Raw genomic sequence first — 114608 nt, 5'->3', positions numbered from 1 at the left:
ACCAACGCCAGTTGCTACGCACGCCTGAGTAATGACTATTGGCCAAATTCTCCCCACTACATATCTCACAGGGCCTACACGCTCTTCAACCACTATCCAGCAATTTCCTCATAAAAGAATGGAGCTTCATCGCCGTCAATAAACCATGCCTTATAGCGGCTCGGCTCCTGGAATATTATTGCCTCATATTCCGTGACAATCTCGCCATCCAAGCGAAGAATTGCTGTCCCATGCCACGGCGAAACGACAGTATCTGCACTGCGCATTATCGGAGAATACTGGTCAGGTTTAGGATGAACAGTACCACGAATAGCATGAGGAAATGCACGTTGAACCAGCTCTAAACGCCGCATGACGGTCAAAAGGACAGTATACTCATATGCCGCGTGCTCCGCGCGGGCCAAAGTACATTGCTCTGCGCGATCAAAGAACTCTTTGAGGTCCACCTGCCGATAAGACCCACTCTTATACATTTCAATTAACGCGACGGTGATCGGGGTTGTCTCAACCCCCTGCCTAAGTGCCGCAATGAGCTCCTTTCTCGCAGGAAGATCCGCATCGTTCCACTGCCTGGTTACATACTCACGAACCTCGCCTTCTATTGAATCAACGTCCGTGCGGCGCGCTTCATAAAGATCCCACATATCAACAGTCCTAAGGAACCCGGCAGCACCAAGCTTCTCAATTTGCTTATCTAGATTCCTCTGATAAGGAACCGCCTCGTCATGTGAATACCCATAAAACGGCCGGTAGATTTTACCATCCAGAATTAATGTGAATTTGATGCCCGGCACGTAAACAGACTGGACTGCACGTGAAATATCCCATAGACGCAATAGTGCATAGACTTCTCCCAAATCAGGAGATACCCGTCGATGCGCGGCCGGATTGTGCGGCCTTCCAGCAAATGAGGGAATTACCACCTCAATCGCAACACCTTGCTCCACGGCTATTTCAATCTTGCGGCGGTTAGTAAATCCATCGTGAAGTAAATTGCCCTTTGGCCCCTTCAGAAATTCCTCGTGCTCCAGTATAAGAATAATATCTTCCACTATTCCGCTCCCCAGGGCCCCGCGCAAATCTTCAAGGACCGCCGCATGGTTCGAGTACTGATCTACGAATTTCTTAAAGTCAAACTCTGGCAGCGTCTCCGACGCAATAGGCTCCCAGCTTTCCATAGCCTCAAGACACTTTTCCGGAACAGTCATCCAGTTTGTAGGAGTGTATGAGATATGGAAAAACTCCTCAGACAGTTTCACGTTCAAGTAATTTGACCTATCCATGAACCGAACCTCACCTTCCAAGTTTTTGCTCGTCAAGGAAAACCTATCAGGCACAACTAATTGATGCTAGTGCGACAGAGCGTGACACTGCCCACTTCTTAGCACTCCATGCTTCTCTCTAGAACTGAGTAAGGTCGATTTAGTCAGACTTTGAGCTTTGCGATGAGCTCGCTGATATCGGCGGGTAGTGGGGCGTGGGCATAGACGGTCAGGCCGCCAACGTTGAGGGTGAATGAGCGGTAATTCTTCAGTGTTCGCACCAGGCACTTTAGCGATACTCCGGCTGACGCCTACAGCCAGCTAACACCTACACCAACAAACTCATAGTCACCGTGGGCTGAGGCGATATGCTTCATCGCCTTTTTACCTGCTCGTTCCCCTAACACCATCTACACAGCAGTAGCACCTGAGGCGGTGGTAACGGTACGAATATACGGGCTCACAAAAACCACATTACAACCAACCCCGTCCCCTACCCCCTTAGTGCGGAAAACCCGGCCTCTCAGGACCAAAACTGCAGGCCTAGGCGTCAAGGGTTAAGTTAATCACACCCTGAGGGGCCAAGTCAGGCGCCCAACCCCAGCTCGCTGACCTGCTGCTGGCGCAAGCCATGGGCATCCGCTTGCAAGACCTCGAGCCCCTGGACCTGCCGGCAGTCGACCGCCTGCGCGCTGAGCGCCTGGGCACCTAGGCACGTAGGCGCCCGGCTCGCAGGCGCGTAGGCGTGTAAACGCCTCGCCACCTAGTCTCCAGCGTTCCTAGTTTCCGCTTCCAGTTCGCGCTTGTCCTGATATACACCGACCAAGTTAATCAATATCGAAGTAACCAAGAGTCCTCCTGAAATTGATAGGTACTCGAGCGCTCGGTGGGTATGCTAGTAGACAAAATTAGACCCGCTCATAGTCTCCGCGTCGACTGCAAATTGATCTAGGTTGTATATGCCATTCCAACCTGCGATCAAAAATATGATCGACCCAATGGAGAAAAGCGCTGCTAGGAAATGTGGTGACATTGCTCTGCCTTTGCTCCTCGACTTTCGGATAGGGTTACGCACATTATCCCTTTGCAGGCCGCGGCATTCCTAATCCCGACCCAGGACAACACCTACCCCAGCAGACACCTGCAGCCAGCTAACCCCTACACCAGCTACCGCCTAGACCAACTGCCGCCCGGACAAGGCGCGCGAGAGCGTGAGCTCGTCCACGAACTCCAAGTCGCCGCCCAGCGGCATGCCGGAGGCCAGGCGGGTGATGGTCAGGTCCGGAAAGTCACGCAGCAGCCGCACCAGATAGGCGGCGGTGGCTTCGCCTTCGGTGTTGGGGTCGGTGGCGAGGATGACCTCAGAGATTTCGGGGGTGGCATCGTACAGCGGTTCCTGCTCCGTGGAGTCCGCCAGCTCCCGGTCCGGCAGAACCCCGGCTATGCGTTGCAGCAGCTGGGAGATGTTCAAGTCCTTCGGCCCAACATTGGCCAGCGGGTCCAGCGCGCCGCCCAGCACGTGATAGCGCCCGCTGTATTCCCCGGTTCGCTCTATAACCTGAATGTCTTTGGGCTCTTCCACCACACAGATTGTGGTGGCGTCGCGCTGCGAATTAATGCAGATCCGGCAGACATCTTCGCGGGAGATGTTGCAGCAGATCCGGCAAAAGCTCACCCCATCGCGCACGGCCCCCAGCGCTTCTTGCAAGCGAGTGATGTCCTCCGGGTCCGTGCGCAGCAGGTGGAAAGAGATGCGTTGCGCGGATTTGGGCCCTATGCCGGGCAGGCGAGAGAACTCATCAATGAGGTCTTGCAATGGGCCTTCAAACACGCATTAGCTCCTTCACACACTCAGCACCACAGCGACGCCACGTCAACGGCACATCAACGCCGAAATAAAACAATAGAAAAGACCGTGGACAACCACGGTCTGCGATTCTAGGCCACGGCCCGCGCGCTACTGCTGTGCGCCACGGAAAACGTCGCTAAACGAAGGGCCGTCATAGTCCTGCTGGGACTGGCCCATGCCCTGGGACAGCGGACCAATCTTGTCCTGCGCCAGCTGGGCGGCAGCTGCGTGGGCTTCCTTGTAGGCACCGATGATCAGGTCGCGCAGCGTGTCCACGTCATTGGGGTCAACAACAGAGGGGTCAATCTCCAGCTCTTCCAGCTCTGCGCCGCCGGTCATGGTGACCTTGACCAGGCCATTTCCGGCGGTGCCGGTGACCTTGGTGTTGAGGATTTCTTCCTGCGCGCGGGCCAGTTCTGCCTGCACGCGGGAAGCCTGCGCGATCAGCTCGTTCATGTCGAGGGCCTGCTGCTGCGGATCCGGGGTAGTCATATTCAATAACCTTTCATTATTTTGGCTCGGTGTCCCAGTGTAGCGTTTTACACCAGTCGCGCGCCGAGCTCCTGCTTGAGCAAGTCCACAGCCATTTCGGTGGCGGTGCGGTGGTCCCGTTCGCCGACTATTTGGGCCTCGGCTGCCATCATGCGTTCTTCTTCGTCCCGCGCGCTGGCATCGACTACAGAGTCTGCCGATGCCCCCTCCCGCACCCTTTCCTTCTCCTCCGCCGCGGCCTGTGCTCGGGCCAGGCGTTCCCGTGCACTGTACTGCTGCGCTGGTTGTGAATCCGGATCCGGTGCCGACTGCCTCTGCGTTGGCCCCGCAGCCTGTGCCGACTGCGCCTGCTCCGGCCGGGCGGTCGGTTCGGACTGGGACTGTTCCTTCAGTGGGGCCGCTGATTGCGGGTCGGGCTGCGGGGCGGGTGTTTGCGCGACAGCCGATTGCGGTGCCGGCTGCTGCGACCACGAGTCCGCAGGCGCGGGCGCTGGCTCCGCTGCGGCGTAGACGTCCTCCGGCGGGGCGCTGTCTTCTTCCGGGGCAGGCTCTGGCGGCAACGGCACGCCGTTGCTAAAAGACGGCGTGTGGCGCTGCCACTCCTCCTCGGCCTCTGCGCTGACCTGGGCTGCACGCGCGATGCGCTCGCGCCACCCTCCCTGCTCGCCCTCAGACTGCGACCGGTGCGCTGGCTCAGAGGCTAGCGCAGCCGCTGACGCAGGCACAGGCTGTGGTTCTGGCTGCGGCTGTTTCATAGGCTCTGGCTGAGCCTCGACCGCGGACTCTGCGGGCGCGTCATTGTCAGGCGCTGGCGAGGCCGTCTCCGTGCCGATAGCCCGCGGTGCTCCCCATCCGTTGTTCTGCGGCTGGGGCTCTTGCACTGGGGAACCCTGCGACTGCTGATTCTGCTCCTGCGGATTCTGCGCAGGAGTGTCCTGTGGCTGGGCGATCTGCTGCTGGTTAGGACTCTCAGGCTCCTTGTCGGCGGCAGCCGGGGCGGACTCACGAGCTGGCGAGTTCGGGTTCCACGCCTGCGGCGGTGGCGCCAAAGGTGGCAGGCCCGCGGCCTCGGGCGTGGAGCCGATAATGCACTCCACCTTCAACCCTGGACGCACCCGCTGCTCCAGAACTGCCACAATGTCGCGGTTATTCGACTCAGCATTAATACGCTGCGCCAACGCCCCTGTGGTGTGCCCCAGCACAACGGTGCCTTCGCGAATGCCGAGGACGCGGGCCTCAGTAAGCATGATCTCAGCGACCTTGTTGCGCTGGCCAACCTCGGAGCGCAGCTGCGCCCACTGCGAACGGATGGTCTCCAGGACCTCGCCGTCCGCCGGCTTGCCCTGCGGTTCCGGATCCGGCTGGGGCTCAGGCTCCGCCTGCTGCTGGGGTTGCGGCTGGCGCTGGGGCTCGGACTCCGCCGCTGGCTCCACCGGTGGCGCGGGTTTTTCCTGCTGCTGGGGTTGCTGCTGCGGTTGTTGCTGCGGCGCCTGCTGCGTTTGAGTTTGCGGCGGTGGGGTCTGGGACGGTGCGGGACTGGGGGCATCGGCAGACTTAGCCTGGGTGCGCGCCCGGCGGGCTGCCAGCAACTCCGCGCCGGAGCTGACCACAGACGAGCCAGAAGACTGGGCTGCGGCAGCCGCGGCGGACTGGGCGGGGGACGGCGCACCGGAGGCGGGCGCCGGGGTGGAAGCGGGCGCGGCCAACAGGCGGGCGGCCAGAATCTCCAACAGCAAACGCGGCGACGTAGCGCCACGCAGGTTGGCCATCTCCTCATTAACGGTAGCGGCCACGTGCGCAAGCTGCGCGGGCTGGAAACTGGCGGCCTCGGCCTGGAGGTGCTCCACGCGATCGGCAGGGGTGACCACCAGCCCGGCCTCGACAGCGTCCGGGACAGCCTGCAACACCAACAGATCCCGCAAGCGCCCCAGCAAATCAATGGCGAAGCGACGCGGCTCGTGGCCAGCCTCCATTACGGTATCAATGAGCTGGAAGAGCGCGGCCTTGTCATTATTAGCCAGGGCCGCAATGGCACCGTCGATCACGGTAATATCCGTAACGCCCAGCAGCTGCCGCGTCATCTCATAAGACAAGCCCTCCGGGCCAGTACCGGAGAGCAACTGATCCAGGATGGACAGCGTATCGCGCGGGGAACCGCCACCGGCCTGGATGATCATGGGATACGCCAGGTCCTCCACATGCATATTCTCCGCGGCCACGGTGCGCTCCAGCAGGCCCTTCATCGCAGACGGGGTCAGCAGCCGGAAAGGATAATTGTGAGTACGCGAACGAATGGTGGGCAACATCTTCTCCGGCTCCGTGGTGGCGAAGATGAAGATCAGGTGCGCCGGGGGCTCCTCCACCACCTTCAGCAGGGCATTGAAACCCTGCGGAGTGATCATGTGGGCCTCATCAATAATAAAGATACGGTAGCGCGAATCCGCCGGGGCGTAATACGCGCGATCCCGCAACTCACGCATATCCTCCACACCGTTGTGGGAAGCAGCGTCTAGCTCCGTCACATCCAGATTGCCCGGTCCACCCGGGGCCAACGACACACACGAGTCGCACTCCCCGCACGGGCGCGACGTAGGCCCCTGCGCGCAATTAAGCGAGCGCGCCATAATGCGCGCGGAAGACGTCTTACCGCAACCGCGTGGACCCGAAAACAAGTAAGCATGGTTAATACGCCCTGCATCAAGGGCAGCCGACAAAGGGGCCGTGACCTGTTCTTGGCCAACGACCTCGGCGAAACTTGCTGGACGGTACTTCCGGTATAGAGCCACGGTTTCTCAGTCTACAGTCAAGCGAGACCAGTCGAGCAGATCTATATCATTCTCTGCAACCGCCTCCTGCAGCGCAGCCACGCCTTCTTCTACCGCGTAGGCATACTCCGAATCACTCAGCACCACCAGCTGAACCACCAGCGTCCAACGGTCCGGCTCCTTGACTTGCGGGGCCTGCCCACCCCACAGATACGGCGCAATTAATACCCCATGGCGGCCCGGGCCCAGCATGGGCAGTAGGGTGCCTGGCTGGGCGGGAATCACGCGGGCATCGGCAAGCAATTCTGCGGCCTCAATGACCACCTGGGCAATCTCTGCCTGCCCAGCGCGCGCCACAGCCACAATCTCGCAGCGTACGTCCTTATCCCGGCCATCCTCCGGGTCATGAGCCTGCAAACCAGTGTCTACCTCCGCAAAACGGGTGGTAGCCACCAAGTTCTCCCCCTTGCCCACATCCGCCAACGCCAGACGGTGGCCGTCTACGTCCTTGAACTCCAGCGGTGCTGGGACCACAGAGTCCAGCCAATAGGCGGTCTCTTCACCGTTCATGGGTTCCTTCCCCGGGGTAGGCGCTAGGCGGGCTTGGGCGCAGGTCAGCCTTGGGCGCAGGGCGGCCTTGGGCGCAAGGCGGCCCCGCGCCAAGCGGACTTAGGCGCTGAGCTTCTCCAACGCAGCCAACAGCACGCAGGTGGCCACGCCATCCATGGCGGTCTCCACTTCAGACAGCGGCGGCAGCGAAGGAGCCAGGCGCAAGTTGCGATCATTCGGATCCTGGCCCAGCGGGAAGGCAGAACCGGCCTTGGTCAGCACAATTCCGGCGTCCTTGGCCAGCTCCCACACGCGCGAGGCGGTACCGTCGACCACGTCGAGGGAGACAAAGTAGCCGCCCTCCGGCTTGGTCCAGTGGGCAACCTCGTACTCGCCCAGACGTTCTTCGAGAATGCGCAGCACAGCGTCAAACTTGGGCGCCAGCAATGCGGCATGGCGGCGCATCACAGAGCGCACACCCTCCGCAGAGCCGAAGAACTGGTGGTGAGCCAGCTGGTTGATCTTGTTCGGGCCAATCCCGCGGATGCCCGCGATGTCCAAGTACCAATCCAGGTTGGCCTTAGAGGAAGCGAAGAACGCCACGCCACCGCCGGCGAAGGTGATCTTGGAGGTAGACGACATCACCCAGAAGCGGTTGGGGTTACCGGCTTCTTCGGCGTAGTCGATGATGGGCAGGATCTCCGGGAAGTCCTCGGTCAGTGTGTGCACGCCGTAGGCGTTGTCCCACACCACGCGGAAGTCGGGGGCGGCGGCCTCCAGGCTAGCCAGCTCACGTGCCTTAGCGTCGCTGATGGTGTAGCCGGTGGGGTTAGAGAACATGGGCACTACCCACATGCCCTTGACCTGCGGGTCCTGCAGCAGCTCCTTCACCGCGCCCAGGTCCGGGCCGTCCTCGAGCATGGGGATGGTGATCATCTCAATGCCGAAGCGCTCCGTGATAGCAAAGTGACGGTCATAACCCGGAACTGGGCAAATCCACTTCACGGTCTCTTCCTGGCCCCAGGGACGCTGCGAGTCATTGGTACCAAAGGTGTAGGCGAAAGAAATGAGGTCAAACATGATGTTCAGGGAAGAAGCATCCCCTGCCACCAGCTGGTCGGCGCTAATCCCCTGCAGTTTGCCCCACAGTTCACGCAGCTCCCGGATGCCCTCTAGGTTGCCATAGTTGCGCAGATCGTTACCTGCAGCATCGGTGTAGCTGCTCTCCCCCGGCAGCGTGAGCAGATCATTAGCCAAGTCGGACTGCGCCTTGGATGGCTTGCCGCGGGTGAGGTCTAGCTTGAGCCCCTTGGCCTGCAGTTCCTCGTAGTCTTTGCGAGTGCGTTCCATCAGCTGTTGCAGCTGCGCGGAGTCCAACGAAAGCAGCGACATGCGCTCCTCCTCGAGTTCAGTGTGAGTAAGTGTTTTGCCAGCGGTGACTAGCGTTCGCCTAATACTAACAATGAACCCACGTTTTGGAAGCCCCCTCCCCCGAAAGTGTAAAGGGATTCCGCGCACCCGTCAGAGCCTGCTGACCCTTGCTGCATTCCTGCCCTGGGGGAGTTCACAGGATGTACGCCACGCGAAATCCTTCCCATATCCTAGCGCGCCACCCCCTTGCGCGCCAATCCTATGCCGCCGCCCCTCCGCAAATCCCTGAGCTACCTGCAGATTTTGCCCCACATTGCCCACCCTGCTAATGTTTCTCAGCGGAGGATTCGACTAGCGGCCTATGTCACACGCCTGGAACGCGTGCGGGAGTCACATCCCTCAGGGGTTCAAATCCCCTATCCTCCGCCAGTAGATTTCCCTGGACCTTCGGGTCCGGGGAAATTTTTTATCTGCCCCTGAACAGGCCCCCTAATGGGCCGCCTAATATGGTGCATTTTCTGCGCGGAAGGGCATCAATTTTGCGCCTGCAAAATCGTGGGCCTTACGCGCAGAAAACGGGTCACCGCGCACCGCGCCATCGAGCCGCCGCGCGAGCAGCGCGAGCAGCGCAACAGGGCCCACCAGCAGCTACATCAGCTTGGTGGACTCCAGCGCGGAGTTGAGCTTGGTGGTGTAGGCTTCCAAAGGTTTGCGCAGGACGGTGCCCAGGAGCAGGGTGGGAATCACGAAGGCCAAGAGTGCTAGCAGGGAGAGCCAGAAGTCGCCGTGATACGTACCGGCGATGGCGGCGCGGAAAGCCCGGATGGCGTAAGTGGCGGGCAGCCAGGGGCTGATGTTTTGGAACCACTCGGGCAGCAGGTGCAGCGGGTAAGCACCGCTAGAGCTAGAAATCTGAATCACCAGCAATAGAACCGCCAGGGCTTTGCCGGCGTTGGCCAGCGCGGCGACCAGCGCATATATCAGGAACATGAACACCGCAGACGCCACCCAGGAGGCCACAACCAGCAGCACGGGATGCGCGGGTTCAATCTGGACAAAGAACAGTAGACCCAGACTGACCAGGGTGGACTGCGCGGCACCCAGGAGGGCGAAAATACCAAAGCGGCCAAAGTAGGCGGCGATGGGACGCGGGGAGCCCACGGGGGCATCGGTACGCAAGAAGACCGAGCACAGCAGCGCCCCCACCCACAGTGCCAGGGTGGTGTACAGCGGGGCCATACCCGCGCCGAAGCTCGTCACGGGGTAGACAGCCTGGCGCTCCACGCCGACGGGGGCGGCCAGGGCGCTGGCCAGGGCATCGGGGTCGGCGCCGGCGAGCTTGGCTAGCCCGGACAAGTCACCAGTGTCGCGGGCAGAGATAATCTCGCGGCGCAGCTCCCCTAGGGTCTGCGCGTGCTCATCCAGGGTTTGGGCCAGGTTGGCGGTGGTCGCCTGCGTGCGTCGCAGCCCGTCGGTGTTTAGCTCCGTGGGCGTGTCTAGCCCGGACAGCGTCCCGCGCAGCCCACTCAGGGAGTCCTGCAGCTCCTGCACCGTTGCACGCAGCTCCGATTGCCGCAGACCAGCAATAGAGTCCCGCGCCTTGTCCAGGCTGTCGAGCTCTTGCTTGCCGATACCCCCTTCCGGCACCGCCGCCCGCAAGCGCGCCTGCACCGCGTCCTGCGCCGCAATCACTTGGTCCAGTTGGCCGGTGATGATGGCTGCCTGGGCGGGATTGATAGGACTGAGGGCGGCATTAACAGAATCTCGCATGCCGCGGAAGCCCGCGGTGGTTGACTCAACCTGATCCGCGAGAAGATTGAGGGCACCGGCCTGGGTCTGGCGGGTGGAGTCGGCAGTGCGTTGCAGCGCTGCCACCCGCTCACGCACGGTGCCATAGCTTTCAACGGTGCGTGCCAGGGCGGCATCAAGAGCCTCAGTGGGCACGTCCACACCGCCACTGGCCGGGGGAATCTCCGGGGTGGGGCGGTTGAGGATGTTTTGCGCACTATCCAATAGCGGGACGGTGGAGGCCACCAGATCAGACAGGGCCCGCGCGGTCCGGGCGCTGCTGCGCATCTGCTCCTGAGCAGATGCCGCGCGCTGCTCCACGCGGTCCAGGGCGGCCTGGGTGTCGCCGGAATCCACAAAGCTATTGAGGTTAGCCACCACGCCCAGGGTCACCTCGCCCAGGGTCTCGGTGAAGGACTCTGCAATCTGGGAGGACACGCCTTCTGCACCCGCGCCGGTGATCTTCGGCGATAGTGCGTTCTTTTTCTCATTAGTGTAGAGCGCAATATCCGTCGAATGGGAGCCGTGGGTATAAAACGTCAGCATGTCCGTGCTGAAGGACTCCGGCAAGATGATCGCCGCGTAATAGGCGCCGGAGCGCGCCCCGTCCAGGGCATCCTCCGAATTAGTGACCACCCAGTCCAGTTGCTCGTTGGCGCGCAGCTGGGACAGGACTTGTTCGCCAACATTTATCGGCAGCGGAAGGATATCACTGTCGTAGCCAGTGTCCTCGCTGGCCACCGCCACCTTGAGCTGGCTGGTGTTATCAAATGGATCCCACGTGGCCAGCACGTTAAACCACGTAAACAGCAAAGGGATAACCACCAAGCCGAAGAGCACCACCGACGCCATCACGCTGTTGCGGGCGTGGCGCAAGTCTGTGCGGAATACCTCTAGGGCGTGCTTCATGCTTCGGCTCCTTCCTTGTCGCTGCTGCCACCGTCGGCTGCGCTAACCCCGTTCCCGTCGGCTGCGCTGGGACCGTCGGCTGCGATAGCCCCGTCGCCGTCGGCTGCGCTGGGACCGTCGACTGCACTGGGACCGTCGGCTGTGGTGCCGGCATCAATGTGCACGCCTTGGCCGCGGGCCGCCACGGAATGCTGCAAGAAGTCCTGATCCCGGTGGACCAGCTCCGTGGACTGGGCCACGGACTGCCGGATGTACTCCAGCAGCAAGGTCACGGCAATGAGCAGCATGCACCACAGGGTCCAAATTCCCAGCAGCAGCGGCTTTTGGCTGGGCACCGCCCAGGCCACGACGCCCAGAACCACCATGCCGGCCACACCCAGCCAGGCGGCGCAGCGGATCCACCGCCGGTAGTTGTGGGTGCGGCGTTCCAAGTCGGCGGCCAGGGCCTCGGGGCCTTGCAGGGCGCGCAGGACATCGGCAATGCGGTAGCCGTCGCCCACAATCTGCACGCGTTCGGCGTTAATAAATTCAGTGCGCGCCAGGTCGCGATTAAACAACAGGTTGAAGTGCGCCAGCCCCCGGCGCCCCAGCAGGCCGATGATGAAGGCCAGCACAAACATCAGCCCCAGTACCCCCAGGTATTGCAGATAGTGCAGGCCGTAGAACCCGCCAATGGTCTCCCGCAGCGCATCAATGCCATAGGAGAACGGCAGCAGCGGGTAGAGCGCGCGGAAGAAGTCGGGCATCATCTCAATTGGATAGAGCCCGGAGGCGCCGGGAATCTGCAGAATAATAAGCACGATGGCCAGGCCGCGGCCCAGGTGTCCCAGCGCCGAAGTCAGCGCATATATGATGCTCAAATACGCCAGCCCGATCAGAACGCCGGTGAGCACGAACATGGGGGCGTTGACGGTGTGCACGCCAATGACCAGGTCACCGACGGTAACCACCACCGCCTGGGCCACCACCAACAGCGCCAGCAGGAGGAAACGCCCCAGGTAGGCCTGGCCCACGCTGATGCGCTCAAAGCCCTCCCGGTCCACTTCCACCTTGAAAATCACGATCAGCATGAACGCGCCAATCCACAGCGACAAGTTAGTAAACAGCGCAGCCATGGCGGAGCCATAGGACCCCACAGGGTAGACGGCCTCACTGGTGACCTCCACCGGGTCCGCAAAAAAGTGCCCGATTTCCTGGGAGTTTAGCCCGGTGATGGTGCTCAGCGCGTCCGGCCGGGTGGCTGCAGCCAACGTCACCAGGTCTCGGCGGGTGGCATCGACACTGGTGCGCAGACTGTCCAGGTTTTCCCCGAAGCTGGCCAGGGCACCGTCTGCAGCCTCCATTTGCTTGCCGATGCCCCGCAGCAGCTCCCTGCCGTCTTCTACCTGGCCTTTGCGGGTATCGAGGGTGGCAGCGAAAGCCCCGGCCCGGGCGCTCAGCGACGCCATGGTGCGGTTGAGCTGCGGCACGGCCGTCCCCACGGTGTCCTGGAGGCTCTGGCCCAGGGCCTGGGTTTCTTGCCCGGCGGCGGCCACGGCATCGGCAGCGGCGTTAAGCTCGCGGGCGGCTTGCTGGGTATCGGCAGCCAGGGCATCAATCTGGCTGACCAGGGCGCGGCTGCGTCCAGTAGCGGCCTCAATGCCAGCCAGGGAATCCCGCAGCGGGGCGGCCACCGCGGGGCTTAGCGCTGCGGAGTCCAGCAGGCCGCGCAGTTGCCGCAGGGTATCCTCGCCGGCGCTGACTGCGGCGTTCGCGTTGCCGTGCAGGCGCTCCACCTGCCCACCGGCTGCCCCCAAGGCGGCGCTCAGCTCGGCCGCAGTGGCGCGGGCCTGGGCCGTTCCTTGCGCCACCGCTGCGGTGCTATCCACTATCGCGCTTGATGATGCCGCACTATAGTCCCCCACCATCCCCTGCGCCTGGCTGGTTAGTTCTTGGACTTGCACTAACACGGCGCGGGCGTCTTCGACTGCCGCGGCAGCAGCTTCCAGTCCGGCGTCGGCGCTCTGTAGCGAATCCCGCGAGCCAGCCAAGGTAGCCCGGGCGGCTGCCACGCGCTCTTCGGCCTCCCCCAAGGATTCGACAGTACTGGCCAGGGAGCGTTCACTACGCTCACGGGCGCTAGACAGGCGGGCATCAATGTCCTTGCCCTCAACACGCACAGCGGTAGTCGCGGCCTTGGCTACCTGCTCTTTAAAGGAGGCATCAATCTGCTCAGTGAGTTTGTTGGCCCCGGTATCGGTAATCTTGGGCCCAATGGCACTGATCTTTTCATTCACTCGGTAGATCAGCTGGGGCTGGTGGAAGGTCCCGTCTAGCATGCCCACCAGGTCCGCGCTGAAATCCGCGGGGATGGTAATACTGGCGTAGATGTCCCCGCGTTCGAGCGCGCGCTGCGCCTCCCGCGCGTCTAAAAACTGCCACCCGAGCTGGTCATTGTCTTTTAGCTCTCGCACCACTTGCGCCCCGACATTGACCGGACCCGTAACATTCGTCCGGGCGCCGGTGTCCTCATTGACCACAGCGACAGCAATGTTTGCGGTGGCGCCATAGGGATCCCAGAACGCCTTGATATTGACCCAGGAATACAGTGCGGGTGTAATCAGGACGCCAATGATGATGATCCAGGCCTTAGCAGTTCGGCCGAGGCGCGCAATATCTCGTGTAAATATTTTCCAACTGGTGCGCACTGGAGCAACTATACTCCGCAGTTTAAGCCGCTACTAATTCATCAAATGAAGTATCTCGGCTCGAGTCACATCCCGTCATAGTCCGCTCACAGCCCGCCAAACACCACCGGCTCCCGCGGAATTGCTCCCCACGTCTCCACCAACTCCTGTGCCTCACGCGCCTGCGAGCCCAGGCTCGCCGCCAAGTAGGCAAAAACCTCGGCAACCGAGTGCGTTTGGCGCAGCTGCCGCAACGTCACCGCCCCATCCCGCTTAGACAACCGCACCCCCGCAGCGTTGAGCACCAGCGGAACGTGCACATACTCCGGCACCGGGTAGCCCAGCACACTAGCCAAAAAGGCCTGCCGGGGAGCCGAAGACAATAAGTCATCCCCCCGCACTACCTGGTCCACGCCCTGGAAGGCATCATCAACCACCACCGCCAAGTTATACGCCCAATCCGGGCCCGCCTCCGGCAACTGGGCCACATTGCCGCCACGACGCAAAATAAAGTCATCCACCTCCCCGGTATACTCCCCGGCCAGGCGATCCCGCACGCTAAACTCCCGCGCCTGCGCACGCAAACGGATCGCTGGCACCCTACCCGCCTGGGCAAGCTCAGCGCGCTTGGCCTCCCGCGCGGCAGCAGAAAGCTCCCGGCACGTCCCCGGGTACTGCCCCGGGATGGCATGCGGCGCCCGCGCCGCCTCCTGAATATCCCTGCGGGAGCAATAGCACTCATAGTGCGGCAGGCGCCCCAAAGCCTGGGCGTAAGCCTCATGGCGCTGGGACTGGTAGAGCACCTCGTCCCATTCCAAGCCCAACGCCGCCAAATCCTCCAACTGCCGCTCCGCCGACTCCGCCGAAGATCGCTGCGTGTCTATATCCTCCACCCGCAACACAAAGCGGCGGCCCGAACTGCGCGCACACGCCCAAGCCACCAGCGCCGTGCGCAAATTACCCACGTGCAAGTCCCCGCTGGGGCTGGGGGCATAGCGTCCGGCAGGGGCGGTATCGGCAAGCGCGGCATCAGCAGAGTTGGCGGGGGCAGGCTGGGAAGCAGACATAGCCCCACAGTCTAGCCGCACGCCACAGCCCCCGGCCTAGGCGCGAAACCCGGGGCGGGGGCTGAAAGGCTAGTTGCTACTTGGTGGCATTAGCAGCGGAGTCAGCAACGGAGGAAGCGGAGGAACCCACCGAGTTAGCGGTGGAGGAGCCTGCGCCGCCGAATGCGCCGATGATCTCCGGGAGGGTCTTGAAAATGCCGGTGATAGCGTCAATGATCAGAGTAATCATGATGGATCTCCTTCTAAGGTTGCAGTAACACGAACTACCCGTATTGGGGACTTGCTCTAACTGGCCGTCCTGAGCAAGTGATACATAGCCTATGCTGCGGAAATGGCGTTGAAAAGCTCGCCCAAAGGTGCACACCCACCCACCCGCGCGATGGCTACTAAAGTAGCCCCGGGCGCGCTGTCGTGTGCAGCGCGCATAGCCATTGGGCACCACGGCAGAGCTGCACCGGCGGCTACTTTCGTGCACACCCGCTGCCTCCATGCGCACCCGCTGCCGGAAGAAGCTAACCGCCGTGGAAAGATGAGCTGCCATGGAACAACAATCGGCAACCGCAACCACCCCAACCGGTGGCGAGAGCATCCGATTCATCCCGGTACAGTCCACCCTGTACCCGTGGCTGGTCACGGTGTTCGTCGTCACCTTCCTAATTTCGAACATCACCGCAACCAAAGGCGTCGCCCTAGGCCCGCTCATCACCGATGGCGCCTTCTTCCTCTTCCCCCTGGCCTACGTTGTGGGCGACGTACTCTCTGAGTGCTACGGTTTCACCTCCACCCGCCGGGCCATCTACATCGGCTTTGCCATGGCCATCCTGGCGGCCGTGTGCTTCTATATCGCGATTTGGCTGCCCGCCGCGGACTTCTATGAAGGCCAGGAGGCCTTTGCCGCCACCCTTGGGCTGCTGCCGCAGATTCTCCTCGCGTCCTTGGCCGGTTATTTGGTGGGGCAGCTGCTCAACGCGTGGACGCTCACGCGCATGAAAGCGCGCTCTGGTGAGCAAGGCCTGGTAGGGCGCCTGGTGGCATCCACCGTGGTGGGCGAATTTGGCGATACCCTCATCTTCTGCGCCATCGCCGCTCCCGTCATCGGCATTGACAGCTTTGGCGGCTTCTTGAACTACGTCACCGTGGGGTTTGTGTGGAAAACCCTGATTGAGATTGTGCTGCTGCCCCTGACCACCCGCGTTATCGCCTGGGTCAAGCGCCGCGAGGACTACGCTGCGCAGCCCTAGCCTGCCGATGCCCCTCCCGCGTGCGCCACAGTCCGTCCGTGCTCTCCGCGCAACGCAATCCGCGCCCCTCCCCGCGTGCGCGCCGCAGTCCGCCCGTGCGGCACAGACCGCCCGTGTTCCACGCAACCCATTTTGCGGACCCGCCCCGCGTGTGCGCCGCTGTCTTATTGCCGGGCCGAGCTGAGCCAGCGCCCCGTTTGCCCGTGCGGGGCTAGATTATGTCACGATTGTGGAATTCTTCCTGTGGAATTCTTCGACAATTGTCTAATAGAGTGCACATTTTCGGAGAGTTATCCACAGATTTCGGGTTTTCCCAAAATTCCCCTTGCGCAGGGTTGCGCAATCGCCTTAGCGTCACAACCATGAACGAGATCAACATCGCCGCCCTGCTAGGCAGCGTCATCGACGCACTGCCACAGCTAGAGCATGCCACCACCACAGACCTGGAGGGCTTAGGCGTTGCACCAGATACCGCAGAGTTCCTGGTGCGCCTCCACCGGCTGTACTGCGGGCCCGGTCAGCCTAGCCGCAGGCAAAGGAGCGCTATCAAAGGCGCCCGCCGCCACGGACACGGGCTAATAGCCATGCAAGAAATAGAACGCGAAGTCACCAAAACCAAAACCACCCAACAATGGAGAATGCGCCAACACCTGTGTGCTACACCCGCAGGCCAGTTCACCACTGTGGCGCGTAAACTACGCCGGGAATGGAACCCAAAGGATGACACCCCGGTAGAAAAAGTCTCTATACGCCGCTACGCCAACGGCACAGCCACCATGTCGATTACCGCACGCGATGTGGACCTTACCGATGTCTACGATGCCATCGACCAATCCGCCCCAGCAGAAAGCTTCTTTAACCTAGTACGCGGTGAAGGTGGTGCCGGGCGATTGAACTACATCCCCATGATTACCCTGCAGCTGGATACCTTCGCCAAGCTGCTCGCCGTCTCCGACTGCAACCACACCAGTGCCACCGGCACCGGTGCAGACCTCACGGGCAACACCCACACCAGTGCCACCACAGCCAACCCTGCCGGGGCAAACTTCGCCGATTCGGACATTGTTGTTCGGGCGAATAATGGGGCGCGGATGACTGGGAAAGAACTAGCTGAGCGCATTTTGCTCAAGCACGGGTTCGTCGCAATCCTAAGCCGGGTGCACGGTCCGGTGGATGTCTACCGTATGGAGCGCTTTGCTACCGACAAGCAGCGCCTCCTCCTTGCCGCGGAGAGCCCTGAATGTGCATGGTTGGACTGTCACGTGCCGTTTGATAAATGCCAGATCCACCACATCACGTCGTGGGCTGATGGTGGGGAAACCAACATCAAGAACCTCACGGTGTTATGCCCGCACCATAATGGTGCCAATGAAGACCACCCGCCAGGAGGAGTGCCCGTCCGGCGGGGCCGGATGACAAGGCTTGGTGGGCAGGTGGCTTGGCAGTCACCCGGTGGTGGTGTCCCGGTGCCGACTAGCCCCACCAACTAACCCGCGCGCCCGCAGCGCAGCGCAACGAGTAGCGCGGGCAGGCAGCGCGGCAAGCAGCGCAGCATCCCAGCCCCTCGGCAGTCGAAAACAGGCCGCCGGAGGGGCTAGACGTGCGGGCTCAGCGCAATAGTCGGCGTAGCGCTCCAAGCTAGCGGCGCAACCCAACGCAACTCAGCGCAACACCCCAGCCCCACGGCAGCCAACAACAGGCAGCCGGAGGGGCTAGACGTGCGGGCGGAGTTGGTGACTACGCGGGCGGCCCGGGTGTCTGAGGCGGAGGGCGAGCGGGGTTAGGGCTTGGCGGCGTAGTAGCGGCCCAGGAACTCGTCGCGGTAGGACTCGTAGTAGCCGCCGTCGATGGAGGCGCGGATGTTGTCGACGAGGCGAATCATAAACTCCAGATTGTGCATGGTGCACAAGGTGCCCGCCAGGAACTCCTTGGCTTTGAGCAAGTGGTGCAAATACGCGCGCGAATAGTTCGTGCTCACATAGCCGCCGAACTCCTCATCCACGCCGCTAAAGTCACGCTTAAAGCGAGCATTAGTCAGGTTCATCCGGCCATCCAGCGTGTACACCCCACCGCGGCGAGCCAAGCGAGTCGGCGCAACACAGTCAAAAGTATCCGCCCCGGCCTCGACAGCAGTAAAAATATCGTCCGGCTCGGAAATGCCCAGCAGATGACGGGGTTTGTCCTCCGGCAATTCATCGCACACCCAACCAACGATGGTGCCCAAGTTTTCCTTCTCCAAGGCCCCACCAATGCCAAACCCGCCAAAGCCGCGCTTGCCGGCGGCCTGGGCGGCATCGGAAAGCTCAAGCAAACCACGCGTAGCCTGGCGGCGCAGATCCTCATACTGGGCGCCCTGCACCACACCCCACAGTGACTGGCGGGGTTTATCCGCCCGCGATAGCGTCAAGCGGTGATGCTCCTCCAAGCAACGGCGCGCCCAGCGGTGCGTACGTGCCACGGACTCCTCCTGGTACTGCCGAGTATCCACCAGCGTGGTCAGCTCATCAAAGGCAAAGAGAATGTCCGCGCCCAGACCGTGCTGAATTTGCATAGAGACCTCTGGGGTGAAGCGGTGCTTGGAGCCATCGATAACGGACTTGAAGTCCACGCCGTCCTCATCGACCTGGGCCAAACGCTCCTTCTTCGCGGCGCGAATGTCCTGCTCCGTGAGGTTAGCAACATCCATGGCCAGTACCTTTTTAAAGCCCACGCCCAGGGACATCACCTGGAATCCGCCGGAGTCGGTGTAGGTGGGCCCGTGCCAGTTCTCGAAGGCGGCCACGCCTCCGGCGGCATCGACAACATCGTGGCCGGGCTGCAGGTACAGGTGGTAGGCATTAGACAAAATGGCCTGCGCCCCAGTGGAGCGAATCTGCTCCGGTGTGAGCGTCTTGACCGTCGCCTTCGTGGCCACCGGGATGAATGCGGGGGTGGCAATATCGCCGTGCGGAGTGTGGATGACTCCGGTGCGGCCATGCTTGCCGGGGCCGGGTTGGCCCAGGCGCGTGGTCACCTCAAAACTCAAATCTTGGTTCAGAGCGGGCGGGGTGTGTGCGGCAGTGTGCATGCGCTACACCTTACCGGCTGGCTCCGGGTGCCGCGCCTCCCATTCTTCCTCCAGGGCAGTTCCCTCAATGTCTAGAGTGGGCAGCAGGCGGTCCAGCCAGCGCGGCATCCACCAGGTGGCGCGGCCCATGAGGAACATGGTGGCCGGGACCAGCGACATGCGGATGAAGAAGGCGTCGAAGAGAATGCCCGCCGCCAGCGCGAAGCCGAAAATCTGAATGAACGGCAGCGGTTGGTTGATAAAGGCCACGAACACGGCAATCATGATGATCGCCGCAGCCGTGACCACGCGGGCGCCCTTGGTGAAGCCGATGATGGTGGACTCGTCCACCGGTGTGTACTGGTTGCCAGTGCCCTGGGGGTGGCGTATGTAGTGCTCCCGCATGCGGGTGACCAGAAAGACCTGATAGTCCATGGCCAGGCCGAAGGTCACGCCGATAAGGAAAATCGGCATGAAAGAAATCAGCGGCCCTGGCGCGGACACCAATCCCGTCAGACCGTCTTGCCATACCGCTACCGTGACGCCGAACGCGGCGGCCACGGACAATAGGAAGCCTAGGCCCGCTACCAGGGGCACCATGATGGAGCGGAAGACAACGAGCAGCAGCACAATCGCCAGGCCCACCACTACCGCAAGGTAGGGACCCATGGCGGCCTCGAGGCGTTCGGTGATGTCGAGCTGCACGGCGGTTAGGCCGGTCATGCCGACTTCGACTCCGGTGGCATCGGCAATTTCGGCATTGGCGGCGCGCAGGGCGGTGGCGGTGCCGACTGTGGTGGCATCGGTAGGCGCGGTGGTGGGAGTGACCATAATCTGGGCCGCTGTGCCTTCGGAGTTTAGGCCCACCAGCTGTGCGTGCTTGACCCCGCCCACTTGCTTGAGCTTGTCGGTGGCGTAGAGGAATGATGCCAAGGTGGCCTTGTCCTGAGGGCTGCCTTCCGGCTGGGAGTTGACCAGCGGCGCCAGTGCCGCAGAGTCCGGGTTGACGTCTTGGCCGTTGACAATAACCAGGAAGGGGCCGTTGACGCCGGGGCCGAAGCCGGCAGAAAGCAGGTCGGCCGCGCGGCGCTGGGTGGTATCCGGGTTGGAGGTGGTATCTGCTGGCAGTGCAAGCTCCATGTGCAGCACGGGGGCGGCCAGCGCACCCAGGCTGAGCACCACCCCGGCCATGATGAGCGCTGGCACGCGGTGGACCAGGCGCACCCAGCGGTTGCCCAGGGTCGTACGCTGCCGATGCCGCTTCCCCACCCGTGTCTGCGCCCGCGTAGGGTTGCCAGCAACTCCAGGGACGCGTCCGGCGAAAGCCTTGTCGCCAGCCAGTCCCAGCACGGCGGGCACCAGTGTGAGGGCTACCAGCACCGCCATAGCCACGGTACCTGCGGCGGCCAGGCCCATGGCGGTGAGGAAGCCAATTCGCGCGATGATCAGCGCGAAGAGGGCAATGAACACCGTCGCGCCGGCGAAGACCACCGAAGAACCCGCAGTGCCCACTGCCATGCCTGCGGCGTCGGGGCCGTCCATGCGGGAGCGTTCTTGGCGGTAGCGCGACATGATAAACAGGGCATAGTCGATGCCAACTGCCAGACCAATCATCACGGCCAACACCGGGGTGAGATCATTGAGTTCGACCCAGTGCGTGGCGATCATGACTCCCATCGCGCCCAGGCCCACGCCCACCACGGCGGAAATCAGTGGCATCCCGGCAGAGACCAGCGAGCCGAAGGTAAAAATCAGCACCAGGAATGCCACGGCCAGGCCAATAATCTCCGATGTGGAGTTGATGGCGATTTCATCGCCAAAACCCGCCCCACCGGCTTCGACCGTCAAGCCTTTGCTGCGGCCCAGCTCCATGGCTTGTGTGACCACGTCTTTATCTGCAGGATCCACGGAGTAGGGGCTTTCCGCATCAAAGTCGAAGGTGGTGTACGCAACGGTCTCATCTTTGTTGACCATGGCCAGGTTATCCGCGTCTTGGCGGGCAGTCTCTGCTGGCAGGCCCATGGAGGTGAATTGGTCGATTACCTGGCGTTGAATTTCCGGGGAGACGTCTAGGGGGTTGCCCCAGCGCTGCTGCGGTTCCAGGTTGAGGTGGGTGTTGATGTAGTCCACCACTTCTTGGACCGCTACGTAGTTGGCTGGGTCGCTGAGCTTTTGGCCTTCGGGGGCTTGGAACACCAAGTTCACCGAAGGCGCGTTGGCGGGGTTGCCTGACTCTGGGAAGAGCTCCATGGCGCGGTAGGTCGCATCAATGGCCGGCGTGCCCTTGATGGAGTACTCACTGGTCATGGGTTTCATCAGCGCGAGGGTGGCGCCACCAGCGGCGGCCACCAATAACACCCATGCCACAATGACCTTCCACTTGTTTAGGAAGGACCATCGGCCTACTCGGAACAGCAGCTGTGCCACGGTTTAAGTTCCTCTCTCCACGTGCCCGTTCTAGCACTCTCCGGGCCATTAGGCCCACTTTAACGGCCGGCGGGCGCAGCCAAAAATAAACCCCAACCTGTGTAAACAGGTTGGGGTCTGCGGCGGTGGCGGCGGGATTTGAACCCGCGGTTGGGGGTTACCCAACATTCGCTTTCGAGGCGAACACCTTCGGCCGCTCGGACACGCCACCGCGAACCAGCTTAAAGCAGTGGTCCGCAGTGAGCAAAATCCTTAGTCGCCCTTGAGCTTGCCGATGACCTCGTTGGCCTTGTCCTTCACGGCGTCTACAGCCTCAGAAGCTGCTTCCTTAACGTCGCTCTTGACCTGGTCAGCCTTGCCCTCGTTCTCAAGGTCAGTGTTGCCGGTGGCCTCCCCAATCTTTTCCTTTGCGGAGCCCAATACTTCATCTTTTTTGTTCTCGAAATCAGCCATGCCAACCATAGTACGTAAGTCCCACGGCCCCATGGGGTGAAATTAATCACATAACACCCCGTTGATGAGCGGTGCGAGGCTGGCAGGAAGCGTCTAATGGCCCGACGCCGGGCCCCGGCGGCCGGAAAAGAAGTCTGCTAGCAGCTGCGCGCATTCTGCCTCCAGCACGCCACCGCGCACCTGCGGCACGTGCAACGACCCCGGCGCGCGCGGGACTTCTACCAGCGAACCACACGCCCCGGTCTTGGGCTCCCACGCACCAAAGACGATGGACCCAATCCGGGCCCCCACCAGCGCGCCGGCGCACATGGCGCACGGTTCAAGCGTGACCACGACCTCGCAATCCGTCAGCCGCCAGGAATCCCCCAGCTCTTTTACCGCCGCGCGAATGGCCTCGACCTCCGCGTGCGCTGTAGGGTCGCGTCGCTCCTCCCGGCGGTTGACGCCGGTGGCTAGCACGTGTCCGGCGGCATCGTAGATAACAGCCCCCACCGGCACGTCACCCGGCGGGGTCGCAGCGGCAACGTCCAATGCAAATCGCATGCGCTCTTGTGCGCGCCGCAGCCCGGCCGCTAAAAGCTCGTTCGGTAGGTGTCCGTCCGCTAACTGCCCTTTCGCGAGCTGATCGTGCCTTAACTGCCCGTTCGGTAGGTGCCCGTTTGCCAGGTGGCCGGCCCCGAGTGGATTGCCTTTCCCGATGTGGCGGCCGCCCCCACTGGGTTTACTTCTCGATGGCTTCTTCGAGTTCATCCCCAAAGCCCAGCTCACCGGCAATACGCAGCAGCATATCGGAAGCGTAGTCCTCCTCGTTATCGATGATCGCCGCCAACTGGAACTCATCCAAACCCAGGTCTTCGAGGATGTCGAAGTCGCCGTCGCCAAAAGGATCAGCATCATCAAGCTCGGCCGGGTCAATATCTGGGACGTCTAGGTCGCGCAACTCCAGGAAACCTGCAGCAAAGGAGTCATCGACGGCCATAGTGGCATCGGAAAGCAACATGCGCACACCGCCGGGGACGGGACGGACCAGGACAAAATAGTCATCATCGACGCACAGCAAGGCTAAGGCGGCACCCTCTGCACGCAGGGCGCGCACCGCGTTGATGGAGGTGGCGGTGTCGGTGAAGTCCTCCTGGTAGGCCCGGACATCCCACGTGCCCTCCCCGCGCGCGGCGGTCACAGCGAAGGACAACAGTTCTGGCTGCTGCGACCCGCGGTTAACTTCGCGGTCAAATTCCATGCTCATACCTCGTCAGGTTAGTCGGAATATGCCACAATTGTCATGTGAATCCATATACTCTCTCTCGCCCCGTGTGCATTATTGGCCTCGGACTCATTGGTGGCTCGCTTTTGCGCGACCTTGCTGGACGCAACCACCCCGTATTTGGATACAACCATTCCACATCCGGGGCCCGGCGCGCCGCCAAGCAAGGCTACGATGTGGCCGATGACTTGACCACAGTCCTAACCCGCGCGGAAGCCGAGCAAGCACTCATTGTCATTGCCGTACCCTTTGGGGCCGTGGCCAGCGTATTGGACCAGATTGCCCAGCACGCCCCTACCACCGGGATTACCGATGTCGTCTCAGTGAAATCCCACGTCTATGAGCTGATTAAGCAGCGCGACATGCAGCACCGCTATGTAGGCGGGCACCCCATGGCGGGCACGGCACAGTCGGGCTGGGATAACTCCCAGCAGGGGTTATTTGCTGGTGCTGCCTGGGCGGTGACCTATGACTACGCCACGGAGGTGGACAAGGTCGGCCCTGAGTGGACGGCGCTGTTTAGCGACGTGGTGCGCCTGACCGCCATGGTCAAGGCCGAGGCCATGCCGGTGCGCGTGGACGGCCATGATGAGGCCGTGGCGCGAGTCTCCCACTTGCCGCACGTGTTGGCAGAATCCTTGGCCGTAGTTGGTGACCGCGGCGGGATCCTGGCCCAGTCGCTAGCCGCTGGTTCTTTCAAAGACGCCACCCGCGTGGCCGGTACCCGCGCAGAATTAGTGCGCCAGATGTGTGAGACCAATGCACCGGCAGTGGTCAAAGCCTTGGATGAGATCCTGGTGCTCCTACACGCCGCGCGCGATAGCCTGGCAGCGCCGGAGCCTTCTATTGCTGAGCTTGCCAGCGCTGGCTATAGCGCGCGCACCCGACTGGAGGCACGCTCCGGGGCACGCGCGGAGTCGGTGAGCCCGGTAAAAATTTCTTCCCGCCCCGTGTTGCGGCTATCCCCCGGCGGCCATGGCTGGGTCTCCCAGCTGCGCCAAGCGGAATCTATGGGTGGGCGCATAGAGGTGTTTTAGTCCGGGAGGGACCGCGGTCCTAGTCCCCGGGAACCCACAAACTCAGTCCCGGAAGTTGTCATCCCAGTGCTTACGGGACTTACCCGGATCAGGCGCTCGCCGCACCAGGGGCAGCGCCGCCAATCCCAGGGCTAGCCCCACCAGCAGCCACCACCAGGTTCCCGTAGCCAGGGCCATGACCCCGCCTAGGATGGCCCCAGCAATCACACCGGGATAACTGACGCGCAGATTGTCTGATTTAGCCATGTGTTTCATCCTTAGCCGTGTCTTGACTTAGCGTGTCTTGACTTAGCGTGTCTTGACCCGAAGCACTATTAGCGTGGCGAGCTCGCCGGCCCACGCGACCTGAGTTAGGTCATTTTAGTCAGATTTTGGGAGCTTTTCGATGAGCTCGCTGACATCGGCGGGTAGTGGGGCGTGGGCGTAGACGGTCTGGCCGTTAATGTTGAGGGTGATTGAGCGGTACTTTTTCAGTGTCCGGACCAGGCGCTTTAGTGATAGACCGGTGGCCTGTTCGAGAACATGGCCGCAGGCCATTGCGCACATTACTACTGCAAGATGGGCATCGATGGAGTCTTTCTTGCGGTGATAGATTGGCCTGGCCTGCAAATCTGATTTCGCCATCCGGAATGACTTCTCGATCTTGAATAACCGCCGGTAGGCATCAATGACTTGTTCTGCGGTGAAATCCAGGCGGTTGGTCTCATATCCCTTTATCCCGGCCAGTGCCCGGTGCTTTTCGGCGAGTTTGTAATTGACTGCCTTGTGTGGTGCCTTGAGATTGACATACCGATTTCGCTTCACTGGCACTGTGCCAGCTACAGCACGCTCAGCTTTTGCGACCTGCTCGGCTACACCTTTGAGCGTTCGGCGCGCCCGGTCCTGCGAGTACTGGTAGTACGTTACTAAACGAGTACCATTGCCATCTTGCTTATCCACCCCGGCCGGGTTCACGGCGCTCCAGATTTGGCCGTGTGTGTAGTCCTGGCCTGGGTGTTGTGTGCGCCAGGAGTTGATAACGGCAGGGATCTCGCGTTGCTTTGTCCCAAGGATGTAGCCCAGGCCTGCGTCAACGATGGCTTGTTTATTGGCTGCGGAGAACATTCCGGCATCTGCAACTACGGTGATGTCATCGAGGTTGTAGGCCTGGGCTAGGCGCTGAATCATCGGTAGCATCGTGTGGGTTTCTGCCCGGTTTCCTTCAAACGCCCCGATCGATAGCGGCAGACCCGTGGCATCAGTGAGCATGCCAACGGTGATTTGTGACTCTAGCCGACGTTCTTTAGAAAACCCGGTTTGCGCAGCTGCTTCTTTATCTGTTTCAAAGTACAGCGTGGTCACATCGTAGAGAACAATCACCCCGGGGCCAATACCAGCATACGAGGCAAGAGCGCCACTGATCCTGTCGAGAAACTCTGCCGTGGCATACCCAGGCAGATGGCGCTGAATCGTGCTGTAGGACGCTGATTGGACGCCTACTTCTTCTAGCGTTTCGATTGATTCGAATTTCGAACCTGGTGAGATAATCCTCGCTGCCACCAAGTCATAGAAGACACGATCATCTCCAGTGGCGGTATCCAACCCGAGCACGCTAAACGCGCCACGAATAGCATCGAGAAGATACCCAGCACGTTCGCTAGTGATGGCAAATGGACTATCAGCAGACCCCGTAGCACCCCGATTGCCCACACCACCTGTGGTGTCAATATCGAAGGCCAACTGGTCACCGTCAATCAGACGCTGCGCCTTGGCCACAAGCAGTGCTAATTCTTCATCGCTATGAGCCGATCCAATGTGGTCGAGCACCGGTTTGCGGTCAACATAGCGCCAGATCACCTGGACAGCCGTGGCCCCAGAGGCAGTCGGAACAGTACGGATACGAGGCAGAGACATACCCCACAGCATAATCCCACCCCCACAACCACCCTCTTAGTCAGACAAACCAGCACACCACAGACCCAACCATGCAGGTCAGCGTGTCAATATGATTCGAACCACACCAATTTGACCTAACTCAGGTTTCATCCTTAGCCGTGTCTTGTCTTAGCGTGTCTTGACTTAGCGTGTCTTGACCCGAAGCACTATTAGCGTGGCGAGCTCGCCGGCCCACGCGAGCGTTGCTGCCGCCACTTCCAGATGTAGGAGCGTACCACCCACACGCCCAGGTTGATTACGAACGTGCCCGCCCCAACCCCAATGAAACACAGTAGCTGTCCAATCCCGTCTTGCGAAGTCACCTCCGGAAATCCAGCACCCAAGGTAAAAGCCACAGCAAAGCCCAGGCCCGCCATGAGAGAGGACAGGACCAGTTCAGTGTTGCTATTAATCAGCCTTACTCCCAAGGATCCACAAGCCAGACACAACGTGACAACGCACGCGGCAATTTGCCATTCCGGATATTCTCCAGGTGCCATTTGCGTTAACGTCTCCATTGGCGAGGTAGTAGGGTTCCAACTCAACCAGATTGCCGGGGGAGCCAGCGCGCATAAGAACGCGACAGCGCACACCTTTTCCACACGCCTAAGGGCCGCAGTACCACCTCGGCTCTTGGTAGCCGCCAGCAAAGGAAAGCTCACGAAAAATGTAACCAGTAGGGGCAAAAGCAAATTGAGGATGAAGTCCACCAAATTGAAGTTCAGCATTTAGTATTGAGGTCCTCCGCCAACAACGTGCGACAAAAGAGCCTCATGACCAACTCCAAAGATAGGGAACAACGTGTTCCCCAGCACACTACGCCCCACCCGAATAGTTCGCAAGTGGTACCAAAAACTACCCACACGTCGTGGCGACGGGGCACACCACGGGTGTACCTTCATCATCGAGCACGCGGGCCCGCAGGCCGTAGACCTGTTCTAGCAGGTCGGCCCGCAGGACTTGGGCGGGAGTGCCATGCTCGACCACCTGGCCATCGGCAAGCACAAGCAATTGGTCGCAGTACCGCGCAGCCAGGTTGAGGTCGTGCAAGACCACCAGGGCCACGGCGTCACGCTCGCGGACTTCCTGGCGGGTGAGCTGCAGCAGCTCAACCTGGTGGCGCAGGTCCAGGGCGGAGGTGGGCTCATCCAGCAGCAGCACGTGGGGACGGCGCACCAACATCTGGGCCACGGCCACGAGCTGGCGCTGCCCGCCGGAGAGTTCCCGCACACTGCGCTGCGCCAGGCCAGCTATGCCCAATCGTTCCAGGGCCTCGGCACTGGCGGTCAAGGGGTCCTCGACGGCACCGCGGGCAGAAATGACCACGGACTCAAAGACCGTCAGACTGGCGCTGGAGAGCACATCCTGGGGCACATAGCCCAGTGCGCGTTGGCGGGCCCGGCCCTTCAACACGGTGCCGTCGAGCTCCACCTGGGCCTGGCCTGAGGCAATGGGACACACCCCTGCAACGGCTTTGACCAGGGTGGACTTGCCGGCAGCATTGGGTCCCACGAGGCCGGTGACCGTACCGGGCTCACCACAGCCAGCGCTGATCCCGCGGAGAACCTGGCGTCGACCATAAGAGACATGCAGATCTGTAATGGTTAACATCGCCTACCCCCAAGCCCCGCGCTTGCGGAAGAGCACCAGCCCCACGAAGAAGGGCACACCCACCAGGGCGGTAATAATGCCAATCGGGATCGCAATGCCTGGAACCATGCTGATAGACACTGCGTGCGCCCCGGCCAACAGTATGGCGCCACTAGCCATGGCAGCTGGGGCAAAGTAGCGCTGGTCCTCACCCACCAACATGCGCGCAACATGCGGGCCGACCAGACCCACAAAGCCGATGATGCCGGCAAAGGCCACCGCGCTGGCCGCCAGCAGAGAGGCCACCACCAGCGTGGATACCCGCAGGCGAGTGACATTAACACCCAGTGCCGCGGCGCGAGCATCGCCCAGACGCAGCGCGGTGAGCTTCCAGCCGTTAATCACCGTGAACGGGATGGCCAGGGCTAGGGATGCCGCAATAATCCCATTGGCCGCCCAGTTCGCGCGCTGCAGCGACCCCATGGTCCAAAACACAATTTGTTGCAGGGCCTCAGTGGTGGCGCGGTATTGCAGCAACGAGAGCATGGCCTGGAAAAGGAAGACCAGAGCGATGCCCAGCAGGATCATCGACTCTGCACTAGCGGACTTCCACACCGCCGCACCTGCCACGATGGCCACAGCCAGCAGGGCCGATGCCCACGCCACCGCCGCCAAATTAAACTGCGGGTGCGACACTAAGGACCACCCCAGCACGATGGAGGCAGCGCCTCCAAAGGCTGCGGCCGCCGAGATGCCTAGGGTAAATGGCTCCGCCAGCGGGTTGTCCAAAATAGTTTGCATGTGGGCGCCGGATAGTGACAGCGATGCCCCAATGAGGACCGCCATGGCCGATGCCGGTAGACGCAAAGTCCACAGCACCGTGCGGGTGGTGCTATCCACGCTATCCGGACGGAAGATGCCCTGGGCGACATCACGCACGCTTAAGTCCACTGGGCCAATGATCGTAGCCACCACAAAGGCCACCACTGCTCCCAGAGTCAGCGTCGCAATGATGGCCACCTTGCGGGCACTGGCTCGTCGATACTGCGCAATAATCGCGTCTTGATTAAGCGTTTGAGTCATTGCTGCCTCCTTTTGTGCAGGCCAGTGAGCAGGCCTGCGCATTAGCGGTGGGAGCCATTCAGGGTGGCAAAGAAGGTGCCGGAGAGTTCAAATGGCAGCCACTGCTTGTGGAAGGCGGCAAAGTCCGCCTCCGGATCTAGGTCCTTAAATTCCTCCGGGTGCAGCCACACGGCAAATTGTTCCAGGGCAAAGACGTTAAGCGGGGAGTCATAGAACTGGTGGTAGACCGCGTGCAGGTCGCCTTCCTTTGGTGCGCGCAGCTCGCTAAAGCCGGGGGTGGCCAGCAGGCCCTGCAGCGTCTTTGATGCTTGCTCTGGGGTGGCGGCATAGCCGAGTTCTACGTGCGGCAGGACCTCGGGCTTGTCTGGGTTCTTGGCCCAGGATCCACCGGTGGCAATGATGTGCTCAGGGTTCTGCTCAAGGATCTTTTCTGGGGTGAGGTCACCGGATTCGGTGTCCAAGAGGGAATCGGCAAGGTTGGTGCCACCTGCAGCCACCACCAGGTCGCCGAGGTTGGATTCCTTGACCGTGGCACAGCAGTCCTTCAGGCCCGCAGCACGCCACAGGAAGGTGGTGGGCTTGTCCTTGAGCTTCGCCGCACGCTGGGAAATCTCTTCGACCTTCTTGGTGTAGAACTCCGTGTACTCCGCAGCCTTGTCCTCGCGGTCAAAGAGCTTGCCGTAGACCTCAATGGACTTCGGGGTGTTCTCCAGGGGCTTTTGCCTAAAGTCCGTGAACACGTACTTCAGGCCCGCCTTATCCATCTTGTCCAAAAAACCATTGGATTCTGCGGCCTTCTTGTGGTCGAGGGTCATCACCACTACGTCCGGGTTGAAGGACAGCAGGTTTTCGACCGTGACATCGCCCTTGGCAATGTGGCCCACCCGCGGCAGGTCCTTGTAAGCGGCGTTTTCTTCCGCAAACTTGGCCTCGTAGCTCGGTGCGGCGGTGTGGAAGTCATTGCCCACCGCTACCACGTTGCGCAGCGGCTCATCCTTATCCAGCAGCGAGGTGGCAAAGAGTCCGCGGCCTTCTGCCAGCAAGATACGCTCCGGGCGCTTCTCAAAAGCCACGTCGCGCCCGGCCACGTCGGTGACGTGGAAGCTCCCGTTGGCCTTGGCGTCACCTGCCGCCATGGCGCTGCTGGAGCCAGCCTCGCTGCTCATGGCTTGGCTGGAGGTGGCCTGGCCAGAGGCGGATTCGCTGCTGGCAGAGCTCGAATCTGCCCCACCGGAGCAGGCGGCCAGGGACACGGCCACCAGCAAAGAACTTAATGCTGCAGTCCATCGCCGCGGACTGCCTACCAAACGCAAAGACATACGTGCGTACTCCATCCTGTGTGCTTTAAAATGACCCTTCAGAAGGGTAAACTAAGCCTAACCTGAGTTAGGGCAGGGTTAGATTACACCACGGGAAGCGCGGTGGGAATAGGTACCAAAATTCGGGGGTGATCCCCCGCCTTACCCAAGGAATCGTGTCCGGCTGTCGGAGGAAGCGCTAGAGGCAGCGTTTCCGCATGAAATAGATCCTGATGGTGGTCAACATTTGACCATTAGGCAATTAGGCCGAAAAAGAGGAAAGACCTACAAGGCGCAAATTGTCCTGCAGATCTTTCCCCACTCATAGCGAGGGACCTTGTCCTCACTTTCTCGGCCTTTATTTTTACCCCTGGAGAGCTTTAACGCAAATTACCCTAAAGCTCCAAGGATAGGGAAGAGTGTTCCCAGCACACCCTAGCCCAGTGCCTCCTCCACCGCGCGCAGAATCGCTGAAGCGTCGTCGCCCGCCACCAGCACGTGCGCATGCCGGTCGGCCGATTTCCCAATCAACCCGCGTTGCCCTGCAGGTTTCAGCACCACCGCCTCCTGCACCCCCGGGCACGCGGCCACCCGCTGGCGCCATTGCTCATCGGTCCCCTTCCACCCCGTCATATCCACAAACCGGATGGCAGCCTCCTGCGGGGACGGGTGACAGGCGGGGGCATCGGCAAGCTGCGGCCCTTGGCCAGTCACATAGGTCTGGAAGAGAATCTCAAAAGCCGTGGCCCCTATAGACCAGCGCATCATATCCGCAATCCGGTCCCCTCCCACGCGCCCATGCGCTTCAATCAGCTTCGGCCCGGTGGCACTCAGAATGAACTCAATGTGTGAAAGCCCAAAGCGGTACCCTACCGCCGCGAGCACCTCCTCCGCCGCAGCAAACAGCGCCATAGTCTCTTGCTTGCCGATGCGCGCCGGTTGCAGCTGGCCAGTTTCCACCAGGCCCGTAGCCCCACCCGTAGTTTTCTGCGTAACCACCAGTGGAAAGTACTGGCCGTCCCAGCTCAGGCCTTCCACCGAAAACTCGGGGCCGAAGAATAATTCCTCTGCCAGGAAGCTCTCCCCCGTCAGCTCAACGGAGTGTGCTTGTGCCTTATCGCGCACCGTGAGCACGTCCCTACTTCCAGAACCACGATTAGGTTTGAGCACGACACCATTAGGGCAGGATTCCAGCAACTGTACTACCACTGCGGACGTGCTGGTGGGAGTGGCGTCGGGAGTGCAAGTGGCGGCAGCGGCATCGGCAGACACAGTCCAAAACTGCCCATTGAGGCGGTGCCCGGGCCCCAAGGTGCAACGCAAACGGTGCTTATCGCGCATGCTCTCCAAGGACGTGAAGTTGGGAAGGTGCTCCACCTCCCAGCCAAAAAACGTATTGACCATCAGGGCACACTGCGCGGTGTCATCGCCCAGACCGATGCACATTTGTCGCTGCGGTGAAGATTCCGCTACCCCGGCAAGCGCCTGAGCCACCAGCAAAGGGTTCTTAGCATCTGCAACCTCAATAATCGGATACCCTGCGAGATCATGGTGGTCTGCACCGGGCGCAACCACCGCAATGCCTTCGCCGCCCTGGGACTGCGCAGCCTCCATAATGGCTTTGCGGGCCTCTAATATATAAAAAATCATGGGGTTTTTCTCCTACTTAGGGCCACCGCGCAGCCAATGCCGACCAGCCCAACGGGCAGGGTTAGCGCACCAACTCCGCCAGCAGCGTCAAATGTATCTATCAAACGGCCGCCCCCAAAAGAACACAGCAGTGAGGCCACACCGCTGACCGTGGCGGTAATTCCAAAGGCTTTTGTAAGCCCGCTGCCGGACTGCCGCAGTTGTGCTGTGACCTCGTCCAAGGTCGGACTTATCAACAATTCCGCCAGGGAAAATACCGTGGCGAAGGCAATGGCGCTAATTATTGAGGGGCTGGTGAGCAGGATTAAGAATGCGACCTCAAACAGCACAAAACCGGCGCCCAGAATGATTTCTGCAGCGATGTTTTTCAGCGCCTTGACAATTAGCAGGTACTGCAACGCCAATATCAACACCGCGTTACCGGTAAATATCCAGGAAGAGCCAAGATGAGTACCAAAGCCCGCAGTGGCGTAGATGGGCACCACCAGATTCCACTGGGAGTAGATGGCCCAATAACAAAAGGTACATACCAGCAGTAGTACGAAGGGGCCATCCAGCCCGGTGCTGCCGCGGCCAGAGTTGGCGGCGGGGTGCGGGGCTACTGTAGCCTGAGCCGCCGCAGTATCAGCTTTTGCAGCGTGGGCTTCCGCAGCGTCGGCTTCCGGCGGCTGGAATTTAACAAATGCTAGCACCACGGCCAGCAGCACATATGATGCCGTGGCCAGGTAGACAATTTGCGTGAAAGAAATTTTGAGGTAAAGCAATCCGCCCACAGAGGGCCCCACCAATGCACCCAGGTTCACCGCAATGGAACGCAAAGTAATAGTATTGCGCGAAGCCGAAGTACGCATCAATTCCGTCTTGATGGCCAAGCCATTGGCAGAGCTGCCCAAACTAGCCACAATGGCGCCCACAATATAGACGGGTGTACCCACCGGGAATGCAAAGACCAACAGGCCGGCCGTGCGCACCACCAGTCCCGCCACGGCCAATGCCTTGGATCCCAACCGCGCGTTGAGAGACCCGATTACTCCAGACAGGATGAGGCCCGTGCCCGAGAGGAACCCCAGGATAAGCCCCGCGCTACCTGGGGACTGTCCACGTGCAATCAGTTCTAGGGCAATTAGCGGATAGAACATGAATGTTGTGATTCCGGAGATCACAATCGCAGCTAGCAGAATGCCAACCCGGGACTTCTGCGTACCCATACCGGGGATCAGTGTAGTGGCTGGGCTCATTCGATAACCACCGAAAGACTCTGCGCTGCCGCTATGGCTCGGTCCTGCGCCAACTCGGGCGTGGGTGCCACCGCAGATACATTGCCAATGCGCGCCCGGTACGTCCCCAACTGCTCAATCTGCGAACCCAGCGTCTTTGCGGGGTGCCAGGTAGGTTGGCCAGGAAAGGCGTTCAGGCCCTCCGCGCCCTCCACACGCTTGAGCTTGCCCAGTCTGTGTGCGTACAGACTGACATGGCTGTGGCCACCCCGAACTTGCCGATGCCCCGGCACCTCAACGTCTGCGCCCAATGCCTCATCAATCACCATCGCATAGGGGTCATAATTCGTACACGCAGCCACCGCCGGGGTGATCAATGCTCCCGCCATTCGTGCATTGAGTTCCACCAGCTCGAAGCCTTCGCGCGTCTGAATAAACTCCACATGCGCAAATCCGGCATTGTAACCAAGGGCTTCCAGTACGCTGTGCGTCCACTCGCGCGCGGAATCTTCCCATGGAGTCCCGTGTGCATGTGGGAAGGTCTTGACCACCTCTACAAATTCCGGTGGCTGCGACATGATTCGATTGGTTATGCCGAAAAAGTAGAAACTCTTGCCATCCGTGTAGCACTCCGCCGAATATAGCGGGCCTTGGTGGTAGGGCTCGATAACCCACTGCACTTCCTGGTCCGGCGTCGCGTTATGCGACTGGCGAAATTCCGCTAGCTCCTCAGCTGTACTGATAATGCGAATGTCTTGCGATCCAGTTCCGCGGCGTGGCTTAGCGATGAGCGGAAACCGCCACGCACCGCCTGCTGCTTCCGCGCTGGTATCTCCGTTTTTTCCGAATAGGTCCAGTTGCTTGCGCACCCACTCCTTGTCCCGGAACCGTGAGAGCTCGCTCGCGCGAAAATCTGCTGGCAAACCTGAACTCATCGCGTAGTTGGGCCGCCATCACTCCCCACCCATCCGTGGGGCTAGCAACTGCAGCAAGGTCGTCACTGTTCTTGGACACATAGTCCTGCAGTACCCGGTAGTCGCTGGTGTCAATATCTACAAACTCGGCCCCTTCAGCATCTGGGTACAGACTGCGGTCTGCCGTGGCGATGTGCAGCCGGTAACCGCGCTCTGCGGCCCGCTGGGCCACAAGGGCATTGCCAGCAGCCATTGACTCAATCAGCAGGATATTTTTCACCACTGCGCTAACTCCTCATCTGCCTGCCAATATCTAGTTAGCCAGATTACACCACGGGTGATTGTGTTGTGTCCCATACCCTCTGTCCCTCCCCTCCCAACGACAACACGCGCCAGCCGCCCAGCTGCTCGATGAACAACTGGTCATGCGATGCCACGACAACTGCCGCAGACGTGGAATTGAGGTGCTCAAGGAGAACCCCAACAAATTCGCGGGAGATGTGGTTCGTGGGCTCATCCAGCAGAACTAAGCCAGCCGGCACCGCCAGGCATGCCGCCAATTGCAGCCTGCGCAGCTGCCCCATTGACAGGGTCGAGGCCTTAATCGACAGCTCGCTAGCTGGAACTGCACAAGAATCAATGACGTACTCCGCGCTGCTGCCAAATTCCTCCTCACACAGCTGCCTCACTGTCCGGTTCAAGTCCCACTGCGGCGGGACTTGCGGCAAGTATGAGATTGTCAGTGCTGGATTGACCGCCAGTTTCCCGCTCCGAATGGCAAGCTCTCCCGCCAAGGCTTTCAATAAGGTGGATTTCCCAGATCCATTAGGGCCATAGAGAAGGAGCTTGTCCCCGCCGTCAACCTCAAGCTCCCCCGGTAGGGACACCTCGCGGGTAATCACCAACTCAGATGCTCGAAAGGCCCACTCCTCCTGCGCGCTAGAAACCACCGGAAGGTTGAACTCCTGCGGCGGCGGTGGCACCTCAACCAATTCAGCTTCCATACGACCAATCAGGCGTTCCGTGCTCTTCAAGATGGCCGCCGTCTTGGAGGCCCGTGCGTTCCGGTAGGTGCCTTTGGGCGGGCGCCAACCCGTAATCTGCTTAGCCCGGTAGCCGACCATCCGCCGCTCTAGCTCGGCCTTCCTCTCGCAGTATTCTGCGTAGTCTTCGCGCCAGCGCACAAGTGCCGCGGCCTTCTTCTCTTTCCAGCTAGACAGGCTGCCCACGTAGACGCTATGGCTGCCGTCCCTGGTAGGGTCCAAGTCAAGAATCGAGGTGGCAAATCTCTCCACGAAGCCGCCGTCATGGGTAACAACCACTGTGCCGCCGCGGCGCTGGGCAAGCTGGCCGTTCAGAAACTCAATCGACGCCTTATCAAGATGGTTGGTGGGCTCGTCCAGCAGCAGAAACTGGGGTTGTAGCGCCAACGCGATTGCTAGCCGCACCCGATATTTCTGCCCAGTCGATAATGACTCCAGCGGAGCCTGGAGGTAAGGCATCATTCCAAAAGCATCCAACGCCTTTTCCAGCCGCCACTGAGTATCCCATGCCCCCACGCGGTCGGCCCTCTCAAGCAGCTCCGCAAGGCGTTCTTGCGCACCAGGGATTTCACCTGATACCTCTTCCGAGGCCACTTCGATCTGTTGGAGCAATTCCACCGATTCCGCCAGCATGGATTCAACGTATTCCTTTACCAGCGTCTGCGGTGGCGCCTCAAGGTTCTGCTCAACAAGGAAGACACTGCCCACCCGGCTCAATTCACCGGCCGATGGCGGCAATGAACCATAAAGAATGTGCAGGAAGGTGGATTTACCCACCCCGTTCTTTCCCATGATTGCCAGCTTCGTCGAGGAATCGACAGTGACATCAAGGTCTTCAAAAAGCGTGGTTCCGTTTCTCACCGAAGCCAGCCCGGTTGCCTTTATGCTGGCCTTGGCAGGTCCGCCCGTGTCAAACGTGACACCATCAATATGAGCGTTTTTCATCATTTCCTCACTTTCATCCGTCGTAGACGGGTAATTGGTCAAAGTCTGCTGCCTTGGGCAGTCTGCGCAGCACCTGACTAGTGGATATAAACCACGCCACAGCCGCGCACGCGGCACACACAGCCATGCTGAGCCGGAAGCCGACAGCCGAGAGCATTACCCCCGCGCCGGCAGACGCCAGGACGGGCATCAGGCCCATCATCAAGCGGGCTCCGGCGGAGCATTTGCCAATCTTCTCCGGCGGAGCTGACAGCACCAGGTATCCGCCCGAATAAGACATCCACGCTACGGCAGGGATGCTGACCGCGAATGTCGCGACGGCAATCAGCGGCCAGTACTGTGAAAACGCAACCAGGAAGAGATAGCAGCCAAGCTGCCAAAGCATGGTCACCCAGATAATCCGGCTTGCCGGGAAGAGTCGGATCAACCGGTCTTGCACCAGGCCGCCAACGACCATGCCGATGGAAAATGTCGCAGAGACCAATCCAATTATCCAGCCTTCTACCTGGAGATACGCTAGCCACAGATCGACCGCTGCGATAAAGAAGAAGTTGGCAAAGTTCGCGAAAAGATCCACCCCGAACACTGCCCGCAGGGTTGGGTACTTCCAAATCCAGGTCAACGAGTACTTGGTATCCGCCCAGAACTCCTCGAAGGAGTACGTCGAGCGCGTACCCGGCTGTTCAAGGTTGGCTTCTATCGTCTTAGCCGCGCAAATGGGCCCTAGACCCGCGACAGCCTGCGCCACAAAGGGGATCACAGGGGCTATCCCATACAACAGACCGCCTAGAGGCAATCCGGCCATCCAGACGATACTGTCACGAGTCTGGTTCCTGCCTTGCGCCGCCACCAGGAGCTTCTCCCCGATGATGAACCGTAGGATGGCGTTGGTCAGACCACCGAACGTGCCGGTTATTAGTCCCGCACTCAACCCGAACAGCAACAACAGCGGAAAGCTCAATACGCCCCACACCAGTAGAGCCGAAAACCCAGCCCATATCAAAAATAACGAGAGGCCATAGAGAAACAGAAGTCGCTTCTTGTTGAAGCGATCAATGATCATCCCCGCCGGAATGGTCATGATCATTGAACCCAAAGACGTTGCGGCGCCTACCAGGCCCGCCTGACTCAGGCTCCCGGTGACGTGAAGGCTGACCATGGCCATAGGGATAGAAATTAACGATGCCCCCAACGCACTAGCCGTATCAGCGACGAACCAGCGAATATAGTCGGGGTGGTCCCTGCGGACCGCGGTCCAGAAAGTTTCCGGATCAGTCTTATGATCCGTTTTATGCTGCTGCATGTGTTCTCCAAGCAATGACAACCGCGATCGCCGAAGCGTGCGGAAAGCATACTGTGACAGCCCCACAACGGGGGCTCCTCACGCAGGGCACACAACTGGCACCCCGCGTGGACACCTTGCGGTGTGGCGGAGGAAAACTACAGGTGCAGCATCAAGGTCATAATCAGTCTCCGAGGTTACTTTCTTCTAGAGGTTGGGACTTGGCTCACTACCCTAGCACACCAGGCGCGCACCCCGGCAACCCTGGCGCCAAGATACCTCGCAACCGGCCGCAGCTTCAGCACCCGGCCGCAACCTCGTGGCCCATTATTCACCCCCGTGATGCACCGCGTGATTCTGTGCTACGCTGCAGAGGTGGCCTAGAGGAGCACGAAGAAACGTGCCCCACAATACAGATAGGACGAGACCAGCCCCAGGCGAAATGCAACGGATTCAAAACAAGCACGAGTCCAATGCCATTTCACACTACGATTTTCGGAGCACGACAAATACCTAACGGTACGCCGTGCATCCGCCCAGAACTCCACCCAATTCCAAGGAACCAAAGTGTCCAAGAGCCACAGCTATGTTACATCCGCAATTTGTGCCGTCGCCCTCTCAGCCGCCACTCAGTCTGCCCCCGCAATTGCCGCAGAAAACGCTTTCGAGAATGATGAAAGCAGCCAGGTTATTATCACCGTAGAAGAAAGTGGTGAAATCTCATCAATAAGCTCTTCCAGTTCCACTGGAAAACTGCGTTCTGCCAGCGACCGTGCGCCAGATTGCATCAGCGCGGTACCGGAAAAAGGTTTCGTCCAAGTTTATAATCATTGCGATTGGGACATACGAGTCAAAGTAATCTTTGCGTTTGCCGCAGACTCAGCGTGCAAACTGGTAATAGCTGGTACCCGCACAAATATCGCCCTTCACAAGGGTCGCATCGACGGAGTAGTGACATGCTAAACCCCAATAACAGCTACCGTCCCAAGCACATAATGCTCCTCGGGGCGATGATCCTTGCGTTCTGCGCCTCGCTGGCTCCATCGTTTGGCGCCCCAGAGCCAAATCATGAAGCCTCGGGCCACAGCAAATTTGTGTATCTGACGGAAAGTGAATGCTGGAGCCAACTCGACATCCTAAGAAGTCGGCAAAACACCGGGTACTGGGCTCGTTCCGCTACCTGCTTCTTCGACAGGATTTTAAACAACAATGCGGGAGCCTGGATTATACGGCCCGCATAACCCGAAAGGATTCTCATGTGGTTAGACAGTTACAACGAGCAATTTGGGAAACGGCTGGAGGAACTACTTGAGAAAGTAGTCCCCGAAACGCTTGGTGAGCTGACACCTGACCAGCAGAAGCAAGTTACCGAAGGCTCGCAAGAATTTCCCTTCGAGATCGTGCTCGACATCCTCACGTCTAAACGCAGCTACGAGGATAAGGTCTACCGTATCCTCGCCATAACCGGAACATGGTTGAACGCTACATCGCCCAGCGAGTGGTCAATGGGCCCCCTAAGCGGCACAGAATACTCCGAGAGGGTCGGCATTGGCATCAGGTGGGGTGAGATTTCATTTTCTCCGTTATCCAGCATCGCGGAAGACCTTGTCGATACGTATCACATCTGGCCAGGCGTGCTCATGGAATTTGCGCACATGCAAGAAGACAACCGAGATTATTTCTGCCAGCGAATACGGGAGATCAACGACGCCTCCAAGCCAGAATCCCCGCTGCCACCAGAGCACCACGCGCCCTAAGCCACGTCTTCCCACCCGCCCGCGCACTGCGCCGCAAAACAGTAATGTCGGCCATTAGGCAATTAGGCCCGACTACGGCTCAAGGGACAAAAATATGTGGCCCCTTAGCGTCAAGGCGGTGACGCATTTGGCGCCGCTGCAGCACTGCCGCTGGCTCACTACTGCGCAAACCGTAACACCTCCCGGACTGCCACGTCCTGAGCAACTGCTCCTGTTCCGTGATGGACAACCGCTGGTCCCGCAACACCTTGTCCAAGAGCGTGAAGTATCTTTCCACCGTCAAACTTGCCACTGCCCCACGCCCGTCCACAAGACCGACTAGCCAACCACCGTTGTACGCGGCCTCTCGCGCCTGCCGGGTTAGCGCCCTACTCAGCAACTGCGGCTTACTGGTCTGCTGGCTCTCCTGGCCCGGAAGCTGGATGAAACCATCGAACGTCTCGAACGCCCCGGTAATCATGTAGTATCGAAATTGCCCTAAGCAGGGCAGACACGAAAAACGACCACAGGCCAAACCCCCAAAAAGGGGGCCTGACCTGGTGTTTTGTGCGCCCGGAGAGATTCGAACTCCCAACCTTCTGATCCGTAGTCAGATGCTCTATCCGTTGAGCTACGGGCGCTAACCGTTGCAACTGCCTTGCTGACTGCCGTGCAACGAGATGTAACTATACCCAGCATCCTAAACTCTGACAAATCGCCAGGCAGACAGGCCTTTTAGCGCTTATGGTGGAGCGGCACGGAAGAGGGAAAGGGTGGAGAGGAGGGGGCATCGGCAAGCTATGAAAGCACAACACCCCAGCCACAGGACTGGGGTGAGTGGGGCTGGCAGGCCTAGAGAACCAAACCAAAGACAGGCACGGCCAGCAAGTAGACCGTCAAGGTAATCAGCACGGTGCCAATGACATTGAGCCAAATGCCGCCCTTGATCATATCGCCAATGCGCACATGTCCGGAGCCGTAAGCGATGGCGTTGGGCGGGGTGGCCACTGGCAGCATGAAGGCGCAGGTGGCTGCCAGAGCAACCGGGACGGTAAGCAGCATGACGTTGATGTCGCCGCTGTCGGTGAGGCCAATACCCACAGCCACACCGCCCATGATTGGCAGGAAGGTCGCCGCCGTAGCGGTATTCGAGGTGATTTCCGTCAGGAACAGCACCATCAAGGCCACCGCAGCCACCAGCAGGATGGTGGGCAGCGAGCCCAGGCCCTTAGCCATCTCACCAATCCACAGGGACAGACCAGAAGTGTTGAACATGGCCGACAGGGACAGGCCGCCGCCGAAGAGCAGCAGGACGTCCCACGGCATCTCATTGGCCGTCTTCCAATCCAGCAGGCGGGTGCCGTGCTTGGCATCCGCCGGGATAATGAAGAGCAACAGGCCGGCGATGATGCCCACGATGGCATCGTCATAACCAGAGGACTTATCCAAGACGAATGGCAGCGCCACCCAGGCCACCGCAGCGCCCAGGAAGATGATGCCGGTGATGACCTGCGGGCCAGTCCACGGGCCAAGGGCGTCGATTTCCTTACGGATGAGCTCCTTGCCGCCCGGGATTTGGTCCATCTCCGGCTTGAAGATGGCAATCAGCAAGACCCAGGCGATAACCAGGAAGATTACCGCCAGCGGCATGCCCACCAGCATCCACTCGCCAAAACCAATGACGATGCCGTGAGACTCTTCCATGTAGCCCTTGAGCAAGGCGTTTGGCGGGGTACCAATCAAGGTGCCCAGGGAGCCGATGGAGGCCGCGTAGGCAATGCCCAACATCAGCGCGGTGGCGAACTTCTTCTGGTTCTTCATGCCACCGACGGTGTCCGCAGTCAGCGCCAGCACCGAAGTACCGATGGGCAACATGACCACCGCGGTAGCCGTGTTGGACACCCACATGGACAAAAAGCCCGTGGCCAGCATGAATCCGAGGATAAGGCGCTTAGGCGAAGTGCCCACAATGTTGACCACGGCCAAGGCCATGCGGCGGTGCAGGTTCCAGCGCTGCAGGGCCAGGGCGATGAGGAAGCCGCCCATGAACAAGAAAATGGTGGCCGAGGCGTAAGGCGAGCCGACCTCTTTAATGGTGCCCACCCCCGCCAAAGGGAAAATAGCCAACGGCAACAGCGCGGTGGCCGCCAGGGGGATCGCTTCCGTCATCCACCACACGCCCATGAGAATGACCACGGCAGCCACCGCACGCAGCGCACCGTGAGTATATTCGGCGCCCTCCTTCGCACCGGAGGACTGCATAACGGTATCTACTGCGTCTGCCGGGAAGATAAACCACACCAGCAAGGCCAGGGCCAGGCCAGTAAACAGGCCAATGAGCTGGCGGCGCCACTCGGCGGCCTTCACGCCGTGGTCATCTTCACCTTCCGTGTGCGCAGTGGATTGGTGAGTAATGGGGGTGCTCATCCGCACGTCTCCTTCGTTCTCAGAGTTACCCGCACCCAAAACAACAGTGAATGTTATTCACATTACTGCATACGGGGTACGCAAGAACTCTACCCGTACCTCAGGGTTTTTCCACAATGAATTTCCCCCATTACCCCCGCTAGAGGCCCAATACCGTCTTAGCGATCAGGAAGTAAATAATCAGGCCCGTCGCATCACAGAACGTGGAAATAAACGGATTAGAAAATACCGCCGGGTCCGCGCCCACTGCCTTAGCAATCAGCGGCATGGCCCCGCCCACCGTCGCCGACATGGAACAGACCAAAAACAAAGTGGAGCCAATGACTAGACCAATGCTTAAGCCATAGACCACAGAGGCCAGCACAAAGCCCAAACCACCCAGTACCGCGCCCAGCAACATGCCCACGCGCAGCTCGCGCCACATAACCGAACCGAGGTCATTCTTACGTATATCGCCCAACGCCAACGCACGCGTGACTGTCGTAGCCGCCTGGTTGCCCGTATTACCTCCGGTGCCCGTCAGCAGCGGAATAAATAGGGAGAGCACCACGGCCGCTGCCAGAGTGTCCTCAAAGACGGACAGCACCTGCACGGTGAGTAGCGCCGAGAGTGCGAGCACCAACAGCCAGACAATGCGCGAGCGCACCAGCTTCAGCAGCGGCGTGGACATATACGGCTGCTGCAGCGCCTCCGCACCACCAGAACGCGCACTGTCCTCAGAGTCTGCCTCTTCCACAATGTCGATGGCGTCATCCCACATCAGCAGGCCCACCAGCCGCTGCGACTCATCCACCACCGGCAACGCCAAAATATCCAACGGCAAGAACCAACGCGCGGTCTCCTCCGCGTCCGCGTTGGCCATTGCATAAACAGCCTCCTTCATCAGATCCCCCAGCAGGGCATCATCCTTAGCCTGGAAGACCTCCCGGAAGCTGACCACGCCCACCAGCCGGCGGTCCTTGCGCACAATAGGCAGCGTATAAATGGTCTCCAAGTCTGCCGCCGTTTCCTTCAAACGCGCCATGGCCTCACCCGCAGTCATCTCCGGGTACAAGTCCGGCACCTCCGGGGACATACGGCGACCCACTGAGCCCTTGCTATAGCCCAGCACCACCCCCGTAATATCCCGGTCAGGTTTATCCAGCGAACGCAGCAGCCGGTCTGCAATCTCCGCCGGGAGCTCATCCAACAGCGACACACGGTCTTCCGGCTCCAGGGCGTCGAAGTATTCAAAGACATCCTGGTTGCCCAGTTCATCGATAAGGTCTGCCTGCTGCGCGAAGTCCAGCGCATCAAAGACCGCGATGGATAGCTCCCGCGGCAACAATCGCAGCAACAACGCCGCCCGCACAGAATTACAGCGTTCCACCAAGGCGATGAGTTCACGCAATGGCAACTGCACCGCCAGGTTCTGCACTTCCTGCGCCCGCTGCGGGGCCAATTGGCCCTCACTGCGCAGAATCCGTTCTAATTCGACAGAAGCCTCCACGTAGGTCTTTGGTTCCATCACGTTGCCATCACCGCCTTTACTAGCTTCGCGCACCCCAGCTCCTTTGCGCACCAGGAAGCGCCCAACTCATTCATAGTACGAAACTTAGGCGCCGTTGTGTTAATGTCCCCACACCCTTTTCTCCTAGGGCCGCTCGAACGGGGCTAAGCTAACTCCCAACCGGGGCTTGATGTCTGACGCGTACGCACAGCCCGACCAGGACCCGCCTCACATAGCCCCGCAGCAAGAAAGGAATAGACAATGACTTATGGGCTGTCCAAAGACATCTCGAGGGAAAACGGTGTACATGGTACCCACACTGCATAGAACCACATGAGGCGACTCGGTTCCTACCGTGGGGAAGTCCGTAAGGAACCGGCTATCCCTACTATCAGGTAGGGAAGTCCCCCCCTGGGGGACTTGTCACCGGTTGTGCTTACTAACGATACCTGCCCCACCACCAAAAGTCCACCATTAGGCTCGAAACTCGCCCCCCAGCTGGACTACAATCCTCACGCTGATGAGCGCGCCCATCGGTCTCCGGCCATAATTGTGGAGTCATGGTGTGGTGACCCGTTTTCTGCGCGGAAGGCCCCCGATTTTGCAAAATTTGATGCCTTCCGCGCCGAAAATGCACCAGCCATCCAAAAACCACCACCACCCTAAAACCACCGTTCCGGAACGTCGCCGGTACGTTATCGGTACGCAGCAACTGCGTCTAATGGGCAATTATTGGGGGCCACCTGTGGCAATATAGTAGCACGCCGCTAACCAGCGCAGATATAGCAAAACCCCCGGTCAATAATGACCAGGGGAATTGCACTTTGCGGAGACGAGAGGATTTGAACCTCCGGACCTGCGCAAACAAGTCAACTCCTTAGCAGGGAGCCCCATTCGGCCGCTCTGGCACGTCTCCATATGGCTGCACGAGGCAAGCCTGCAGCGATTCTACCTGAGTACCCGGGCGGCTGACAAAACTGGGGGCAGGGCAACTAGGGTTGGAGAAATGATACGCCCAGATCTTGAGTCCCTGCCCGCCTACGTTCCGGGTAAGCGCCAGGAGGACGCGCTGAAGTTGTCCTCCAATGAGTCTGCGGTCCCGCCGCTGCCAGCAGCGGTAGAGGCCGCAACTAAGGCCGCCGCCACTGCTCACCGGTATCCGGACATGGCTGCGGTGGAATTGCGCACTGCTTTGGCCGACCACCTGGGTCTAGAGTGTGAGCAGGTGGCCGTCGGCACGGGTTCCTCAGCCCTGTGCCAGCAGCTCATTCAGGCTACCTGCGCGCAAGGCGATGAGGTGGTCTTTCCCTGGCGTTCCTTTGAGGCCTACCCCATCTTCGCCCAGGTCCACGGCGCTACCCCGGTGCCGGTGCCGCTGCGTGACCACGGAGTGGACTTGCCCGCGCTGGCCGGGGCCATTACGGATCGCACGCGCGTGGTCTTCGTCTGCAATCCCAATAATCCCACCGGCACCACGGTCACGCGCGCGGAGTTTGCCGCTTTTATGGAGCGCGTCCCGGCGCATGTGGTGGTGGCTTTGGATGAGGCCTACTTTGAATACGTGCGCACCGCGGACACGCCGGTGGCCACGCAGGCTGTGCAGGACTACCCCAACGTGGTGGGCTTGCGCACTTTCTCCAAGGCCTATGGGCTAGCGGGCCTGCGGGTGGGTTATGCCTTTGGCCCTGCGGAGCTCATTGCGGCGATGAACAAGGTGGCCATTCCTTTCTCTATTAGTTCTGTGGCCCAGGCGGCAGCTGTGGCATCCTTAGCCGCACAAGATGAGCTTGCCCAGCGTGCCGATGCCACCGTAGCCCAGCGCGGCCCCGTCGCCGCGGCGTTGGGTGCCTTGCCTTCGGAGGCGAACTTCGTGTGGTTGCCGGGGGCACAGCCAGACTTAGCCCAGGCCTTAGCGCAGGAGGGGGTGCTGGTGCGTAGCTTCCCAGAGGGCATCCGGATCACGGTGACTACTAAGGAGGAATCCGAGCGTTTGCTAGCCGCGTGGGAGAAGGTCTCGGCCGCGCCGCTTCCCGTTGCTGGCGGGTAGGCTGGCGGCCATGCGTTTTCTGTGGAATCTTTTGCTCCAGGTGCTGGCCATCGCCATTGCGCTGTGGGTGACGGTGAGCCTGGTGCCGGGCATCACTATCACCCCTGCTCCCCTGGAGCCCGGTCAGCCGGGAATTGGCGCGACCGCAGAGCCTGCGTCCTCGCCGACTTTCCTGGCCGTGGCCGCCGTTATAGTGGCTGTCAATGCCTTCATTGCCCCGGTTCTGCGGGTGCTCGGCGCACCGCTGACGTGCCTGACGCTGGGCCTGTTTTCCATCGTGATTAACGGCGCGCTGCTGCTAATAAGCGAGTTCATCTTCACCCACCTGCTCACCAACCTGGGCCAATTCACCATCGATGGCTGGTGGGCCGCTATCTTCGGTGCTATCGTGCTGGGCCTGGCTAGCTCTGTGGTGAATTTCTTCACCTCCCCGCTGCGGGTGCGCGGCTAACCACCGGCAAAAGGCGGCAGGATGTCCAGCCGCTGCGCCCCGGCCAGTAAGTCCTGCGGCTGCGCATTCCTCCCATCAACCAAGAAGCTGCACTGCTCCAGCACCTGCGCAAAGGACATACCCGCGGCTGTGGTGCCGGAGTGGGTGGCGCGCAGGGTGGCGAGGGCATCGGCAAGCGTGGCCCCTGCTGGCACCTCCACGGACTCCCCAGCCGTGCCCGCAGCCTGCCGGGCGGCGGCAAAATAGTGAACATCAAGCATGGGTTCCACTATGCCACTGCCCCACGCCATAGCTTGCCGATGCCCCCTCCCCTCCCGCACCCCTGCTGCCACAGGCCTACACTGGGGCAGGGTTTGTTGTCTAAAGGAGCTTGCATGCGCACGTATGAGGAACACCTGCAGGCCGTCCGCGCGACGGTAGGGACGCCCGCGGTGGTCACCCGCAGCGTTGATAGTTCCTGCGGCATGGTGCTGGCGCACAGCGTCACCGCCCGCTACGACCAGCCGCGTTTTGATAATTCGCAGATGGATGGCTACGCCCTGGCCTCTGCTGCTAGCGCCACGTTGCACGTGGGTGCCACGGTTGCCGCAGGCAATACCCCGCAGCCGATTGCCAGCGGGGTGGCCACGCCGATTATGACAGGCGCTATGGTTCCGCCCGGTACCGTGGCCATTGTCCCGGTGGAAGACTGCGATCCCCCGCACTTTGTTGCTGCTGGCGAGACAGTCCGGGTACCAGAAGTTCCGGCTGGGCGCTACATTCGCCGGGCGGGGTCCGATGTAGCCGCGGGCACCAGTGTGCTGGAGGAGGGCACGCGGTTGAGCGCGGCGGGTATCGGCACGCTAGCGGCCCAAGGCATAGCTGAGGTTGCAGTCTATGCCCCGGCGCGCATCCTGGTTGTCACCGGCGGCGCGGAGATTGCTGGCGACGGACCAATTGAGTCCAACAGGCGGTCGATCGCGGCCGACGGCGAGGGGAATGCTGGCGGCGGCGCGCTGGGGCAGGCGCAGATTCCTGACTCGAATGCGCCAATGCTCGCGGCCATGGCGCGGGAGTACGGCATAGAAATTGTGGGCTTTCTGCGCACTAACGATGACCCGGCGGCGCTGCGCGCTGCCTTGGAGGCGGCGGTGCGGCAGCATGGGCCTGATGCGATTGTGACCTCCGGGGGAATTTCGCACGGCAAGTTCGAGGTGGTGCGCCAAATCTTGGACAAAGACGGCTGGTTTGGGCATGTGGCGCAGCAGCCAGGCGGGCCGCAGGGGATTTCCCAGCTGGACGGGGTACCGGTGTTGTGCTTGCCGGGCAACCCGGTCTCCACGCTGGTGAGTTTCCGGCTTTACGTGGCGCCGGTGCTGGGGCGAGTGCCGCAGACCCACTGGGCACGCCTGACCACCGGGGTCCAGGGCTTGGATGGGCGCGAGCAATTCCGCCGCGCGGTGGTGTCCTGCTCCCCGGAGGGCTGCATGCAGGCAGAAGTATTAGCCGGCGCGGGGTCTCACCTGCTGGCCCAGGCCATACGCGCCACTGCTCTGGTGCGCATTCCCGCCGGGGCGTCTTTGTCCCCAGGCGATATAGTGGAGGTGTTCCCCCTATGACCCGTAACCGTACTGCCATTGTTATCGTGGCCTCCACGCGGGCTGCCGCGGGTATCTACGCGGACCGCTCCGGGCCTATTGCCGTGGAGTTTTTGCGCGCCCAAGGCTTTACGGTGGAGGCCGCCCGCGTGGTGCCGGATGCCGAGATCGCCGCGGCGGTGGACCAAGCCTTTGCCGAACGCCCCGCGGTGATTGTGACCTCCGGGGGCACGGGCATTACTGCCGATGATCGCACCGTCGAAGCCGTCGCCGCCCACCTCGACCGCGAGCTACCCGGGCTGGCGCAGGCCTTTTATACACACTCGGCGGGGGTGCCTACGGCGGCAGTCTCGCGCATAATCGCCGGAGTCACTGACACCACCTTTGCGATCACGCTGCCCGGTTCCACCGGCGGGGTCCGCGACGGCTGCGCGGTGTTGGAGCCGGTACTAGAACACATCATTGCCTCTCTGGAAGGAAACCATGAGCACTAATTCTGGTTGCGGCCAGCCCAGCGGCCACAGCGGCCACCACCCTGGCCAGCCTGCCAGCCAGCCCGCCGCTGCTGACCCGGACTATGTTGCAGCCCAGGTGGGCAAAGTGTTGGGCGCCCACATGAGCGCCGATCCCCTCGACATCGCAGCGGTGGTGCCCACTGTGACCACCCCGGCGATGGGGGCAGTGGTGACCTTCGACGGCATCGTACGCGACCACGATGCCGGGCGCGGCGGCGTGGAGCTGCTGGAATACACCGCCCACCCGAGTGCGGGAGCCGAAATCGCCCGAGTAGCAGCGGAGGTCAGTGCCGCCCATCCACGCACCCGCCTGTGGTGCGCGCACCGTACTGGGGCCCTGCGCGTGGGTGAGAGCGCCTTCGTGGTCATTGCGGCTGCTGCCCACCGCGGCGATGCCTTTGCCGCTGCCGCAGAACTTGCTGATCGCGTCAAGGCCGAAGTCCCCATCTGGAAAGAACAGCACCACAGCGATGGCGCCAGCACCTGGGTGGGATTGGAATGAGCATCCGCTACGCCAGGCAAGAGGCCCTGTGGGGTGAGGAAGGCCAGGAGAAACTGCGGCGCGCAACCGTGGCCGTCATCGGTGCTGGCGGGCTGGGGTCCCCGGCGCTGCTGTACCTGGCGGGGGCGGGCATCGGCAAGCTCTTGCTCTTTGATGATGACACGGTGTCGCTGTCGAACCTGCAGCGCCAGGTAGTGCACACTACTGCTGCCGTGGGTACGGGCAAGGCTGAGTCGGCAGCGGCGACCATTGCCCAGCTCAACCCGGAGGTGGAGGTGGTGTGCCTTGGCCGTTTGGAGGCCGCCACCGCGCTGGAGCACCTGCGTGAGGCCGACGTCCTGCTGGATGGGACCGATAATTTTCCCGCCCGCTACCTGTGCTCCTGGGCGTGCCATGAGCTGGGGATTCCGCACGTATGGGCCTCTATCCTGGGCTTTGATGCGCAACTGTCGGTCTTTTGGTCCGGGCATGGGCCCGTCTACGAAGATGTCTTTCCCACCATGCCCGCCCCCGGCAGTGTGCCGTCGTGCTCCCAAGCTGGTGTGCTGGGCCCGGTAGTAGGCACCGTGGGCAGCGCCATGGCACTAGAGGCGCTCAAAATTATTACCGGCACCGGAACGCCCCTGGTGGGCACACTGGGCTACTTTGATGCCCTGGCCGGGACCTGGGAGTACATTCCGCTGTCCCGCAATGGCGCCGTGCCCGCCCGTCCTGACGATGCCCCCGAAACCCGCCATGTCCCCGTCGGTTGGCGGCTTATCGACGTGCGCACTGCCGGCGAACGCGCCCAAGCACACATCCCCGGTTCCGAGCATTTCCCGCTCGACCATCTCCTGGCCGGGCATAACCCGGACCTGGACCCCAATGAGCCTGCGGTTATCCACTGCGCCAGCGGCGTGCGCTCCGCCCAAGCCGTGGAGGTGCTGCGCCAACGCGGCTATAGCCGGGTGCTTTCCTTGCGGGGCGGGATAAACGCCTGGCTGGAGCAACAGCACAGTTCGCAAGCCGATGTATAAGGAACAACCAATGACTTCTGAAAACGTCATTTCAAACGATTCCCACCGCACTCGAAGCGAAAAGACTTACCTGCAAATCCCCGGAAAAGTCGCCTACAAGACCGGGACTCGCCCTTTCCTCGGCAGAGCCGACGACGGACACGACTACTGGTGCAAACGCATTGAGAGTGACCACGGGCACGAAGCTATAGTCAACGAGGTGGCTGCCAGCATCATCGGCCAGCGCCTTAACGCCCACGTGCGCCCTTGGAAAATAATTTACGTACCAATATCCCTCCACGGCCACATGATTGGAGATTCAACAGAGCGTTATCGTCTCACCGGAACACCACTATTTGGTTCCCTAAATCTCCACACCGGCACACTACAGCAGGGTTTTAGCGTCATTCCCTTCGTTAATAACGACGCAAATCACAATCACATCCCCAAACTCATTGCCATGTGGGCACTATGCAATGTCCAAGAAGACCTCCAAGTCCTCACGGATAACGCGGACGACAATTCCCTATGGTCCATTGACCATGGATTCTGGTTCGACTCATTGCCCTACCCATGGCAACTAACCTCGTTGGATCATACGGGAGGCATCCCACACATTCCCCTATTGCGCCAATCGATCCCCAGCAGTTGCTGGGATAAGGCCATCACCGCACTCGACAACCTTGACGCCACGCTGCGGGAGGAACTGCACCAAGCCCTACCAGAAGAATGGGGTATTTCAGAAGACAAATCCGCCAGGCTCATCTCCTACGTTCTTGAGCGCAAGGACTACACTCGGAAGCTACTGAGCGATTATAAGACCGGAAAAAGGCAGTGACATGAGATTCCACTATTGGACCGTGAGTGTGGTTCCACGCCCCATGGGCATCACCACCATCGGTGTCGGGGTCATCGTCATCGATCCTGAAACGGGCTGCGCAAGAAGTAAATTTCGCACTGACCGGGGTATCTACCACGAATCAGACTCAGCTGGAGCCACTCAGCTGGCGCTGTGGAATTTCCAGGCGGAAATCGACAGGTTAATCACCCCCATTGAGCCACTCAACCTAGCTGGACAGCACACGCTGTCCAGCTATCTCGAGTTTGTCAGTGGGCATTGGCAGAACATCATCCAGGTTCATTCGATGCAGTCCATGGACGCTAGCAACCTCAACACGGCCGTTGATCTGCTGTTTTCCGCCCTTATCGGCGAGTTTTCCACCGAGCACAGTCACCACGATGTCAGGCATGTACGCCGTAATGTCCGCGGCACTTACAGGAGATTTCCGCGCCTCGAGCGGGCGACGATTTTTGACACAAATGTCCGGGTAGCACGACGCGAACTTGACCTCACATTAGCTGTTGTGGATGAGGGGAACGTTATTGAGCTGAATCAGGCGTTCAACTTCCAGTCGACCGATCCCAGGGGTACCCGGTCCGCCATTGATGCGTGGACTCTGAAGATCGATAAGCTAATCCAGGAAGGTGGCGAACTCAGCGCCCATGGGCCAATTACTCTGGATCCTCGTGGCTCTAGCATTGTTGCAGTCACCACAGAGCCTAATTCTGCAGCACAGCAGGAAAACTACCTTGAATTCCAGGAATTTTGCCGCGACCTGGACATTATGGTGCTAAACGAGGAAGACGTGCCTCAACACGCGGCACGCCTCGATGAACGTTTGGCATCATAACCAGGCCGCCATCTTCCGCAGCCATGCCGCACAATATACAGCTCCAGCCCGACCCAACAAAACCCCCGGTGAACACTCACCAGGGGTTCTACAGTTGGCGGAGACGGCGGGGACTGAACCCCAACCGCACAAACACGCAGGTAAACGGCGCAAAATGAAAACTGTCCAACCGGGCCGGTACGTAACTGGTACGTAAATTGTGCGTATCAGGCCCCCAACACCACGAGGTATAGCACCCCATGCACCACACACCACCCCAACCAACCACCGCGCGCCGGGGCACCGGCACCCCACGCCTACGCCACCTAGTCCACCACACTGAATCATCCGGTGCCATCCATGCGTTCTGTGGTCTACGCCTACACACTCGCACCGGGGCCACCATCGGCAATCACGCCACCAAACAAGACTGCCCCGCCTGCGCGGCAGCACGCCACCTCTATGAGGTAACACTATGAGCACCAAAGACCTGCCCACCGCTGACCAACCAGACAACTACACCGGCCTATACAACCGCGTCCACATCGCGCAGGGGTGCGTAGAACGCGACACCCTTACACTGCACCTGTGCACCGGGGAAGACCCCACCGCTGGCACCTACTGCACCACACTAAACCCCACCACCCGCGTGCAGTTCACCGGGCGCGTGTTTCGAATGCCAGACGGTAAGCCGCCCACCATAGGCAAACTGGAACACATTCCGAATACCCTGCGATGGAATAGGCAGCCGTTGATCCTCTGCCCCTACTGCCTCACCATGGCGCGAGTGGAATCAGAGATGATAAGCCAACGCGCCTACAAAGTGGCCTCCACCATTGCCGCCATGGACAAACTCTAAACCCCACCACGGCACCCCAACCGCCACGAACAGCGGAACGGTTCACTGCCCGGCGCGCCGGGGGGGTGGTGATATGCCACCCCCTAGGCCGGGGTGGTGATATGCCACCCCACCGCTGAGCCCGGCGCCCATAACCGCCTCTATTCCGCACCTATAAAACGCAACCCCCAAACCTGTACATCTTGGGAGCCTCTTTGCCCTCCGCGCTTGTGTGTGGTTGGGGGAGGGGTGTCCCCCCTGGGGTCGGGTATGCCTACCCCACCGGCGGGCCTGGTGCGAGGTATTGCCCGCGCATACGCCCCACGGGCCCCTTGCTGCTCTGCGAGCGCGTGGGGGGGTGGCAGACATCCGCCGAACGGATATATGGGTAGACTTGCCGCCCTGCGAGCGCGTGGGGTGTCTTACACCGGGTGGGCTCGCGCATCGCGAGGGCATCGCCGGGCTTGCCTGCGCGCGCGTCTGTGGTCAAAAAGGGGGTCAGGTCCGTAACACTTCCATCTCCGTAGGGGGTCGTGTATCGCGACCCCCTCGCGTTTTGAACGCGACCTTGTGCCCCCGGTATCGGAGCACTGCGTCCAGAAAAATTCTGAGAGAAGTCTTTTATAGTGAAAAACCCTGTGTCACTGTGTCCGCCCAGCTCAACGCCTATTTTTGGCCTGTGCCATGTGTGTGTCAGGGGTGTGCCAGGGTTGTGCCAGCGACCAACTGACACAAGGTGACACAGCTCTGACTCAAGGGAGACACAAGCCCAAAAACCCTATTGACCTGCATTGACACAAGGACACAGACATTTCTATAAAACACTTTTAGAAAATGTTGCTAGTGACTAGCTTCACTCCCACTAGATAGCGATCCCGCTTCACGCGCCCGCCACCAGGCGGGGGCACCGCACCGGGCACGGGTAACTGCTTACACTCAACCCGGCTATCAACTGCGCTCAATTGATTAACCATCTGCTCAGCGCTTGCCGCGCGGGTGCCATTATCGTCATGCCATGTCTTCCATGCGCGGTGTACAGCACTGCGCGGCACAATATCGTTTGGGTTGCCCGTGACCTCTAACATGTCCTGTAGGAATCGTTTAGCAGGTGATGCCAGGCCCTCTAACCCGTCTACCATGTCCGCCATCGTATCCGGCACGGTAAACCGGCCCGTCTCGTTTAGCCGGTCCAACCCCTGCAAGGCCCAATTGAATATGCCCGGTAGTTCCGCCAGTAGACGGCCCTCTAGCCCGGGATCTTCTTTGCCTAGATGACTTTTTACCAATCGCACGGCCATAAAGCGGTTAGCCACAGCACCGGCGGCGTCCACGAAACGCGGGAGCTCGTTAGAGGCGATGACAAAGCGAGTAGGTAGCTTGCCTGTCCAATTTGGTTGGTACTTGCGCTGAATAGACACGCTGTCTCCTCCGACCACGTTCAGAATGAACTCGGTTGCTTTGCGCCCGTTGCTTCGCGACGGCTCGCGAGCATCGCCTACCGTAGCTAATGGCTTGCCGATAAGTGCCGCCTGGCCTGGGTCTGTGCCCAACCCGTCTAGCGAGGTAGACCCCGTATTGGCCTGCCCTACCAGCTCTGTCATGACTCGCAAGATGACGCCCTTACCCGCGCGAGTAGGCCCAACCATCAATAGGGCCTTATGCAAGTCTGTACGTCCTGCAATGACATACCCCATAAATTCCTGCAACAGCTCCGCGCCTTTGCGGTCATGAGCAAACGTGTCATAGATAAAGGCCAGCCACTCATCACAGCGCGCGCCGGGGTCGTAGTCGAACGGCAGGGAATAGGTGGTGAACAAGGCCGGGGTATGGTCCACCAATTCCCGCGTGCTAAGACGGAAAAGTCCATTGCGTAGGGCCACATACTCCCCTGCATCGCCCGGTAAGCCCGGTGTGCCCCCAATGTAGGCCGGGGCGCTGGCCTTATCATCGAGCACCTTGTTCGCGCGTGCCTTAAGCGAGCGGATAACGTCGCCAACCTTTGCGCTAGTGGGGTCCCACGGCACGAGCGTATCCACGTCTTTACTCACCTTGCGGTATACCGCGCTGGCAAACAAGGGGTACAAGTCAGACTGTATTGGTAGGTCTGCGTCTTTGCCTTGCTCTGCGAACTGTTCCCAACACACACCGGTGTATTCCCACCAGTTCCCGCGCCAATAAAGCAACTGCGCCCGCCCGCTAGGGCCCGAATAAAGGTTGCTCATCACGTGCTTAGCTACCTCATAGGGCTTACCCGGGCCCGGTAGCTCAACTTCCCCACCGGTGGTATCGACATCACCGGCTATTACGCGCTGTTCCACGGTAGGCAGCTCGAACACTTCAGCAGAAAACGACACGTTATCACTCATGCCGCACCCCCTACGAGGGTCCCACGTGCAGCGGTACGAGCGCTTGCAAGGGTGCGGATAATTTCCGCATCAGCTAGACCTACCGCACGGGCGGCATCGGACAATTGCGCCTCAATGTCTAGCCCGCTGTCTAACGCCCGGCGCGCCGCCCAATACAACCCGTTGTTGCGGTTGCCGTCCGCGAGCTCTGCAACAAAGCGAACGAGCCCGGCCCCGGCATCATCGGCATGGACAACAACCCGCCCGGGGGTGGTAGGGCGCGGTAGGGGCTTAAACACGTGCTGTAGTAGCCCCTTTGGCAGGGGGGCTATATCGGTCCATGTATGGGGTACATACAGCCCGCCGGTTTCAGGGTGGACGGACGGGGCCATAACTACGTACCCGGCCCCGCCGTGCTTAATGTCAATACCGGAGCCACGGTGCACGAGCTCACTACGCAGGGGCGCGAGATAGGGCACGGTAAACCATAGATGCCACCCACCGGAGCCGGTCATAAACGCCATGGTTTCAGGCACGGCAAAGCTCGCGGTAATAAGCTGCCATGTCTCATGCCCACCGTTGCGAATATCAATATCTAGCACCACAATGCCGCGCCCCGGGCGGGCGCCAATGTTAGCCCCTGGGTAGCGTTGCCACCACCTGCGCACGGTGTCCACGTCGCTGCTAAACGCCTTGTAGCCACCATCAACGAGGGGCCTTTTGCCACGCAGGGGACCTACTGCAAGGCCACGGGTGGCGTAGTCTAGGGCCGCTTCCATGCGCATTTCGGCTAGCGTGGTGCCTGCCATGCAGCTATGATTTTCCATATAGCTTGCCAGCATGACATCCCCCGCCTGTGTCCCAACGGCGGGGGTTTGTGTTTGGTTGCTCAACGCTTACACCCCTCCCCACTGTGCGAGCCCGGCGCGTGGTGTGAACTCGCCCATTACGCAACACCCCCGGACCAGGCGTTCGTGGGGGTAAATAGTGCGTCTACATCTTCAGGCTTTAGGCGAATCGTTCGCCCGGCGCGGTAGGCCACTAGACGGCCCTCTGCAATATGGCGTCGCAAGGTGCGCACGCTTAGCGCGGAGTATTCCGCTGCTTCTTTCAAACTCAAATACCTGTCTTGCATAGACTCAGGTGTACACGCGCAGCCGGGTGTGTCCAACAGTGCGAGTTGTGCATTTGCGCCGCATGGACTTGTTTTCTCCCCCTATGCAATCACACACCGACTGAAAACGACTGAAAACGACTGAAAACGACTGAAAACAGCATTGCCAGTTCGCGCCGGGGTAGGGCATTGTAGGACGCCGCAAAAAGTGACAAAACACACAAGCAATGAGGGTAATCAAAATGTGCACTTAGCTACCCCCCTAACGACTGACTCACCCTATCCATAAGCTCATCTGTACGCCCCGCGCGCACCTTCATATACACCTCATAAATTGTTTCCATATCATCCTGGCCTAACAGCTTCCCAATCTCTTTTAAGTGCGCCCCCTGCTCCGCAAGCCGTGTAATCAACCAGTTACGCCCCGTGTGTGGGTTAATCCCAGGGTGCACCCCGGCGCGCTCTTTCGCCCGGCTAAGCACACTGCGATAGCTTGTATCCATCACCATGTGACCGCTAGCGGTAACCGTTAATAACCGGAGGGTACGCGTTGGGCGCGACCCCTGGATTGTGGACACGGAATTATGGGTTAAGCTACAGCATTTAGGATAGCGCATGTAGCTGCTTCGAATTGTATGGGGGACATGTATTTGCACCAGGAGTGTCGTCGCTTGGTGTTGTATCTGACGCACCAGGCAAAGACTTGCCTGCGGGCCTGGTCGACTGAGGCGAAGCATCGTCGATTACGCAGTACTTCACGCTTGAGGGTGGCGTTAAACGACTCCGCTAGAGCATTATCGGCACTCGTTCCCACCGCACCCATGGACTGGATAACTCCCAGGTCGCGGCAGCTTTGTTGAAACTCTTTCGAGGTATAGACACTGCCGTGGTCACTGTGGAAGATCGCCCCAGCAAGGCTTCCGCGCTGCCTGAGTGCTTCCTCCAGGGCATCGATGGCCAACTCGCTACGCATGTGATCAGCAATAGAAAACCCGACCAGCCTGCGTGAATAGCAGTCGATGACGGTCGCGAGATACAGATTTGTTCCTCCTTGGATAGGCAGGTAAGTGATATCGCCAACAAGCAAACGATTAGTCTCATCAGCACGGAAACGCCTTTTGACCAGGTCCGGGAATACCCGGCGGGAAGAAGCGGACACCGTGGTTTTCACACGGCGCTTCTTACTAAACCCGTACAGGCCTAATTTCTTCATCACCCGGGCCACGCGCTTGTGGTTGACTGGGCTACTGTCGTCGCGCTCGGAGAGCTCAGCTGCAATTCGTTTGGCTCCGTAGAGGCCTTTTTCCTCATCAAAGACCTCACGGATTTGCCTGCCAAGTGCTTCATCAGCACTCCTGCGAGCCAGACGCTTCGGCTTGGCCTTCTTCCATGCGTAATACGACGACCGGTGTACGTCGAGCACCTGACACATCCGCTTTACCGAATACCGGTGGGTATGGTCATCGATGAACTTGAAGCGGATTACGAGTTCATCTCCTTGGCGAAATATAAGGTGGCCCTGCGCAAGATATCGCGTTCTTCTTCGACGATGGCCAGCTTCTTTTCAAGCTGCCGGATCCGTTCAGCATCACCAACCTGCCGGGCACGGGCCTGCTCACGGCTACGACGAGCGCGCTTGCCGGTGCCGTACTTGTCGACCCAGTTCGCTAGGGAATTTCGGTTAATACCAAGATCTGCAGCAATGGAATTGAAGGAGCCTTCCATAGAGTTCTCGTAGACCGCGACAGCATCGCGCTTGAACTGCTCAGAATACGTCTTACGGGGCATGGTCACACAGTACCTCTCTCCGGCTAGCAACCGGGGTTAGCCCATGTCCACTCCAAGGGGGTCAGGCCCGTTGAATGAGTACCCTTAATCTGCTGCCTAATCACCGTAGGTTCCGCTGGTGCAAACCTTGCGAGGTGGTCCAAAAAATAGGGCACGTCCGCCGCCATAATCGGCACCGTGCGATTACCGGCCTTAGTCTTAGGTGACTGCAGCAGCATGTGCGTACCGCCACCATCGGTAATACGCTGCGCGTTCTGCCTAATAGTCACAGTAACCCTAGGCAGAAAGGGCACCGGGAGGGGAATAACCTCCACATCAGCCACCTCTAGGGCTATGGCCTCACCAATACGCACCCCGTGATGCAACACGAGCGAGGTTAAAACACGATAGCGCGCCGGGACCTGGGCAAGAATCGCGCCAATTTCCCCGTCAGTAGGTAGATACTTTTCTTTGATCTCAATCTTTGATCCCGCCTTAGGAATCGCAACCGGGTTAGTTGCAAGTATGCCGCGTTCTACCGCCTCCGCGCACGCTGCGCGCAAGCGCTTATACGCCTGCTGATTGACTGTTTTAGCCTCCGGATAACACCGCTGCACACCGTCCCACCAGCGGTATACGTCCGCCTTAGTCAGGTCCACGAGGCGTATATCACGCAAGGAACACACATCCGCATCTTGCGCGCCGGGGCCATAAGGGTGCGTAATCCGCACGCGGGTAACCCTCCGGTAATTCTGCATAGTAGACACTTTCACGGGTTCAGGGCGGCGCTCTAGTAGCTCATGAAAACGCTCTAACCACTGCGCGACTGTCTCAGAGTCTGCCCCTGCTTTAGCCCGGCGCGCAGCAGGGGGGCGCCACGTGTCTAAGTCGATAAGCTTTCGCTCCTCTGAGAGCCATCCGCGCGCATCTGTTTCTGTAGGGAACGAGCCGCCAGCACTGTGCTGTGCACCATCCGGACCGGTGTATTGCGCAGTGAACCGGCCACTGTTGCGCTTGCGTACTGTTCCCCACTCAGCGCGGGTACGCCTCTTTCGCGTCATTGATGCCCCTTATTAGATTGGTCCGTTCCGGAACGTTGCCGGTACGTTAACGGTACGTAGTGAGTGCGTCTAATGGCAATTATTGGCCACTTGTGGCAACATAGTAGCACGCCGCTAACCAGCGCAGATATAGCAAAACCCCCGGTCAATAGTGACCAGGGGAAATGCACTCTGCGGAGACGGCGGGATTTGAACCCGCGGAGGTGTAACCCTCGCTGGTTTTCAAGACCAGTGCATTCGGCCGCTCTGCCACGTCTCCATTGCTAGCGTCTAAGGCCAGCCCCTCAAGAGTACTAGATTCGTGCCCTATACATCTAGTTGGCCACAGGGCACTAGGGTGGTGGCATGCAAGCAATAATTCAGCGTGATGAACAGGACCCAAGCTCGCTCGAACTCGGCGAGGTAGACACCCCCCAGCTGCGCCCTGGGGAGGTACTAGTCAAAGTAGCGGCGGCTGGAGTTAACCGTGCCGACCTGCTGCAGGCACGGGGGCACTACCCGCCACCGGAGGGGGCATCGGCAGTAATTGGCTTGGAAGCAGCGGGCACCATTGTGGATGCCGGCGATACTGACTGGGAGGTGGGCACCGAGGTTGGCGCTCTGCTAGCCGGGGGCGGATACGCGCAGTACGTGGCGGTGCCGCAGGGGCAACTGCTGCCCATCCCGCGAGGCTTTAGCCTGGAGCATACCGCTGCCGTCATCGAGGTGGCCTGCACCGTATGGTCCAACCTAGTAATGGAAGCCGGACTACAGGCAGGCCAGACGGTGCTGATCCATGGGGGTGGAGGGGGCATCGGCACGTTTGCCATCCAAGTAGCCAAGGCCCTAGGCGCACGCGTGGCGGTAACCGCTGGTAGTGAGGAGAAACTGCAACGCTGCCGGGAACTGGGCGCGGACATCCTGATCAATTATCGGGAGGAAGATTTCGCAGAGAAACTGCAGGACTCCTGCGACGTCATCCTGGACATCATGGGGGCAAAGTACCTCAAGGGCAATCTGCGCGCACTGGCCAAGGACGGCCACATGGTGATGATTGGTATGCAAGGCGGCACCAAAGCAGAAATTAACCTGGGCGTGGTGTTGGCCAAGCGTCTGACCATTCAGGGCACCACGCTACGCTCGCGGGACGCCGCCGCCAAGGCAGAGATTGTGGCGCAGACCGTGGCCAATGTGTGGCCCATGTTGGAAGACGGGCGCGTTAAGCACGCGTTGCACGCCACGTTCCTGCTGGCACAAGCAGCCGAGGCCCACGCGGCGCTGGACTCCGGGGAGGTCACCGGCACCTTGGTGTTGAAGGTAGACGGCGACGCCCAGGAAGATGCCTAGGAAGACGCCTAGGAAGACGCCTAGGCGGGGCTGACGCAAGCCGCTTGGCACTGGCCGCCCAGCCCGCCGGGCTAAGCCAGCGACGCCACCACGCGGGTGAGCTGCTCGATATCTTGGCGGGTATTAAACGGCGCCAGGGCCACGGTCACGGTGCCGTCAAGCTCATCTATGCCCATCTCCTGCAGCAGCGGCGTGGGCGGGGTGAGGGTGGTGACCAGGCCGTTATCAAAAAGCCGCTGGTGAATGGTGGGCGCGGGGACACCGCGCACGGCGAAGGTCAGCCGCGGGAGACGGTCCTCGGAGGCCTCAGCTGCGGCCTCACCAGTCACGCCCAAAATATGGACCTGCGGCAGCGCGCTGAGCAGGTGGTAGAGGTCCACACGCAGCTCATCCAGGTAGCTGTGCAGGGCGCGCATGGACTCACGCAGGCGCACCCGGCGCAGGCCACGCTCGCCGCCAGCCAACTGGGCCAGGTGGTCCACCAAGGGCCCCACGCCACCGGCAAGACCTGGGGAGACCGCGGTTTCCAACTTGGCGGCGGTGTGCTCCGTGCGATCGGGACTGAGTGTGTCTAGGCGCTTAAACATGGCGGCGTCCCTAAAGACCAGCGCCGCAATCTGCGGCCCGCCCAGCTGCGCTAAGTCCACACCCACAATGTCCGCGCCGGTGGCGTTAATGTCTACCGGCCGGTAGGGCGCAAGTGCCGTGATATCCACCAGGGTCCAGGCGCGGGAACGGTCCCGCACGTGCTCAATAACCTCCTCTAACGGAGTCACGGTGCCCAGCAGCTCATGGGCGGCACTGAGCGCCACCAGGCGAGTAGAGCCATCCACCAGTTTGGCATATTGAAATGCCGGTAGCTCCCCAGTGCCCAGGTCCGGCAGGGCCCAGCGCACCTGAGCACCATGGGCGCCTTCTGCAAACGCGGCATAGAGCGCCGGCGGGTCCAATTTAGACAGCACCACGGAGGAATTGCGGCGCAGCAGTGGCGCCATGGCACGCGCCAGCGATTGGTAGAGCACCGGCAGGGAGGGGCCCAGCACCACGGCATCGGCCTTGCCGCCCACCAGGTCTGCTATAGCCATGCGTGCCGATGCCACATGCCCTTCCCCCTCCAAAGTCCCTGCAGGTTGGGCAGCAAAATGGGCCCCGGCGCGGGTGCCGGACTGGCCTTCACCGAGGACCTCTGGCGCCACTACGGCATTGGCAGTACGGAAGGCCCGCGACACCCCGGCGGAGACTTTTTCCGCTATCTGCGGCGCTGCGTGGGCGTTGAGGTAGGTCCACCCGTCGGACAGGCCGGTGTACAACCCCCGAACGCCCGCGACGTCGTATGCCGTCATCGCATCCCTTCCTTTTCGCATTCAACGCCCCTACTCTATACCGAAGCCCGGACATTTCGTTTTCCGCAGGTTAGCCCAGGATCCGGCGGGGCGGTGCGCGCGAGACGGCCTAAGGGGATAGGGTGTTTTAACGTGCAAGACAAGAATCAATTGCGCGCCGATGTCGCCCGCATGACCGCTGCTCCCACTGGGGACGCGCCCAAGTCGGAGTCCATGACCCTCAGGGCTGCTTTTGCCGATTTGGTCCAAGGTGCTCGCCAGCGGGAGCTGTGGTTCATGCTGGGCATCCAGGACATTAAGCAGCGCTATCGCCGCTCCGTCCTGGGTCCGCTGTGGATAACCGTTGCCACTGGTGTCATGGCTGCGGCACTGGGCTTGCTGTATTCGATGCTCTTTCAGATTCCCGTGGCGGAGTTCCTGCCGCACGTCACCGTTGGGTTGATTATGTGGAACTTCATCTCGGGTGCGATCAGGGAGGGATCTACGGTCTTTATTGATAATGAGGGCCTGATCAAGCAGTTGCCCGCTCCCCTTTCGGTCCATGTGTACCGCTTGGTGTGGCGCCAGGCGCTGTTTTTGGCCCATAACCTGATCATTTGGGTGGCACTGCTGCTTATCTTCCCCCGCCATTTGGGCTGGGAGTTCTTCCTGTTTATCCCCGCGCTGGCTCTGCTGCTGGTCAATGGCGTGTGGGTGGCCATGTTCTTTGGCATTGTGGCCACCCGCTTCCGCGATGTCGCCCCACTGTTGGAGGCCCTAACCCAGCTGCTGTTCTACGTCACGCCAATTGTGTGGATGACCAACACCTTGAAGGAAAACGGCGGTGCCGTGGCGGAGCGCGCGCGCATTGCGGAGATTAACCCGCTCTATCACTACATGGAGATCGTCCGCGCGCCAATGATTGGCCAGGAAGTCGCAGCGTATCACTGGTGGATAGTGATCGCTTGTACTATCGGCGGCATTTTCATCGCCGCGCTGGCCATGCGCCAATGGCGCTTCCGCGTGTCCTACTGGGTATAACGTCACTTTAAGGAATAATCATGGTTTCCATTGATACCTACAACGCCTGCGTAGACTTTCCCATCTTCGACGCCAAGTCCCGCTCCCTGAAGAAGGCCATGTTAGCCACTGCTGGCGGCTCGATTGGCAAAAACGCCCACAACACGGTGGTGGTCGAGGCCCTCAAGGACATCAATTTGCACCTGCGCGAAGGCGATCGCGTGGGGTTGGTGGGCCACAACGGCGCCGGTAAGTCCACGCTGTTGCGTCTGCTCTCTGGCATCTATGAGCCCACCCGCGGGTCTGCCGATGTCCGCGGCCGCGTCGCCCCCGTCTTTGACCTGGGCGTAGGCATGGACCCAGAGGTCTCAGGCTATGACAACATCATCATCCGCGGGCTGTTTTTGGGCCAGACCATCAAGCAGATGAAGTCCAAGATGAATGAGATTGCAGAGTTCACGGAGCTGGGGGATTACCTCAACATGCCGCTGCGCACCTACTCCACCGGTATGCGCGTGCGTCTGGCGCTGGGGGTGGTGACCTCCATTGAGCCGGAGATCCTCCTGCTTGATGAGGGCATTGGCGCTGTCGATGCCGCCTTTATGGCCAAGGCCCGGGTCCGCCTGCAGGAGCTGGTCAAGCGCTCCGGTATTTTGGTCTTTGCCTCCCACTCCAATGACTTCCTGGCTCAGCTGTGCAATACCGCTCTGTGGATTGAGCACGGCGAGGTTAAGCAGGCCGGTGAGGTTGCCGACGTGGTGGAGGCCTACGAGGGCCCCGGCGCTGGCGAGTACGTCCGCGACCTACTCGCGCGCTTTGAACAAGAGCGTTAGGCGCCACCCTTCCCGGCTATCTCTGGTCAGCTATTCCTAGCCAGTCATCCCTAGCCAGTCATCCCCGGGCCGTCAATTCCTAGCAGTGCCCGCAGCTGTGGCGTGACGCCGCTGACCTGCACTCTCACCCCGCCGGGCTGGTAGTCTTTCCGATCTAGCCGGGCATCTTCCACCGGCAGCTCCACCCCGTCCGGCCCGTTGGGACCATTCACCGCGGTCCGGTAGACCTTGTACCCCAGCTTGGCAGACACCGCCGCCGATGCCGCATTGCCCACCACCCAGCCACTGCGCAGGCTGTGTGCGCCCAGGTGCTCAAAACACATCACCGCCACCGCGTGGCGCACTAGCGTGCCGATGCCCTGCCCCTGGTACCGGTGGTAAATCCAGGATCCGGTTTCCACCTCCCGCGTCTGCGCAAAGTTCTGCGCCCGCAGGTCCACCACCCCGCACAACTGCCCGTCAAGGAAAACCCCACAATCCAGCGTCCACTCCTGCGGGGACATGCTTGCCCGATGCCCCCACCTAAACTGCGCTCCCGCCCACACCGGGGGTTGCCCAAACAGCCAACTAAAGGCATACTCCGGCACGTCGGTGCCATAAATGTCTTCCGGGGTTACTCCTGCTAGCTGCGCAATGTGTTCATCGCGCAGGGCCCGCAGCTCAATGCGACGGCGCTCATCCGTGGCGACAACCTGTAACCCAAAGGGCGGCCAAATCTGAGCTAGGCCTACCGCATTGTCTACTACGTTTTTCATGCGCACTGACTCTACTCCCAGCCCTACACCCAGCCGACAAGCCAACAGCCGTATAGCTCTCGCTGCTGAGTTTCGATCCTGTTGTCTCCTCGCGGCCCCCCACTCGCGTCACCCCGATCAGCACAATCCAATGACTGCAATCCAGTTGCTGCAATCCGATCAGCGCAATCCGGTCGCTTTGCGACCCATGAATAATAATCCTATAAAAACTTGCTCTACCCAGATTCTTATGCGACAATTCTCAGCGAAAGCCAAGATTGTGGCTTGCCCATTCACCCAAGGAGTATCCCCCATGAAGCGTTTCGCTGCTGGCGCCGTCGCCGTTGCAACCGCCCTGTCCCTGTCCACCGGAGTTGCTTCCGCTGCCGACTCGTCCAACGAGAGCTCGCTTCCCGCTCTCGAAGGTCTGACCTACGCCGTAGTCGCCGCTAAGAACGGTCAAAGCGAGCCTCACAAGGGTTCTACCGAGCAGTCTTCGAAGGCTGGCAGCACCGCTGAATCTCATTTCGAGACCTACAAGTCCTCTTACGCAAATGACGTCAAGAACTCCTACCCTGCCGGCACCACCGCTGACATCCTGTGGGGCACCGGCATCGCCGCCGCCATCCTGGGCCTTATCGGCTTCGTGGCAAACTCCGGCCTGATCCCGGGCCTGAAGCTGCCGTTCTAAGCCGTGCTGCCAGGTTTTCTGGCAACACGTTCGCGGGAGTAACCCGCAGCCACTCCACCGCTTAACGCCACTCCACTGCTTAACGCAGTGGAGTGTTGTGCTTTATGATGTTCTAGTTCCATTCACATCCAAGGAGATTTATATGAAGCGCTTGAACGCTGGCGTCGTGGCCGTTGCCACGGCACTGTCCCTGTCCACCGCCGTAGCCACCGCCGCTGAGACTCCGCAGGAGCCAGCCGCTGCACAGACCGGTTCTGCACAGCAGGACTCCAACTCCAGCGATCAGCACGTCAGCTCGCTGGACACCAAGCAGACCCTAGAGGCCTTGCGCCACCTGACCGAGGGGTACGCCAAGCACAAGACTGGCGTCCCGGACGCGGTGGGCTCCACCATCGCCAAGGGTGAGGAATTTGCCTCCTCCGAGGCAAAGAAACTGCAGAGCTCCGACATCCCCGCGCTGATTGAGCTGGCTCAGTCCGACGCCGCTGGTTCTGCCTCCCGCGCATTCCTGTCCAGCATCTACCAGGACAAAAAGAACGATTGGGCCCCGGGCACCAGCCTGGACATCTTCGTTGGCACCTCCATTGCTGCACTGGTGCTGGCCATCTTCGGCGGCGGCCTTGCCGCTGCCAAAGCTCTGGGCTTCAAGCTGCCGTTCTAAGAACCAACGGAACTGCCCGCCGCCACATTACCTGCGGCCCCAGGGCCTGAAGCCGCCGCATCACCTGCGGCCCCTGGGCTTCAAGCTGCCGCATTAGTTGCGGCCCCTGGGCTTCAAGCTGCCGCAGTAACTGCGGCGGCGGCAAACGGCACCGCCGGGCCTGCCCGGCAAAGACGTGACGCGGTGGCACAATAGAGCCCATGCCTGTCACACCGTCTACACCTTCGCCTGTCGCACCGCTGCGCTCCTCCGGAACTACCGCCGCCGTCATTGTCACCCACCAGCGGGTAGAACTGCTGCGGGCCTCCCTGGAGCAAGTTGTGAACCAGACGCACCCGGTGGACTGGGTGATTGTGGTGGACAACGGCGCCGAGGACGCCGTGCGCCAACTCGTAGAAGAACTGGCCGGTTCCCGCGCTGTCTACATTGCCTCCCACACCAACTTGGGTGGCGCCGGGGGGTTTGCGCTGGGGTTCCTCACTGCACTTGCCAAGGGGGCGGACGCCGTGTGGTGTGCCGATGATGATGGCCGCCCCGCCGACCCCGGGGTGTTAGAGGAGCTCTACCGCGTTGCTGAAACCAACGCGCTCCACGAGGTCTCCCCTGCCGTGTGCAACCTCGAAGACCCCGGCCGCTTGGCCTTCCCTCTGCGCCAAGGACTGGTGTGGCGCCGCCGCATGGACGAGCTGGACGGCGATTTCCTGCCCGGGATAGCCTCTCTCTTTAACGGCGCCCTGATATCTGCTGCTGCCATGGAGACCATTGGGGTGCCCGACTACCGCCTGTTCATCCGCGGCGATGAGGTCGAGTACCACCGCCGCCTTGTGGGCTCTGGCCTCAAGTTCGGCACCGCCCTGACCACCAGCTATTTGCACCCGGACGGATCCGAGGAATTCAAGCCAATCCTGGGCGGGCGCATGCACACCCAGTACCCGGACGGCGAGTTCAAGCGCTTCTTCACCTACCGCAACCGCGGCTACCTGCTGTGGCAGCGCGGTATGCGCAAGCTCCTACCGCAGGAATTTGCGCGCTTCGCCTGGTTCTTCCTGGTGCAGCGGCGTGACCTTTCCGGGTTTATCGGCTGGCTGCGCCTGCACAATCGCGGCCGCCGCGAGGACTTCCGCCGCCCCTAGAGTGCAGCCGGTGAGCCGGCGCGCTGAGCCACCGCACTGATCCACCGCGCTGAGCCGGCGCCGTTTAGAGGTCCTTGCGGATCTTCATGTCGGAGTTCTTCCACCAGCCCGTCCGGGTGATTTCCTCCTGCTCGACCACGGCCAGGCGCGGGGCCTCCCCGGCGGAGTTGGTGCGCAGCTCATACTTCTCAATCGCGCCCCAGTCCCGGGCCCAATCATGGTTGAGATACGAGGGCAGCTCATAGGCATAGTTCACCGCCTCCGCCGTGGACAGCGCACCGCCACCGCTGAAGGACTGGAAGTCAGTCAGGGAGGTTTGCGCGGCGGAATCAGGAAGAATGCGGTACTGCGGAATCTCCGTCACCCCGGCGTAGTGGTCAAAGGTACGCTGGCAGGGGAATTGCAGGGCCACCGACCAGTCCAGCAGCCCCGGGGTCTCCCCGTCGAATAGCGAGTTCAGCGTGGCCAGGGTAGGCACGCGCGGCGGCACAAATGCCATCCAGTCGCGCTCATCCAGGGAGGCATCCTTCGCCACCAAACGCACCACGTTGGCTTCTTCCGGCAAATCAGCCAGGGGCAGGCGCAGGTTACGCCACTCGGGGGTGGCGCCAACATCGGAAAGCTCTGCCTTGCCGATGCCCCCTACCCTGCCACCGCGCAGAGTGCCATACTCCAGCACCAGGTCCTCGCCCTCTTGCTCAACGCCGTTGACGTCGTGGTGGTAGATGCGGCCTGCAGCGGAAACTACCAGCAAGGGGGAGTCGGCAGCAGCCTCGGGAAGGTGGAACCACTGCGAGGTCAGCTGGGCGGTGCCCTGCTGGTTTTCAGAATATGAACCCATCACCGGAACGCGGCGGTAATCCAGGTTAAACGGCAAGTGCGTGTGCGAACCATTGACACCAGTAGCCGCGCGCTCCCCCTTGCCTTCAGCAGCGGCCTCTGCGGAGTCCTCATTCTGGCCCGTGGGAGTTGTGGCGGCGTTGATAGCGGACTCCTCGCTGCCGGAGTTAGCAATCGCACCCACGGAAGCAGAGTTTTGATTCTCCGGCTCGATGTCATCCGGAATGTTGCTGGGGCCAAAGCCCGAGCCCTCCGGATCCTCCAGAGAGTCGGCCAGAGTGCCGCGCACCGGCTCCAAGAAGGACTCATTCGTATTGGTCTCCACCAGGGTGTGTTCTGCCAAACCGCAGCGCTGCCCCGCCAAGGAGGCCAGGTTGCCCCGGCCCACGGAGTATGCCGGGCCCTGGGAGACGTAGCCCTTTGCAAAAGAGGCCATCGAAAACGCCACCATGAGCGCGCAGGCCACGGCAATCGGGGCGGACATCACGCCAGCCCAGCGGCTGACCCGCTGGGACTCATCGGCGCGAAACTGCGCCTCGGACTCACTGAAGCGGCGCCGGCGGCGCTGCCGCAGGGACTGCACCACGCCCACCGCAGCAATAACCAGCGCGATGCCCAGGACCACCGTGGCGGCCTCGACGCCCTTGAATTGCACGGTGCGGTCCCACCACGGAATACCAAAGGAGGACACGTACCACCAGGCATTCCAACCGGCCAAAGATATGGCCATCAGGAAGGTCACCGCCGCCAAGGCGAAAGTGCGGGCGCGGGAGGAACGCAGCGCAATCTGGGAGAGCACCACAGAACCCTGCGCCGCCAGCACGCCCGCCACACCGGCGTAGATACCGAAGTGGTGGGTCCATTTGGTTGGCGTGAACATGAGGAAGAACATGGACAGCGCCACAATCAACAGCAGGCGCGTGGTGGGCCCAGGTTCCGCACCAGCCACCCGCCGGTCCTTGATAAAGGCGTAGAGCACCAGACCCAAGCTAAAGAGCATGGTGAACATGGCAAAGCGGCGAGTCAGGGAGCCATCTACCGACTCCTGGAACAGCGTGGTGTAGCGCGCAAACTCCGAATACCACGGCAGCGACGGGCCCACCTGGGTGCGCACGGAGGTCGACTCCAGTACAGCTGCGAGGGTTTGGTCCCCGAAGACCAGCACCATGATCGCGGTGCCACAAGCCAAGAACGGCGCGATAAACGGCATCCACCCCGCGCTGCGCGCCCGCTGGCCCATAATGTCAAAGACTTGCGGCAGACTGACCAAGAACACGCCCACGGCAAACAAGCCGGTGGGGCCCACTGCCAGGGTGATGGTCGCAATGATGGTGCCCACCGCAGCAGGCAGCAGACGCCGGGTGGCAATCGCGCGCTCGAACGATGCCCACGTCAGCATCACCCCCATTGCCACCATGGGTTCCGGACGAATGCCGTTGTTATACGGCAGCCAGAAGCTCAAGAACATCAACGCTGCGGTCCAGTGCGCCACCCGGCGGGAATTAATCAGCTCCCCAAAACGCGGCAAAATCTCCCGGGACAGCACAAACCACACCACCAGGCCGGCCAGCAGCGACGGCAAGCGCATGAACACCGAGGCGGTAGAAATCTGCGTCATGACCGCCAGCAAGTCATAGTACGGTGAACCAAAAGGCGACTCCGGCACGCCGTACCAGCGGTAGTAGTTAGCCATGTACTCCGCATGGTCGCTCACGCGCGCCATAGTCAAAATAAAGCCATCATCGGAGGTATTTGCCCCGAAGATGTGCCAAAAGACCAGCACCGCAGCCACCACGCCGTCCAGCGGGCGCACCTGCTTCCACGTCGCCGGCATAAAGCCCATGCGGCGGCCATCCAACCGGTCCAGGCGCCACAGGCACAGCAGGCTCAGCGCCACCATGAGCAGACCAATAATCATCGCCGCCAGCTTCAGCGGGGTGGGACTAGAGGTAAACCGCGAGTTGATCTCCACGTCCACGTGCGCGCTGGACAATGCCGCCCGCGCAGCCGGGGTGTCCTCCAACTCGGTGTAGACACCGGTGACCTGGGGGCGCAGATCCTCATCCGAGGTGGCTGTATGGGAGCCCACCTGGACCCGGGTGGCATCGGCAGTCACGCTGAGCTTTAAGGCGGCATCGGCAGGCAAGGCAGCCACCTGCTGCGGACTCAAATCCAACAGGACGTCATCCAAGGACGCCACCGTCAGCCCACCATCGCCCGTGCGGACGAACAAACCGCGAGTGGTCGCCTTCTTCGACCCCGGCGGCACCGTCCCGTAGAGCAAGTCCTGGCCCTCGCGCAGATACTCCGTGGCGGCCAGGGGGAACTCGGCCTCAATGGACTCCGGGGCCAAAGAAATCAGCGGGGCATTAATGGAAGCCAGCGAGTCCTGCTGCGGCCACTGCACGCTGGACTGGACCTGCTTCACCGGCAGCAGCGGGGTGGCCAGAAACAACACAAACCCCACAATCCCGGCTACGATGGCGCACCATCGCAGGCGGGCGGGGGCTGGGGAGAAGGTATCAGTCACCCGGACATTCTACGACGCAGCTAGGTGGCCGTGCGTACTGCCACTACAAACGGGCCGTGTTGAGACAATTCCCACCCCTGGCTAAAGACCTGCGGATCGTAGAAGATGGCCCTGTAGCGCACGTTGGGCTGGTTGGGGAAAATGTCTTCCGCGATATGGATCTTGAAGCCCTCGTGCTCTGCCTCGTTGCCCTTCTCCGGCAGGGTGCCGCGGAAAATGATGGCGTCCGGGGCCTTCCAGCGGGCCTCATCCAAACGCTGCCTGAACTCCTGCGGAGTGTCCACCCACGAATGCAGCGCCCAGTCCTCCATAGCCTCATTGCGAGCAGAGAACTCCCCCAGCGGGTTGGCATAGTGGGAGGTAAACCCATTAAAACCGTGGAAGGGGTGGTAGGCCATGAAGAGCTTTTCATCCGTCATCACCACCGTCTGGTTGGGCACATAGCCTTGCCTGGTAATGGTATCTGCAATCTCCTGGTAATACGACGCCGCCCCGGCAGCAAAGCGGTCCGCGCGCTCACCGTAACCATCGGTATCCGCATAGGCGTTATCCAAGGCGTCCTCATTAATACGCGGGATTTGCTGGGCATAAGAGATGCCTGCAAGGGACAGCACCACCACAAACGCGGCGGTAATAGCGCGATTGGTGGGCACATCGAAACGCGCCGGATAGAGCACGTGCACACCCACCAGGCGAATCTCTGCCAACGCCAACACGCCGGCCGTAGCCAACAACAGCACCACCAGAATCTCCAAGCGGAAACCCAACAACGTCGAGCCCACCAGCGTGACCGCCATAGAGGCGATGATCCACAGATACACCCCACCAAGCGCCCACATCAACGCGCGCACATCAGGATCCGCCCAGCGCAACACCAGGTAGACAATGCCAATCAGACAGAGCACACCCACAATCGTCGGCGACAAGAAAGGAGCCGGAATCTGGGTGCCCTCGCTGGGCAGGTAGTGCTGGGCGGCGGACTCCAAGGGGGCATCGGCACGCAAAGCTGCCAGGACATACGGACCCCACGCAAGGGCAGCAATGGCCAGGGAACTGACCCCCACCAACACCAAGCGCAACACCGGGCCCCACTTGCGCTCATAGACCGCGGTCACCACAGCCAGCAAGGAAACCACCGTCAAGGCGATGACGCCGGTATACAACGTGTAGAACGTCGCCGATACCCCCAGGTAAAGGATGAGCCCCACCGTTGCCGCCCACGAACCCTGGAAGGCGCGGGCAGAGACCACCACCGCCGCCGGCATACCCATGGCAATCACCGCCGAGTACGGCTCTTCAGCCCCCAAAGACAACGTGGCCGCGGTGGTAGTTACCGCAATAGCCGTGGCCACCGGCAGCGAGCCCACCAAGTGCTGCCACACGGGCACCAGCACCGAACCGGCCACCGCCAGCGAGACCAAGGACCAAGGCTGGAAGACCTCCCACCCCGGCAGGCCCAAAACCGCGGCTAAACGCCCACCCAGCCAGAACCAGCCCAGCGGATAAAACGTGGGCATATCCAGGTAGTTCATGTCCGCATAGCCGCCCTGCTCCGTGGTGCGCGTGAGGAACTGGGTGCGGAAGACTTGATCCACCTGCACGCCGTCCAGCCACAGGCGCGTGGCAGACAGCGGGATGCCAATCGAGGCAATGACCAGCAGCGCGGGTGCCAAATAGGACACCAGGTACGTCAGCCCGGTGCGCCAGGTGGGGCGGCGGATGGGCTCGCCATGCTGGCGGTATTCATCAAAGATCCACCACGCCAGCAGGGCCGCGGTGACCACCACCGTGCCCACAATGCCCACCGTGGCCAGACCCCGCGTGACCATCGAGGTGTTAAACGCCGGCAGCGACGTCTGCTTGAGCACCCACCATGCGCCCAGGGTGACCACGCACGCGCTCGTCGCCGCGCTGACAATACCCAACAACGTTGACCGCAAAGGCAGCAAATCCGTGGCGTAGGTTTCCGTGCGCAACTGAGGGCGCAACACGTCCGGGTGGCGTTGCGTCTTGGCGGGATATTTCATAGCAATTAGTGAACCATATTCCCCGCCGCACGGCGTAGCCCGCCAGCCGCGAACGTGAACCGGGCGGATGGCGGGCTGGGGCGCTTAGCTTGAGGGCCCGGCGGGCCGGGACTAGCCGGCCCGGGGTACGGCGGCCCGGGCCCGGCGGGCCGGGCCTAGAAACGCCGCAACTAGAACGGCAGGCGGCGGAAGATAGCCTGCGGGATAAACTTGAAGCCCAAAGAGACGTACTGGAACAGCGGGTGCACGAAGATGGACTCCTTGCCGTCAATGACGGCAGCGTAGGTGGCCTTAGCCACGTCCTCCACGTCCACGGTTAGCGGTGCCTCGCCTGCGTCTGCGGACATCTTGGTGCGCACCTGGCCCGGGCGGACCACCAGTACCTTGGCACCGGAATCACGCAAGGCCTCGCCCAGATTCACAAAGAAACCATCCACGCCCGCCTTGGAGGCGCCGTAGACGAAATTGGAGCGGCGCACACGCTGGCCCGCCACAGAAGACAGCGCCACGATAGTGCCGTGTCCCTGCTTCTTAAACTTCTGCCCCAACAGCACGCCCACCGACACCGGGGCGGTGAAGTTGGTTTGCGCGGACTCCACGGCCTTGGCCTGGTCCTGCCACAGCTCTTCCTGGTCGCCCAGGGTGCCAAAGGCCACGATAGCCACGTCCACGTCCCCGGCGGCAAAGGCCAAGTCAATCACATCGCGATGCCCGGCAAAGTCCGTGGCATCAAACTCCAACACCTCCACGGTGGCGCCCTGGTCCGCCAGGCGCTTTTGGGCATCGGCCACACGCGGGGAATCCTTGCGGGCCGCCAGCGTTACCCGGGCCGGGCCATGGGAGAGGAACTCCTCTACAATTCCCAAGCCAATTTCTGAGGTGCCGCCCAGCAGCACGATGTTTTGGGCCTTGCCCACTGCGTTTAACATGTCAGTTCCTTCTCCATCATTCAGTGAGTTAGGGTCGCGCGGCCGATGCCGCGGCCAGCTAGCCTGCCAGCCAGGCTCCCCGGCCAGCCAACGCACGGCCGATGCCGCGGCCAGAGCAGTCAGCGCAACCAAAGCAGCTAGCGCAGCTCCAAACGGCGCGACATATCAGATGCAAACACGCCGGTGGGGTCAATCTCATTTCGGGTGCGCAGCCAGCCCTCCAGGCCGGGGTACATCTGGTGGAAGTTCTCCGCAGAGGTCCGCGACTCCTTGGCCAGGTACAAGCGGCCACCGAACTCCATCACGCGGCGGTCCAGATCATCCAGGAACGCCCCCAGTCCGGGCTTAATGGGGAAGTCCACGCAGACGTTCCACCCGGCCATCGGATAGCTCAGCGGCGCGCGGTTGCCCTCGCCAAAAAGCTTAAACACATTCAGTGCCGAGTAGTGCCCGGAGGACTGGATGTCCTTAATAATCTGCTTGAAGGGTTCCACGGCATCCGTGGGGACCACAAACTGGTACTGCAAGAAACCCTTCGAGCCATAGCCCCGGTTCCACTCCCCGATCAGATCCAGCGGCTGGTAGAACTGCGTCAGATTTTGTACCTTGTTGCGGTATTCACCGGACTTGAGCCACCACAGCTCACCAATGGCAATCATGGACAGCTTATTCATGGTGAAGTTCGGGAAGACATCCGGCACCGTCAGGAGCTGCGGCGCGTTGAACTTCAACGGATCCTTAGCCAATTTGGGCGCCAGTTCCTCCAACTGCGCCAGGGTAGCCAGCGAGCCGCGCGAAATCGCCGCGCGGCCCAGCTTCGGCTCTGGGGAGATCGCATCAAACCACGCGGAAGAATACGTGTAATTGTGCTCCGAGCCATCGGAGTGGAACGCGATGGTCTCCTCCAAATCCTGAGTCAGGTCGCCATCGGCAATGAAGTAGGCCGTCTCCGTCTTAGTCATCTGGATCCGGGCGCGCAGAATAATACCGGTTAAGCCCATGCCGCCCACGGTGGCCCAAAACAGCTCGCCCTCCGGGTCATCCTCACTGCCCTCCGGCTCCAAGTGCAGCACCCGGCCGTTAGCCACCAGCAGCTCCATGGACAGCACGTGGTTGCCAAAAGAGCCCGCAGAGTGGTGGTTCTTGCCGTGAATGTCCGGCCCAATCGCCCCACCAATGGTCACCTGGCGGGTACCCGGCAGCACTGGCACCCACAGCCCATAAGGCAAGGCCGCCTTCATCAGCTGGTCCAACGTCACGCCAGCATCCACATCCACCACTGCCGATTCCGGGTCAATGGAATGGATCTGATTCAACGCCTGCATATCAATAACCAGGCCACCAGCGTTTTGGGCCGGGTCCCCGTAGGAGCGCCCCATGCCGCGCGCAATCACGCCGCGCGTCAAGTGCGCCGGCTTCGCGGCATTGTCCTCCGCTACCTGCGCCACAGCCGCAGCGATGACCTCCACGTCCGGAGTGGACAAGACATGCGCCGTAGTAGGCGCGGTGCGTCCCCAACCATGCAGGGACTTAACAGTGGTGTGTAATTCCATCTCTTCACTCTTCATCTGACGGACAAATCCTTAACCAGCCTACTCACCCCACTGCCCCGCCGGCGGTGATTTGGCAGACAGTTGCCACGGCAAAGCTGGGCCTTGAGGGGGCATCGGCAAACTAGCTAATCCAAGTCCAACAACTGCCGAATCTGCGCGGGCAGCTGCTCCTGGGTCTCAATAATCGGGCCATCATAAGCGCGCAAGAGCTCATGCACACGCTGGCGCGACGCCGAATCCAGCATGGGGATCTCCTCAGCGACCAGGCGCGTCATAAAATCACTCAACGGCGCCGTGGAATACTGTGTGGCCTGGAAAGACCCGTGGCGCAGGTCCTCTTGCGCACGCTCATCCTGCGCGGCTTGCTGCGCCGGGGTCATGTGCTCATGTTTGCCCGAATACATGGTCTCCAGCCTACAGCCGCGCCCGGAAATAGCTAGGCTGGGGCTCATGTCCGCACAGAAACTCGCGGAGGTCATCGACCTCGACTCCCGCCGCGCCACCCTAATCCTGCAGGTGGCGCACGTGCGTGCCGAGGCCGAGGTGCACCGTCAAATCGGCATCAATTCCTCCCTGAGTTTCCGCGACCTCAAAGACGTGCTGGTGGTCAGCTTTGATCTGCCTGCTGAGGGCGCGCCGTGGCATTTCTTTACTTTGTCTGCCGATGCCGCCGGGGCCGCCCAGCCTGGTGCCGCCCGGCCCCGCGCGGGGAGCACGGGCAAGCGAATTGACCCCACACACCTGCTGCGCGACTTCCTGCGCCAGCCCGGCCAGCAGCTGGGTTTTAGCTGGGGCTTGTGGACTTTTACCCTGAGTGTGGCCGATTGCTACCCGCGCGACGCCGGCACCCCGCAGGCGCTGTGCGTGGGCGGCTCCGGGTCTTTTGGCGCCGGCTTTGACATCGCGGACATCAACGCGCAGCTCACCGGCGCCGAGACCGCCGATACCGTCCTATCCCACGCCCGCGCCGAAGTCCGCGACCTGGTGGACCGCTCCCAGCTGTCGGACTTCATCTCCCTGTTGCAGGCCGTAGACCTTGCTCGCCCGGTCACGCTGCCGCCGCACACCCGCGCCGCCCTGGCTTCCCTGCCGCGGGAGACCACCGCGCAGGGCCGCGATGCCTTCTGGTCCGCCGCCTTGGCCCTGACCTGCATGGGCGATACCGCCACTACCGATGCCGTCCTCGGCAGCACCATGCAGGCCCTTGGCTGGTCTGCCGATGCCTCCTTAGCCCGCGCCCGGTGCGCCTCCTCACTGCGGGTCCTCGAAGGCTTAGGCGCGGCGGTTCCGCCGGTAGATCGGCTGGATATTTACCGGGCGTTGTTGCAGCGCTAAGCTGAGTGGCCATGCAAAATTCGTTAAAGACTCAGCTGGGTCGGTTCATCATCGTCGGCGTTATTTCTGCCGTAATCGACCTGGGCTTGACCTTGTTTTTGGACCACCTGGGGCTGCACCGTTCCGGCGCGAAGGCCGTGGGCTGGGTCTTTGGCACTATCACCGCATACTTGTTGAATGCGCGCTGGACCTTTAACAGCACCACCGGCGGCAAGACCGCCGCCGCGGTGGCACTGCTCTATTTGTCCACGTTCGCGGTGCAGAACTTCCTGTACTGGGCGGCCGAAGGACCCCTGATTGCGCTGGGTTTTACGGGCACCGGAAAGAATGTGATTGCTTTTGTCATCGCCCAAGGCGTTGCGACGGTGACTAATTTTGCTATCCAGCGGGCACTAATCTTCAAGCCAGCCACGTAGCCTGCCTGGCCCTGCCACGTAGACTGCCTGGCAGCCTAGCGTCCAGCCGCCTGCGTGGCGGCCAACCGCTTGGGCAACATCCAGCCGCCTGCGTGGTGGCCAACCGCCTGTACAGCATCTATCCGCCCGCGTGGTAGCCGCAATTTTTTGCCGAAAACCCCTTGCGCGGGTGTCTGGGGCGGTTTAGACTGTGCGGCATGAAGCTCGGGGATTACTTAAAAGCACAGACCTGGGGTATCCGATTAGTGGCCCAATGCACCGGCATGACCGTGGAGGACTTCCAGGCCGCCGGTGCTGACCCCACCACGGCAACAGACTTAGCCACACTGGTACGCGTCTACTTCGGTCCTGTTCGTGCCGCCGATTCCCCCACCCAAGCCGCTGCCCGCGACCACGCCGCTAACCAAGGCCACACGCTAGCCACACTCACCAACATCGAACGACTCGTACGCCCAATCACCAAAGACCACACCTGGCAACTACGCACCTTACTGTGCTCCCTGCCAGCAGCCGAGCACGAAGCAGCCGCCGCAGACTTCCGCGGGCCTTCTAAACAATCCAACCCCGAGCGCGGCGTGCGCATGACACGCCGGGCCAACGGCAACCACACCATGTCCATTACAGACACCCCACAAGCTGTAGCCGACATGTACGGAGTCCTCACCGCCCAAGCCACCGCCGCAGCCCAAGCAGCAGCGGAAGCCCAGGTTGCCGCTGAAGCCCAGGCTGGTGCTGAAGCTCACGCCGCCACCGCACCAGAAACCCTCCCCGGCCTGGACAACAACGCCGACCCCGGCCACAATGGCGCAGAACCCGACACCACGGGCAGCCAGGCCAACGCTGACCTTAACAGCAGCAACACCGCCGATCAGAACGACGGCAGCGACACTGCTAACCACCTCGACGCTGACCACCACGACGGTGGCGATGGTGGCGACCCCGGTCAGGTTGCGGGCAGGCCTTATCGGCCCAGCCCGGTAGACCTTGTCGATGCTGCCCACACCATCTTCTTCGGCACAGACGACAACGACAACCCTGTCCCGCATGCCGCTAGGCCCCAAGTACGCACCAACGTCATCATCCGCCTCGAAGACCTCGACACAATCATCCACGGCCACGGCGAAGAAATCACCGTAGAACTCACCAACGGCGCACGCATGACCGGCGCCCAACTCGTAGCCCGCAAACTAGCCGATATTGGGCTTATCACCCTCATCCACCCCTTTACTGGCCCAGTCAATCTCTACACGGCTCGCTCTGCCTCCTACAAGCAACGCCTTATGGCATGGGCAGAACACCCCACCTGCGCCTGACCTGGGTGTAACAAGCCTGCCGAAGAATCCCAAATCCACCACATCCACCGCCACAAAGACAACGGACAAACAGAACCGTCTAATTTGGTGCCACTGTGCAAGTACCACAACGGCACCAACGACGATGACCCCACCAAACCCACAGGCAGAGGCATCATCGAGCGCCTCAACGGACGGATCGTCTGGTTCCCACCCTGGGGCGGGCCACCGTGGTACATCCCCAGCCCCGCACACCCCGACCCACCACCACACCCACCACACCCACCACACTCACCGAACCCACCGGACCCACCACAGCGGGAATAAACCGACCCCAATCGGCCAGTCCGGCATGCCCGGGACCACCACAGCGGGAGTAAACGAACCTGCTTAACCGGCCAGTCCGGCATGTCCGGACCCACCACAGCGGGAATAGACCGACCCCAGCGGCTAGTCCCGCCCAGCAACCATCTCGGCGATAGGAACAAATCACCACAGTCAACTGGTCAGTTCCGCGTGCCCACCACAACCGCCGCACCTGAGAGTCCCCGCTGGTTAGTTTGGCATGCGCTGACGCATTTTCTCCGCAAACACGACATTGTGTTATGGGTGGGGAGGGGCTTCCGCGCCGAAAATGCGTCACTATTTAGGTCGGTGTAAGGGCATACGATGTCGAAGCACTCGGCCAGCAGCGCGCAAGAGGTCAGCCGGTGGCATAAAGGGCTTTAGTCGGTGGGGTGGCGCGGCAGGCGGAGATCATTGGCCGGCGCGGGGAAGTTTGGCGGTCGCGGGGAGAGGTACTCAGCGATTGAGGTAGAGCTTGGCGGTGACGGGGAGGAGGTTGGCGCGGAGAGGGCCTCGCCGCCAAGACACAAATAGCGGCGTGGGCAGCGCCTGGCGCGGCTACGACCAGTCGCGAAGGAATTCCGCCGTGTCCCGGATACGCTGACGCGCCACCGCGGGTGTGGACACCCGGTGGGTGGACACGTACCGCGCGTGCTGTGCGCCGGGAAGATCGACTGGGGCGGCGACCTCGTCGCGTGTGGCGGTCTGAATCAGGCAATTCGGCAAACGAACCCCATCCAGGCTATAGCCAGCACGCAATTCCTCCGGAAGGGCAGCCAGGGCGCGGAAGTCTGGGAAGGTGAGGATGGAGGCATCGGCAGACAAGAGCGCCGCCAACGCCGCCCCGGAAGAATAACCCCACACCGCCACCGGCCCCGGCTGGGCGTCGATGGCCGCCTGAACCGCAGCCACCATATCCGCCACGGTATGCTGCGGGGCCAGCGGATAATCCACATCCACGATGGTGGTCCCGGACAGCTCGGCAGCCGCGGCAACCTCGGGCCGCCACTGCATCTCCAGCGCTTGGCCGCTGCCGCGCCACCACCCGCCCGAATGCAGCGAAACCGCGTACCGCCCCGTGGGCTGCGAAGGCACAAAAACCGCACCGTGGGCGGACTCGTGAACCTCCACGCCACCCAGGTACGCGGTTCCCGGCATGGCGTGGTCCACCCCGGAGCCCAGCACCAACATCGCGGCGTGCGTAATCCGATCCGGCAGGTGCGCGCAATACACATCCGCCGCCGGCGTTCCGCCCCCAGCCCACGGCGGGCGAAAGTCCGGGAGCTCATAGTGAGCGTCAAGGTAGCTGGTGAGTTGGTCCAGCTGGGCGTCCTCGCTTAGCTGGCGGTCATGCCCGCCGATGTACCATTCCTGGCCCGGCTCCAAAGGCGCAGCGTTGTCTTGTGTGCTCATGGTGGCCCAGCCTACCCGGCACTAGGATGGCTTCATGACTGCATTCGCACACTTGCATCCCGATGCCACCCTGTCCCCCACCAAGGACGAACTCTGCGCCGAGTACTCCGCCATCACCGAAAGGCTGGGTTCCTACCGGGCCGTGGACCCAGAGGGCGAGGTGGGCATCGAGGTTATTGTTGGCCGCACGTTTACTGGGGAGTTAGCGCAGCTTTCATTGACGTATCGGGCGGCGGATAACGCGGTGAAGAAGGAACTGTGCCGCATGCAGCACTCCGTGCTGGGTGAGCGCTCCGTGGCTTTTGGCGCCGATGACCGCGTGGCGCGGGATGAGTGGACGCGTATTGTGGTCGAATCTGACACCAGCGCGGAGTTTTCCACCGGGCCGCAGCGCTTCCGCGCCTATGGCACCGGCGGGGAGGGGCAGATTTTTATCTTCTCCACACTGGTGGAGGAGGACCCAGCCCCAGGCCAGCTGCGGGTCATAGACGCAGAAACCGGCAAGGATTACCTTGCCGGTATTGTCAGCACGCGCGCAAAGCGACTCTAGGGCGCGGCGGGCACGAGCCACGGGGCCGAACGGCCTGCCCGCCCGGCAACACGAGGCGCGACGGCCGCGAGCCACAGGACCGAACGGCCTGCCCGCCCGGCAACGCGGGGCGGGCAGGCCAGGCGGGCGGCAACTCGCGGGCGGGCCCGGTGGCTACCAGATGGTGACGCGGTCTTCCGGCGCGAGGTACATCTCGCCTTCGGCGTCGAAGGCCTCGTAGAACTCCGCCACGTTGCGCACGATGAAGTTGCAACGGAACTCCGCCGGGGAGTGCGGGTCCACGGCCAGGTATTGCGCGGCCATCTCCGGGCGGATGGCGGTGCGCCAGGCGCGCGCCCAGGACAAAAACAGCCGCTGCAGGCCGTTCCACTCTTGGGCGGCTAGTTCTGGCTCCGCGCCGTCAACGTCAAAGACGGCCAGCTGGCCGGCCGGGTCCAACCCGTGGTCGCGGCAGTAGTTCTGGTAGGCAACCACGGCGATGCCCAGTCCGCCCAAGTCGCCGATGTTCTCACCCAGGGTGAATTCGCCGTTGACGCCCGCGGACTCAATTCCGGCCTCCACCAGCTCGCTGGGCACCTTGCCGTGGTATTGCTCCACCAGTTTGGCGGTCAAGGACTCAAAGGCCGCGCGGTCCTCTGCGGTCCACCAGGATTGCAGGTTGCCGTCGCCGTCGTACTGGGAGCCTTGATCATCAAAACCATGCCCAATTTCGTGGCCAATCACAGAGCCGATGGCGCCGAAGTTCTCCGCAGCGTCGCCCCCCGCATTAAAGAACGGCGGCCGCAAGATGCCCGCAGGGAAGGTGATGTCGTTAGCCACCGGGTTGTAGAAGGCATTCACCGTCTGCGGGGTGGCAAACCATTCGCTGCGGTCTGCGGGCTTGCCAATCTTCGCCAGCTCATAGTCGTGGCTAAACGCCGAGCCACGACGGGCATTATCTACCACGTCGGCACCAGATCCGCTGACCTCCAAGCCCTCGTAGCTGCGCCACTTGTCCGGGTAGCCGATCTTAGAGTGGAACTTCTCCAGCTTCTCCAGGGCACGCCCGCGGGTGGCTTCCGTCATCCACGGCAGTTGCGAAATGCGTTCACGGTACGCGTCCGTCAGGTAGCGCACCAGCTCCACCATCTCCGCCTTGGCGGCCGGCGGGAAGTGCTGCTCCACATAGAGTTGGCCAATCTCTTGGCCCACATACCCGGCAAACCCCAGCGCCCGCTTCCAGCGGTCACGCTGCTGCGTCGCACCGGTGAGCTTGGTGCCGTAGAACTCAAAGTTCACCCGGGCAATCTCTTCCGTCAGCAGCCCGGCGCGCGCCTGCAGGATGTGCCAGGTAGCCCACAGTTGCCAGTCGGCGATGCGCTCAGGGCTAAACAGCCCGTCCAGGTGTTCAAAGTAGGACGGTTGCGCGGCCACCAGGCGCTGCTCCGGGAAGCGTGCCCCGCGCAGAATCTCCCGCACGTGCGGCGGGAGCTTACCAAATTCCTGCGGGTTATAGGTCTTGACGGCGTCGCGCGAGGCCACCACGTCCCAGTGCCCGGCGGCAATGTCTTTTTCCAGTCCCACAATCCGTGCCGCCGCCGCGTCCAGCGGCAGCCCAAATACCCGCGCGGGGTCGAGGAATCCCAACATGCGCTCCACATGCTGTTGGTAGGCAGCCAGAATGTCGGCGTGGGCTTCCTCCCGGTAGTAGGCCTCATCTGGCAAGCCCAGCCCGGATTGGAAAACGGTAGCCACGGCATCGCTGCCGCCTGGGTCCTTTTCGATGTACGCCGCCACCGGTGCGCCGATGCCCTCCCGGTCCAGCTCCCCCAGCACCCGCGCCAGCTCCAGCGTGTCAGCAACTGCCAGGCGGTCAAAGTCCACGTCAAGCGGTGCTACCCCAGCTGCATTAATGGCCTCGGCGTCCATGAAGGAGGCGTAAAGCGCTCCCGGCCGCCCTGAGTCTTCCTTGACAATGTCGTGGACCATTTCTTCGGCCTCATCGCGCAGCGTGTGGAAGGTGCCGTCTACCGCACGGTCTTCGGGGATGACGTGCTCGCGCAACCACGGGCCATTAACAAACTGGTACAAATCTTTCATGCTGTCCCAGCATAATGCTTGTGTCCCCGTTCCCTACCCTCACCCTCCGCCGCCGCCTACTCCCAGCGTGATGGTTGTCATCCATTCGTAGGTGATGGTGCTACTCATGTACGCGGTACGCGCGGGGCTGCGTTCTAGGTGCCCTCCCGCTGACCAGGGCCGCAATGAGAGTTGCCGACTGTTAAGGCCAGCCAGTGCCTTTCACGCTCGGCCGAGCCTGCGTTGGCGGTGGGTTACCGACCCCCGAAAGTCTACCCCACCGCCGCACCCCACCAACGCCCCAACGCCGCACCCGACAAACGCCCCCGCTTAGTCCACCATCTCCGTCAACCAATTCGCCTGCTGAATCTTGGAGTCCAAGATTCTAAACTCCTTGGCAGCCTGGTCTGCCTGCGCACGCAATGCCGCCACATCGAGGGTGGGGACGTATTTGATTTCGGAGCGGGAGTAGCGGTCTTGGCGGGCTGAGGCGGCATCGGCAAGCTCTGCATACAACTGACGGCGCTTGAGCAGGGTGGTCCGGCGCGCCAGGGCATCGGCAAGCGTCTCGGAGCCCAAACGGGTGGCAACATTGGTGGCATTGATGGCGCGTACCAATTGGTCTATGCGCTCGAGCAGGCCCTCGGCCTCTGCCAGCAGCGCGGCAGGGTCCTCGGTGGGGGCGTCACCTTCCTGGATTTGGGCATTGTTGTGCAGGCGAGTGTGCAGTTGCGCCAGCCGGGCTTGGGCCTCGGCGCGCTCCGCAAGGGCTTCCGCTAGGTACATGCCGCCCTACTTTACCCGCGCTGCAGGTCGCGGGCGTCCAGGCCGTGCTGGGACAGGTCCGCTCGCATGCCTAGCTTGCCGATGCCCTCCTCCTCCCACCGTGGCCACGCCCTCTGCGGGTCGTGCGAGGTGCCGTCCGCGCGCACGATACGCCACCAGGCGGTCTCCGCGCCGTGGTGGCGCAGGACCCAACCGACGTAGCGCGGCCCGCAGCCGGCGACTTTGGCTATTTCCCCGTAGGTGCTGAGGTTGCCGGGCGGGATGCGGGCGATGACGTCGAGCACCGCCGCAACCGCGGGGTTCTGCGCGGGCTGTGCGGGCTGCGCCTGCCGAGTGGACTGCACGGGCTGTGCGGACGGCGCCTGCTTAGAGGGCGAGGAGGTCATCGGCTTCGCGAGGCTCTTCCTCCGGGGCGTCTTCTACTTCGGTCAGCGTCAGGGTCGCGCCAGTGCTATCAGCCAAGATGACCATGCGGCCGAAGGGGGAGTCAAAAGGCTCGCGGATGACTTCGCCGCCAATCTCTACGGCGGTAGCGGCGGCCTGGGCCACATCGCGCACGCCCAGGTAGGTCTGCCAGAAGCTGGGGACCTGCGGGGGGAATTGCCCGGCGGCGTTCCAGAAGCCGGCAAAGGGGGCGCCTTCGGCTTCGGCAGTGGCGTAAACCAGCTGGCCGTCGTTGCTTTGAGTGTGGATTTCCCAGTTGAACAGCTCGCCGTAGAAGTCCAGGGCGGGCTGGAAGGCGGTGGTGGCGGTGAGCTCGTGCCACACGGCAGTGCCGGGTTCGCCACCGGCGACAAAGTGCTGCGCCCCGGCAGGTTCGATGAGCCCAAACATACCCCCGGCGGGGTCTACTGCCAGAGCCATGTGGCCCAGTTCCACCGGCTGCGGCTCCACCAGCACACGCCCGCCCAGCTCAGCTACGCGGGCGAGGTCCGTGTCGATGTCGCGGCTCAGGAAGTAGGTGACCCAGGTATCGGGCATGGTGGCGTGTTCTGGTTGGGGGATCATCCCCGCAATGGGCAGGCCTTGGGTGCGCGCCATGCGGTATTCATCGGTAGCGGGGGTCACCTCCCAACCCAGGACTTCCGCGTAGAAGTGCGCGGACTTGCGCGGGTCCGAGGTGGTCAGGTCTATCCAGTAGGGCAGGCCTACTTCAGCTTCAAAGGCGGGCATGGTTTAGAGGTTCCTCCACTTTTCGGGATCAAAGTCATCATTGGCGGTGGCTTCGTCGAAGTAGTCATCTTCGTCGTCATCCGCGGCGGCCACCCGAGCACATTGCTTGCCGATGCACACCTCGTCCCCCACGCTCAGCCCATAGCCGCGGGCGGTCACGGGTTGCCCATTGACGGTAACGGCACCTGCGGCAATGAGCTCCTTGGCCTCGCCGCCGGTGGCCACCAGGCTAGCCAGTTTGACGAACTGGCCCAATTTGATGGACTCGCCCTTAATCGATACTTCAAGCATAAATGTGCAGTGTACTGTGCCTGCGCCGCGCACTCATCGGCAGTGCCGCTACCCCGGCCCTCGCTGGCACGGCAACGCCCTGCAACGCCGCGGGGCTCGGGACATCGGCAAGCACGGGGCATCGGCAAGCACGGGGCATCGGCAGGCTATTAGGCCTGCGTACGCGGCTTGAGCGTCATCACGTCGATATTGACGTGGGCAGGCTGGGCGGCCACCCAGCGCACTGCCTCGGCGATGTCCTCGGCGCTCAGGTTCAGCTCACCGTCATACACCGCAGCGGCGCGCTGGGCGTCCCCGCGGAAACGGTTAAGGGAAAACTCCTCGGTAGCCACGCGCCCGGGATCCAGCTCGGTCACCCGCACGTTGTGATTCTCAATGCGCAGCGCTCGCGAAATCACCCGCACCCCATGCTTGGCCGCGTTATACGCAGAACCCCCAGCGTAGACGTCCCAACCCGCCACGGATCCCATGTTGATAATCAGCCCAGAATTATCCGGCGCGGCTTCTAGCAGCGGCAGCAGCACTTGGGTTACCCGCACGGTGCCCAGCACGTTGGTATCAAACATCCACTGCCAATCCGCGATATCGGTCTCCGCCAACGGCTCCAACCCTTTGGCACCTCCGGCGTTGTTGACCAGCAGGTCCACCCGGTCGAGCTGCTGGGCCAGGGCGGCCACGGAGACGTCGTCAGTCACGTCCAGCTCCACAGCCGTTCCGCCGATGTCCGCTGCCAAGGCCTCCAGGCGCTCGCGCCGGCGGGCCGCCACCACCACGTGCCAGCCATCCGCGGCCAACGCACGCGCCGATGCCTCCCCAATTCCCGACGATGCCCCCGTAACCACCGCGCACCTACCGTTACCGTTTGTTGCAATACTCATGGGCTTAGCTTAGCCGCACCGCCGCCTTGCTTTCGCCGCTTCAGTGCACGCGCGGCGCACGTTCACTCACCGGCCCCGGTCGTGCGCCGTTTCCATTCGCTCGCCGCTTCCGTGCACGCGTGGCGCACGTACTATAGCCGGTATGGATTTGCAGCAATTTGGTACGTGGGACAAGCAAACCGGCCAGCAGTGGCACTTGCCTGGCGTGGACCCGCAAGCACGGGAGGAACACCAGCGCACGTTCGCGCTCATGCAGCGTTTCAACGCCCTCGCTAACACCGACCCTCAGCAGGCGGCAGCGGTTCTGCGGGAGCTACTGCCCTCCGGCTCCGATGTGCCCGGCTGGCATGCGCCTGCGCAGGTGGAATACGGCTGCAACCTGCGTATCGGCCAGGGCGTGTTTATTAATTTCAACGCCACCATCTTGGCCCAAGCCACCGTAGAACTTGGCGATCGTGTAATGATCGGCCCCAACTGCTCCCTTATCACCGTAGGCCACCCAGTCAACGACCACCAGATGCGTGAGGGCGGCTGGGAGCTAGCCCAGCCCATTCGCATTGGCCGCAATTCCTGGTTGGGCGCCAATGTCACGGTACTGCCCGGGGTGACGGTGGGCGAGAATTGTGTTATCGGCGCCGGCGCCCTTGTCACCAAGGACATCCCGGATAATTCCCTCGTGCTCGGCGCCCCGGCGCGGGTGGTGCGTACACTCGATGGCGCGCAGAACTTAGAGCGCGAACAGCTTGACGGCCCGGTGGAGGGCTTTGCGGCCGGGGAGCACTCGTTCTAGTGTCTGATTCCCAGCCGTGTGCTTCCCAGCCGTGTGCTTCCCAGCCGTTTGACCTCCGGCGCATCGGCAAGGGTCTCCCCGTCGCCGAGACCATTGCCACCCTGCCAGATACCGGCCACGTGGTAGTCCAAGCCCCGCCGGGCACCGGCAAGACCACCCTGGTGCCGCCGGCGGTGGCTAACCAGGTCGGCGATGCCGGCAAAGTACTGGTCACCGTACCCCGCCGCGTGGCGGTGCGTGCGGCGGCAGCACGCCTGCGCGCCCTCGCCGGTCCAGACGGGGCGGTATCGGCAAGCAAAGAAGCTATCGGCTACGCCATCCGCGGCGAGTCCCGTCCGGGCAGCCGCATAGAGTTCGTGACCCCGGGAGTGCTGTTGCGCAGGCTCATTAGCGACCCTGCCCTAAACGGCGTGGCTGCGGTGGTTCTAGACGAGGTCCACGAGCGCCAGCTCGACACCGACCTGGCGCTGGCCATGTGCCTGGAGTTGGCGGTGCTGCGTGAGGACTTCCGGGTCATCGCTATGTCCGCCACCGTGGACGCACAGCGTTTCTCCCAGCTGCTAGACGCCCCGGTGCACACCACGCAGGCGCCCATTCACCCGCTAGACATTCGCTACCATCCCCTGCCGGGCCGCGCGCAGGGCAGCCGCGAGTTCTACACCGAGGTGGCGCGCGAGGCCGCGCAGCTACACGCGCAGCAACCAGGCTCAACGCTGGTATTTGTCCCCGGGGTGCGCGAAGTCGCGGCGGTGTGCGACTCTCTACCGCAGCTGACCCCGGCCACGCCGGTGTACCCCCTGCACGGGCAGCTCAGTTCTGCGGAGCAAGACGCCGCGCTCAACCCGGCGGCAGACGGCATTGTGGTGGCTACGGCCATCGCGGAGTCTTCCGTGACGGTGCCAGGCGTGCGCGCGGTGGTGGATGCTGGTCTGTCCCGCACGCCGCGCCGCGATGCCCGCCGCGGTATGTCTGGGCTGGTCACGGTCTCTACTTCCGCGTCGAGTGCCCAGCAGCGGGCGGGCCGCGCCGGCCGCCAGGGCCCCGGGGTGGTGGTGCGTTGCTATTCGCAGGAGGAGTTTGCGCGTTTTGCGGCTCATGCGGCGCCGGAGATTACCTCGGCGGACCTGACGCAGGCGGCATTGTTCATGGAATGCTGGGGTGCCGGCCCCGATTTCCCGTTGCCCGATGCCCCGCCTCCCGCCGCGCTTGACGATGCCCACCGCACCCTCACCGCCCTCGGCGCCACCGCTGCAGCCGGTGCGGACTCCGCTGCTGTCGAACGCGCGCGGGACCGCGCGCGGCAGCTTGCGCTCATGCCCACGGATCCGCGCCTGGGCGCTGCGCTGCTGAAACACGGCGCGCAGGCGGCGGCTACCGTTGCGGCGTTGGGGCAGTCCCCACGTGGGGACATCACTCGCGCGCGAGCACCACGGCGTGAGGTTGAGCGGCTAGCTCGCTTAGTTCGCGACCGCGGGCCGGTGGATCCGGGTGCGGTGGTGGCTGCGGCGTTCCCGGAGCAGGTGGCCCGCCTGGTGCAGCCGGTGTCCGGCGGCGCGGGCGCCAAGCAAGTGGGCGCCGGACGCACGGGCGGTGCGGGTGGCGCCCGCGGCACGGAATATCTGCTGGCCGGCGGCACTCGCGCGCGGCTGCTAGACGCCGCCGGCTTAGAGGGGGCGCAGTGGTTGGCCATCGCGGAGGTTTCCCTGGCCCAGTCCGGGGTGGCGGTTATTCGGGCGGCGGCGCGCATCACTGAGGCCGCAGCCCTTGAAGCCATTGGGGTCAGCGACACTACGCGGGCTTTCCTCGATGGCGGCAAAGTACGGGCGGTGCGCACCACGGCCGCCGGGGCGATCATCCTGAAAGAAACCCCCGTCCAGCCCACGCCAGAGCAGGCAGCCGCGGCGCTAGAGACGGCCGGCCTAGAGATTTTTACCTTCAGCACCCGCGCCCGCAACCTATTGGACAGGCTGCGGCACCTGCGCCAAGCCTACGGCGAGCCTTGGCCAGACCCGCACGCTGACCTGAGCTGGGCGGCGCCGGAGTTTCAGGCGGTGGCGGAGGGGGCATCGGCAAGCGAGGTGGACATGTACGCCGCCCTGCAGCGGGCACTACCCTGGCCGGAGGCGGCGCGTTTGGAGGAACTGGTCCCGGAGACGCTGGCGGTGCCCTCGGGGCGGAAGGTGCCCATCGACTGGTCCGGGCAGCGCCCGGCGGTCGCGGTGAAGCTGCAAGAGTGCTTTGGGTTGGCGCAGTCGCCGCAGTTGTGCGGGCAGCGGGTGCAGTTCCAGCTGCTCTCTCCAGCCGGGCGGCCGCTGGCGCTCACAGATGATTTGGCCAGTTTTTGGGCCGGGCCCTATGCCGCAGTGCGCGCGGAGATGCGCGGGCGCTACCCCAAACACCCCTGGCCGCAAGACCCCTGGTCCGCCCCGCCCACGGCTAAAACCACTGCTGCCATGAAAGGTAAACGCTCATCACAATAACCAGGCTCAGCAGCGCATAACGGATGAGCTTGGTCCCGCCGCCCAGCACGGTGCGCGCGCCCAGTTGCGCGCCAGCGATGTTGGCCGCGGCCAGCACCAGCCCCAGGGACCACAGCACGTGCCCGCCGGCAATGAATACCACCAGCGCGCCCACATTGGTACAGGTGTTGACCACCTTGGCCATGGCGGCAGACCGCAGGAAGTTCTGGGAAAAAATGGCGGTAAACGCCATGATCAAAAACATGCCCGTGCCGGGGCCAAAGATGCCATCGTAAAACGCGATGGCCGCCACCGCACCTGCGCCGGCCCAGGTGCGCCAGCCGTAGTGCTTGCCCGCGGCATCGCCCTCGCCAAACGACGGCCGCAACGCCACAAAGATGCCCACGGCCACCATCAGCACGATAATCAGTGGGCGCATCACGTCCGCGTCCATCAATGAGGCAGCCAGCGCCCCGCCGCCGGAGCAGACCACCGCGACTGCCCCGTAGCGCACCAGCTCCCCGGCTGGTGGCCGTACCTTGCGCACCAGCGTATATGCCGCCGACGCCGTCCCCGACACCGCCGCCAGCTTATTAGTAGCCAGTGCCGTTGCCGGGGCCAGTTGCGGCGCGACCGCCAAAATCAGCGGGATGAGTACCAGCCCGCCGCCGCCAATGACGGCATCAATCCATCCCGCGAGAGCGGCCCCTCCTGCCAGGATGGCCCACTGACTGGCAGCGATTTCCACAAATTCCATAGGCATACCCTAGACCAATCGCCCCGCGCTCGTCGGCCCGTTAAGCTGTTTCCATGTCTATTCGCGCGCGTTGGGCGCTCATTGTCCCTGCCTCCCTGCTGTTGGGGTGGGCGCTGCGCGCGGTGGGAGTTCCGGCGGCATGGGTGGTGGCTGCCATTGCGGTCTCTGGGACGGCAGCGCTGGCCACGGGAGAAGAGCTCGAAGTCAATCGCCATTTTTATGCGCTAGCGCGTGGGTTCATTGGGATTATGGCGGGGTTGCCGCTAACACTGGTGCCTGCCCGGCAGCTGGTGGGCTACGTTCCTGCCGGTGCCACGATTGCGCTGGTCACAGTGTTGGTTGGCATTGCCGGGGGCGTGGCATTGCACCGTTCTCAGCCCCAGGCCGTACCGTGGACCACCGGAATTCTGGCCATGTTGCCCGGTGGTGCGTCCATGATGCCCGCCCTGGCCCACGAGCTAGGCGCGGACTACCGCTACGTCGCGCTCACGCAGTACCTGCGGCTGCTGGTGGTCTCCATTACGCTGCCGGTGGTGGCGGTGTTTCTGGCCCACCCGCAGGCAACCCACGCGCACGTGTCTGCCGATACCCCCTTGTGGCTCCTCCTGCTCACCGTCGCCGTGGCCATCGCGGGCGAGCCCTTCGGCCGCCTGCTGCGCCTGCCAGCTGCGCCGGTGTTGGGCACAGTGGTGCTGACCGTGGCGGTGGCGGCGTTATTGCCCGAAGGGCAAACGCTGGTGCTGCACCCGTGGTTTCAGGTGATGGCGTTGCTATCTATTGGGTGGGTCTGCGGCGGCGGGCTATCCGTGCCGGCATTGCGGCTGTTTGCCCGCCAGCTGCCGGTGACGCTGGGCGCGATTGCAGCGGTCATCTGCGCGTGTGCGCTGACCGCCGTGCCGCTGGCCCGGGTGCTGGGGATTAGTTATTTTGAGGCCTACTTGGCCACCTCGCCCGGGGCGCTGGAAACTGTGTTGGCCTTAGCCGCAGAGGGTGGGGCCAGCGCTGCGGTGGTGGCGTTGCAGCTCATCCGGCTGATTCTGGTGCTGCTCATCGCCGGGTACTTGCCGCAGCTGCTGCGCGGCGCCGCGGCGGTCCTCCACCGCCTGCGCCGCGACTAGTTGAGCACCGTGTCGCGGAGGATGGACATCGGGATAGAGCCCAATGCCAGGGCCTGGGCGTGGAAGTCCTTGACGTCCATGCCTTGGGCCACGGCGTCATCGCGGGTCTGCTTCCACAGGCGCTCGCCCAGGGCATAAGACGGCGCCTGGCCGGCCCAGCCCAGGTAGCGGTTGACTTCGAAGGCCAGGTTGGCGTCCTCCATGGCGGTGTTTTCGCGCAGGAAGGTCTTCATGTGGGACTTGTCCCAGACCGTGGAGCCGTCGGGCATCTTCTTGCCCAGGTGCAACCCGATGTCCACCACCACGCGGGCCGCGCGCAGCTTCTGCGCGTCCAACAGGCCCATGCGGTAGCCCGGATCGTCCATATAACCCAGGTCTGCCATGAGCTGTTCGGCGTAGAGCGCCCAGCCCTCGCCGTGGCCGGAGTTCCAGCAAAATGCCCGTCGCCACAGGTTGAGGTCATTTTGCAGCAGCGCATAGCCCAGTTGCATGTGGTGGCCCGGCACGCCCTCATGGTGCACAGTGGTCAATTCCTGCCAGGTGTGGAAGGTGTCCTGGCCAGCCGGTACGGACCACCACATGCGCCCCGGGCGGGAGAAATCATCCGTGGGCGCCGTGTAGAAAATTCCGCCGGTGCCTGCCGGATCAATGCAGCATTCAATACTCTGCATGGGTTCCGGGATGGTGAACTCCGCGCCGTTGAGGTCGCGGATGACGTTATCGGCGGTCTGCTGCATCCATTCCACCAGGGCGTCGCGCCCGTGGAGGGTGTAGCGCTCGTCCGTGTTGAGCTTGCGCATGGCGGTGCGCGGACTCACGTCGGCGCCGTAGAGTTTGGTGGCAATCGCGCGCTGCTCCGCGTCGATCTCGGCCACGCGCTCCAGGCCCCACTCATAGGCCTCATCCAAGTCCACCACGTCGCCGACAAAGAGTTTGGAGAAGCGCTCATAGCGCTCCCGCCCAAAGGCATCCTCTGTCGGGGCCTGCGGCTGCAACTCGGCGGAAAGCCAGCCGGAGAACTCTTCAAAGGCACGCTTGGCGCCCTCCACCTCTGCGCTGTGGGGGTCTACGCCCAGGTTATCTAACAAGGTGCCATCAGCAAGAGCGTTGCACTGGCCAATAACCTCGTTGATCTGCCGGGTGGCGGCCACCATGCCGTGGCTGGCTGCCTCCAGCAGGGACTCGCGGTAGCCGCGCAGGGAGTTATCGATCTTGGACAACCGGGAGCGGATGTTATCGATCTGCTCTGGGGTGTCTTGGGGCATCATCACCAAGGTGTCGCGAATGGTCTGCACTGGCGAGGCCAGGTTATTGAGGTTGCGCAGATCCTCTCCGTGGTGGTGAAGGTCTAGTTCCAGGCACAGGCGGTCGCGCAGGACGGCGGCGGTGACGTAGTCGACATCATCAAAGTCGTCGTCATCATCGGATTCATCCGTGCTGTCATCCAGGGCGTCGAGGTCCGCGAGCATTTCCCGGGTACGGTCTGCTACAGCCGCGTAATACTCGGGACTGAAGTCCTCTAATTCCCCGTCGAATCCGGGGATGCCCAGCGCAGTAGCCTCTGTGGGTGTGAGCGCCGCCAGGTCATGGGCAAAGTTATCGCAGGATGCGTCCAAAAGGGATGGTTGGCGCACCCCAGCAACAGGGTCGAAACTCATAAGGGGTGAGTCTAGCCCCCTTAAGGCCTAAAGTGCCAGCGACACCTACCCACCTAGAACGCACCCCGTTTAGCTCTCCCACTTTGCGCCCAAGGGCTTAAAGTCCGCGCAGCGGTCCAGCAGTCGCTGCGGGTCAGACTCCACAATCAGCCCGTCCACGTAACGGCGCTGCATAAAGCCCCGCTGCACAAAGCTGGCAAACATCTCCACGAAGGGGTCCCAGAAGCCATCCACGTTTAGCAGCGCCACCGGGCCTTGCAGGTTGCCCAGCTGCTGTAGCGTGAGCACCTCTGCCAGCTCTTCTAGGGTGCCCACACCTCCCGGCAAAGCCACGAAGGCGTCTGCGAGTTCCTCCATGCGGGTTTTGCGTTGCGCCATGGTCTCTACGGTCTCTAACTGTTGCAGCCCCTGGTGGGCCATCTCCAGGTTGGCTAGCTGGTGCGGGATAACCCCGGTGACCTGCCCGCCGTGGGCTAGGGCGGCATCGGCAACCTGCCCCATCAGGCCTATGTTGCCGCCGCCGTAGACCAGCCGCAGGCCCCGCTGGGCCAGCAGGGCGCCGAAGGACGCTGCTGCCTGCGCGTAATGGGGATGATTGCCAAGGGCTGAGCCACAGTAGACCGCTACAGATTTCATGCCTTCCCAGCATAGGGGCCCACCCCAAACTGAACTGCTCTGTCTATATCGCCCCGCCGGATTTAGACTATGCAGTCTATATATTCTATTCTTTCCCCATGAACCGAATTGGACCAGTATTCTCACGGCCGGAGTCCCCCGCGGCCAAATGTCTACATCTGGTCCGCTTCCACACCATCATCACCCGCAGCGAGCTTGTAGAGGCCAGCGGCCTGTCCCAACCCACCGTCACCCGCGCCGTCGCCTCCTTGCTAGAAGCAGAGCTCCTGCAGGAGCGCACAGACCTCACCCGCTCCCGGGGCCGCGGCCGTCCCACCATCCCACTGGTCCTCGGCGATTCGGATCGCATGCTGGCCGGCATTGCCATCGGCACCACCTCTACCCACATCGCGTTGTTTGATACCCGCGGCCGGGCCCTGCGCGAAGGCGATTTCCCCACCCCCGTGGCTGAGCTGACCACGGAGGACTTTATCCAGCACATCATGGCTGGCATCAATCGGCTGGTCAGCGGCATTGAGCTGCGTTTGTCTTCCGTGGGGGTGACCACATCCGGCTTTGTCAACGACCACGGCCTGGTCTACGCCCCCAACTTGGGTTGGCGCGGCATGGACATCGCTGCGCGCCTGCAATTCCAATTCGGCGTGCCCGTCACCGTCACCTCCGCCGTTCCCGCCATCCTCGCCGCGGAAACCCAGGCCGCCCCGCTTGACGATACCTCCCGTGCCCTGGTCCTGTTTGCCGATGACTCCCTGGGTGCCGCGCTTGCCGATACCTCCGGTGTCCGCCAAGTCCCCCTCCCCAACCTTGATGGCCGCCGCCCCGACGCCACCCTGGTCAACTCCGCTATTGCCCAACAGCAAGCCACGGCCGATCCCCGCACGGTGTTAGACCGGCGCGCCCGGCAGCTGGGCGCTCTGGCTGCCCTCTTAATACACCAGCACCAGCCGGAGACCGTGGTCATTGCCGGCTCCGCCTTCTATGGCGACCCCCCGGCGCCCAAACTCTTCGCCGCCGCGGCGCGCACCACCGCCGCCGCCCTGGGCACGAGCGTGGACGATGTGGATTTACGCATGATCCCCAATCACCGCGAGATTGTGCGCGCCATCGCCCGGGCGGTGGCCCTAGATCCCCTCCTGCGCGCCCCCCTCTCCCTGGCGGCCTAAACCCCTGCTGGGCTGGGCCATGGTGGGGCATCGGCAGACTAGGGCTGGCGGGCACGCAGCGGGGTAGCAGGCAGCAAGGCCACTGCCAGGGCGCCCAAGCCCGCCCCGGTCACATACAGCGGCAACGCGGAAGTCGGCACAACGCCCATGGGAGTAAACATCACCAGCCCCACCGCGGCCAGCAGCAAACTACCGCCCAGCCACGCCAGGGACTTCTGCGGCCCCGATGCCGCCACGGCTGCCGCAAAGCCCAGCAACCCTACCCCAGCGAAAGGGCCCAGCATCAGCGCCATGGCCAATAGGAAGGTGCCCAACGCGATATGGGTGGCACTCACCGCCAGGCCAAGGGCCAAGCCAACCACCAAGGCCACCAGCGAGCCCACCGCGAACCATTTCTGCGTCATAGACATATAAAAACAGTCTCCCACCCTCAACCCCGCAGGTAAAGCCCTACGCGGCTGGAATGGGAGACTGTAATAGAATCCTGACGGCTTCGTTACCGAACCTTGACGCAAGCCCCGCACGTGGCGCGGGTACGCGTCCAGGCGGCGAGCTTAGCGCTGGCCCAGGGAAGCGTCGATGCGCAGCAGGCCAGAGCCATCGCTACCCACCAGCTTGATCTGGTCGATGATCTCAGAAACGGAATCCTCTTCCTCAATCTGCTCATCCAGGAACCAGTTAACCAGCGAACGCGAATCCAGATCGCCTACCTCATCAGCAGTACGGGCAATCTCACGGATCTGATTCGAGACCTTCTGCTCATGAGCCAGGGCGGCCTCGAAGGCGTCCAACGGGGTGGCGGCCTTGGTGCCGGCTACGGGGATATCGGCAAGCTCAACGCGGTAACCACGTGCCAGCAGGTGCTGGGCAATCTTGGCGGCGTGCTCGCGCTCCTCGGCGGCCTGAGCGTGGAACCAGGCAGCCATGCCCGGGAAGGAAAGATTATCCATCTCATAGGCCAGCTGGGTGTAGATAAGAGCAGCGCCGTGCTCATTAATAACCTGATTGTTCAGCAGGGTCTGCAGCTTCTCATGCATAGTGTCATGCCTTTCGATTGATTGCTTCTAGCGGTTTGCGCCCACCGGCTATCCAACGGGTTTCCGGCGGGATTAAACCCAATAGTACAGAAATAGTTGCCCCGCGCCAGCGAGGTAAGGATTACCATATCCCCCGGTCAGGGGCTTTTTGGGCACGTTTACCTAAGTTGGGAATACCTTAGTTGCCCTCAGTCACACCCGGAGAAAATACGCTAAGGGCCGGACCAGAAACTCTGGAACCGGCGCTTAGCGTGTCTCTATCTCTCAAGGTGTTTTGCTCCCGGGCGGTTTCTCACGCCGCCCGCCCCGCAAAACCAGGGGCTCTCTATCTCTCTCACATGCACTCTCTCAAGCGCATGTATGCAAGTATGGCGGGTTTAACTTGCTACTCCATGGCGTGGAGCTGAAAGTCAGCTGTCAGATCTGCGGTGGGCGCAAAACGAAAGCCCGCCAGCTGCGCACTGACGGGCCTTCTCCCCATGACTAATCTTGTGGAACCAGCTGTAGCGAGGCAGTGGAGCGCAACCTCCAACCGGAACCGCCCTTGATTAGGCAAGGCTTAGATTACTTGGCTTGTGCGCGGACGTCAAGGGTTTTCTGCAAAATTTTTTCACACAGCCTGCTACCTGGGATTTCAGTACACTATCTGGCATGGTTTCGGATCCTTTCGCAGAGCTGCGCGCCACGTTGTCGGAGAACTTAAGCAAGTATTGGCCGCCCGAGGCCGAGGCTGCCGCGCCCCGGAAGCACATCCCGCGCCAGGATTCCGCCCGCTACGGCATCGCCGCCCCCGCCCCAGCGAACGCCCTGCGCGAGGAAGTCGCCGAGGAAATTGCCGCCATGCTGCGCGCCAACCGCCGCAGCCTCAGCGACCTGGTCAACTTCCGCCCCAGTCCTGGCGAGTCTGTCGGTACCCAGTCTGCCGATGCCCCCGATACCTCCGCCGCTGCCGATGCCGCCACCATCACCGCACTTCCCGTAGGCGCCCGCCTCAAACCCCGTGGAGTGTTTGAAGATGATTGGTCCGCCCGTCCCACCCCACAGCGCCCCTGGCCGGTGGTCTTGCTACACGGCACCACCGACACGAAAGGAATTTGGCAGCTATTGGGCGAGGAGTTGCGCGAGGATGGCTGGGCGGTCTTCGCGCCGGATTATGGGCACCGCGCCACCGGTGCCCTGGCAGACTCTGCAGCCCAAGTCGGCGCGTATATTCAAGCCGTCCTGCAAATAACCGGTGCTGAAAAGGTCATCCTCATCGGGCACTCCCAAGGTGGGCTGCTGGCCCGCTATTGGATGCGCACCGCCGGTACCGCACACCTGGTGCGCCATGTGGTGTGCTTGTCCGCGCCCAACCACGGCACCACCCAAGGCGGGATAGTCAGCTCCCTTATTGCTAGCCGCCGCCAGGAGAGCGTGGTCAAGTCCATCATTGACGCCTATTTTGGACCCGCCGGGATGGCGCAGATTGTCGGCTCCGCAACCTTCGAGGAGTTCCGCGAGGCGGGCGACTTAGAACCCGGCGTGACCTACACCTGCATAGCCACCCGCCAAGACACCGTGGTGGTCCCACCGGAGACCTGCTTTCTCGAGCCCGGGGACAGTCCGGATGGCACGGTGCGCAACATCTACGTCCAAGACTTCGACCATCGCGCACTGGTTAATCACATGGACATGCCATTGGATAAGCGGGTGCGCGCCATCGTGCGCACGGTGCTCAAGCAGATTCGCTAATCCCCGGCGGTGCAGGCCCAGCCAGCGGGTGCCGTGCCCGGTGGCGCGGGCCCAGCCAGCGGGTGCCGTGGCCGGTGGCGCGCAGCCGGGCGGGGCAGGGCACGCATCTACGGCCGCAGACAGGGAGCGGAGGCTAAAGGCCTAGGTCGTCAAGGAGAACGTCACACGCGGGACCCACTTGGGTGCGCCACAAGGTGGTGGCTTTGGCATCGCCGCGTCCCGGGCCGCCATTGACCACGGCTACCGGCTTGCCCTGTTTGAGCGCGTCCAACATGAAGCGGTACCCACTCATCACCGCCAGCGAGGAGCCCAACACCAGCAAAGACTGCGATTGCGCCAGCAATTCATAGGCAGCGTCGCGCCGCGCGGTGGGCACGGGCTCGCCAAAGTAAACGACATCGGGCTTAAGCAGTACTGAGCCGCAGCGCACACACGGCGCCATAGAAAACTCCTCCACCGCCTGCGCAGAAAGGTCCACGTCACCGTCAGGGTTGACCTCATCAGCAGCAACTACCCAGCGTTCCAGATAGCCGGCGTTGCATGCTTCTAGTCGGGCGTCAAAATCCCCGCGGCGCTCACTGAAGCCACACTCCAAGCACATCACATGCTCCATGTCCCCATGCAACGCAATTAACCGCTGCGTGCCAGCTTGTTTGTGCAAGCCGTCGACGTTCTGCGTCACCACCCCGGTAATCAGCCCGGCGCGCTCCAGCTCCACCAGCGCAAAGTGAGTGCGATTAGGCCGGGCAGCATCCATGACCCGCCAACCCACAAAGGAGCGCGCCCAGTAGCGGTGCGATGCCGCCTGATCATAGCGAAACTCCTGGTAGGTCATGGGCGTGTGTCGCGCCAGGGTTCCATGGGGCCCGCGGTAGTCCGGCACGCCAGATTCCGTGGACACCCCTGCACCGGTAAGCACCATCACCCCGCCGGCGCGCAGCTGTTGTGCCACCTTCTCGCGCGCGCCCGGAGTCGGCGTGGCGGTCTCGGTGACCACGCGCTGGATGGATCGCAGGGCAGAGCGGTGGGCGAGTTCTACGGCGGCATCATCAAAAGCCATGCCCGCCACCTTACCCGCGCCGCATCTGTGCCGAAGCCGTGCCAGAGCCGCACAGAACCCAGGCTGCGCGCTACCTTACCGCCGCAACCTGCGCCACGTGCGCCCTAGTCCGGCAGCACCTCCTGGTAGAGCCACTCCGAGTCCAACTCCCCATGGCGCGAACACCGCGCGGACCAGCCATCGGGACGCACCTGGACCACCATGCGCCGGCCGCACAACTGGCAGTACCGCGGCACATCCAGACCGGCGGCTGCGGCGGGGTGGAGGGGGGCATCGGCAGAGTAGGGCTGGCCGGTGTTGGGGTGGAACACCGGCTCCTCCCCAGCCAAGACGGCGGCGGCGAGCTCCTGCGCGCCGGTGGGTGGGGCGGCCATTAGAGGGCCTTGATGGGCAGGTCAATGCGCCCGAGCATGTCCACGTCCTTTTCAATCTGCTGGCCCAAGGTGGTCAGGTAGTTGCCGGCGATGATGGCGTTGATGCCGCCAAGCAGGCCCTTTTCGGTGCCGTCGTTGCCCAGGGTCAGCTCGCGGCCACCGGCAAAGCGCAAGGTGGTGCGGGGCATCGCCAAGCGGAAGGCAGCGACGGCGCGCAGGCCCTCGCCCATCGGCACCAGGGGGTAGTTGGCAAAGGGGGTGCCGGGGCGCGGGTCCAGGAAGTTCATGGGCACCTCGCAGGGCTCGATTTGGGCCAACTGGTAGGCGAACTCCGCGCGCTGCTCCAGGGATTCGCCCATGCCGATGATGCCGCCGGAGCACACCTCCATGCCCACCGCACGCACGTGGTCCAGGGTCTCCTTGCGTTCCTCCCAGGTGTGGGTGGTCACTACCTGCGGGAAGAAGGAGCGCGCGGTTTCCAGGTTGTGGTTGTAGCGCTGGGCGCCCATGTCCTTGAGTCGCTGGGCTTGCTCGCGGGTCAGGGTGCCCAGGGAGCAAGAAATTTCGATGTCCACGGCCTCATTGATGGCCACGATGGCCTGGCCCACCTGGTCTAGCAGCGAGTCATCCGGGGACTTGACTGCCGCGACGATGCAGAATTCCGTGGCGCCGGTCTTAGCGGTCTTTTGGGCGGCTTCGACCAGCTCAGCGATGTTCAGGCGCGCGGCCCGTACCGGGGATTCAAACAGGCCGGACTGGGAGCAGAAGTGGCAATCTTCGGGGCAGCCGCCAGTTTTGATGGAGATAATTCCTTCCACGGACACATCCGGCCCGCACCACTTCAGGCGGGTGCGGTGCGCGATGTCCGCCAGCTCCTCTAGCTGCTCATCCGGCACCTGGAGCACCTGCTCCAGTTCGGTTTGGTCTAGTCCGATGCCCTGCTCCAGGGCCTTGTCACGTGCGATGTCAAGAATAGTCATGCGAACACTCTAGACCACTTTCTTGGACGGTGTTCAACTTTTTGGCCCAGCCTTAGCTTGCCGATGCCCCCGCAGCTAACCCCGCCAGCCCCTGCCGCGGGTGCGTAAAGTAAACCCCATGAGCCTCTACGATGACACCCTGGCCCTCCTGCAAGAGATGATCCGCAACGCGTGCGTTAATGATTTAACGGCGGACTCCGGGTTTGAAGAGCGCAATGCCGATACCCTTGAGGCCTTCTTCGCAGGCACCGACGTGCGCATTGAGCGCTTTGAGCCCCACCCCCATCGCACCAGCATTGTGGTCACCGTCCCGGGGGACCCAAATAAGGAACCACTGACCTTTCTGGGGCACACCGATGTGGTGCCCGTGGACGCCCCCAAGTGGACCAAGGAGCCCTTCGGTGCCATCATCGAAGACGGCAAGCTCTACGGCCGCGGCGCGGTAGACATGCTATTTATTACTGCCACCATGGCGGCGGTTACCCGCGAGGTCGCCCGGCGCGGCAACCCCGGCGGGACGCTGACCTTTGCGGGCCTAGCCGATGAGGAAGCCCGCGGCGGCCTAGGTGCCCGGTGGTTTGAGCAACACCGGCCAGATGCCATCGATTGGAAGAACTGCCTCTCAGAGACCGGCGGCTCGCACCTGCCGGGTGGTCTGGCGGTCATCGTAGGCGAAAAGGGCGCTGCCCAGCGGCGCATCCACGTCCACGGGGACGCAGGCCATGGCTCTACGCCCTATGGCAAGGATTTTGCCGTGGTCAAAATTGGGGAGGTCGCCCGGCGCATTGCCCAAGCTGAGCTGCCCGTAGCTGATGATCCCATCTGGACCGGCTTCCGTGACTCCTTCCGCTTTGACCCGCAGTCCCAACAGCTTATCGATGCCGGCGACTACTCCCCCTTTGGCAACCTCGCCGCCTTTGCCCACGCATTTTCTCACACCACCATCTCCCAAACCGTGCTGCGCGCAGGCGGGGCCATCAACGTGCTGCCCTCGCATGCTTGGCTAGAGCTGGACATCCGCCCACTGCCTGGACAAAGCCAGGAGGACGTGGACCGGATGCTGCGCGAGGCCATCGGGGACATCGACGTTGAGATTGAGCACCTGATCAATGAAGACGCCACGGTCTCCCCCACCTCCGGGCCCCTGTGGGAGACCCTGGTGGCCACCTGCGCGGAGTTCTACCCCGACCGCCCCGTGGTGCCCACCCTTGCCACGGGTGGCTCGGATTTGCGTGTGGCCCGTCGCCTGGGCGGAGTGGGCTACGGTTTTGCCCTCCACGCCCCAGCGCGCGACCTGGCCTCTGCCAACTCCCAGCTCCACAGCCACGATGAATGCCTCCACCTCGAGGACTTGGATCTGACGGTGCGCGCCTACCTGCGCGTGGCGGAGCGCTTCTTGGGCCTGGAGCCTTCATGTGCCTGAGGCTTTCGCCTCCCCTGCCCGCTAGCCCCCGCCCGCCGGGCAACGTGACCCGCCGGGCAACGTGACCCGCCGGACTACGTGACGCATATTCTGCGCGAAGTCGCTCAAAAATTCGAGATCCGACGCCCTTTTGCGCAGAATTTGCACCACGCACACGGGACCAAGCAGGATTTCTCCGCCGGCAACTGCGGCGGTCTTTCACTTGCGTCACATCCGTGCCACAATGGCCACATGAGTTACGCACCCAAGACCACCCTGTGCGCCGCAGCCATTGCGCTGTGCGCCACCCTGGCCGCCCCGGCCGCCTCCGCTGACGTCATCGATGATTACCTGGCCCGCGTTCCCGCCGGCCAGATTTCTTGCGACCAAGCCCAGCGCTACTACACCAATGCTGGCGATTACAACGCTAAGAAGAACCAGGCCCTGGCCGCCGCCAACTTCCACCCCCGCGGCGGGGAGATTCGCGGCGCCATCGCGCGCGCCGATGAAGCCATTGCCCGTTGCGGGCTCAATGGTGGCCCCGCCCGGCCGGCCCCGGCTGCCCCAGGCACGCCAGCTGGCCCTGCAGCTCCGGGGACACCGGGCGCTCCGGGCGCACCCGCCCCTGCACCGGCTGTGCCTGCGGACCACACCCTCATCCCCATCTTGGTCCAGCCCGGCATGCCCACCGTGGACGTGCCCGTTCCCCCTGCGCGGGTGACTTTCCGTCTTCCCGATGCCGCCAAGATCCTCCAGCAGCAAGCCGCCCAGGTAGGGCAGCTGTCCTCCCGCTAACGCCGGAAATAGCTTCTACAGCTGGAAGTAGATCTCCGCGTGCAGCGCACAGCCCGGGTTGAAGCCATGGCCGCAACCCGGGCAGCAGTGTTTCTGCTGGGCTTGGCGGTAGGCGCGGTAGTCCATCTGCAGCCCGCACACTCCGCACGCAGCTGCTGGAGCATCAAGCGGCATCGGCCCGAAGGCATGGTCGCTGGCCTGCGTATGGCATAGCGAACATGCCCACCACATTCCACAGGTAGCACACCGATTGGCCACGACATCCACCTCGCTGTGCCAGTGCTCGCAGCGCCCCTGCCCGTCGATGGCGCCGTGAATGGTGATACTCATACCGCGAACCTAGCAAATCTTCATTTTACTTGCACAACTGGCAAGTGATACGGTTGCAGTACTAGCAAATAAACAAACCTCCACGAAAGAGGGTGAACGGCTATGAGTGCTGAACTCGACGCAATTGAGAGCATCCAGCGCCGCACTGAGTGGTCCCCGTCCTGGTGGGCCGTGGCAATTGTCTCCGTACTGGCGGGGCTCACCGCAGTGAGCATCACCATTGATTGGAGGTTCGTCCTAACCGGAATCGCAGCCTTCACAATTGCAGCATTCCTCCTGCGCAAGCGTCTGACCAACCCCTTAGTGCGCAGGGATCCGAACCTGAACATGGCCAATAACAGGGCCACCTGGTCCAGGGTTGTACTTCCACTCGTGATAGTCCTTCCGGCCCCGCTTTTTGATGATCCTCATCCCGCGTGGCTAGTCCTCTATGGCACCGGGGTAACAGCGGCAACAGCCTGGATGTTCTACGCAGATCAACCCGGAAAATAGGACATGGTACCTGTGAGCGCCGAGTTCGATCCCATTATTCATCCCCTCAATCGGCTAAAAATCTGTGCCGCGCTCGAGTCTGCCCGCGCATTCGACGGCGTGCGGATGAAGTTCGCGGTCCTCGCGGAGCTGGTGGACTTACCTGCAGATGGCCTGTCCAAGCAGCTGTCGCACCTAGAGTCACACGGCTACATCAATCGCCAAAGGGAGTACGGATCCACCCGAGCCAAGGACAAGGTGTGGGTATCACTGACGGCCGATGGCCTGCAGGCCTACCGCAATCACGTTGCGGCCCTCCGGGAGATGACCCAGCAGGTCTAGCGCTATCCGGGCCTTGCCTCCCGGCCATCTCCCTACTGGGCTTTTCTCTTGGCGTAAAGGTAACTTCCCACAAGCACCAGCAGACATAGTGCAGCGACGCTGAGCGAGGCAATGGCCGGGGAAGCCGCCTTAGACAGGGCTGGGGTGAGCCCCGCGGTTATTGAATAACCAATTCCGCCGGCTGCATAGAGATAGGAAAAGGCGGTGGCCTGCTGGCTTTGGGGAACTTTGTCCGCGATAATCTGCTGCCGGAAGATCATCGCGGGCGCCTGCGCGATACCCAGGATTGCGGCGAGGGCTATGAGGCTGGGATAGGAGTAGGTAAACCCCGTAATACCCAGAACCACAACTACTAAGAATGTAAACGCGGACGCGTTGCGTTCCTTGTGCTTCCAGTGCGACTTTATTCCCAGCAGGGCCGATACCACCACGCTGGCCCCAGCGAGGACGGCCAGCACCCACCCGGTACGTGAATCCGTGCCTTCCCATTCGGTGAGCAGAATGGGTACCAACGTATCGAAAGAGGCCGTGACAGCCATAATGACCGCGGAGGCAACCACTGGAATAATAACCAGGGTGAGCTGGGGTTTAGCAGTCGCACCGCTCGATTGTTCATAGCCAGCCGCAATCGCTTTGGGGGTGGTGATTACGGAAATGGCCAAGAAAGCTCCCAGCAAGCAAAATCCCGCGGTGGTGCCAAAGCCGTGCACCATGGCCACGCCGAGCACCGGGCCAATGACCCAGCTGCTTTGGTTAATCACGTTATCCAGGCTCATGGCACGGTCCGGGTTACTGGAGAACTGGCTAATCGAAGAACGAAGAACCCCAGGAATTGGAGCCGAGATTGCACCGGTGAGGAATACCAACAGCGGGATAGCCACCAGGTAGGGCATTCCGCCGAGAGCCAAGAACCCGCACATGACCAACAAAGCCGCACACAGCGCACAACCTTGCATCAGGCGCAGTTTCACCTTGTGTTCAGACAGCAAAGGCGTGAGGAAAATAGCTCCTACGGATTCGCCAATTGCGTAGGCGCCAGAGGATAGTCCACCGAGGATATAAGAACCACCAGCTGCGGAAATACCCACAATGGCGACCATCGGCAGCGAGGTTACAGTCAGGCGCGTGAGAATGGTGGACAGCAACCACGCGGGAAAGGGGGACTTAAACTCCAATAGACGCATCTATTATCCTCTGCTTATATATGGGCCAGCCCGGAAGCGTTTGCGACGGATATTTAATGCCACCCGGGCTTGTGACTTTGCGAATAGGGACTGCGTTCGCAGCCTAACACAGCCCACATCCACTCCCCCGACCCGCAATCACCAGAACCGCTGCAGACAGCATCCCGCTACGGCACAATCAGCGCCTCCTGGGTGCACTGCCAACCACTGCGTTGGTACTCGCGCGGGGACATGCGGTGGTTATCGCTAAAGACTTTGCAAAAGCTCGAGGGGTGGGCGTAGCCCAACCGCCGCGCTATGTGCTCCACACTTTTGCCTTGTTCCAGAAGGCTGCGTGCAACAGTCATGCGCAGCTGGCTGCGCCACTGCTTGAAGGGCATACCCACCGCCGCGTGCACCCCCTGGGACAAGTCCAAGGTGCTCACGCCCAATTCGGTGGCCCATTGTGCCAGCGTGCGCCGGTCCTCCGGAGTGGCACGCACCCGGTGCAATACCTCAACGACGGCAGCAGTCACCGCGCCCTGGCCAACACCATCGCCGCACCGCGCGGCTTCCTGGGCCCGGCGCGCAAAAAGGTACACAATGGCGTGCGGGTCATGGCCGTCGGGGCGCAGGTGACTGTAATTAGCCACCACGGTGTGCAAAAGATAGTTCTCCTCTATATCAGCAAAGGACTGCACCAGCACCCCAGGCACCACCGTAGGCAACTTGGCTTCACGCGAACCCAATGGCAACACAATCGCACCCTGCTCCACGTGCACCACATTGGACTCCCCCGCAGGCAGCCACGCCACATCGCCCTGGATAAGCTCGTATGTTTGCCGGCCAATCACCACACGCGCCGCCCCGCGGTAGACCCACACCAACACATGAAAGTCATTGACCCGCTCCCACGTTTGGCTGGCGGGGACGGGTGGGGGTGAGGTTAAGGGGGCATCGGCAAGCTCAGGCACAGGGGGCTTGAGCTGGGCAAACTCCCGGGGGCTCATGCCCACGTGGCTGTGAAAGGCGCGCGTGAGGCCGGCGGTGGTCTCAAACCCCACCTGCCGGGCCGCCCAACCGATGTGCTGACCAGCGGCAATAAGCCCCGCAGCAAGCGCCACCCGCACCTGCCGGCGCCACTGCACAATGCTCATGCCCGTCTGAGCAACAAACTGTTTTTGCAGCGTACGCGTGGAAACACTCGCCGCGGACGCCAGTTGCTCCACCGTTGCCGGGGACCCAGGATCCTGCAGGATGCGCATGGCGGTGTCCAAGGCGGCATCGGCAAACGGCTGCGGCGGCAAGGCGACGGCACACCCCGGCGCCCCATCTGCAGCCACCTGGGGTGCAAGTGCAGCCAGGCCTGGCGCCGTCCCCTGCAGATAGCCGATACTACGGGCGAATTGGTACACCAGCCACGGCCCCCACTCCCGGCCCACCCGCACCCGGTGCGGGCGACTAATGCGCACGCCCATGTCCCGGGCAGCGGGGAAGATAGGAAACGCCACCGTGCCGGGCCGCGTACTAATGCCGTATTCCACACCCGCGGGAATCCAGACGGCATGCCCGGCCCGGAGCAGATATTTCTCCCCCAAAATTTCAACCTTCGCCAGGCCCGTATACACCCACATCAACATCGGTTCGCGCTGGTTATGCATGCGCTTCACGCCCGCCGCGGGAATGGCGTGCGTTGTCAGTTGCTGGTCCATATCAGCTGCCCCCTGTGTCAGTTTAGGATTCGTTCACTTTAGGATAACCGCGGCCTAAAAGGAAAGCCTAGCCTTAATTCCCGGCCCGGCTGCCGTCGGTGCCGCCATCCGCTACCCCCAAGGAGGCTTTCATGCCCATTCCCGCCCGCGTGCCCCGCTTGCTGCCGGTGGGCGTGCGCCGCTTGCAGGTTGCACAGCTTGCCGATGTCACCCCCACCATCCGCCGCATTACCCTCACCGGGCCCCAGCTGCAGGCATTCAAGGATGCCGGGGGCAACCACGTCCCTGCGTTTACCAGCGAGAATTTTGATGATGACATTCGCCTCCTCTTCCCCTACCCCGGGGAGCGCGAGCCCGTGCTGCCCGTTATCAAGGATGGGCGCGTAAGTTTTGCCCCGGGGCGCAGGCCCATTGCGCGGGCCTATACCGTGCGCCGCTTTGATGCCGCCGCGGGCGAGTTAGATGTGGACATCATCTTGCATGGTGAGGCCTTCGGCACAGCTAATGCCGAAGGCGGATCGAATTCCGAAGGCGCATCGAGTGCCAACGTCTCATCGAGTACCAAAGACCTGGAGGATACTGGTACCGCCAACGGTGCCGGGGGCTTTGCCGCAGCCTGGGCGCGCACTGTGGCGGTGGGTGATGCCATGACGGTCGTCGGCCCTGGTAAGACCGCGCCGCTGCCCGCCGAGGCACGCCGGGTGTTGTTGCTGGGCGATTGCACCGCCATTCCCGCCATCGCCCGGCTGCTGGAGGAGCTTCCAGCTGACCGCCAGGGCACGGCCTTAATCAGTGTGCCCAGCCGGGATTACGTCTTTGAGCTGGCCCGGCCCGCGGGCTTCTGCGTGAAGTGGGTGGTGGAGGCGAATAACACTGCTGGCCCACATGACGCACAGGCGCAGTTCCTCCACCACCTGGACGCGGTGCCGGAGCTGGCAGGCCCCGATGGCCCTTGTGATGACCCTAGCCCAGATCTCTTCGTCTGGCTTGCCGGGGAGGCCTCCTTGGTGCAACAGACTCGCCGCAGGCTAATCAATCACCACGGCGTAGCCCGCCAGGCCATCAGCTTTAGCGGCTATTGGCGCCGCGGCCACTGCGGCACCCCTGCCCCGGAGCCCGCGGATTCCTAACACTTTCTATCAACCTCTATTTCAATCATGAAAGGTTCGTCATGTCTATAATCCATCGCTCCCGCCCAGCTGTGGCCATTTCTGCCACGGCGGCCACGGTACTGTCTGCTGCCCTGGTGCTTTCGGCATGCTCTGCCGATGCCCCCGATGCCAACAGCACCAACACCTCCAGCACCTCCAACTCTGCGGTTGCCAGCGGTGCTGCCAGCGATGCAGCCTCCAGCTCGGCCAGCAAAGCTGCCAACGCCAACGCCAGCAACGCCGCAGCCTCCGAGCTCATCCCAGCAGCCGAGGGCAAGACGCAGTACCCGCTCACGTTGGACTCGCCCTATGGCACGACGGTGCTGGAGAAGCGCCCGGAGCGCATCGCGGCCATTGTGCCTAACGGCATTGATGCGGAGCTGCTGCTGTCTCTAGGGGTTACCCCGGTGTTGAGTTCTTCCATGATCCGGGAAGGCGGTTACTTGGAAGACCACGGCGCCGCAGACTTGGAGACGTATGAGTTCGTTCGCGGTGCGGACGTACCCTTTGAAGCCATTGCCGCCTCCAAGCCGGACTTGATTGTGACCGTGGGTTGGGTACCGGGCTTTGGCGAGGTCAAGGACATCTATGACCGTCTGGCCACCATCGCCCCGGTAGTCACCAGTCCGCCGTCTACCCAGCGAATTACCTCCTGGAAAGACTCGTTGCGCATCCTGGGCAAGACCCTGGATTTGGAAAACGCAGCAGAAGCTGTGATTTCTGAACATGATCAGTTGTTTGCCCAGATTCGCAAGGAACACCCGGAGTTCGGTGGCAAGACGGCAACGTGGGCTATTTATTATGGCCCGGCCAGCGGCCTGCAGTACTTCTCCCAAAACGGTTCCGCGCCGGAACAATTCCTTACTGACATGGGCTTTGCCCCCAACCCAAATGCCGCTGAATTTGCGAAGGACACCAATGTCAGTGACGAGCTGCTGTCTAAGATCGACGCCGATGTCCTGCTGCTGGGCCAAAGTCAGCGGGCCTCTAATGAAGAGCTCGAAGAGCACGTGACCGGGACGGATCTGTTTAAGAACTTGAACGCCGTCAAATCTGGCAAGTTTGTGCTGCTGCCGCCCAAGACTGCCGATGGCGGCGATCTGCTGTGGGCCATTACCAGCGGTGGACCCATTGGCAATGCGTGGGCGGCACAGCAGGTGGTGCCCATGATTGCTGAGAAGTTCTAATGGGCCAGCGCCGGTTGTTGGGACTGGTGCTGCTCACTAGCACCTTGACGGCGGTGGTGGTTTTAAGTATTAGCGTCGGGGCTAATACCCTCCCACCATCGCACGTGTGGAACGTCGTGTTCCACCCGGACGGCAGCGACGCCTCTTCTATTGTGTGGACGCTGCGTGTGCCGCGCACCCTGGTGGGAATTGTCTCCGGCGCGGCCTTTGGGGTTGCCGGGGCACTCATCCAGGCCATTACGCGCAACCCGCTGGCGGACCCGGGCATCTTGGGTGTCAACGCCGGCGCTGGTTTTGCCATCACGCTAGGCGTGGGGCTCTTTGGAGTCACCGGCATTGCGGGATACATCTGGTTTTCTTTCCTGGGGGCCATTGCTGCCACCGTCCTGGTGTACCTCATCGGCTCTGCCGGGCGCGGCCCGGCCTCCCCAGTCACTCTGGTGCTGGCCGGCGTTGCACTCGGCGCAGTCCTCACTGCGTTTTCCACCTTTTTACAATTAATGGACCAAGAAACCTTCCGTTCTTTCCGCAATTGGGCGTTGGGCTCCTTGGCGCGTGTGAGCGTTGCCGATACCTTAACCGTCTTGCCCTTCATTGCCGTCGGCCTGTTGCTGGCTGGTGCTATCGCGGCATCGCTAAATGCCGTGGCGCTGGGTACTGCCCACGCCACCGCGTTAGGCACGAACCTTAACCGGACTCGCACCCTGGGGCTGGTCGCGGTAACCCTGCTGGCTGGTGGTGCCACGGGGCTTAGCGGGGGCATCGGCTTCGTTGGCCTGGCAGTTCCGCACCTGGTGCGTTGGTTTACCGGCCCGGATCAACGCTGGATCATTGCTTACACTGCCCTGGCTGCCCCGGCGCTGGTGCTCGGCGCGGATGTGCTGGGCCGCGTGATTGCCCGCCCCAGTGAAATTGAGGCTGGCGTGCTCACCGCCATCATTGGTGCCCCGGTGCTCATTGTTCTGGTGCGGCGCAGGAAGGCCTCCGGACTGTGAGCACGCATAGTAATCCCCCACGTCCCACCCCAAGCCCCACCATCGACTTCGGCTACCGCACCCACATGCTTCGCGTCGGTCCTGTGGCACTGCGCTGGAGCACCCGTGGCGCCGCCGTCAACGCCGCCCTACTGCTGATAGCCCTAGCCGGGGCTGTGTTTGCGTTGGGCTTTGGCGATTATCCGCTTGAGCCCGCGCAAGTCCTGGCCGCCCTGGCTAACCCCAGTGCGGATGAGTTCCACCGCACCATCGTCACCCAGTGGCGCCTACCGGTGGCCTTGGCCGCGGTCCTCTTCGGTGCGCTGCTGGGAATCGGCGGGGCTATTTTCCAGTCGCTGACCCACAATCCCCTGGGCTCCCCGGATGTGATTGGATTCGACGCTGGCTCCTATACCGCCGTGGTCATCACCGTGCTGGTCTTTGGCACCAAGGACTACTGGACCATCGCCGCGGCGGCGCTAGTGGGCGGGTTGGCCACGGCTGCCATCGTGTATTTCCTGGCCTATCGCGGCGGAGTGCAGGGCTTCCGGCTCATCATCGTGGGCATTGCGGTCTCCGCCATGCTGGGCTCTATCAATGTCTACTTAGTTACCCGGGCGGATATTAACGACGCCATGAGCGTGGGCTTTTGGGCCGCCGGTTCCCTGGGCCGCGTGACATGGCAGGCCCTGGTGCCCGCCGCGCTGTGTTCCCTGGCTGTCATGGTTGGGGTGTTGGCACTCTCCCGGGCGCTGAGACAGCTTGAGCTTGGCGATGCCACCGCCGTCACCCAAGGCACCCCCGCCCACCGTTGCAGGCCCGCACTGCTCATCCTCGGCGTAGCCACTACGGCCCTGGTCACAGCTGCTGCCGGCCCCATCGGCTTTGTGGCTCTGGCCGCCCCGCAGTTGGCACGCCGACTCACGCACAGCCCGGGGGTCACGGTAACCGCTGCCGCCTGCATGGGCGCAGCCCTGCTGGCCGGTGCGCACCTGCTCGCACTGCTCTTTGCCCAGATCTACCGCCCCATCCCGGAGGGCCTCATCACGGTCAGCCTGGGCGGGCTGTACCTAATCTGGCTCCTTATCCGCGAATCCAGAAAGTCCCTCTAATGCACACTCCCCCATCCCAACCCGCGCACCCACCCCAACCCGCGCACTCGCGCCCGCGCGCAAGCAAGCCGCGCCTGGACCCAGACGTGAGTAGCCCGCGCTTGCACGCCAGAAACCTGGACCTGGCCTATGAGAAGCGAAGCATCTGCCAGGGCCTTAACGTAGCCATTCCCGACGGTTCCTTCACGGTCATCATTGGCCCGAACGCCTGCGGCAAGTCCACCTTGCTGCACGGGCTTTCCCGTTTGCTCAAGCCACAGGGCGGCCAGGTGGTCCTAGACGGACGCGATATTCAGGACTACCCCGCTAAGGAGGTCGCGCGCCGCCTCGGCCTGCTGCCGCAGTCCTCGCTTGCCCCCGATGGCATTCGGGTAGCGGACCTGGTTGCGCGCGGCCGCTACCCTTATCAGAACCTCTTCCAGCAGTGGACGGACGCGGACCAAGCCGCAGTGGCGGCGGCGCTGGACGCCACGGGCATCGGCAAGCTCTCCGGCAGACTGTTGGACGAGCTTTCGGGTGGGCAGCGCCAGCGCGCCTGGATAGCCATGGCCCTGGCCCAAGACACGGACATCCTGTTGCTTGATGAGCCCACCACCTACCTGGACCTTACCCACCAGATCGAGCTACTGGAGCTATTCACGGACCTCCACCTCACCGGGCGCACGTTGGTGGCCGTGCTGCACGACCTCAACCAGGCCGCCCGCTACGCCACGCACCTTATTGTTATGCGCGACGGTGCCATCGTTGCCGAAGGCGCGCCTGCCAGCATTATCTCCGCCGAACTCGTCGAGTCCGTCTTCCACCTGCCCTGCCGCGTGGTACCCGACCCCGTGGCCGGAACCCCGCAGGTAGTACCGCTGGGCCGGGACCGCAGCGCGCGCCGTTCACCACAACCTTGACAGCACTAACAAGGCCATATACCGTGGGGCACACGTCACAACTTGTGACAGCAGCACCGGAAACCAAGTACCCATTAAGGGGAGGTGGACCTTACTTTCACCAAATTCATTTGGCTGAATCTGATGCCAACCTTTTCGTGTCGCGGTTCGGCCCAGGGCATGCAAAGCGCCACTGCAAAACACAAAAGCAGTACATAAACCGGGGTGCATACAACGAATCAATGCAAGGACTTTAGAGGATTGGGTAGGAAAATGCAATACACCTGGTGCTTCTTCACAGAATTTGTGTGCCGATACGACCAGCTGCACGAAGCCAAACAACGACACCAAAAATGTGTGGATGGCTTGCGGGAGAAATACCACGTCCATTTCGCTTCCGAACAGGCCCGCCAGCAAGGCGCAAAGGAGCCACTTTTCAGTCTCCTCCTTGCTGAAATTTTCGGGAATAATGTGGATATTTCCCCGCAGGTCAGAGAGGAATATTCTACTTTCTGCTTTGTTACTGTCGTTGATGTCCCGCACGATCCTGAAGCCGAGGAAGATGAGTTCAGGATAGTTGCCGACCTGCTGGAAATAGATTTTGAACCTGGATTTCCTGCCAAGTTCCCCAGTCGAGCACGCGGGATAATAGTCAGTCCGGGAGGGCATGAAATCAAGGGCTGCGAATACCAGTAGACCAACCAAGACATCCGCTGTACCGAATACCGGTGGGCAGGTATGGTCATCGATGAACTTGAAGCGGATTACGAGTTCATCTCCTTGGCGAAATATAAGGTGGCCCTGCCCATCTTCATGCGGTTTAAGATGGCTGCACGGCGACAAAGCGCTTGGTTGCAAACAGACTCGGGCGCACCACCAAGGTACCTTCACCAGCAGAAGCAGCAGGAACCGCAAAGGCGATATTGCCAGTAATGGATCCGCCATTGTAGAGCTCAACAAGTGAGTCCAGCTGCTCCGGTTCAACCAGTGGACGGTCAGAAGAACTGACCGTCACGCCTTCTGCAGTGACAAATTGGATAGTCCCGGACGGAACCTCTCCATCAGGGTTATCACCCTTATACGTAATGGTTGCATTAACCATGACGTATGCTTCACCTTCTGCGGGGGCATCATTGAATTCGTTGTGCGCCAAGATGGCCTCAGCGGCATCCAGGTCCACGCTGTTGATGGTGACCGCCCAGTCCGCAGTCTCTACAGTTGAGCCGACCGGCAATGGATTCTCGCGCGTTGTCCCGAATTCCGCCGAGCCATCCCCGGTACCCTTAGCCGAGTCCTGCCCGCCGGACGTGCTCTCAGCATTCTTTGCCGCACCTGGCGCGGAAGCACTGGTTTCCTCATTAAAGGCCTCATCAATAGCACTGCCAATGACGAAAACAAAGACGCATGCGGCGATGATGGTGCCCACAATAGAGACAATGATTGCGGTGATGGCACGGCCTTTTGGCTTACCTTTGAGGCAGGCACCCACGATTCCCAGAATGAAGCCGATAGGCAGCAACAACCAGCCCAAGAGTAGAGCACCCTTGACGCAGGACAGGATCAATCCCAGAATTGCGGACACCAAAGCAATGGTGCCGATGGTGTTCTTGGGCTTTTTAGCATCGGCGACCACAACAGGTGCAGCCGGTACCCCTGGCGTACTGGATGCGCCCGAAGTAGCCGAGACGTGGTCCGCAGGACCCTGAGAGCCAGGCGGGAAAGAATTAGACATGTGTCCTCCTTCGAAAGAGATCAGAGACGCTGCTTGTGCAGCCCGCGTAGAGTAGCACCACCCCTAGGACACGGCCCCTGGCCATAGCCCCAAAATTAGCCTAAATGTTTGAAACTCCTCCCCTTCACATCAGCAATGAGCTGCGCTTACAGGGTGGGCACGGGTAGGGTGAGTTTAAAGGGGCATCGGCAAGCTAGGCACCCAAATGGCCAATGCTGAGCACATGGACCCCATCGGGGCGAGTAAAGCTAAGCGGGCCAGCCGTGACCACCACGAGTACCGGGTGCAGGTCCGGCGCATGCACAGCCGCAAAGGCATGCAGGCTCTGGGCTGCCTGATCCAAGGTAGCCGGCGAGGAACCCAACTTGACCTCAACGAATAGAAGCTGGCCATCGATGCTGAGGACCGCATCAACCTCGCGACCTTTCGAATCACGCGCGTGGAATACAGAATCCAAGGATAAGGCCCGCAGCTCGTGGATGATTTGGGACTCGAAGAGCTGCCCAGTGTATTCGAGGTTGTTCATCAATCCAGACGGATTGAGTTCGAGGGCAGCGACAGCCAAAGCCGGGTCCACCAGGTGACGTTTCGGGGCCTTACGCAAGGTAGCTTTCGAACGCGGATGAGTGGACCAGACAGGCTGATCCACTGAGATAAAGATTCGCAATAACGCATCCAAATAGTCGCCGACAGTATCGCGACCAAGACCCGTATCCGCCGCCAGCGTGCTAACAGATTGCTCGGTGCCAACCGCCCGGGCCAAGGATTTTAGTAGACGGATAACCTTGGCGGGATCACGCTGGACGCCGTCAGGGGTGGCCACATCAACCTCTGCGACCGTGCGGAGGTAATCACGAGCATTCGCCATCGCGTCCGAGGTGCTGACATCCAGCCAGCCCGGCCAACCACCACGGCACATGCGTTCCACCACATCCGCAATTTTTAGATCAGACTTCATTGGTTGAAGGTCAGCGCCGTGGGCCAGCGCGCGCAGACTCACGGCGCCTGTGGAATGGCCAGTTTCGCTAAACGTCATCGTCGACAACGTTAGCCGTGAGAAACGCCCAGCACCTGAATGCCTTGCGGCCTTCTCCCCCGGAGCCGTCGAACCCGTCAAAATGAACTGGCCCTTGGCTTGCCGGGAGTCGACCTCATGGCGAACGTGGTTCCACAGTTCAGGGAACACCTGCCACTCATCGAGCACGCGCGGCGTGTCTCCCGCAAGGAGAAGAGCAGGATCGATAGCCATCAAATTCCCAGCCTGTGGGTCCGTATCAACGTGAATAAAGCTACTACCGTGCTGGCGAGCCATTTCCGTTTTTCCTGAGCCCTTTGGCCCTTCAATCAGAGTCGCACCAGCACGCTGCAAAGCAGAGCGAAGGGCACCATCTGCCACCCTGGGGCGGTAAGCCACTGCGTGCTGCCGCTCCGCGTGCCCCTGCCCTACATGCCCGTGTTCTTCATGACGCCGCGGCGAATTCTTATCAGACAAAAGACCACCTCATAGGGGTTATCCTACACTTTGAGCCCGTTTGATCCTACAGTTTGAGCCCATTTCATCCTACAGTTTGAGTCGTCTTCAGCCTACAGTTTGAGCCCGTTTCATCCTACAGTTTGTCTTGTACCCATCACGCCCCTCCAACGCCCAATTCGGCACAGGCTCCGAGTCGGGAGCCTAGCCCGATCGCCTACAAACCCTGGGCGGCGTCTATCCGCTTCATGTCCACCCTTGCGTTTATGGTTATAGGCATGATTACTGGTGCATTGAAGAACAGCGTTGACCGCATCTGGGATACTTTTTGGTCCGGGGGTATTTCTAACCCGATTTCGGTGATTGAGCAGTTCACCTACCTGTTGTTTATCCGGGAGTTAGATACCCGCCAGGCTTATATTGATACCCGCCGCAACCTGGGTGATCCCACCGCCACCCAAGACATTTTTGATGCCTCCCAGCAGCACCTGCGGTGGCGCAACCTGATTGAGGACGCGGATTTGGCTAGGCGTAAAGCCACCATCACCGCAGAGGTCTTCCCGTTTATCAAAACCATGGGCGGGCACGGCTTCCAACAACACATGGCCAATGCCTCCTTCGACATCGAATCAGAAGCCACCCTAGGCCGGGTGATGGAACTTATCGACGCCCTAGAGTTCGCCAACAAAGACATCGCCGGCGATCTCTATGAATACATGCTGGACAAACTGTCTACCTCCGGCACTAATGGTCAGTTCCGTACACCTAGCCACATCATCGAACTACTAGTAGCGTTGATGGCCCCAACCCCGTCCCTGCGCATTATTGACCCCGCGTGTGGCACCGCAGGGTTCCTCGTAGCTGCTAATGACTGGATTAAAACCCACCACCAGGACCAATTGTTTGATAAACCCACCCGGGATACCTTCCTGGAGCAGGGGCTAACGGGGTTTGATTTTGATAAAACCATGGTGCGTATCGCAGCAATGAATATGTTCATGCATGGTTTTGATGAACCTGCCATCGCCTACCAAGATTCCTTAACCCACCTTGATGCCCAGCATTTTGGGGCCTATGACCTTATTTTGGCTAATCCTCCCTTTGCCGGAAGCCTGGATAAAGACGCCATCGACCCAGCACTCAAATCTGCCACCACGGCGAAGAAGACGGAACTGTTATTCCTCCACCGCTTCCTCCAACTGCTCAAACCCGGTGGGCGGGCTGCGGTGATTGTGCCTGAGGGTGTGCTGTTTGGTTCCACCAAGGCGCATAAAGTCTTGCGCCAACACTTAGTTGAGGACCAACGCCTGGATGCAGTCATCAAACTACCCTCCGGGGTGTTCAAGCCGTACTCCGGGGTGTCGACAGCGATTGTGTGTTTTACCCGGACTGATTCTGGTGGTACGGACCAGGTGTGGTTTTATGATGTCACTGCTGATGGGTTCTCGCTGGATGATAAGCGCACCCCGTTGCTAGAGGCGCGCCTGTTGGGCCCGGCCCCGGTTTCGCATATTCAAGATCTTGATGACCCAGATTGTGCTGCTGACCCCCAACCGGTGACCCTGACTACGGAACAAGCAGCACTCAATAACCTGCCAGATGTGGTGGCCCGCTGGCAGGCGCGCACCACCACCGAGTGTGACCGGGCGCGCACGGAGTACTCGTTTACTGTGCCCCGGGAAGAGATCGCAGCTGCTGGGTATGACTTGTCAATGAACCGGTACAAAGAAATCATCCTGGAGGCCACCGAGACCCGGGACCCGCTAGAAATCATCGCCGAGATCGAAGCCCTCGACCACGACATCGCGGCTGGCCTGGCTAAGTTGAAGGCCATGCTCACGGAAGGCAAATAACCATGACCACCACGCCACAACACAACTGGCCCATGGTCCGGCTAGGGGATGTACTCCAGGAGTTCACTGCTCGGCCTACTCCAGAGCAACAGGCTGGAACCATTCTTACCCTTACTGAGAAAAATGGTTTTATGCGTCAGGAGGATCGCTTCAATAAACGTCTGGCACTCGAGAACACGAGCAAATATAAGGTGATTCGCCGTGGGGAATTTGCCTTGAATCCATACCTACTTTGGGCTGGGGCCATAGCGCTTAATACAAGGTTCGAAGAGGGAATTATTTCCCCTCTGTACCCGACTTTTAGGGTTTCTCCCTCCGCTAGTGCTGGCTACCTGAACCATTTGTTCAAGACCGAAGCAATGATTTCACGTTTCGACCAAATTGCATTCGGCTCCGTGCCACGCAAAAGGAGAACGCGAGTACCAGACTTTCTATCACTCCAGATTCCCCTCCCACCGCTGGAGGAACAACACCGCATCG

At 61.6% G+C, this 114608-nt stretch carries 104 protein-coding genes, 5 tRNA genes, 1 other RNA gene and 3 pseudogenes (2 of these 113 cut by a window edge); 44 read left to right on the top strand and 69 right to left on the bottom strand.

What is annotated here, in order from left to right; genetic code table 11:
* Positions 1–57, bottom strand: partial view of an MFS transporter gene (locus G7Y31_RS00820; protein WP_244977454.1) — the start only. It extends 1146 nt beyond the left edge of the window; 57 of the gene's 1203 nt are visible here — the first part of the coding sequence; the start codon lies at positions 55–57; the stop codon falls past the left edge of the window.
* Between the two features lie 35 nt (positions 58–92).
* Positions 93–1208 carry an L-tyrosine/L-tryptophan isonitrile synthase family protein gene (locus G7Y31_RS00815; protein ID WP_165241374.1) on the bottom strand — a complete coding sequence of 372 codons (1116 nt, stop codon included), beginning with the start codon at positions 1206–1208 and terminating at the stop codon, positions 93–95.
* Positions 1209–1857: 649 nt separating this feature from the next.
* Between G7Y31_RS00815 and G7Y31_RS11895 the strand changes: the two are divergent.
* Positions 1858–1974 (top strand): annotated as a pseudogene (locus G7Y31_RS11895) (glutamine amidotransferase); the annotation flags it as partial.
* A gap of 462 nt (positions 1975–2436) precedes the next feature.
* Here G7Y31_RS11895 and recR read toward each other — a convergent pair.
* The 6 genes from recR to ffs all read right to left on the bottom strand — a co-directional run bounded on the left by recR (position 2437) and on the right by ffs (position 8512).
* Positions 2437–3093 carry a recombination mediator RecR gene (recR, locus tag G7Y31_RS00810; RefSeq protein ID WP_165011226.1) on the bottom strand — a complete coding sequence of 219 codons (657 nt, stop codon included), beginning with the start codon at positions 3091–3093 and terminating at the stop codon, positions 2437–2439.
* Positions 3094–3219: 126 nt separating this feature from the next.
* Positions 3220–3603 (bottom strand): YbaB/EbfC family nucleoid-associated protein, encoded by a 384-nt coding sequence (locus G7Y31_RS00805; protein ID WP_165011225.1) that lies wholly within the window; start codon positions 3601–3603, stop codon positions 3220–3222.
* A gap of 47 nt (positions 3604–3650) precedes the next feature.
* Positions 3651–6389 carry a DNA polymerase III subunit gamma and tau gene (locus G7Y31_RS00800; protein ID WP_165011224.1) on the bottom strand — a complete coding sequence of 913 codons (2739 nt, stop codon included), beginning with the start codon at positions 6387–6389 and terminating at the stop codon, positions 3651–3653.
* Between the two features lie 6 nt (positions 6390–6395).
* Positions 6396–6938, bottom strand: a complete 543-nt coding sequence (locus G7Y31_RS00795; RefSeq protein ID WP_165011223.1) for a suppressor of fused domain protein — start codon at positions 6936–6938, stop codon at positions 6396–6398.
* 99 nt (positions 6939–7037) lie between these two features.
* A complete protein-coding gene (locus tag G7Y31_RS00790) occupies positions 7038–8309 on the bottom strand; it encodes an aspartate aminotransferase type Ic (protein WP_165011222.1) in 1272 nt (423 codons plus the stop codon).
* Between the two features lie 106 nt (positions 8310–8415).
* Positions 8416–8512, bottom strand: an RNA gene (gene ffs, locus G7Y31_RS00785) — signal recognition particle sRNA small type.
* 116 nt (positions 8513–8628) lie between these two features.
* On the opposite strand from ffs, the gene G7Y31_RS00780 reads away from it, so the two are divergent.
* Positions 8629–8717 (top strand) — tRNA-Ser (locus G7Y31_RS00780).
* Between the two features lie 219 nt (positions 8718–8936).
* Here G7Y31_RS00780 and G7Y31_RS00775 read toward each other — a convergent pair.
* The 4 genes from G7Y31_RS00775 to G7Y31_RS00760 all read right to left on the bottom strand — a co-directional run bounded on the left by G7Y31_RS00775 (position 8937) and on the right by G7Y31_RS00760 (position 14947).
* Complete coding sequence (locus G7Y31_RS00775) at positions 8937–10985, bottom strand: YhgE/Pip domain-containing protein (RefSeq protein ID WP_165011221.1); 2049 nt, start codon at positions 10983–10985, stop codon at positions 8937–8939.
* A complete protein-coding gene (locus G7Y31_RS00770) occupies positions 10982–13672 on the bottom strand; it encodes a YhgE/Pip domain-containing protein (RefSeq protein WP_165011220.1) in 2691 nt (896 codons plus the stop codon). Before G7Y31_RS00770 ends, G7Y31_RS00775 begins: the two co-directional genes overlap by 4 nt.
* A gap of 86 nt (positions 13673–13758) precedes the next feature.
* A complete protein-coding gene (gluQRS, locus tag G7Y31_RS00765) occupies positions 13759–14718 on the bottom strand; it encodes a tRNA glutamyl-Q(34) synthetase GluQRS (RefSeq protein WP_165011219.1) in 960 nt (319 codons plus the stop codon).
* Positions 14719–14794: 76 nt separating this feature from the next.
* The gene (locus G7Y31_RS00760; RefSeq protein ID WP_165011218.1) at positions 14795–14947 is read right to left on the bottom strand and encodes a hypothetical protein; all 153 of its coding nucleotides are present in this window, start codon (positions 14945–14947) and stop codon (positions 14795–14797) included.
* A gap of 310 nt (positions 14948–15257) precedes the next feature.
* Between G7Y31_RS00760 and G7Y31_RS00755 the strand changes: the two genes are divergently transcribed.
* Complete coding sequence (locus G7Y31_RS00755) at positions 15258–15959, top strand: queuosine precursor transporter (RefSeq protein WP_165011217.1); 702 nt, start codon at positions 15258–15260, stop codon at positions 15957–15959.
* 362 nt (positions 15960–16321) lie between these two features.
* The gene (locus G7Y31_RS00750; RefSeq protein ID WP_165011216.1) at positions 16322–17449 is read left to right on the top strand and encodes an HNH endonuclease signature motif containing protein; all 1128 of its coding nucleotides are present in this window, start codon (positions 16322–16324) and stop codon (positions 17447–17449) included.
* 290 nt (positions 17450–17739) lie between these two features.
* On the opposite strand, the gene tgt is transcribed toward G7Y31_RS00750, so the two are convergent.
* The 6 genes from tgt to G7Y31_RS00720 all read right to left on the bottom strand — a co-directional run bounded on the left by tgt (position 17740) and on the right by G7Y31_RS00720 (position 23131).
* A complete protein-coding gene (tgt, locus tag G7Y31_RS00745; protein ID WP_165011215.1) occupies positions 17740–19026 on the bottom strand; it encodes a tRNA guanosine(34) transglycosylase Tgt in 1287 nt (428 codons plus the stop codon).
* 3 nt (positions 19027–19029) lie between these two features.
* On the bottom strand, positions 19030–21432 hold the full coding sequence (locus G7Y31_RS00740; protein WP_165011214.1) for an MMPL family transporter: 2403 nt from the start codon (positions 21430–21432) through the stop codon (positions 19030–19032).
* A 123-nt stretch (positions 21433–21555) separates the two neighbouring features.
* Positions 21556–21643 (bottom strand) — tRNA-Ser (locus G7Y31_RS00735).
* A 41-nt stretch (positions 21644–21684) separates the two neighbouring features.
* Positions 21685–21885: a CsbD family protein gene (locus tag G7Y31_RS00730; protein WP_165011213.1), complete on the bottom strand. Its 201-nt coding sequence runs from the start codon at positions 21883–21885 to the stop codon at positions 21685–21687.
* Positions 21886–21978: 93 nt separating this feature from the next.
* Positions 21979–22428 carry a nucleoside deaminase gene (locus G7Y31_RS00725; RefSeq protein WP_165011212.1) on the bottom strand — a complete coding sequence of 150 codons (450 nt, stop codon included), beginning with the start codon at positions 22426–22428 and terminating at the stop codon, positions 21979–21981.
* 178 nt (positions 22429–22606) lie between these two features.
* A complete protein-coding gene (locus tag G7Y31_RS00720; protein ID WP_235923142.1) occupies positions 22607–23131 on the bottom strand; it encodes a tRNA adenosine deaminase-associated protein in 525 nt (174 codons plus the stop codon).
* Positions 23132–23169: 38 nt separating this feature from the next.
* On the opposite strand from G7Y31_RS00720, the gene G7Y31_RS00715 reads away from it, so the two are divergent.
* Positions 23170–24186, top strand: coding sequence for a prephenate dehydrogenase (locus G7Y31_RS00715; protein ID WP_165011211.1), 1017 nt, complete (start codon positions 23170–23172; stop codon positions 24184–24186).
* 42 nt (positions 24187–24228) lie between these two features.
* On the opposite strand, the gene G7Y31_RS00710 is transcribed toward G7Y31_RS00715, so the two are convergent.
* The 11 genes from G7Y31_RS00710 to G7Y31_RS00660 form a co-directional block, all read right to left on the bottom strand.
* Positions 24229–24432: a hypothetical protein gene (locus G7Y31_RS00710; RefSeq protein ID WP_165011210.1), complete on the bottom strand. Its 204-nt coding sequence runs from the start codon at positions 24430–24432 to the stop codon at positions 24229–24231.
* Between the two features lie 114 nt (positions 24433–24546).
* Complete coding sequence (locus G7Y31_RS00705) at positions 24547–26079, bottom strand: IS1634 family transposase (RefSeq protein ID WP_196823583.1); 1533 nt, start codon at positions 26077–26079, stop codon at positions 24547–24549.
* Between the two features lie 191 nt (positions 26080–26270).
* Positions 26271–26600 carry a hypothetical protein gene (locus G7Y31_RS00700; RefSeq protein ID WP_165011183.1) on the bottom strand — a complete coding sequence of 110 codons (330 nt, stop codon included), beginning with the start codon at positions 26598–26600 and terminating at the stop codon, positions 26271–26273.
* A gap of 355 nt (positions 26601–26955) precedes the next feature.
* Positions 26956–27711, bottom strand: coding sequence for an ABC transporter ATP-binding protein (locus G7Y31_RS00695; RefSeq protein WP_165011182.1), 756 nt, complete (start codon positions 27709–27711; stop codon positions 26956–26958).
* Positions 27712–27714: 3 nt separating this feature from the next.
* Positions 27715–28773, bottom strand: coding sequence for a FecCD family ABC transporter permease (locus tag G7Y31_RS00690; RefSeq protein ID WP_196823582.1), 1059 nt, complete (start codon positions 28771–28773; stop codon positions 27715–27717).
* Positions 28774–28814: 41 nt separating this feature from the next.
* Positions 28815–29939 carry an ABC transporter substrate-binding protein gene (locus G7Y31_RS00685; RefSeq protein ID WP_425321664.1) on the bottom strand — a complete coding sequence of 375 codons (1125 nt, stop codon included), beginning with the start codon at positions 29937–29939 and terminating at the stop codon, positions 28815–28817.
* Between the two features lie 567 nt (positions 29940–30506).
* The gene (locus G7Y31_RS00680; protein ID WP_165011179.1) at positions 30507–31721 is read right to left on the bottom strand and encodes an ATP-grasp domain-containing protein; all 1215 of its coding nucleotides are present in this window, start codon (positions 31719–31721) and stop codon (positions 30507–30509) included.
* On the bottom strand, positions 31718–32929 hold the full coding sequence (locus tag G7Y31_RS00675; protein WP_165011178.1) for an MFS transporter: 1212 nt from the start codon (positions 32927–32929) through the stop codon (positions 31718–31720). The genes G7Y31_RS00680 and G7Y31_RS00675 overlap by 4 nt, the downstream gene beginning before the upstream one ends.
* Positions 32930–32955: 26 nt before the next feature.
* Positions 32956–33807 (bottom strand): ATP-grasp domain-containing protein, encoded by an 852-nt coding sequence (locus tag G7Y31_RS00670; protein WP_165011177.1) that lies wholly within the window; start codon positions 33805–33807, stop codon positions 32956–32958.
* Positions 33808–34178: 371 nt separating this feature from the next.
* Complete coding sequence (locus G7Y31_RS00665) at positions 34179–35840, bottom strand: ATP-binding cassette domain-containing protein (protein ID WP_165011176.1); 1662 nt, start codon at positions 35838–35840, stop codon at positions 34179–34181.
* A 13-nt stretch (positions 35841–35853) separates the two neighbouring features.
* On the bottom strand, positions 35854–37143 hold the full coding sequence (locus G7Y31_RS00660; RefSeq protein ID WP_165011175.1) for an MFS transporter: 1290 nt from the start codon (positions 37141–37143) through the stop codon (positions 35854–35856).
* A 546-nt stretch (positions 37144–37689) separates the two neighbouring features.
* Here G7Y31_RS00660 and G7Y31_RS00655 point away from each other — a divergent pair.
* Entirely contained in the window at positions 37690–38085 is a 396-nt protein-coding gene (locus G7Y31_RS00655; protein WP_165011174.1) for a hypothetical protein, read from the top strand.
* 293 nt (positions 38086–38378) lie between these two features.
* Positions 38379–38879, top strand: coding sequence for a hypothetical protein (locus G7Y31_RS00650; protein WP_165011173.1), 501 nt, complete (start codon positions 38379–38381; stop codon positions 38877–38879).
* 547 nt (positions 38880–39426) lie between these two features.
* Here G7Y31_RS00650 and G7Y31_RS00645 read toward each other — a convergent pair.
* From G7Y31_RS00645 to G7Y31_RS00630, 4 genes are all read right to left on the bottom strand, one after another.
* Positions 39427–39499: transfer RNA gene (locus tag G7Y31_RS00645), tRNA-Arg, on the bottom strand.
* A 211-nt stretch (positions 39500–39710) separates the two neighbouring features.
* Positions 39711–41285 (bottom strand): SLC13 family permease, encoded by a 1575-nt coding sequence (locus tag G7Y31_RS00640; protein WP_165011172.1) that lies wholly within the window; start codon positions 41283–41285, stop codon positions 39711–39713.
* Between the two features lie 139 nt (positions 41286–41424).
* Positions 41425–42792, bottom strand: a complete 1368-nt coding sequence (gene mgtE, locus G7Y31_RS00635; protein ID WP_165011186.1) for a magnesium transporter — start codon at positions 42790–42792, stop codon at positions 41425–41427.
* An 809-nt stretch (positions 42793–43601) separates the two neighbouring features.
* A tRNA-Ser gene (locus G7Y31_RS00630) sits at positions 43602–43690 on the bottom strand.
* Between the two features lie 90 nt (positions 43691–43780).
* On the opposite strand from G7Y31_RS00630, the gene hisC reads away from it, so the two are divergent.
* Both hisC and G7Y31_RS00620 read left to right on the top strand, forming a co-directional pair.
* Entirely contained in the window at positions 43781–44821 is a 1041-nt protein-coding gene (gene hisC / locus G7Y31_RS00625; protein WP_165011171.1) for a histidinol-phosphate transaminase, read from the top strand.
* A gap of 10 nt (positions 44822–44831) precedes the next feature.
* The gene (locus G7Y31_RS00620) at positions 44832–45272 is read left to right on the top strand and encodes a phage holin family protein (protein WP_165011169.1); all 441 of its coding nucleotides are present in this window, start codon (positions 44832–44834) and stop codon (positions 45270–45272) included.
* On the opposite strand, the gene G7Y31_RS00615 is transcribed toward G7Y31_RS00620, so the two are convergent.
* Complete coding sequence (locus tag G7Y31_RS00615; protein ID WP_165011167.1) at positions 45269–45532, bottom strand: MoaD/ThiS family protein; 264 nt, start codon at positions 45530–45532, stop codon at positions 45269–45271. The genes G7Y31_RS00620 and G7Y31_RS00615 overlap by 4 nt on opposite strands.
* A 114-nt stretch (positions 45533–45646) precedes the next feature.
* On the opposite strand from G7Y31_RS00615, the gene G7Y31_RS00610 reads away from it, so the two are divergent.
* From G7Y31_RS00610 to G7Y31_RS00580, 7 genes are all read left to right on the top strand, one after another.
* On the top strand, positions 45647–46870 hold the full coding sequence (locus G7Y31_RS00610) for a molybdopterin molybdotransferase MoeA (protein ID WP_165011165.1): 1224 nt from the start codon (positions 45647–45649) through the stop codon (positions 46868–46870).
* Positions 46867–47343, top strand: coding sequence for a MogA/MoaB family molybdenum cofactor biosynthesis protein (locus G7Y31_RS00605; RefSeq protein ID WP_165011163.1), 477 nt, complete (start codon positions 46867–46869; stop codon positions 47341–47343). Before G7Y31_RS00610 ends, G7Y31_RS00605 begins: the two co-directional genes overlap by 4 nt.
* Before the next feature lie 121 nt (positions 47344–47464).
* Positions 47465–47866, top strand: coding sequence for a molybdenum cofactor biosynthesis protein MoaE (locus tag G7Y31_RS00600; protein ID WP_165011185.1), 402 nt, complete (start codon positions 47465–47467; stop codon positions 47864–47866).
* On the top strand, positions 47863–48882 hold the full coding sequence (locus G7Y31_RS00595) for a ThiF family adenylyltransferase (protein ID WP_165011161.1): 1020 nt from the start codon (positions 47863–47865) through the stop codon (positions 48880–48882). Before G7Y31_RS00600 ends, G7Y31_RS00595 begins: the two co-directional genes overlap by 4 nt.
* A 10-nt stretch (positions 48883–48892) precedes the next feature.
* The gene (locus G7Y31_RS00590) at positions 48893–49699 is read left to right on the top strand and encodes a HipA family kinase (RefSeq protein ID WP_165011159.1); all 807 of its coding nucleotides are present in this window, start codon (positions 48893–48895) and stop codon (positions 49697–49699) included.
* Between the two features lie 43 nt (positions 49700–49742).
* A complete protein-coding gene (locus G7Y31_RS00585) occupies positions 49743–50552 on the top strand; it encodes a hypothetical protein (protein ID WP_165011157.1) in 810 nt (269 codons plus the stop codon).
* Between the two features lie 454 nt (positions 50553–51006).
* Positions 51007–51390 (top strand): hypothetical protein, encoded by a 384-nt coding sequence (locus G7Y31_RS00580; protein ID WP_165011155.1) that lies wholly within the window; start codon positions 51007–51009, stop codon positions 51388–51390.
* Between the two features lie 806 nt (positions 51391–52196).
* Here the strand turns inward: G7Y31_RS00580 and G7Y31_RS00575 are convergent.
* From G7Y31_RS00575 to G7Y31_RS00545, 8 genes and pseudogenes are all read right to left on the bottom strand, one after another.
* Positions 52197–53735 (bottom strand): DNA primase family protein, encoded by a 1539-nt coding sequence (locus G7Y31_RS00575; protein WP_165011153.1) that lies wholly within the window; start codon positions 53733–53735, stop codon positions 52197–52199.
* Positions 53732–54523, bottom strand: coding sequence for a bifunctional DNA primase/polymerase (locus tag G7Y31_RS00570; RefSeq protein ID WP_244977409.1), 792 nt, complete (start codon positions 54521–54523; stop codon positions 53732–53734). Before G7Y31_RS00570 ends, G7Y31_RS00575 begins: the two co-directional genes overlap by 4 nt.
* A gap of 137 nt (positions 54524–54660) precedes the next feature.
* Positions 54661–54849: a helix-turn-helix domain-containing protein gene (locus G7Y31_RS00565; protein WP_165011151.1), complete on the bottom strand. Its 189-nt coding sequence runs from the start codon at positions 54847–54849 to the stop codon at positions 54661–54663.
* Positions 54850–55082: 233 nt separating this feature from the next.
* The gene (locus G7Y31_RS11890) at positions 55083–55445 is read right to left on the bottom strand and encodes a tyrosine-type recombinase/integrase (protein WP_425321643.1); all 363 of its coding nucleotides are present in this window, start codon (positions 55443–55445) and stop codon (positions 55083–55085) included.
* A protein-coding gene (locus tag G7Y31_RS11885; RefSeq protein ID WP_196823603.1) for an IS3 family transposase occupies positions 55418–56616 on the bottom strand; the annotation gives its coding sequence in 2 pieces (ribosomal slippage) (positions 55418–56331 and positions 56331–56616; 1200 coding nt in all). Before G7Y31_RS11885 ends, G7Y31_RS11890 begins: the two co-directional genes overlap by 28 nt.
* Before the next feature lie 23 nt (positions 56617–56639).
* Positions 56640–57353, bottom strand: coding sequence for a site-specific integrase (locus G7Y31_RS00550; protein WP_165010470.1), 714 nt, complete (start codon positions 57351–57353; stop codon positions 56640–56642).
* A 141-nt stretch (positions 57354–57494) separates the two neighbouring features.
* A pseudogene (locus G7Y31_RS12120) lies at positions 57495–57656 on the bottom strand (site-specific integrase); the annotation flags it as partial.
* Positions 57657–57830: 174 nt separating this feature from the next.
* Positions 57831–57915: transfer RNA gene (locus G7Y31_RS00545), tRNA-Ser, on the bottom strand.
* Between the two features lie 86 nt (positions 57916–58001).
* Between G7Y31_RS00545 and G7Y31_RS00540 the strand changes: the two genes are divergently transcribed.
* Positions 58002–58982: an NAD(P)H-quinone oxidoreductase gene (locus tag G7Y31_RS00540; protein ID WP_165010468.1), complete on the top strand. Its 981-nt coding sequence runs from the start codon at positions 58002–58004 to the stop codon at positions 58980–58982.
* Between the two features lie 71 nt (positions 58983–59053).
* On the opposite strand, the gene G7Y31_RS00535 is transcribed toward G7Y31_RS00540, so the two are convergent.
* On the bottom strand, positions 59054–60325 hold the full coding sequence (locus G7Y31_RS00535; RefSeq protein ID WP_165010466.1) for an aminotransferase class V-fold PLP-dependent enzyme: 1272 nt from the start codon (positions 60323–60325) through the stop codon (positions 59054–59056).
* Between the two features lie 171 nt (positions 60326–60496).
* On the opposite strand from G7Y31_RS00535, the gene wzm reads away from it, so the two are divergent.
* Both wzm and wzt read left to right on the top strand, forming a co-directional pair.
* Complete coding sequence (wzm, locus tag G7Y31_RS00530; protein ID WP_165010480.1) at positions 60497–61345, top strand: galactan export ABC transporter permease subunit Wzm/RfbD; 849 nt, start codon at positions 60497–60499, stop codon at positions 61343–61345.
* A 20-nt stretch (positions 61346–61365) separates the two neighbouring features.
* Positions 61366–62157, top strand: coding sequence for a galactan export ABC transporter ATP-binding subunit Wzt/RfbE (gene wzt, locus G7Y31_RS00525; protein ID WP_165010464.1), 792 nt, complete (start codon positions 61366–61368; stop codon positions 62155–62157).
* Positions 62158–62207: 50 nt separating this feature from the next.
* Here the strand turns inward: wzt and G7Y31_RS00520 are convergent, their stop codons facing one another.
* Positions 62208–62912: a GNAT family N-acetyltransferase gene (locus tag G7Y31_RS00520; protein ID WP_165010462.1), complete on the bottom strand. Its 705-nt coding sequence runs from the start codon at positions 62910–62912 to the stop codon at positions 62208–62210.
* A gap of 292 nt (positions 62913–63204) precedes the next feature.
* Here G7Y31_RS00520 and G7Y31_RS00515 point away from each other — a divergent pair, with 292 nt between their 5' ends.
* The 3 genes from G7Y31_RS00515 to glfT1 all read left to right on the top strand — a co-directional run bounded on the left by G7Y31_RS00515 (position 63205) and on the right by glfT1 (position 65376).
* The gene (locus tag G7Y31_RS00515; RefSeq protein WP_165010460.1) at positions 63205–63582 is read left to right on the top strand and encodes a hypothetical protein; all 378 of its coding nucleotides are present in this window, start codon (positions 63205–63207) and stop codon (positions 63580–63582) included.
* 142 nt (positions 63583–63724) lie between these two features.
* A complete protein-coding gene (locus G7Y31_RS00510; RefSeq protein WP_165010366.1) occupies positions 63725–64243 on the top strand; it encodes a hypothetical protein in 519 nt (172 codons plus the stop codon).
* A 200-nt stretch (positions 64244–64443) separates the two neighbouring features.
* A complete protein-coding gene (glfT1, locus tag G7Y31_RS00505) occupies positions 64444–65376 on the top strand; it encodes a galactofuranosyltransferase GlfT1 (protein WP_165010458.1) in 933 nt (310 codons plus the stop codon).
* Positions 65377–65440: 64 nt separating this feature from the next.
* Here the strand turns inward: glfT1 and G7Y31_RS00500 are convergent, their stop codons facing one another.
* The 5 genes from G7Y31_RS00500 to G7Y31_RS00480 all read right to left on the bottom strand — a co-directional run bounded on the left by G7Y31_RS00500 (position 65441) and on the right by G7Y31_RS00480 (position 73659).
* Positions 65441–68746, bottom strand: coding sequence for an arabinosyltransferase domain-containing protein (locus G7Y31_RS00500; RefSeq protein ID WP_165010456.1), 3306 nt, complete (start codon positions 68744–68746; stop codon positions 65441–65443).
* Between the two features lie 20 nt (positions 68747–68766).
* A complete protein-coding gene (locus G7Y31_RS00495; protein ID WP_165010454.1) occupies positions 68767–70773 on the bottom strand; it encodes a galactan 5-O-arabinofuranosyltransferase in 2007 nt (668 codons plus the stop codon).
* Positions 70774–70943: 170 nt separating this feature from the next.
* Complete coding sequence (gene dprE2 / locus G7Y31_RS00490; RefSeq protein ID WP_165010452.1) at positions 70944–71702, bottom strand: decaprenylphospho-beta-D-erythro-pentofuranosid-2-ulose 2-reductase; 759 nt, start codon at positions 71700–71702, stop codon at positions 70944–70946.
* 137 nt (positions 71703–71839) lie between these two features.
* Positions 71840–73255: a decaprenylphosphoryl-beta-D-ribose oxidase gene (dprE1, locus tag G7Y31_RS00485; RefSeq protein ID WP_165010478.1), complete on the bottom strand. Its 1416-nt coding sequence runs from the start codon at positions 73253–73255 to the stop codon at positions 71840–71842.
* A 125-nt stretch (positions 73256–73380) separates the two neighbouring features.
* Positions 73381–73659 (bottom strand): hypothetical protein, encoded by a 279-nt coding sequence (locus tag G7Y31_RS00480; RefSeq protein ID WP_165010450.1) that lies wholly within the window; start codon positions 73657–73659, stop codon positions 73381–73383.
* Between the two features lie 46 nt (positions 73660–73705).
* Here G7Y31_RS00480 and G7Y31_RS00475 point away from each other — a divergent pair, with 46 nt between their 5' ends.
* The 4 genes and pseudogenes from G7Y31_RS00475 to G7Y31_RS11875 all read left to right on the top strand — a co-directional run.
* Complete coding sequence (locus tag G7Y31_RS00475; RefSeq protein ID WP_165010448.1) at positions 73706–74590, top strand: hypothetical protein; 885 nt, start codon at positions 73706–73708, stop codon at positions 74588–74590.
* 11 nt (positions 74591–74601) lie between these two features.
* Positions 74602–75006: a GtrA family protein gene (locus G7Y31_RS00470; protein ID WP_165010446.1), complete on the top strand. Its 405-nt coding sequence runs from the start codon at positions 74602–74604 to the stop codon at positions 75004–75006.
* A gap of 197 nt (positions 75007–75203) precedes the next feature.
* Complete coding sequence (locus G7Y31_RS11880) at positions 75204–76319, top strand: hypothetical protein (protein WP_244977408.1); 1116 nt, start codon at positions 75204–75206, stop codon at positions 76317–76319.
* A gap of 18 nt (positions 76320–76337) precedes the next feature.
* A pseudogene (locus G7Y31_RS11875) lies at positions 76338–76625 on the top strand (HNH endonuclease signature motif containing protein); the annotation flags it as partial.
* 576 nt (positions 76626–77201) lie between these two features.
* Here G7Y31_RS11875 and G7Y31_RS00460 read toward each other — a convergent pair.
* On the bottom strand, positions 77202–78056 hold the full coding sequence (locus G7Y31_RS00460; protein WP_165010444.1) for an alpha/beta hydrolase fold domain-containing protein: 855 nt from the start codon (positions 78054–78056) through the stop codon (positions 77202–77204).
* A 34-nt stretch (positions 78057–78090) separates the two neighbouring features.
* Here G7Y31_RS00460 and G7Y31_RS00455 point away from each other — a divergent pair, with 34 nt between their 5' ends.
* Positions 78091–78606 (top strand): CG0192 family protein, encoded by a 516-nt coding sequence (locus G7Y31_RS00455; RefSeq protein WP_165010442.1) that lies wholly within the window; start codon positions 78091–78093, stop codon positions 78604–78606.
* Positions 78607–78759: 153 nt separating this feature from the next.
* Here G7Y31_RS00455 and G7Y31_RS00450 read toward each other — a convergent pair whose 3' ends face one another.
* The 6 genes from G7Y31_RS00450 to G7Y31_RS00425 all read right to left on the bottom strand — a co-directional run bounded on the left by G7Y31_RS00450 (position 78760) and on the right by G7Y31_RS00425 (position 83792).
* Positions 78760–80685: a M13 family metallopeptidase gene (locus G7Y31_RS00450; RefSeq protein WP_165010440.1), complete on the bottom strand. Its 1926-nt coding sequence runs from the start codon at positions 80683–80685 to the stop codon at positions 78760–78762.
* 309 nt (positions 80686–80994) lie between these two features.
* Entirely contained in the window at positions 80995–81450 is a 456-nt protein-coding gene (locus G7Y31_RS00445) for a DIP1984 family protein (RefSeq protein ID WP_165010438.1), read from the bottom strand.
* Between the two features lie 11 nt (positions 81451–81461).
* Complete coding sequence (locus G7Y31_RS00440; protein WP_165010436.1) at positions 81462–81836, bottom strand: MGMT family protein; 375 nt, start codon at positions 81834–81836, stop codon at positions 81462–81464.
* Positions 81817–82623 (bottom strand): VOC family protein, encoded by an 807-nt coding sequence (locus G7Y31_RS00435; RefSeq protein ID WP_165010434.1) that lies wholly within the window; start codon positions 82621–82623, stop codon positions 81817–81819. The genes G7Y31_RS00440 and G7Y31_RS00435 overlap by 20 nt, the downstream gene beginning before the upstream one ends.
* A 3-nt stretch (positions 82624–82626) precedes the next feature.
* The gene (locus G7Y31_RS00430) at positions 82627–82914 is read right to left on the bottom strand and encodes an RNA-binding S4 domain-containing protein (protein ID WP_165010432.1); all 288 of its coding nucleotides are present in this window, start codon (positions 82912–82914) and stop codon (positions 82627–82629) included.
* A 149-nt stretch (positions 82915–83063) separates the two neighbouring features.
* Entirely contained in the window at positions 83064–83792 is a 729-nt protein-coding gene (locus tag G7Y31_RS00425; RefSeq protein ID WP_165010429.1) for an SDR family oxidoreductase, read from the bottom strand.
* A 142-nt stretch (positions 83793–83934) separates the two neighbouring features.
* Between G7Y31_RS00425 and G7Y31_RS00420 the strand changes: the two genes are divergently transcribed.
* A complete protein-coding gene (locus G7Y31_RS00420; protein ID WP_165010427.1) occupies positions 83935–84582 on the top strand; it encodes a sugar O-acetyltransferase in 648 nt (215 codons plus the stop codon).
* The gene (locus G7Y31_RS00415) at positions 84582–87062 is read left to right on the top strand and encodes an ATP-dependent RNA helicase (RefSeq protein ID WP_165010425.1); all 2481 of its coding nucleotides are present in this window, start codon (positions 84582–84584) and stop codon (positions 87060–87062) included. The genes G7Y31_RS00420 and G7Y31_RS00415 overlap by 1 nt, the downstream gene beginning before the upstream one ends.
* On the opposite strand, the gene G7Y31_RS00410 is transcribed toward G7Y31_RS00415, so the two are convergent.
* Positions 87019–87798, bottom strand: coding sequence for a TSUP family transporter (locus tag G7Y31_RS00410; RefSeq protein ID WP_165010423.1), 780 nt, complete (start codon positions 87796–87798; stop codon positions 87019–87021). The two genes, G7Y31_RS00415 and G7Y31_RS00410, sit on opposite strands and share 44 nt — an antisense overlap.
* A 53-nt stretch (positions 87799–87851) precedes the next feature.
* On the opposite strand from G7Y31_RS00410, the gene G7Y31_RS00405 reads away from it, so the two are divergent.
* The gene (locus G7Y31_RS00405; protein ID WP_165010421.1) at positions 87852–88916 is read left to right on the top strand and encodes an AbrB family transcriptional regulator; all 1065 of its coding nucleotides are present in this window, start codon (positions 87852–87854) and stop codon (positions 88914–88916) included.
* Here G7Y31_RS00405 and G7Y31_RS00400 read toward each other — a convergent pair.
* Positions 88913–90574 (bottom strand): DUF885 domain-containing protein, encoded by a 1662-nt coding sequence (locus G7Y31_RS00400; RefSeq protein WP_165010419.1) that lies wholly within the window; start codon positions 90572–90574, stop codon positions 88913–88915. The two genes, G7Y31_RS00405 and G7Y31_RS00400, sit on opposite strands and share 4 nt — an antisense overlap.
* A 69-nt stretch (positions 90575–90643) precedes the next feature.
* On the bottom strand, positions 90644–91210 hold the full coding sequence (locus G7Y31_RS00395) for an LOG family protein (RefSeq protein ID WP_165010417.1): 567 nt from the start codon (positions 91208–91210) through the stop codon (positions 90644–90646).
* A 98-nt stretch (positions 91211–91308) separates the two neighbouring features.
* Between G7Y31_RS00395 and G7Y31_RS00390 the strand changes: the two genes are divergently transcribed.
* Positions 91309–92373, top strand: a complete 1065-nt coding sequence (locus tag G7Y31_RS00390; protein WP_165010415.1) for an ROK family transcriptional regulator — start codon at positions 91309–91311, stop codon at positions 92371–92373.
* 38 nt (positions 92374–92411) lie between these two features.
* Here G7Y31_RS00390 and G7Y31_RS00385 read toward each other — a convergent pair whose 3' ends face one another.
* Both G7Y31_RS00385 and G7Y31_RS00380 read right to left on the bottom strand, forming a co-directional pair.
* Positions 92412–92783 (bottom strand): hypothetical protein, encoded by a 372-nt coding sequence (locus tag G7Y31_RS00385; RefSeq protein WP_165010413.1) that lies wholly within the window; start codon positions 92781–92783, stop codon positions 92412–92414.
* Positions 92784–92927: 144 nt separating this feature from the next.
* Complete coding sequence (locus G7Y31_RS00380) at positions 92928–93410, bottom strand: ferritin (RefSeq protein WP_165010411.1); 483 nt, start codon at positions 93408–93410, stop codon at positions 92928–92930.
* Between the two features lie 651 nt (positions 93411–94061).
* Here G7Y31_RS00380 and G7Y31_RS00375 point away from each other — a divergent pair.
* Positions 94062–95141, top strand: coding sequence for an esterase/lipase family protein (locus G7Y31_RS00375; RefSeq protein WP_196823580.1), 1080 nt, complete (start codon positions 94062–94064; stop codon positions 95139–95141).
* A gap of 133 nt (positions 95142–95274) precedes the next feature.
* Here G7Y31_RS00375 and G7Y31_RS00370 read toward each other — a convergent pair whose 3' ends face one another.
* The 3 genes from G7Y31_RS00370 to bioB all read right to left on the bottom strand — a co-directional run bounded on the left by G7Y31_RS00370 (position 95275) and on the right by bioB (position 97555).
* Complete coding sequence (locus G7Y31_RS00370; protein WP_165010409.1) at positions 95275–96201, bottom strand: Sir2 family NAD-dependent protein deacetylase; 927 nt, start codon at positions 96199–96201, stop codon at positions 95275–95277.
* Positions 96202–96305: 104 nt separating this feature from the next.
* Complete coding sequence (gene bsaP / locus G7Y31_RS00365) at positions 96306–96575, bottom strand: biotin synthase auxiliary protein BsaP (RefSeq protein WP_165010407.1); 270 nt, start codon at positions 96573–96575, stop codon at positions 96306–96308.
* Complete coding sequence (gene bioB / locus G7Y31_RS00360; protein WP_165010405.1) at positions 96575–97555, bottom strand: biotin synthase BioB; 981 nt, start codon at positions 97553–97555, stop codon at positions 96575–96577. Before bioB ends, bsaP begins: the two co-directional genes overlap by 1 nt.
* 118 nt (positions 97556–97673) lie before the next feature.
* Here bioB and G7Y31_RS00355 point away from each other — a divergent pair, with 118 nt between their 5' ends.
* Complete coding sequence (locus G7Y31_RS00355) at positions 97674–98978, top strand: M20/M25/M40 family metallo-hydrolase (RefSeq protein ID WP_165010403.1); 1305 nt, start codon at positions 97674–97676, stop codon at positions 98976–98978.
* Positions 98979–99209: 231 nt separating this feature from the next.
* Positions 99210–99752, top strand: a complete 543-nt coding sequence (locus G7Y31_RS00350; RefSeq protein ID WP_165010401.1) for a hypothetical protein — start codon at positions 99210–99212, stop codon at positions 99750–99752.
* A gap of 15 nt (positions 99753–99767) precedes the next feature.
* Here G7Y31_RS00350 and G7Y31_RS00345 read toward each other — a convergent pair whose 3' ends face one another.
* The gene (locus G7Y31_RS00345) at positions 99768–100082 is read right to left on the bottom strand and encodes a CHY zinc finger protein (protein ID WP_165010399.1); all 315 of its coding nucleotides are present in this window, start codon (positions 100080–100082) and stop codon (positions 99768–99770) included.
* Positions 100083–100184: 102 nt separating this feature from the next.
* On the opposite strand from G7Y31_RS00345, the gene G7Y31_RS00340 reads away from it, so the two are divergent.
* Positions 100185–100574 carry a hypothetical protein gene (locus tag G7Y31_RS00340; protein ID WP_165010397.1) on the top strand — a complete coding sequence of 130 codons (390 nt, stop codon included), beginning with the start codon at positions 100185–100187 and terminating at the stop codon, positions 100572–100574.
* Positions 100575–100577: 3 nt separating this feature from the next.
* Positions 100578–100895: a transcriptional regulator gene (locus G7Y31_RS00335; protein ID WP_165010395.1), complete on the top strand. Its 318-nt coding sequence runs from the start codon at positions 100578–100580 to the stop codon at positions 100893–100895.
* A gap of 32 nt (positions 100896–100927) precedes the next feature.
* Here the strand turns inward: G7Y31_RS00335 and G7Y31_RS00330 are convergent, their stop codons facing one another.
* Positions 100928–102079, bottom strand: a complete 1152-nt coding sequence (locus G7Y31_RS00330; RefSeq protein WP_165010393.1) for an MFS transporter — start codon at positions 102077–102079, stop codon at positions 100928–100930.
* A gap of 167 nt (positions 102080–102246) precedes the next feature.
* Positions 102247–103770: a helix-turn-helix domain-containing protein gene (locus tag G7Y31_RS00325; protein WP_165010391.1), complete on the bottom strand. Its 1524-nt coding sequence runs from the start codon at positions 103768–103770 to the stop codon at positions 102247–102249.
* A gap of 131 nt (positions 103771–103901) precedes the next feature.
* On the opposite strand from G7Y31_RS00325, the gene G7Y31_RS00320 reads away from it, so the two are divergent.
* The 6 genes from G7Y31_RS00320 (at position 103902) to G7Y31_RS00295 (ending at position 109768) form a co-directional block, all read left to right on the top strand.
* Positions 103902–104900 (top strand): siderophore-interacting protein, encoded by a 999-nt coding sequence (locus tag G7Y31_RS00320; RefSeq protein WP_165010389.1) that lies wholly within the window; start codon positions 103902–103904, stop codon positions 104898–104900.
* Between the two features lie 41 nt (positions 104901–104941).
* Positions 104942–106108, top strand: a complete 1167-nt coding sequence (locus G7Y31_RS00315) for an ABC transporter substrate-binding protein (RefSeq protein WP_165010387.1) — start codon at positions 104942–104944, stop codon at positions 106106–106108.
* Positions 106108–107103, top strand: a complete 996-nt coding sequence (locus G7Y31_RS00310) for a FecCD family ABC transporter permease (RefSeq protein ID WP_165010385.1) — start codon at positions 106108–106110, stop codon at positions 107101–107103. The genes G7Y31_RS00315 and G7Y31_RS00310 overlap by 1 nt, the downstream gene beginning before the upstream one ends.
* Positions 107100–108194, top strand: a complete 1095-nt coding sequence (locus tag G7Y31_RS00305) for a FecCD family ABC transporter permease (RefSeq protein WP_235923134.1) — start codon at positions 107100–107102, stop codon at positions 108192–108194. The genes G7Y31_RS00310 and G7Y31_RS00305 overlap by 4 nt, the downstream gene beginning before the upstream one ends.
* Positions 108194–109093 carry an ABC transporter ATP-binding protein gene (locus G7Y31_RS00300; protein ID WP_165010383.1) on the top strand — a complete coding sequence of 300 codons (900 nt, stop codon included), beginning with the start codon at positions 108194–108196 and terminating at the stop codon, positions 109091–109093. Before G7Y31_RS00305 ends, G7Y31_RS00300 begins: the two co-directional genes overlap by 1 nt.
* A gap of 252 nt (positions 109094–109345) precedes the next feature.
* Positions 109346–109768 carry a hypothetical protein gene (locus tag G7Y31_RS00295; protein WP_165010381.1) on the top strand — a complete coding sequence of 141 codons (423 nt, stop codon included), beginning with the start codon at positions 109346–109348 and terminating at the stop codon, positions 109766–109768.
* Positions 109769–109892: 124 nt separating this feature from the next.
* On the opposite strand, the gene G7Y31_RS00290 is transcribed toward G7Y31_RS00295, so the two are convergent.
* Together G7Y31_RS00290 and G7Y31_RS00285 are read right to left on the bottom strand one after the other, a co-directional pair.
* A complete protein-coding gene (locus G7Y31_RS00290) occupies positions 109893–110804 on the bottom strand; it encodes a DUF4352 domain-containing protein (RefSeq protein ID WP_165010379.1) in 912 nt (303 codons plus the stop codon).
* A gap of 193 nt (positions 110805–110997) precedes the next feature.
* Positions 110998–112200, bottom strand: a complete 1203-nt coding sequence (locus tag G7Y31_RS00285; protein WP_165010472.1) for an ATP-binding protein — start codon at positions 112198–112200, stop codon at positions 110998–111000.
* 353 nt (positions 112201–112553) lie between these two features.
* Between G7Y31_RS00285 and G7Y31_RS00280 the strand changes: the two genes are divergently transcribed.
* Together G7Y31_RS00280 and G7Y31_RS00275 are read left to right on the top strand one after the other, a co-directional pair.
* Positions 112554–114128, top strand: coding sequence for a class I SAM-dependent DNA methyltransferase (locus tag G7Y31_RS00280; RefSeq protein WP_165010377.1), 1575 nt, complete (start codon positions 112554–112556; stop codon positions 114126–114128).
* Between the two features lie 2 nt (positions 114129–114130).
* Positions 114131–114608, top strand: the start of a protein-coding gene (locus G7Y31_RS00275) for a restriction endonuclease subunit S (RefSeq protein WP_165010376.1). Its footprint extends 695 nt past the window's final position; the window shows 478 of its 1173 coding nt (coding positions 1–478); the start codon lies at positions 114131–114133; its stop codon lies off the right edge, out of view.

The sequence above is a fragment of the Corynebacterium lizhenjunii genome (genome assembly GCF_011038655.2).
In the GTDB taxonomy this organism is placed as follows: Bacteria; Actinomycetota; Actinomycetes; order Mycobacteriales; family Mycobacteriaceae; genus Corynebacterium; species Corynebacterium lizhenjunii.
This window is presented reverse-complemented; position numbering and strand designations above follow the sequence as displayed.

Excerpts from the sequence above, each read along its gene's own strand:
- G7Y31_RS00815 (WP_165241374.1), bottom strand. The coding sequence starts at position 1,208 with ATGACTGTTCCGGAAAAGTGTCTTGAGGCTATGGAAAGCTGGGAGCCT.
- G7Y31_RS00805 (WP_165011225.1), bottom strand. The coding sequence starts at position 3,603 with ATGACTACCCCGGATCCGCAGCAGCAGGCCCTCGACATGAACGAGCTG.
- G7Y31_RS00795 (WP_165011223.1), bottom strand. The coding sequence starts at position 6,938 with ATGAACGGTGAAGAGACCGCCTATTGGCTGGACTCTGTGGTCCCAGCA.
- G7Y31_RS00790 (WP_165011222.1), bottom strand. The coding sequence starts at position 8,309 with ATGTCGCTGCTTTCGTTGGACTCCGCGCAGCTGCAACAGCTGATGGAA.
- G7Y31_RS00775 (WP_165011221.1), bottom strand. The coding sequence starts at position 10,985 with ATGAAGCACGCCCTAGAGGTATTCCGCACAGACTTGCGCCACGCCCGC.
- gluQRS (WP_165011219.1), bottom strand. The coding sequence starts at position 14,718 with ATGTCTGCTTCCCAGCCTGCCCCCGCCAACTCTGCTGATGCCGCGCTT.
- G7Y31_RS00760 (WP_165011218.1), bottom strand. The coding sequence starts at position 14,947 with ATGATTACTCTGATCATTGACGCTATCACCGGCATTTTCAAGACCCTC.
- G7Y31_RS00755 (WP_165011217.1), top strand. The coding sequence starts at position 15,258 with ATGGAACAACAATCGGCAACCGCAACCACCCCAACCGGTGGCGAGAGC.
- G7Y31_RS00750 (WP_165011216.1), top strand. The coding sequence starts at position 16,322 with ATGAACGAGATCAACATCGCCGCCCTGCTAGGCAGCGTCATCGACGCA.
- tgt (WP_165011215.1), bottom strand. The coding sequence starts at position 19,026 with ATGCACACTGCCGCACACACCCCGCCCGCTCTGAACCAAGATTTGAGT.
- G7Y31_RS00730 (WP_165011213.1), bottom strand. The coding sequence starts at position 21,885 with ATGGCTGATTTCGAGAACAAAAAAGATGAAGTATTGGGCTCCGCAAAG.
- G7Y31_RS00725 (WP_165011212.1), bottom strand. The coding sequence starts at position 22,428 with ATGCGATTTGCATTGGACGTTGCCGCTGCGACCCCGCCGGGTGACGTG.
- G7Y31_RS00720 (WP_235923142.1), bottom strand. The coding sequence starts at position 23,131 with ATGAGCATGGAATTTGACCGCGAAGTTAACCGCGGGTCGCAGCAGCCA.
- G7Y31_RS00710 (WP_165011210.1), bottom strand. The coding sequence starts at position 24,432 with ATGGCTAAATCAGACAATCTGCGCGTCAGTTATCCCGGTGTGATTGCT.
- G7Y31_RS00705 (WP_196823583.1), bottom strand. The coding sequence starts at position 26,079 with ATGTCTCTGCCTCGTATCCGTACTGTTCCGACTGCCTCTGGGGCCACG.
- G7Y31_RS00700 (WP_165011183.1), bottom strand. The coding sequence starts at position 26,600 with ATGGCACCTGGAGAATATCCGGAATGGCAAATTGCCGCGTGCGTTGTC.
- G7Y31_RS00695 (WP_165011182.1), bottom strand. The coding sequence starts at position 27,711 with ATGTTAACCATTACAGATCTGCATGTCTCTTATGGTCGACGCCAGGTT.
- G7Y31_RS00690 (WP_196823582.1), bottom strand. The coding sequence starts at position 28,773 with ATGACTCAAACGCTTAATCAAGACGCGATTATTGCGCAGTATCGACGA.
- G7Y31_RS00685 (WP_425321664.1), bottom strand. The coding sequence starts at position 29,939 with ATGAGCAGCGAGGCTGGCTCCAGCAGCGCCATGGCGGCAGGTGACGCC.
- G7Y31_RS00680 (WP_165011179.1), bottom strand. The coding sequence starts at position 31,721 with ATGATTTTTTATATATTAGAGGCCCGCAAAGCCATTATGGAGGCTGCG.
- G7Y31_RS00675 (WP_165011178.1), bottom strand. The coding sequence starts at position 32,929 with ATGGGTACGCAGAAGTCCCGGGTTGGCATTCTGCTAGCTGCGATTGTG.
- G7Y31_RS00665 (WP_165011176.1), bottom strand. The coding sequence starts at position 35,840 with ATGAAAAACGCTCATATTGATGGTGTCACGTTTGACACGGGCGGACCT.
- G7Y31_RS00660 (WP_165011175.1), bottom strand. The coding sequence starts at position 37,143 with ATGCAGCAGCATAAAACGGATCATAAGACTGATCCGGAAACTTTCTGG.
- G7Y31_RS00650 (WP_165011173.1), top strand. The coding sequence starts at position 38,379 with ATGTGGTTAGACAGTTACAACGAGCAATTTGGGAAACGGCTGGAGGAA.
- G7Y31_RS00640 (WP_165011172.1), bottom strand. The coding sequence starts at position 41,285 with ATGAGCACCCCCATTACTCACCAATCCACTGCGCACACGGAAGGTGAA.
- mgtE (WP_165011186.1), bottom strand. The coding sequence starts at position 42,792 with ATGGAACCAAAGACCTACGTGGAGGCTTCTGTCGAATTAGAACGGATT.
- hisC (WP_165011171.1), top strand. The coding sequence starts at position 43,781 with ATGATACGCCCAGATCTTGAGTCCCTGCCCGCCTACGTTCCGGGTAAG.
- G7Y31_RS00620 (WP_165011169.1), top strand. The coding sequence starts at position 44,832 with ATGCGTTTTCTGTGGAATCTTTTGCTCCAGGTGCTGGCCATCGCCATT.
- G7Y31_RS00615 (WP_165011167.1), bottom strand. The coding sequence starts at position 45,532 with ATGCTTGATGTTCACTATTTTGCCGCCGCCCGGCAGGCTGCGGGCACG.
- G7Y31_RS00610 (WP_165011165.1), top strand. The coding sequence starts at position 45,647 with ATGCGCACGTATGAGGAACACCTGCAGGCCGTCCGCGCGACGGTAGGG.
- G7Y31_RS00605 (WP_165011163.1), top strand. The coding sequence starts at position 46,867 with ATGACCCGTAACCGTACTGCCATTGTTATCGTGGCCTCCACGCGGGCT.
- G7Y31_RS00600 (WP_165011185.1), top strand. The coding sequence starts at position 47,465 with ATGAGCGCCGATCCCCTCGACATCGCAGCGGTGGTGCCCACTGTGACC.
- G7Y31_RS00595 (WP_165011161.1), top strand. The coding sequence starts at position 47,863 with ATGAGCATCCGCTACGCCAGGCAAGAGGCCCTGTGGGGTGAGGAAGGC.
- G7Y31_RS00590 (WP_165011159.1), top strand. The coding sequence starts at position 48,893 with ATGACTTCTGAAAACGTCATTTCAAACGATTCCCACCGCACTCGAAGC.
- G7Y31_RS00585 (WP_165011157.1), top strand. The coding sequence starts at position 49,743 with ATGGGCATCACCACCATCGGTGTCGGGGTCATCGTCATCGATCCTGAA.
- G7Y31_RS00580 (WP_165011155.1), top strand. The coding sequence starts at position 51,007 with ATGAGCACCAAAGACCTGCCCACCGCTGACCAACCAGACAACTACACC.
- G7Y31_RS00575 (WP_165011153.1), bottom strand. The coding sequence starts at position 53,735 with ATGAGTGATAACGTGTCGTTTTCTGCTGAAGTGTTCGAGCTGCCTACC.
- G7Y31_RS00570 (WP_244977409.1), bottom strand. The coding sequence starts at position 54,523 with ATGGCAGGCACCACGCTAGCCGAAATGCGCATGGAAGCGGCCCTAGAC.
- G7Y31_RS00565 (WP_165011151.1), bottom strand. The coding sequence starts at position 54,849 with ATGCAAGACAGGTATTTGAGTTTGAAAGAAGCAGCGGAATACTCCGCG.
- G7Y31_RS11890 (WP_425321643.1), bottom strand. The coding sequence starts at position 55,445 with ATGCGCTATCCTAAATGCTGTAGCTTAACCCATAATTCCGTGTCCACA.
- G7Y31_RS00550 (WP_165010470.1), bottom strand. The coding sequence starts at position 57,353 with ATGCAGAATTACCGGAGGGTTACCCGCGTGCGGATTACGCACCCTTAT.
- G7Y31_RS00540 (WP_165010468.1), top strand. The coding sequence starts at position 58,002 with ATGCAAGCAATAATTCAGCGTGATGAACAGGACCCAAGCTCGCTCGAA.
- G7Y31_RS00535 (WP_165010466.1), bottom strand. The coding sequence starts at position 60,325 with ATGACGGCATACGACGTCGCGGGCGTTCGGGGGTTGTACACCGGCCTG.
- wzm (WP_165010480.1), top strand. The coding sequence starts at position 60,497 with ATGACCGCTGCTCCCACTGGGGACGCGCCCAAGTCGGAGTCCATGACC.
- wzt (WP_165010464.1), top strand. The coding sequence starts at position 61,366 with ATGGTTTCCATTGATACCTACAACGCCTGCGTAGACTTTCCCATCTTC.
- G7Y31_RS00520 (WP_165010462.1), bottom strand. The coding sequence starts at position 62,912 with ATGAAAAACGTAGTAGACAATGCGGTAGGCCTAGCTCAGATTTGGCCG.
- G7Y31_RS00515 (WP_165010460.1), top strand. The coding sequence starts at position 63,205 with ATGAAGCGTTTCGCTGCTGGCGCCGTCGCCGTTGCAACCGCCCTGTCC.
- G7Y31_RS00510 (WP_165010366.1), top strand. The coding sequence starts at position 63,725 with ATGAAGCGCTTGAACGCTGGCGTCGTGGCCGTTGCCACGGCACTGTCC.
- glfT1 (WP_165010458.1), top strand. The coding sequence starts at position 64,444 with ATGCCTGTCACACCGTCTACACCTTCGCCTGTCGCACCGCTGCGCTCC.
- G7Y31_RS00495 (WP_165010454.1), bottom strand. The coding sequence starts at position 70,773 with ATGAAATATCCCGCCAAGACGCAACGCCACCCGGACGTGTTGCGCCCT.
- dprE2 (WP_165010452.1), bottom strand. The coding sequence starts at position 71,702 with ATGTTAAACGCAGTGGGCAAGGCCCAAAACATCGTGCTGCTGGGCGGC.
- dprE1 (WP_165010478.1), bottom strand. The coding sequence starts at position 73,255 with ATGGAATTACACACCACTGTTAAGTCCCTGCATGGTTGGGGACGCACC.
- G7Y31_RS00480 (WP_165010450.1), bottom strand. The coding sequence starts at position 73,659 with ATGTATTCGGGCAAACATGAGCACATGACCCCGGCGCAGCAAGCCGCG.
- G7Y31_RS00475 (WP_165010448.1), top strand. The coding sequence starts at position 73,706 with ATGTCCGCACAGAAACTCGCGGAGGTCATCGACCTCGACTCCCGCCGC.
- G7Y31_RS00470 (WP_165010446.1), top strand. The coding sequence starts at position 74,602 with ATGCAAAATTCGTTAAAGACTCAGCTGGGTCGGTTCATCATCGTCGGC.
- G7Y31_RS11880 (WP_244977408.1), top strand. The coding sequence starts at position 75,204 with ATGAAGCTCGGGGATTACTTAAAAGCACAGACCTGGGGTATCCGATTA.
- G7Y31_RS00460 (WP_165010444.1), bottom strand. The coding sequence starts at position 78,056 with ATGAGCACACAAGACAACGCTGCGCCTTTGGAGCCGGGCCAGGAATGG.
- G7Y31_RS00455 (WP_165010442.1), top strand. The coding sequence starts at position 78,091 with ATGACTGCATTCGCACACTTGCATCCCGATGCCACCCTGTCCCCCACC.
- G7Y31_RS00450 (WP_165010440.1), bottom strand. The coding sequence starts at position 80,685 with ATGAAAGATTTGTACCAGTTTGTTAATGGCCCGTGGTTGCGCGAGCAC.
- G7Y31_RS00445 (WP_165010438.1), bottom strand. The coding sequence starts at position 81,450 with ATGTACCTAGCGGAAGCCCTTGCGGAGCGCGCCGAGGCCCAAGCCCGG.
- G7Y31_RS00440 (WP_165010436.1), bottom strand. The coding sequence starts at position 81,836 with ATGACCTCCTCGCCCTCTAAGCAGGCGCCGTCCGCACAGCCCGTGCAG.
- G7Y31_RS00435 (WP_165010434.1), bottom strand. The coding sequence starts at position 82,623 with ATGCCCGCCTTTGAAGCTGAAGTAGGCCTGCCCTACTGGATAGACCTG.
- G7Y31_RS00430 (WP_165010432.1), bottom strand. The coding sequence starts at position 82,914 with ATGCTTGAAGTATCGATTAAGGGCGAGTCCATCAAATTGGGCCAGTTC.
- G7Y31_RS00425 (WP_165010429.1), bottom strand. The coding sequence starts at position 83,792 with ATGAGTATTGCAACAAACGGTAACGGTAGGTGCGCGGTGGTTACGGGG.
- G7Y31_RS00420 (WP_165010427.1), top strand. The coding sequence starts at position 83,935 with ATGGATTTGCAGCAATTTGGTACGTGGGACAAGCAAACCGGCCAGCAG.
- G7Y31_RS00410 (WP_165010423.1), bottom strand. The coding sequence starts at position 87,798 with ATGGAATTTGTGGAAATCGCTGCCAGTCAGTGGGCCATCCTGGCAGGA.
- G7Y31_RS00405 (WP_165010421.1), top strand. The coding sequence starts at position 87,852 with ATGTCTATTCGCGCGCGTTGGGCGCTCATTGTCCCTGCCTCCCTGCTG.
- G7Y31_RS00400 (WP_165010419.1), bottom strand. The coding sequence starts at position 90,574 with ATGAGTTTCGACCCTGTTGCTGGGGTGCGCCAACCATCCCTTTTGGAC.
- G7Y31_RS00395 (WP_165010417.1), bottom strand. The coding sequence starts at position 91,210 with ATGAAATCTGTAGCGGTCTACTGTGGCTCAGCCCTTGGCAATCATCCC.
- G7Y31_RS00390 (WP_165010415.1), top strand. The coding sequence starts at position 91,309 with ATGAACCGAATTGGACCAGTATTCTCACGGCCGGAGTCCCCCGCGGCC.
- G7Y31_RS00385 (WP_165010413.1), bottom strand. The coding sequence starts at position 92,783 with ATGTCTATGACGCAGAAATGGTTCGCGGTGGGCTCGCTGGTGGCCTTG.
- G7Y31_RS00380 (WP_165010411.1), bottom strand. The coding sequence starts at position 93,410 with ATGCATGAGAAGCTGCAGACCCTGCTGAACAATCAGGTTATTAATGAG.
- G7Y31_RS00375 (WP_196823580.1), top strand. The coding sequence starts at position 94,062 with ATGGTTTCGGATCCTTTCGCAGAGCTGCGCGCCACGTTGTCGGAGAAC.
- G7Y31_RS00370 (WP_165010409.1), bottom strand. The coding sequence starts at position 96,201 with ATGGCTTTTGATGATGCCGCCGTAGAACTCGCCCACCGCTCTGCCCTG.
- bsaP (WP_165010407.1), bottom strand. The coding sequence starts at position 96,575 with ATGGCCGCCCCACCCACCGGCGCGCAGGAGCTCGCCGCCGCCGTCTTG.
- bioB (WP_165010405.1), bottom strand. The coding sequence starts at position 97,555 with ATGACTATTCTTGACATCGCACGTGACAAGGCCCTGGAGCAGGGCATC.
- G7Y31_RS00355 (WP_165010403.1), top strand. The coding sequence starts at position 97,674 with ATGAGCCTCTACGATGACACCCTGGCCCTCCTGCAAGAGATGATCCGC.
- G7Y31_RS00350 (WP_165010401.1), top strand. The coding sequence starts at position 99,210 with ATGAGTTACGCACCCAAGACCACCCTGTGCGCCGCAGCCATTGCGCTG.
- G7Y31_RS00345 (WP_165010399.1), bottom strand. The coding sequence starts at position 100,082 with ATGAGTATCACCATTCACGGCGCCATCGACGGGCAGGGGCGCTGCGAG.
- G7Y31_RS00340 (WP_165010397.1), top strand. The coding sequence starts at position 100,185 with ATGAGTGCTGAACTCGACGCAATTGAGAGCATCCAGCGCCGCACTGAG.
- G7Y31_RS00335 (WP_165010395.1), top strand. The coding sequence starts at position 100,578 with ATGGTACCTGTGAGCGCCGAGTTCGATCCCATTATTCATCCCCTCAAT.
- G7Y31_RS00330 (WP_165010393.1), bottom strand. The coding sequence starts at position 102,079 with ATGCGTCTATTGGAGTTTAAGTCCCCCTTTCCCGCGTGGTTGCTGTCC.
- G7Y31_RS00325 (WP_165010391.1), bottom strand. The coding sequence starts at position 103,770 with ATGGACCAGCAACTGACAACGCACGCCATTCCCGCGGCGGGCGTGAAG.
- G7Y31_RS00320 (WP_165010389.1), top strand. The coding sequence starts at position 103,902 with ATGCCCATTCCCGCCCGCGTGCCCCGCTTGCTGCCGGTGGGCGTGCGC.
- G7Y31_RS00315 (WP_165010387.1), top strand. The coding sequence starts at position 104,942 with ATGTCTATAATCCATCGCTCCCGCCCAGCTGTGGCCATTTCTGCCACG.
- G7Y31_RS00310 (WP_165010385.1), top strand. The coding sequence starts at position 106,108 with ATGGGCCAGCGCCGGTTGTTGGGACTGGTGCTGCTCACTAGCACCTTG.
- G7Y31_RS00300 (WP_165010383.1), top strand. The coding sequence starts at position 108,194 with ATGCACACTCCCCCATCCCAACCCGCGCACCCACCCCAACCCGCGCAC.
- G7Y31_RS00295 (WP_165010381.1), top strand. The coding sequence starts at position 109,346 with ATGCAATACACCTGGTGCTTCTTCACAGAATTTGTGTGCCGATACGAC.
- G7Y31_RS00290 (WP_165010379.1), bottom strand. The coding sequence starts at position 110,804 with ATGTCTAATTCTTTCCCGCCTGGCTCTCAGGGTCCTGCGGACCACGTC.
- G7Y31_RS00280 (WP_165010377.1), top strand. The coding sequence starts at position 112,554 with ATGATTACTGGTGCATTGAAGAACAGCGTTGACCGCATCTGGGATACT.